This is a genomic window from Pseudomonas sp. RGM 3321, assembly GCF_022836805.1.
Classification (GTDB): Bacteria; Pseudomonadota; Gammaproteobacteria; order Pseudomonadales; family Pseudomonadaceae; genus Aquipseudomonas.
The window spans coordinates 57672-155155 of sequence record NZ_JALHBH010000109.1; the positions used below are offsets into that span (position 1 = coordinate 57672).

Sequence of the window (97484 nt, forward strand, 5' to 3'; positions counted from 1 at the left end):
CCCGACGCCCAGTGCGCGAACCTGGGGAGGAAACATCTCGGCTTTGACCAGCCCGCTGATCGAGGTATAGAAACTGACAATCGCCAGCGCCAGGGTAATCAGCGCGAAGGCAATGAACGGGTTGGTGGTGGTCTTGAGCGTCATCAGGATCGGCACTGTACACAGCGTACCCAGAGCGCCGAACAAGAGCATCGAATTGCGACGGCCGATACGGTCCGCAAGCATGCCGAAAAACGGCTGCATGCACATGTACAGAAACAGCGCGCCGGTCATGATGTAACTGGCGGTCTTGGCTTCCATGCCTCCGGTGTTGACCAGGTATTTCTGCATGTAGGTCGTGAAGGTGTAGAAAATCAGCGATCCACCGGCGGTGTAGCCCAGCACGGTGATGAAGGCCGCTGCGTGATGCTTGAACAGTGCGGCAATACTGCCTGCGTCCTTGTCCTGACGGCTCTCGGCGGTAGTGGTTTCATTGAGTGTGCGACGCAGCAGCAAGGCAATGACAGCAGCGGCCGCACCGATCACGAACGGGATACGCCAGCCGTAGTCACGCAGTTCTTCGGTGGTCAGAAACTGCTGGAGGATGACCACTGTCAATACGGCAAGCAACTGACCGCCGATCAGGGTGACGTACTGGAACGAGGCATAAAAGCCCCGCTGCCCGCGCAAGGCCACTTCACTCATGTAAGTGGCCGTGGTGCCATATTCACCGCCCACCGACAGGCCTTGAAGCAGGCGCGCCATGAGCAGCAAGGCCGGTGCCCAGGCACCGATCGAAGCGTAGGTTGGCAAGCAAGCGATAATCAGCGATCCCGCGCACATCATGGTGACCGATATCAGCATGGAGTTCTTGCGGCCATGCTTGTCCGCCACACGGCCAAACAACCAGCCACCAATCGGGCGCATCAGAAAACCAGCAGCAAACACGCCTGCGGTGTTGAGCAACTGTACCGTCGGATCATCGGAAGGAAAAAAAGCAGGTGCGAAATAGATCGCGCAGAAGGCGTAGATGTAAAAGTCGAACCATTCGACCAGGTTGCCCGATGACGCCCCGACAATCGCGAAGATTCTTTTGCTTCGCTCCTCGCCGGTGTAATGCGGTGCTTTTGAAGTTGTAGTCATTATTTTCCCCACGCGGATTTGTCCATAAGCAACAATCTGTAACATCCTACTCGCCCAAGCACAACAACCCGGACCAGCGGCTTGCCTTTTCGTGGAGGCAATCCGCTGATTCGGGTCATTGAACCGTGGGTTATTTCGGGGGTTATTGGCGTTCTATCGCCAGCGCAAGGCCCTGTCCTACGCCGACGCACATAGTTGCCAGACCTTTGCGTCCCCCGGTTTTTTCCAGGTGGTGCAACGCAGTCAGCACCAGCCGAGCGCCGCTCATGCCCAGCGGATGACCGAGCGCAATGGCCCCGCCGTTGGGGTTGACCTGTGGTGCATCATCCGCCAGGCCCAGTTCGCGCAGAACTGCCAGGCCCTGGCTGGCGAAGGCTTCGTTGAGCTCGATGACGTCGAAATCAGTCACCGCCAGGCCCAGCCGCTCGACCAGCTTGCGTACCGCAGGTACCGGACCGATGCCCATCACCCGGGGCGCAACCGCTGCGCTGGCCATGCCCAGCACTCGGGCGCGGGGCGTCAGGCCGTGCTTTCTGACAGCTTCGGCCGAAGCCAGAATCAATGCAGCAGCCCCGTCGTTGACCCCGGAGGCATTACCTGCGGTGACAGTTTTGTCCGCGCCGTTGACCGGCTTGAGTTTGCTCAGGGTTTCCAGGCTGGTATCACTGCGCGGATGCTCGTCCTTGTCGACGATGGTTTCGCCTTTTTTATGCGCAACCCGCACCGGCACAATCTCTTCCTCGAAAAAGCCCGCAGCCTGGGCAACGGCAGTGCGCTGCTGGCTGCGCAGGGCGAAAGCGTCCTGATCGGCTCGAGAAATCCTGAAGTCGGTTGCAACGTTGTCCCCTGTCTCGGGCATTGAGTCCACGCCGTACTGCGCTTTCATCGCCGGATTGATGAAGCGCCAGCCGATGGTGGTGTCTTCCAGCTTCATGTTGCGCGAGAACGCTGCATCAGCCTTGCCCATCACGAACGGTGCACGGGACATCGACTCTACGCCACCGGCAATCGCCAGCTCGATTTCGCCGGAAGCGATGGCACGGAACGCGGTGCCGATGGCGTCCATCCCGGAAGCACACAGGCGATTGAGGGTCACCCCCGGCACGCTTTCCGGCAGCCCCGCCAACAGCGCAGCCATGCGTGCAACGTTGCGGTTGTCCTCACCGGCCTGGTTGGCACAGCCGAAGAACACTTCGTCGATTTCTTCCCAGTTGACCGACGGGTTGCGCTCCATCAGGGCCTTGATCGGCACAGCGGCCAGGTCGTCGGCACGTACCGAAGACAGCCCCCCGCCAAAGCGACCGATGGGTGTGCGAATCGCATCGCAGATAAATACTTCACGCATCACGCTTCTCCTGCAACCTGACCATGAGCGGCGGCAGTCCGGGCTTCCAGGTCACGCAGCGCCGTCAGCTCGACCTCGGTAGGCTCTTCGGAAACGACCACTGTGTCGGCAAAACGGACCTCCCAACCCGTGGCAGCAATCACCTGCTCGCGGGTCACGCCAGGGTGCAGCGTGGTCACGACGAACTCGTTGGTGCCAGCTTCCGGCTCCATGATGCACAGATCGGTGATAATGCCCACCGGACCGGCACCGGGCAGACCCAGACGTTTGCGCGAGTCGCCGCCTTCGCCATGGCCGACCGAGGTGATAAAGTCCAGCTTGTCGACGAACGAACGCGCCGACTGCTTGAGAATGATCAGCACTGACTTGGCCGAACCGGCGATTTCCGGCGCGCCACCGGCACCTGGCAAGCGCACTTTGGGATGATGATAATCACCGACAACGGTTGTGTTGATGTTGCCGAAACGGTCCACCTGCGCTGCGCCGAGAAAGCCGACGTCGACGCGCCCGCCCTGCAGCCAGTAACGAAAGATTTCGCTGGTGGACACCACCGTGTCGGCGGTTTCCGCCAACTCGCCATCGCCAATCGAAAGCGGCAACACAGTAGGTTTGGCACCAATCGGGCCGGACTCGTAGATCAGCACCACGTCGGGCGCTGATGTCAGACGCGCCAGGTTCGCCGCCTTCGAAGGCAGGCCTATGCCGACGAAGCACACAGAACCATTACGCAAGCGACGAGCTGCGGCAACAGTCATCATTTCACTGGTGGAGTAAGTCATTATTTGGCCTCCGAAGCGCGAGCCAGCTTGCTCTGGAATTCACTGAAATCTGCGGTGCCGTGGATGTATTCGTCAATCCACGCTGTGAAGGTCTCACGGTCCCGGGCAATCGGGTCCCAGGCCTGGTAGAACGGGTTGTCACGCTCGTAATAGCCGTGCGCATAAGAAGGGTGAGCACCACCGGGCACCAGACACACGGCGCTCAATGCCCAGGTCGGCAGTACGCAGGAATTCATCGGCGCTTTCAGGTCATCGACAATTTCTTCCACCGTCACAATGCAACGCTTCGCAGCCAGCGCTGCCTCTTTCTGCGCGCCGAGAATCCCCCACAGCAGCACGTTGCCTTTGCGGTCGGCTTTCTGTGCATGGATAACGGTCACATCCGGGCGTACCGATGGCACAGCCGCCAGCACCTCACCGGTAAACGGGCAGGTTACCGTCTTGATCAGCGGGTTGACCTTGGGCAGGTCGGACCCGGCGTAGGCGCGCAGCACCGCGAACGGCAGGCCCGACGCGCCAGCCACGTAGGCGTTGGCGAGGTCGGCATGGCTGTGCTCCTCAATTTCCAGCGCGCGCGGCCATTGCTTTTCAACGGCATCACGCAAACGGTGCAGAGAACCGACACCGGGGTTGCCGCCCCACGAAAAAATCAGACGCTTCGCACAACCGGCACCGATCAACTGGTCGTAGATCAGGTCAGGCGTCATGCGCACAAGGGTCAGGTCTTTTTTACCCTGACGGATAATTTCATGACCGGCGGCCGTGGGGATCAGATGCGTGAAGCCTTCCAGAGCAACGATGTCCCCATCGTTGACCAGTTGCTTCACCGCATCGCGTAGAGAAAGAATGTCTGCCATGAGGTGCTCCGAACCCAACATCACGTTCAATAAACAGCGCGAAGACCTGCGCCGGAATGAAAATGAGGTTATGCCTGAGCAGGCGGGCAAACAATCCGATAATCGACTAACCGTTCGGTAACCGAACAAATTCAGCTAACTAACAATCGCTTCACGAGCTCGGATAACCAGGGTCGTTTAACCATACCCAGGCAAACAAGGTCAGGTAAACAGCTGCGTACTCAGGTCGCGGCTGGCATCGAGCATAATGGGCAAGAAGCGCTGTTCCAGCTCGCTGCGTGCCACACGGCCAGCGCTGGTACTGACATTCAGCGCAGCCAGCACCTGGCCCGACGCATCATAGACCGGCACGGCAATCGAACGCAGCCCCTGCTCCAGTTCCTGATCGACAATACACCAGCCTTGTTGACGAACCAGTTGCAGGCACTCGAGCAGCGCTTCCGGCGTGCGAATGGTACGGCTGGTCTTGGGCTGCAGATCGACATGATCAAGGTATTCATGCAACGACACATCATCCAGCGCGGCCAGCAGAATTCGGCCCATGGACGTGCAATATGCCGGAAGGCGACCGCCCACCGAGAGGTCGACCGAGATCAATCGCTGAGTGGTTGCTGAGCGCGCTATATAAAGGATGTCGTCACCTTCAAGCGTGGCCATGTTGCAAGCCTCGTGCAACTGATCGCTCATACGGTCCAGATAAGGCTGCGAAGAAGTCGCCAGAGGCGTAGATGACAGATAGGCGTGGCCCAGGGTCAGCACTTTGGGCAGCAGCGAGTACGTACGACCATCGGTGGTCGCGTAACCCAGCTTGATCAACGTATGCAGACAGCGACGCACTGCCGCCCGGGGAATTTCCGTACGGTGGCTGATCTGCGCAATGGTCAGGTGCCGCTTGCGCTCCTGAAAGGCATGAATCACGGCCAGCCCACGCGCCAGCGAGGTCATGAAATCCGGATCACCGGTCAGCGCCTGAATGCGCTTTGCGGGCGACGCCACGATGGGCGGTGCCAATGAGGCAAAAGATTTACGCAGTTCATCGTTCATTGACACACCCTCTGTAACTCCCTTTCAGGCCCTGTGGAGCGCAGGTTTCAGGTCTATTGGAAGCAGTGAAGACAGCCTCTGCTTGTGCGATTATCGAACAGGTGGCCGATAATCGCAATTGACCCGCCGTAAATATACTTATACCTTTACCTCTGCCACGAAGTGACTTCTTGGAAATTACTGGTCAGGTACCCACTGAGAAGTCCAAGGCAGCGGCCTTGCTCACCAAGCAAGGCCGTTTTCATTGCGACAGCGCATGCTGCGCGTGAAAACGCCCCGCCTGCTGAACCCCGCATCACACCTCCAGATACCGTTCATATAAAACTCTCTGAATTCCATCGTCAGGGTTTTGTCACCAGGTGTGTAAAACTTGTTTTATAAAAGTTCCGTCATATAAATGGCTCACTAAAACTTCGGAACAATCGTACAAAAAAACCAGACCTGTGAACTTATTCAACCTCTGTTGTTGACGTAACAGAACTTCTTGGAGATAGTATCCATCAGTGGGCCGGCAACACCCTCGCAAACGATTGATCCGTTCACCCGATTTTTGCCTCGATTATCCCGTCGAAGCGCTGTCACGGTGCACCATCGCCGCGCGATCAAAGGGAAGCCCGCCAGCGCAAGCCTTGCGCTTGAAATTACACATGTCGCTACGACAGCTGTTTCTCTGGTGTACGTAGCCGCAGGCAATAACAGGATGTTCCGTAACCTCTTCGGGCAATGACCCAAGCAGGTCTCTGGCTGTATCTGGTATACAGCCCGAATGGCGTGAACATACTTGGATTGTTTTGTGTCATCACCAGAGCCCATTCGACTCAAACAGGTATTAAAGTGACTAAAGATGAACTGCGCGCGGAACTTGAGCGCCAGGAGCAACGCTACAAGGATGTCTACGGCGGTGAAATCACCACCTACGCCGCGCAACCTGAACCGGAACGCAAGCCTTGGCGCAAAAGAGCCAGCCTGCTGGACCAGGCGTTCAAGCAAGAACTGCAAAAAATGGAAGAAGGTTTGAAAGAAGAGCCATGACAGCATGGGTCCGATGATCCCTGTCCGATCCATCTCTGACTTGCAGCACCCGGAATTACACGCCTTACAGCCTCATTGAATATTCAACGGGGCGGCGCTCATGCGTCTTTTTTTTGGTTTGAGGCGACACCTCGCAGTGACAACAAGTCGTTCGGTATTTTTTCTGTCATAATCGCGCCCCCTTCAGACCCGGTCAGAAAACCTACATGATCGATTTATTCAGCGGGCTTGATGCCTGGGTGCTTGTGAGCCTTTTGCTCGCCCTGGCTTTTGTCCTCACCTTCGAGTTCATCAACGGCTTTCATGACACCGCCAACGCGGTGGCGACAGTCATTTACACCAAAGCCATGCCGCCTCATCTGGCCGTGTTCTTCTCAGGTGTATTCAACTTCCTCGGCGTGCTGCTGGGCGGTGTGGGCGTTGCCTACGCCATCGTCCATCTGCTGCCAGTCGAACTGCTCATCAACGTCAACACCGGACATGGCCTGGCCATGGTGTTCTCGCTGCTGGCAGCGGCCATTACCTGGAACCTCGGTACCTGGTACTTCGGTATCCCGGCCTCCAGTTCGCACACCTTGATCGGCTCGATACTCGGTGTCGGTCTGGCCAATGCACTGATCAACGGCATCCCGTTGGCCGACGGCGTCAACTGGCAGAAAGCGATCGACATTGGTGCTTCGCTGGTGTTCTCGCCGCTGGCCGGCTTCATCGTTGCAGGCCTGGTACTGATTGCACTGAAATGGTGGCGCCCGCAGTCGAAGATGCATAAAACCCCGGACCAGCGTCGCAAGCTCGACGACAAGAAGCACCCTCCCTTCTGGAATCGCCTGGTACTGGTCATTTCCGCAATGGCGGTAAGCTTCGTACATGGTTCGAACGACGGTCAGAAAGGCATCGGCCTGATCATGCTGGTGCTCATCGGCATCGTGCCCAGCCAGTTTGTACTGGACCTTACCAGCACGACCTACCAGATCGAACGTACCCGCGACGCTACCCAGCATCTGAGCCAGTTCTATCAACGCAACAGCAGCACGCTGGGCGAATATCTGGCCATGGGCAAAGCTGAAAAAGGCGACCTGCCGTCCAGCTCTGCCTGTAATCCAAAGCAGACCGAACCCACCATCGACGCGTTGCTCGACCGCCTCAAAGGCGTGTCCGACTACCACTCGCTGGCCCCTGAAAGCCGCATCGAAGTGCGCCGCTATCTCTTGTGCCTGGACGACACGGCCCGCAAGGTCGGCAAACTTCCAGACCTGTCAGCGCGTGAAAAATCCGATCTGGAGAAACTTCGCAAGGACCTGACCACCACCACAGAATACGCGCCTTTCTGGGTAATTCTGGCGGTCGCACTGGCACTGGGCATCGGCACCATGGTTGGCTGGAAACGCGTGGTACTGACAATCGGCGAGAAGATCGGCAAACAGGGCATGACTTACGCACAGGGCATGTCGGCGCAAATCACCACCGCCTGCGCCATCGGCCTGGCCAACGTATTCAGTCTGCCGGTTTCCACCACCCACATCCTGTCATCAGGTGTTGCCGGGACCATGGTCGCCAACAAGAGCGGGCTGCAAGGCGGAACCGTTCGCACCATCCTGCTGGCCTGGGTGCTGACCCTGCCTGCAACGGTCGCCTTGTCCGCAGCGCTGTTCTGGCTGGCCTCCAAGGCACTGTCCTGATTCAGAGCCCTTCAGGCGGTGCAGCCTTGCACTGCCTGAAGGGCTTGATTCACCCCTCCCCCTTCGCTCCTTTCTCGACAAGCCTTTCATCGGGCATTTCCGCTTGCTGCAATTCACGCCATAGCGCTGCCGCACCGTCGAAATCGGCACCGTTTTCCGGAGTCAGGGCGGCGGGGTCATAGCGACTGAGACAGCCCTCGCCAAGTGTAGCGGGAGCGGTGGATGTGGCTTTGTCGAGAGGATCGGTCATTGGCTGTCACCCTGAGCGTTGCACCATTTCCGACGAGCCAGGTCGGGAGCGCGACAGGCGCACTCCCGAAAAGATAGATCAGTCGAAGACGACTGTCTTGTTGTCGTGTACCAGAACACGGTCTTCCAGATGAGCACGCAGGCCGCGGGCCAGTACCATCTTTTCCACGTCGCGACCGAAGCGCACCATGTTTTCGATGCTGTCGCGATGGCTGACGCGCACCACATCCTGCTCGATGATCGGACCGGCATCAAGCTCTTCGGTCACATAGTGACAGGTCGCGCCAATCAGCTTGACGCCACGCAACGACGCCTGATGATAAGGCTTGGCACCGACGAAGGATGGCAGGAAGCTGTGGTGAATGTTGATCACCTGATGGGCATATTCACGGCACAGTTGTGGCGGTAGAATTTGCATATAACGCGCAAGAACCACAACGTCCGCCTGATGATGCCCGACCAGACGCGAGACTTCGGCAAATGCAGGCTCCTTGTCTTTTGGGTCTACCGGTACATGGTAATAAGGGATGTCATGCCACTCGACCATGCTGCGCAGGTCCTGGTGATTTGAAATCACACAGGCTATATCGCAGTCGAGTTCGTCGCTGTGCCAGCGGTGCAGCAGGTCGGCCAGACAGTGTGATTCACGGCTTGCCATGAGCACGACGCGCTTCTTCTGCGCCGAGTCAGTAATGCGCCAGTCCATCGAAAAGGCTTCGGCAATTGGCGTGAAGGCCTCACGGAACCCGTCCAGATCAAAAGGCAGCGTGTCGGCACGTATCTCGTGACGCATGAAAAACCAGCCGCTGAGATTGTCCGAATGATGACTCGCTTCGGTGATCCAGCCGTTATGGGACGCCAGAAAGTTACTGACTTTGGCAACGATGCCTACACGGTCCGGGCAAGCAATCACCAGACGAAAAGTGCGCATTGGGGGAAACTCCAGAACTTCGCAAAGCCGCCATTCTAGCGGCTGCGCAGCAAAACTGCAGTATCTTTGCTGCCTGAATGCGCAGGCCGAAAAGGACACCGCGCAGGCAAAAGATTGCACCGTGCCAGTATCGACTTTTACCACCCGCGACGCGTAACAAGACCTATATAAAGGAGGGCTTTATAGCGAGGATCTTTTGAAGGCGGCTTGGCGCCTGCCTAGTTCAGACGTCTGTAGGACGCGTGTATATTGCTAAATAATTCAAATAAAACTTTTATTTAATGTTTACTTGCTCATTTACAGTGACTATTATTGCCCCACTGTATCCCTGCAACCTACACAACATAAGGTCTCCTCATGTCCCTGATCAACGAATACCGCGCCACAGAAGAAGCCATCAAAGAACTGCAAGCCCGTTTGAAGAACCTGTCGCAAGACGACAAACTGCAAACCGAGCTGGAATTCGAAGGCAAGCTGCGTACGCTGATGGGCGAATATCAAAAGTCGCTGCGTGACATCATTGCCCTGCTGGATCCGGATGCCAAGGTAAACAAAGCCCCCCGTGGCGGCGCTGTTAAACCTGCCGGTACCAAACGCGCCCGTAAGGTCAAGCAATACAAGAACCCGCACAACGGTGAAGTCATCGAAACCAAAGGTGGCAACCACAAGACATTGAAAGAGTGGAAAGCCAAGTGGGGCAGTGACGACGTCGAAAGCTGGGCCACTCTGCTGGGCTAAGCTTCAAACGGTCGCGATTCATTGCGATTGCAAAAACGCCAGCCTGCTGGCGTTTTTTATTGTCCAGTATTTATACACCCAGACGTTTACTCAGCGCCTGCGCATAATCCTGCCATTGGCGCAACACCTCCAACTGCTCTGGCGCGGCACTAAGAGAGCATTCAGTCAGCGCAGTCGCAAAGTCCTTCAGGGTATTGGGCGCACCCCGTTCCGGGTAGCTCAGCCGCTGCTGACAGAAGTCCTGCCAACGTTGTTGCTCTTCACTGCTCAAGGTGTCAGGAAAGTTACGAGCTCGGTACCTGAATAACAATTCAGGCAATCGGGCGTCATCAAATGGCCACGCGTCACGCGCCAGTTGTTCGGGCTCGGCTTGCCGAACTTGCTCGCACAGTCGACGATCACGGTCACCGATAAAACCGTCATATAACTGCTGTTCGGGATCCTCACTTGCAGCGAAATCTTCCTTGCCATAAAGGACCCGCAGTTTATCCAGCCAAACTTCCCGGCTTTCACTCAACTGCGTTGCGCGTGCCTGGTAGCTCGCCATGTCCAGTTGCAGCCGCTGCTGATCTTCGCTGCGCAGCACCCCCAGGGGGGCGATCACCGGGCAACGGTTTATATGCAGTAATTTGAGCGGCACCGGCAATTCGCCTCCCCCCAGCGCGTCATGCCGGGTATATAAACGCTGCTTGAGTATTTCAGCGTCGTCTTGCAACAACGGAGAATGATCCAGGTGCAGGTCACAGACGATCAGCGCGTTGCGGTTATGAGGGTGCCATGCCAGCGGCAGCACCACGCCAAGGTAATTGCGTGCCGCAGAAAAACGTCCCGATATATGCACCAGAGGCTGCATCAGACGAACCTGCTCCTGGACTTTCTGTTTACTGCGTAATGCGAACAGATAGTCATAAAGCTTCGGCTGTTTTTCACGAATCAGGCGCGCCAGGGCAATAGTTGCACGCACGTCGGATAACGCATCATGCGCCTGTCCATGATCAATACCGTTGGCAGCAGTCAGTCGTTCCAGCTTGAGAGTGACCCGACCGTCCTGTTCGGGCCAGACAATGCCATCGGGGCGCAATGCATAGGCTGCGCGCACGACATCGATCAGATCCCAGCGGCTGTTACCGCCCTGCCACTCGCGTGCATAAGGGTCGAAGAAGTTGCGATAAAAACTGTAACGCGTGACTTCGTCATCGAAACGCAGTGTGTTGTACCCCGCACCACAGGTACCTGGCGCAGAAAGTTCGGCATGTACGCGAGTCATGAAATCCGCCTCGCACAAGCCTTTTTCTGCCAGCGTGGCCGGCGTGATTCCGGTAATCACACAGGCAGCGGGATGAGGCAGAATGTCGTCACTTAGCTGGCAATGCAGATTGACCGGCGGCGCGATTTCATTGAGTTCGGTATCGGTGCGGATTCCGGCCATCTGCAGCGCACGATCATTGCGCGGGTTGATGCCGGTGGTTTCGTAGTCGTACCAGAAAATGCTGGAAGTCACGGGCTGATCCTGAACAAAAGACCCGCGAAGTGTAGGGCGTGACAGGTGTCATTGCCTAATCGGGTAATATCCGGCGTAACGGCAAATGTTTTCTTACAGCCGGCGTCTTGAATGGTCGGTTGCTTAGCTCCGCTGCGATAGCTAGCATCAGTTTTCGTTTTCAGGCGCGTCCTCCCGACAATGTCATCTCCTCCCGCTTCGCCAAGGAATGCAGCGCTGACCACGCCACTGGACACCCGCATTGAAATCGAGACGCCGGAAGGCATCGATATGGTTCTCCGCCCTGCCGGGCTGGTTTCCCGCGCATTGGCGTTCGGTATCGACTTCGCCATTCGCGCAGCCCTTATCGGCGTGTTCTTTTTGCTCCTGCAGTGGTTTGACAAGCTCGGCATGGGCCTGGCCGCCATCGTGTTTTTTCTGGTCAACTGGTGGTACATGGTACTTTTTGAAGTGCTGAGCCAGGGGCGTACTCCCGGAAAGCGCGTCCTCGGCCTGCGGGTGGTGCACGATGACGGCACGCCGATAGACTGGTCCGCGTCGTTGATACGCAACCTGCTGCGTTTCGTCGACATGCTCCCGCTGGGCTATGGGCTAGGTGCAATCAGCTGTCTGAGCCATCCATTATTCAAACGGCTGGGTGATCTCGCAGCCGGGACGCTGGTTATCTATAGCGACCAGCCGATAACGCGCCCCACCCTGCCAGAGGCAGAACCGGTAATTGTGCCGTTCGCCCTGCATCTGGATGAACAGCGGGCCGTGCTCGGTCTGGCGGAACGACAAGGTGAACTGTCCAGCGCTCGCACACGGGAGCTGGCGGCAATTCTTGCAGAACCCTTGCACATCCCCGCTGATAAGGCGGTCGCTCATGTAAACGGCATTGCCCGCAACCTGCTGGGGCCGAAATGAAGCAGAGCCTGTTTGAAACCCACCATAAAGATGAGTGGCAACGCTTTGGTCAGCGCCTTGATGCGCTGGAAAACGGCAAGGCCGATGCCAATGCCTGCGAAACATTCCCTGGTGATTATCGACGCGTCTGCCACCACCTGGCGCTGGCAGAGGAACGTGGCTACAGCAGCCACTTGGTCGACCCCTTACATCAATTGGCAATGCGCGGCCACCAACAACTTTACCGCCACCGCAGCGCGATGGGCGCGCGTCTGCTGGGCTTTGTTCTCGGAGGTTTTCCGCGACTGGTGCGCGCCGAGTGGCGTTTCGTCCTGGTTGCCAGCCTGCTGTTCTTCGGCAGCCTGATCGGCATGGGGCTGTTGGTCTACGGTTTTCCGCAACTGATCTACAGCATCGTCAGCCCTGAGCAACTGGCCGATATGCAGAGCATGTACGACCCATCGGCCAGCCGGATCGGACAACCCGTCGAAAGAGCCTCCGACGCGGACTGGATGATGTTCGGCTACTACATCATGAACAATATCGGCATTGCCTTTCAAACCTACGCCAGCGGTTTGCTCTTCGGGCTGGGCAGTCTGTTTTTCCTGCTGTTCAATGGGTTAATGACAGGCGCAATTGCCGGTCACCTGACCGACATCGGCTTCGGGCAGACATTCTGGACATTCGTCATCGGCCACGGTGCTTTCGAGCTGACCGCCATCGCCCTGGCCGGGGCGGCGGGTCTGAAGCTGGGATGGGCTTTGCTGGCCCCTGGAAGGCTGACGCGCAGTACCGCGCTGCGTGTTGCGGCCAGGAGCAGTGTGCAACTGATCGGCGGGGTCATCCTGTTTCTGCTGATTGCGGCATTCATCGAGGCTTACTGGTCATCAATGACCTGGCCCGGACCGCTGCTCAAGTACCTTGCAGGTGCCGCCCTATGGCTTCTGGTCGCTGCGTATCTGACCCTGGCAGGACGTACCCCTCATGCGCCTTACTGAGTCAAACGTCGCCATACGCCCTCGATCTCCTTGGGAAGCCATCGACCTGGGCGTGCTGCTCGCGGGTCGCCACCGCGGCCTGCTGATGAGCAGTTGGGCAATCGTCACCCTGCCCGTTTTCTGCCTGCTCAGCGTACTGCTGTGGGACTACCCCACGGCCGCCATTCTGTTGTTCTGGTGGCTCAAGCCTGCGTTCGAACGCTTGCCGCTGCTCATCCTGTCGCAATCACTGTTCGGCGCTACGCCTACGCTCGGGCAAGCCCTCAAGGCGTGGCCCGCGACCTTGAAAAGCCAGCTGTTGCCAAGCCTGTTGTGGCGAAGACTCTGCTTGAGTCGCAGCTTTCAGTTGCCGGTGCAGCAACTGGAGCATCTGGCAGGCACGGAACGCGACCTGCGCATCAGCCTGCTCAGCCAGAAAGACCTGCGCGCCGCACGGCTGCTCACCATCGTTGGCGCACACCTGGAATACTCATTGTGGATAGGCCTGCTGATCCTGCTTTACGCGTTTATTCCGCAGCAGATCCAGATCGACTGGCACTGGATGAGTCTGCTCGACATTGAAAACCAGTGGCTATGGATCGACCACCTGACCAACCTCTTCTATGCCCTGGCGCTGGTACTCTGGGAACCCATCTACGTTGCGTGCGGCTTCACCCTGTACCTCAATCGCCGAACGGTTCTTGAGGCGTGGGATATAGAGCTGGTTTTCAGACGCCTGCGTCAGCGCCTGATCGGCAGCGCCTATGTAGTGTTGATCGGTGTCGGACTGGTGCTTTCGACAGCACCAGCCCAGGTCTGGGCCGAACAACAGAGCTACAGCTGCCCGCTGCCCGATACCAGCGCGACAGAACCGCCTCTCTCACTCGCAGCACCGGACACTCCGCGCCTGACCCGCCAGACACTGACCAGCGAAGCGGCCCGCAGCGAAATACACAGCATCCTGCAACAGCCGCCCTTCAAGAACCCCAAAACCGAGACAGGCTGGCGCTTCCCTGAACAACAGAAAAGCCAGTCTGTGGTTCGGGACACGCACGACCAGGGCTGGCTGCTTACCTGGCTCAATCGGCTTCTTAGGGCCGCTAGCACCATGGCCAGCCTGATTGAGGTCCTGCTGTGGGGCGTAGTTATCGGTCTGACCGGGCTGGTGCTCTGGTATTACAGAGACTGGTTCAAGACCTTTGCAAGCCGGACGCCCGGCAGAACAAAAACCGCCCGCCCGGCTCCACAGCAGTTCTTGGGCCAGCAAGTGAATGCCGAAAGCCTGCCTGACGATGTCGCGGGCCGGGCCGAGCAGCTCTGGAACAGCCAGCCTCGTGAAGCCCTGAGCCTGTTGTACCGCGCACTGCTCAGTCGCTTGCTGAGCGACTATAGACTGCCTTTGAAAAGCGCCGATACCGAAGCTCAGGTACTGGCGCATATCGCTGCGCTGAACCAGCCGCTGCTCAGTGAATTCAGTCATGACCTGACCATGCACTGGCAAAACCTCGCCTACGGGCATCGACTGCCACCGGCCCATGCCCGGCAGCAGCTCTGCGATGGCTGGCGTCGCCTGTTCAATCCGGCGGTGCAGGCATGAGCCGCCGCACCGGAATACTGATCGGGCTACTGGCCCTTTTACTGCTGACAGGCGCAGGGCTTTACCTGAGCCGCCACCTGGAGCGCTACGAGAAAACCGTGGATCAGGGCCCCTCCCCACAGGCAAAGGCCAATCCCTGGCTTGCGGCCGAACACTTCCTGCGTGGCCTCTCCATCACGGTAAACACCACTGACACACTGGCCCGGCTTCCCGAGCCGAGTCAGAGCACCCAGACGCTGCTGTTGCTCAATGACCGGGAAGACATGACACCTGGGCAAACCGAACGGCTGCTGAAATGGGCCGAAGCGGGCGGGCACCTGCTGATAGTGGCCGAGCAACTCTGGAATGAGAAAAAAGGTCGCAGCGGCGATCTGTTGCTGGACAGGTTGCAGGTTCATCAGTACCTCACCACAGACATCAATGCGCAGGAACAACAACTGAACGACGCTCAGCCGCCACTGCCCATCCCGTTGATAACGCCCTCCCCCAAACGCAAAAAAGAGCCCTGGCCGGAATTGACCCGCTTGTATCTGGAAAACGAAAGTGCCCCGGCATATATGAGCTTCGATCCTGCTTTCCATCTGGAAGACCCGCAAGACCATGCACAGTCGTGGGCCAACAGCGCCGATGCCACGCACCTGCTGCAAATAAACCGTGGTAACGGATTGATCACGATTGTTACTGACGCCAACCTGTGGAAAACCCGCTCGATCGGCAACTATGACAATGCCTGGCTGCTCTGGTATCTGACCCAAGGCAGTGAAGTGACCCTGGTGCTGCAAACCGAACACGACAACCTGCTGACCCTGCTGCTGCGCAACTACCCTCAGGCACTGCTGATGCTGGCATTGCTGATTGGCCTGGGCCTCTGGCACATCGGCCTGCGCGAAGGCCCGATGCGTCGGCCCGCCCCCCTTGCACGTCGTCAACTGACCGAGCACCTGCGCGCCAGCGCCGAATTCCTGCGCAGGCGCAGCGGGCAACAGACGCTGATAAAGAGCCTGCAACAAGACATCCTGCGCCGCGCCCGCCAGCTTCATCCAGGTTTCGAGCGGCTGGCCGTTGCCGAACAATGGCAGGTGCTTTCGCGCCTGACCCGACAGCCCACCAGCGCCATCAGCGACGCACTGCGCCCTCGCCCGCCGCAACGCCTGTCACACAGCGAATTCACCCACCAGGTAGCCCACCTGCAAACGCTCAGGAATGCCTTGTAAACCGGCACCCGCAGAGGGCCTTTTTTCTGTACATCAATCACCCGATGTGTGAGTGCCAGGCCGAATAGGGATCATTCCAGTGAGCCCTGTCCGATAAACCACGTCCAGCAGCGTATAACGAATAAAGGGGGGCTCTTTCCAGGCAGAAAGAGACCTACCCCAGGCATCGGGTCACATGCTTCACCGCCTGATAGGCCGCCAGTCCCCAAGGCCCGAGCTCACGCCCGATACCGCTGCCCTTGTTGCCGCCCCACGACGTTTCGACAAATACCGCCTGGATCGAGTTGATCCACACATGCCCTACTTCCAGCGCATCGGCCACCCGTTCGGCGCGCTCGATATCAGCACTGGCAACCGTCGCCACCAGCCCAAAGCAGCTGTCATTGGCCAGCTCGACAGCTTCCTGTTCAGTGCTGAAACAGCAGAGGCACAGCACCGGACCAAAGATTTCTTCACTCCACAGGCGACTGCTGACAGGCACGTCGCGGTACAACGTCGGGCTGACGAACCAACCATCACGTGCCAGTGCTGTTCCACCGGTCAAACACTGCATACCCTCCTCCCGGGCAACAGTGAAATACTCACGGACCTTGTGCCACTGCGCCTCACTGCTCAGTGGTCCCATGTCGACGTCTTCAGTCAGCGGATTACCGACCCGCAGCGCTTCGAATGCCTTCTGCAAACGAGGAATCAATGCCTCGGCGATGCCCTCTTGAACCAACAGCCGCGAGGTGGCCGAGCACATTTGCCCGGCGTTCCAGCAAATGCCTGCGACGATCCATTCCACCGCCTGATCCGGGTCGCAGTCGTCGAATACGATAATCGCGGATTTACCGCCCAGCTCCAGCGTCACCGGCCGACAATACGCCGCTGCGCTGTGCATGACCTGGCGGCCCACACCGTTGCTGCCGGTGAACGACAGCTTGTCCAGACCTGGATGGTTGCTCAACGCTGCGCCGGTATCAGCCCTGCCGCTGACGATATTCAGCACTCCGGCGGGCAAGCCGAGCGCGTCGGCAATTTCGCCGTAAACCTGCTCGATCAGGGGCGTGACCTCCGAGGGCTTGAGCACCATAGTGCAACCGGCAGCCAACGCCGGAGCGAGTTTCCAGGCACTGGTGACCAGCGGAAAATTCCACGGCACGATCAGACCCACTACGCCCACCGGCTCCAGGCGGGTACGCGAAGTAAAGCCGGGGGCGGCCAGTTCAACCTCGTGATGGGTTGGCTGAGCCTCGATCAGGTGGGCGAAGTAACTGAACGTTGCCACGGCGTCATCCAGATCGACTTCGGCTTCATGACGAGGCTTGCCGTTATTGCGCATCAGCAGCGTAATCAAGGCTTCGCGGCGCTGCGCGAGGTGATCAGCAAAGCCGCGCAGCAATGAGGCTCGTTCGGCAGCAGGCGTATTTTTCCAGACGGGAAGCGCGGCGCGGGCAGCGGCGACAGCCTGATCGACCTGCGCGCTGCTGGCGCTGATCACTTCGGCGAAGGGCTGGCCCAGAGCGGGCTCGTGGACGATCAGAACGTCGGCGCCCTGGCCTTCCAGCCAACGACCGTTGATGTAATGCGGGGTGTTCATGGCAGAGCTCCATCAAGAATTCCATGCAGGGCGCAATTGCACCGGGCAGGCTTTATCCGCCAGGCAGACGCCACCGATTTGCGGCTGAAGCGGATTGGCTCGCGGCGGCGGCGGTGACGACGCGTGGCGGCTCAAGGCGCAAACGGCGGCGCCTCTTCGATTTCTATAATCAGCGGCCGGTCATCCGGCGCTTCACGCAGCAGCGCCTGCAGGTGCTGGTAATCCCGAGCACGTTCAGCCACACAGCCGAACCCTCGGGCGATGGTCAGAAAGTCCGGCGTATGGATGTCCACGCCCAGCGGCGTGATGTCGCGGCGCTCCATGTAGCGCTTGATCTCGCCGTAGCCCTGGTTATTCCACAACAACACAATAATGCCGACCCGCGCCTCCACGGCGCTGGCAAGTTCCGGCAGGGTGAACTGAATGCCGCCGTCGCCCATCAGGCTGATCACCGCGCGCGAGGGCTCGGCCAGTCTGGCCCCGATGGCCGCAGGCAAGCCGTAGCCCAGGGTGCCGTAACCGGTGGAGGCATTGAACCAGCGACGAGGGCTGTCCAGCTCGACCAGGTGATTGCCGCTGTACACCGTCTGCGTCGAATCACCGACAAAACGAGCCTCGGGCAGCACTTCAAGCACGCACTCGAACAGTTTTCGGTAATGCGCCCAGGCACTGAAGCCTTCGGCCAGTTGCTCCTGCGCCGCCGCGGTTCGTTGAGCACCCGGGCTGGCTTTATTGGCCGCACGCACTGGCAACTCGGCAAGCAAGGCACTTATTGCCGCAGTGGCATCGCTGAGGATCGCCAGACTCGGAGGATGGTTGCGGGTCAACTGCCCGGCATCGATATCGACGCGAATCAACTCGCCGCCAATCCTGAAATTGCCGTCGAACACCACATCGTAATCGGTCTCGCCCAGCTCGGTGCCAATCGCCAGCACCACATCGGCGTCCAGCGCCAATTGCCGAACCGGCATCAGCGACTGGTTGCTGCCCAGCAGCAACGGGTGCCCGGCCGGCAGCAGGCCTTTGGCGTTGATGGTCAGGGCCGTCGGTGCATCCAGCCGGGCCGCCAGCTCGCGCACTTGCTCCATCGCTGCGACACAGCCACCGCCGAGCAGCAACAGCGGACGCCGGGCCGAGCGCAACCGTGTCGCGGCCCGGGCAATGGCTGTAGGGTCCGGCGCGGGTCGAGCGATGATCTGGCGCGGCTGCAGTGTCATGTGCGCGGCGCTGGCGACGATAATGTCCAGCGGCAGCTCGATGTGTACAGGCCGTGGACGCTGGCTGTCGAAGACGGCAAAAGCCCGCCCCAGAACCGCAGGCAGTTCCTCGACGCTCATCAGCGTGTGGCTGAAGGCACTGACCCCGGCGACCATCGCGCGCTGGTTCGGCAACTCGTGCAGATAGCCATTGCCCAGACCCAGCCGATGACGTTCGTTGACGCTGGAAATCACCAGCATCGGGATCGAGTCCGCATACGCCTGGCCCATTGCCGTGAGGATATTGGTCATGCCCGGGCCAGTAATGATAAAGCACACCCCGGGCTTGCCGCTAACCCGTGCATAACCGTCGGCCATGAAGCCCGCGCCTTGTTCGTGGCGCGGCGTGATATGTCGAATGCCACTGCCCGGCAGGCCGCGATACAGCTCAACCGTATGCACGCCGGGGATGCCGAACACCGTGTCGACGCCCCAGGCGCTCAGTTGTCTGACCAGAAACTCTCCACAGGTGGTCATGCTGCGCGCTCCTGTTCCAGGCCGATAAAGCGTCGCACGCGCGGATCGCCGTCCTGGCGGATAGTCGCGGGCGAGGCATCAGTGACCACATGGCCGCTCTCCATGAACACGATGCGATCGGAAATCGACAGCGCGAAATCCATCTCATGAGTGACGATCAGCATGGTCATGCCCTCGGCAGCCAGATCCCGAATGACGTTGAGCACATCGCCGACCAACTCCGGGTCCAGCGCCGAAGTCGGTTCGTCGAAGAGCATGATGTCCGGTTCCATCGCCAGCGCACGGGCAATCGCCACACGCTGCTGCTGGCCGCCCGACAATTGATGCGGGTATTTGTCGGCATGCGCCAGCAACCCGACACGATCCAGCAGCGCATGGCCCTTGCGACGCAATTGAGCGGTGCTGGCCAGGCCGTGATAACGCGGCGCGAGAATGACGTTGTCGAGAATGGTACGGTGCGGGAACAGGTTGAAGTTCTGGAACACCATACCGATGCGCCGGATGCCCTGCCGGATCACCGGAGAGTCGGCGCGTTCTCCTGCCCGAATGAAGTCATTGCCGAACAGGACAATCTCGCCCTGATCGATGCTTGCCAGATTGTTGATCGTGCGGATCAACGAAGTCTTGCCGGAGCCGGACGGACCAATGATCGAAATGACTTCACCGGGCCTGACCAGCAGGTCGATGCCCTTGAGTACTTCGTGGTTGCCATAGCGCTTGTGGATACCGCGCAGCAGCAGGGCATCGGGTTGTCCCGGAACCGGCACGCAACGTGGCTTGCCAGAGCCTGCGGGTTGGCGCAGGGCATCGGTCTGCGCATCCTCCAGGGTCTGTGCGTTTTTGCGCGACAAGTCCAGATGACGCTCGGCCCATTGCAACAGCCAGCCAAACAGCGTGACGATCAGCACGTAGTACATCGCTACTGCCGCCAGGGTTTCCAGCACCAGAAAGTTTTGTGCGTAAAGGCGCTGGCCAACCAGCAGCAACTCGTTGAGCGAGATCACCGACACCAGCGACGTCAGTTTGACGATGGTCACGTATTCGTTGGTCAGCGTTGGCAGCGATATACGAATCGCCTGCGGAATGACCACCAAACGCTGCGCGCCCAGACCGCGAATGCCCAGCGCTCTGGCGGCTTCACGCTGGCCCTTGAGCACTGACAGCAGCCCGCCTCTGTGAATCTCGGCCATGTACGCCGTTTCGGTCAGTACCAGGGCGATCAGCCCGGAATAAAACGGCTGCGACAAGACACTGCTTGAGGCCGGAAACAGTTGCGGCATGTTGTAAACGAACACCAGCAGCACCAGCAACGGGATGCTACGAAACAGCCAGATGTACAGACTGGCCGGCACGCGCAACCACGCATGCGTCGACAGCCTGGCGCTGGCCAGCAGGAAACCCAGTGCCAGACCTGCCGTCCAGGACAGGACGCTGAGCTGAACCACCGTCAGGCAGGCTTTCCAGAAAGCCTGTACGGAGAACAGCGAGAAAAAATAGGCCCATTCGAATGCCATGATGACCTCGGTGCAGCAGATGGATGGCGAAGGCCGAGCGGCGAACCGCTGTCGCCGCAGGACCGTCTCTGGCCGTTAAGCAGGCACCGCATTCGCGCAAGCAGCTCTTTGCCGGCTGCGCGATGCGCGCGCGTGACAAAAAGCCGCTTGCTGTGAAGTGTGCGGGCAGCCGTGACTTACGCCGGTTCCAGGTTGTACTTGCTCAGCAGCTCACGGTACTCATCGCTCTGCTTGTAGCGCTCGACCACATCGCGCAGTTTTTCAATCAGTTCGCCGTTGCCCTTCTTCACATAGATGCCCAGCGTCTGCGGGTAGAGGGACTTTTCAGAACTGATCACGATGCGGCCACGGGCCTTGTCGACGATCATTTTCGCCGCCGCCGAGATCTCCAGATGTGCCTGAATATTGCCGGAGATCAGTGCCTGCGACGCCTCTGCCGTGGTCGGGAACTCACTGATCGCGATTTCGCCCTTGTTCTGCCGGACGCAGTAATCGGCTGACACGGCCTTGAGCTGATTGATCCAGTTGGTGCCTTGCTGCAAACCGACCTTCAGGCCGCACAAGTCTTCAGGCAGCTGGGGTTTCGCGGTGCTGTCGCTGCGTACCATGATGGCTGCGCCCACCTGCGCATATGGAATCGCCTCGGCCTGCCGGGTCCGCTCATCAGTGATGTACATGCCGGAAATGATGGTGTCGAAGCGGTTGGCGTTAAGGCCCAGGATCAGGTTCGGAAAGCGTGTGTCGACGAACTCGACCTTCATACCGCCCAGTTGCCTGGCCAGCTCGTTCGCCACCTCGGGGTCAAAACCCACCACCTTGTCACCCTCGTAGGACTCGAACGGTGGATAGGAGTAGGACTCGAACGGTGGATAGGAAATCTCCATGCCGACTTTCAGCGTACCGGGTGTGGCGGTGGGCGCAGCCTGAACGTTGCCGGCAAACAGGGCCAGGCCCAACAGACATGTGGCGAAGCGCGAAAACGTGGTGTTTGGCATAGTCGTCATTCCAGATTGAGGGAAAAGGCAGATCACTAAGTCACGCTCTGGTTTTTCAGGTGCCCGAAGCTTGAAGGCTTTCTGGCGTGCTGAGGCAGGGCAAGCTGCCCATCGGCAACACGCTGGCGAAGGTATTGGTAGGTCTGCAAAGCCTGAGCCCACATGTGCTCGCCAATGGCGACAGGCGCGTAGTTCTGCTCGCCGTCCGCGAACTGCGGCAGGGGTTTGATCAGGGTGTGGTAGTCGCAGGCATAGAAAAGCGGGAACGAATAACGCTCTCGCTGGATCATGCGCACGCGGTGCGCGGTGGCGACAAATGCACCCGCGGTCATTACCTCCAGCATGTCGCCGATATTGACCACAAAGGCCCCTTCCACCGGCCGCGCATCGATCCACTCACCCCGCTCGTTCATGACCTCCAGACCCGGCTGATCGGCCTGAAGAATGGTGAAACACTCATAGTCGGTGTGCGCGCCAATGCCTGGCGCGTCCTGGGCATCGCCATCGAACGGGTAGTGGATCAGGCGCAACTTGGAAGGTGGAAAGCGGGCCATGTCATCGAAGGCATGCTCGTCCAGGTCAAGCGCCAGAGCAAAACCGCGGAACAACTGATGCCCCAGGGCGAATACCGCCTGATAGTAGGCCTGCACCGCCGCCTGAAAGCCCGGCAAGGCCGGCCAGTCGTTTGGCCCCAGCAGCGGTGTGCCGGCGAGTACCAATGGGTTGTCGGCGGGCACTTCAAAGCCGATGTCGAACGCCTCTTTATGGTCCGGCTTGCCAGTCCCGTACACTTCCTCGCCCTCGGGAACGAAGCCTTTGTGGCTCTGCGAAGCGCCGATGTAATGTCGCATCTTGGCGTCCAGCGGCTGGGCGAAATACTGCTCGGCAGCGCGGTGCAGATTCTCGATCAGTTCAGGCGCGATACCGTGACCGGTGATATACACAAAGCCCACACGCCGGGCAGCTTCGCCGAGAGCCTTGGCCACTGCCTGGCGATCGTCCAGACGTTCGCTGAACAGGCCCTGGATATCGACCAGCGGAACGTGGGTGAAAGCAGAAGATTGACTCATGGCAGCAGGCTCCCCGGACGGTTGAAAAGCGCAGAAAAGTGTTCACGCTCGGTACGGCCCATCCAGGCGTTAAGGCCCCACAGATCGGCTATTGGCACATTGGTGAACGGTAAATGATGCAGGTAGCCATCAGGCCCGAACTCCGGCGTCAGCGTGGTGCCGGCAAAGCCACGGGCGCGCTGCGAGCGCCAGATCGCTTCCCAGTGCTGCTGATGGAATGCCAGCGCAGCGGCGTATTCCGGCGCACCCGGGTGCGGCACTTGCGGCCCTTGGTCATAACCGACCCGGGCCTGAATGTGGTGCACACGCTCGACGAAAGCGCTGATATCGTCGGCCGGGTCATCGAGCAAGCGCTCGCAGGTCACCACCCAATGGCTGATATCACTGGTGAAACGCAGATCCGGCACCTGCTCGATCAATTGCAGGGTCAGCCATGGGTTGAACAGTGAACGCGCGCGGTGCGTCTCGAAGCTGCAGGTCAGGCCGCTGCGCCGGGCGATTTCCAGCGCTTCGCCAAAGAAATCCACTTGCTGAGCCAGCGGCCAGCGGTCGTTGCCGGCCAGCACATTGACAAACCGCGGCGCCAGTTCGGCAGCCTGTTGCAGCTTGCCGGCGAAATCCACCAGATGCTCGGCAGGCGTCGCCGCCTGCACCGGCAGCACTTGGCTGGAGGTGAATAGAGTGGCGATGTACGGCACGCAGTTATCCCGCAGGAACGCCGCGAACGCTGCACGCTCGGCTGTCTGCTCGGGGATGCGCGCCTCGAAGCCCTCGAAGCCCGCTTCACGCGCCTCAAGCAGCGCCTGCTGCCAAGTGCCGCGATAGCCCCACAGTGTACGAAAGAGTTCCAGTTTCATGGGCAAACCTCGCCGCCTGTGCCCGCAGTGGCACAGCGCGGATCACGAATGGGCGGTGGCTGATGGGGTGGCGCTGCTGATGGCCTTGCGCCCCAGCATCGGGTGCGCGCCCTTGGGGCCATACACTGACGCGGGCTCCGGAAACGAGCGCAGCAAAGTCAGGTACAGCAGCGCCGCCAGGCCCAGAGTGATCGGCAGACTGATGTCGATGCCTGCGGCCAGCTCGCCCAGCGGTCCGACAAATTGGCCAGGCAGATTGACAAAGCACAGGCCCACCGCCGCACTCGGAATCCACGCGCCCAGCCCGCGCCAGTTCCAGCCGTGGTGAAACCAGTAACGCCCGCCACGCTGGCCACGGGTGAACACCTGCAAGTCATCGGCGTGGTAAAAACCGCGACGACTGATCAGGCCGAGGATCATCACCACCATCCATGGGCTGGTGCAGGTAATGATCAGCACTGCGAAGGTCGACACGCTCTGCACCAGATTAAAGGTGAAGCGACCTATGAAGATAAAGGCAATAGCCGCCACACCGATCAACAGCGTGGCTGCGGCTCGGTTGAGTAGACGCGGGAACATGCTCGACATGTCCAGTCCGGTGCCATACAACGCCGTGGTGCCGGTAGACAGCCCTCCGATCACCGCAATCAGGCACACCGGTAAAAAGAACCAGCCGGGTGAAATCGCCAGTAAGCCACCGACATAGTTGTTGGACTCGATGTACTGCGGCGCCTGAGTCGCGACCAGCGTCGCGGTGCACAGGCCAAACAGAAATGGGATCAGCGTGCAGGCTTGAGCCGCGAGCACTGCCAGCATGATGTGCGATCTGGAGGTGTCGCGCGGGATGTAGCGCGACCAGTCGCCGAGAAAGGCGCCGAACGAAACAGGGTTGCTCATCGCCAGCAAGGCCGACCCGGTGAAGGCCGCCCAGAAGCCCGGTTGCAGCAGATTGACGCTGCCGGCATAGCCCGGATCGAACGGCCCTGCAAAGGCCAGGATGCCCGACAGAAACAGCAGGCTGGATGCCCAGACCGCGACCTTGTTGATCCACAGCATGAAGCGAAAGCCGAAGATGCATACGATCAGCACCAGCACTGCGAACAGCCCGTAGGCCAGCCCCAGGCTGGTATTGTTTTCCGGCAGGCCGACCAGCCGCTGAGCGCCGCCGACCAGCGCATCGCCAGAGCTCCAGACCGAAAGGGAAAAGAAGGCCACTGCGGTCAGCAGTGACAGAAACGAACCGATGATGCGCCCGTGCACACCGAAATGCGCGCCGGAAGATACCGCGTTGTTGGTGCCATTGATCGCACCGAACAGGCCCATCGGCGCGAGGATCAACGCGCCCATTGTCACGCCCAGAACGATCGCCCAGACGCCGGCCTGGAACGACAGCCCGAATAACACCGGAAAACTGCCCAGCACCGCCGTGGCAAAGGTATTGGCACCGCCGAAGATCAGACGAAACAGATCGATAGGGGAAGCATCGCGTTGGGTGTCGGGTATCTGTTCCACACCAAAGGTTTCGATACGCGTCGAATGGCTCATGTGTTGCTCCAGCGCCTGTCACGGTTGTTGTAAGGCCAGCGCAGGCACGCTGACCCTTTATAGCCGCCCGTTAACCACGGACGGAGGGTTTTTCCATTCAATCGACTTACGGCACACTTCCAACGTCAGCACGCGACTACACCGGTGCGTGAGTCTTGCCCACCGGTTCGCGAACCACATTCGCTCCCGCGAATGAAACGTGTGTCGTGCTCATTGTTATTGTTGCGAACAAACCATCCTTAAACCGATGTCACCACCGACAAGTGTGCGTGCCAGGCCAGCCATTGCCCGCTGTCGTAGCCGAACACAATCGTCTCGCACTCCTGCAACGACGTTCCTCAGCCGTACGGATCAAACCGGCTTCGCGAATCACCGGCGTATCACACCAGGCAGCACACAGAGCATCTCGTAGAGCAGATTGGCACCCAGCAGCGAGGTGTTGCCGGTGGTGTCGTACGGCGGCGACACCTCGACCAGATCGCAACCAATCAAGTCCAGCCCCTGACAACCGCGAATGATTTCCAGCGCCTGAATCGTGGTCAGCCCGCCGACCTCCGGTGTCCCGGTGCCTGGCGCCCAGGCCGGGTCGATACCGTCAATGTCGAATGACAGATACACAGGACCGCCGCCGACCTTCTCGCGCACTTCTGCCATCAGCGGGGTCAATGACTTGTGCCAGCACTCTTCGGCCTGCACGACGCGGAAGCCCTGTTTACGGCTCCAGTTGAAATCCTCAGCGGTATAACCCTGCGCACGCAGACCGATCTGCACAACACGGTTGCTGTCCAGCAGGCCCTCTTCCTGCGCACGGCGGAATGTGGTGCCGTGGGCGATCTTTTCGCCGAACATGTGATCGTTGACGTCGGCATGCGCATCGATATGCACCAGCCCGACCTTGCCATGCTTCTTGTGGATGGCGCGCAGGATCGGCAGCGTCAGCGTGTGATCGCCGCCCAGCGTCAGCGGCACGATGTCGTGGCCCAGAATCCGGTCGTACTCCTGCTCGATAATGCGTACTGCGTCCAGCAGGTTGAAGGTATTGATCGGCACGTCACCGATGTCTGCCACGTTCAGCGAATCGAACGGCGCGGCCCCCGTGGCCATGTTGTAAGGACGAATCATCACCGACTCGGCGCGGATCTGCCGTGGCCCGAAACGAGTGCCGGAACGTAGCGAGGTGCCGATGTCCAGCGGAATGCCGACAAACGCGGCGTTCAGCCGGTCGAGCTCTTCAGCGCTCTGCACATGCGGCAAACGCAGCATGGTGGCGATACCGCCAAAACGAGGCATCTCGTTGCCGCTCAGGGGCTGGTGGAAAGTCGTGTCCACAGGAGTGCCTCACCGTGTTGTCATTAATGTGAGGCCATTCTGGTGACGCCTGGCAGCCGGAAGAATCGCTGCAGACAAAAAATCAGTTCAGAGATTTCTAAACTATCTATGGATACACTCTGCCCCTGATCCTCTCCACACTCCCGCCGGCTTTGCACCTGCGTGAAGGGGCTCAGCCCACGGCAAGAACGTTACATACCCACTGCCTGAACATAGCGGTACACGCCAGCCGGCCTGAACCGGAAATACCCGAGCCACGCTGCGCCTGCCATCGGAGACGCCAATGTCCTCTGTCCTGCCTGACATCAAATTGCTGCGCATCTTCGCCAGCGTTGTGCGCCATCAGGGCTTCGCCGCCGCGCAGCAGGAGCTCAACCTCTCCACGTCTGCAATCAGCACCTACATGAGCCAACTCGAAAGCCAGCTTGGTCTGGTTCTCTGCCATCGGGGCCGCGGTGGATTCAGTCTGACCAGCAAAGGCGAATTGTTCCACCAGGAAACCCTGCGGCTGCTCGCTGAACTGGAGGGCTTCGAACGCTACAGCGCTGCCCTCAAGGGTGAACTGCGCGGCACCCTCAACCTCGGCGTTCTCGACTCCACTGTCAGCGACCCGGCCCTGCCGCTCGCGGACGTTATCGGCGCCTACAGCAAGGAGCACCCTGCCGTGCACTTGCACCTGAGTGTTCTCAGCCCGGCGCAGTTGCAACTGGGCGTACAGGAAAATCGCCTGGACCTGGCCATCGGTGCCTTCTCGGTTCGTATGAGCGGCCTGATGTATCAGGCTCTCTATCGCGAACAACACTGGCTGTATTGCAGCGATCGCCATGAACTGTTCGACCAGCGCCGCATTCCGGCAGAAGTAATCACCCGGCAGCGTATGGTCGGACGCGGCTACTGGAGCCAGGCAGAACTGGCGCGGCATGGGTTCAAACATAGCGCCGCTACGGTGGAGTCGATGGAGGCCCAGCTGATTCTGGTGCTGTCGGGGGCGTATATCGGCTACCTGCCCGAGCATTACGCGCAATTCTGGGCGGATCAGAAACGCTTGAAGGTGTTGCTGCCGACGACGTTCGGCTATCAGGCACCGTTTTGTCTGGCGTTGCGCAGGGGCAGATCGAGGGAACCGTTGATACAGAGCTTTCGTGATCGGCTCAAAGGCTGGTTCGAGGCGGGGTGACAATGCGCAGCGGAGGCAATCGTCGCGCTCGGAGATAATCCGGGTACAAGCGCGATTTCACACGGAGTGGTAGACCGCTCCCCCCTCTTTTCAGCACACTGAGAAACTTGAAAAAAGCCAAATCAGCTTAGCGCCTGATTTACCGACGATAAACACAGGCAACCGTCAACAGGACGCCGGAACGCATGAGCGAGCAAACTCCCGACCCATCGGTAAGCACCGAGCCATTTATCGAGCCCTCCATCGAGCCTGTCAGCCCGACCGTTGCGGCAAGCACCCAGTTGCAACAGCGTCAACGCGCCAGCCAGCTGGCCCAGGCGTTGCGCAACGAGCTGCAAAAGGCCGTGATCGGACAAAATGCGGTTATCGACGACGTGTTGACCGCCCTGATCGGCGGCGGGCATGTGCTGCTGGAAGGCGTACCAGGGCTGGGCAAGACGTTACTGGTACGAGCGCTTGCCAGTTGCATAGGCTGTGAGTTCGCACGCATCCAGTTCACCCCGGACCTGATGCCCAGCGATGTCACCGGTCATGCGGTGTACGACATGCAGACCGAGCAGTTCAAGCTGCGCAAGGGGCCGCTGTTCACCAACCTGCTGCTGGCCGACGAAATAAACAGGGCACCGGCCAAGACGCAGGCTGCGTTGCTCGAAGCCATGCAGGAGCGGCAAGTGACCCTTGAAGGGCGGGCGCTTCCTATCCCGCAGCCGTTCATGGTGCTGGCAACCCAAAACCCTATCGAACAGGAAGGCACTTACCCACTGCCGGAAGCCGAACTGGATCGCTTCATGCTCAAGCTGCGTATGGACTATCCCGAAGCCCTGGAAGAGCTGAATATGGTGCGCCAGGTCACCCGCTCGACCCGTGCCGACATGCTGGATGTGCGGCCGCTGCGGGTCATCATGCAGGCCCGGGAGGTTCAGGCACTGCAACGCATTGCCAGCGAGCTGCCCATTGATGAGCAAGTGCTGGACTACGCCGTGCGCGTGGCGCGCAGTACGCGCACCTGGCCAGGTCTTAGCCAGGGCGCAGGGCCACGCGCTTCAATTGCACTGGTGCGTGGCGGGCGGGCCAGAGCATTGTTGCGCAGCGGTGAGTTCGTTACTCCGGACGATATCAAGGGCTGCGCACTGGCTGTGTTGCGACACAGGGTCAGGCTGTCACCGGAACTGGACATCGAGGGCCTTTCAGTGGATCAGGTGCTTCGGCAGATCCTTGATCAGGTCTCGGCACCGCGCCTGTGAAACAGGTTCTGAAACCGTCCGTTCCGATGCTGCGCTGGCTCGGTGGATTCATGTGCGTTGCGTTGCTGACAGGAACGCTCCATGCGCTGGGCATCGAGTATCCGGCAAAAATCGACGAGCTTTATCGGGCGGCGTTGCTGGCTTTCGCGGGTGTCAGCCTGCTCGATGCATTCTGGCTGCTCAGGCGTCCCTCGCCACGCGTGCAGCGCGAGCTTGCGGGCAGCCTGGCGCTGGACCGCTGGAACGAGGCGCGGCTCGACCTCCAACACAACGGCACCAAGCCAGTCACCATGCAGGTGTTCGATCATGTACCGCATGGCCTGGAACATGAAAACCTGCCGCAGTCCATCATCCTGCCTGCACGCGGCAAAGGCAGCATCGGTTACCGTCTGCGCCCCTCAAGCCGTGGCCATTTCACCTTCGAGCAGTGCAAAATCAGCCTGCCAGGGCCTTTGGGCCTGTGGACGGCACGCCGCTATCTTCCGGTACACAGCACGACCCGCGTCTACCCGGACTTCGCCCGGCTTTACGGTGGGCAACTGCTGGCGGTGGACAACTGGCTTAGCCAACTGGGGGTGCGCCAGTTGCAACGTCGCGGGGCGGGAATGGAATTCAATCAGCTGCGCGAGTTTCGTGAAGGCGACAGCTTGCGCCAGATAGACTGGAAAGCTACCGCCCGCCAGCGCTCCCCCATTGCTCGCGAGTATCAGGACGAGCGGGATCAACAGATCGTTTTCATGCTCGATTGCGGACGTCGAATGCGCAGCCAGGACGGCGATTTGTCTCACTTCGATCACGCGCTCAATGCCTGCCTGCTATTGAGCTATGTCGCACTGCGTCAGGGTGACTCGGTTGGCCTTGCGACGTTTGCGGGTGAGCAGGACCGCTATCTGGCCCCCGTAAGAGGGCCGGGGCAGCTCAACCTGTTGCTCAACTCGGTCTATGACCTGCAGACCACACGGCGACCTGCTGACTACAGCGCCGCCGTTCGCCAATTGATGGTGCGCCATAAAAGACGTTCACTGGTGGTACTGATAACCAACCTGCGCGATGAAGACGATGAGGAGTTGGTGGCTGCTGCAAGGCAGCTTGGCAAGCATAATCGGGTGCTGATCGCCAGCCTCAGGGAGGAGGTGCTCGACAGCCTGCGTCAGGCGCCCGTACAAACCTATGATCAAGCGCTGGATTATTGCGGGACCCTGAATTTTCTCAATGCTCGCGCTTCGCTGCACGACCGCTTGAATGCTCAAGGCATCTCGATAATGGATGCTCGACCAAGGGAACTGGGGCCGCAGCTGGTCAGCCGTTACCTGAGCTGGAAAAAGGCAGGGACGCTATGAACGAAGCCTTGCGAGTCAGCCAGCAGCCTCAGGCCGAGGCTTCATAAAAGGGGTAGAAACAGAAATACTCCCGCAAGAGCTGGACGAACGCCAGATATTCTGTCGAGACCTGAGACAACTCGAAACCGGAGTCGTAGCTGCCTGGCGTCTCGTCTTCGTGGCTCCAGAGGCACTTGGCGCTAAGATCTATTGATTGCCCGACAGTGCCATTCGGCATTTTCAGACACAGATCAAACCTGGCCCCTACCAGAACGGGCAGTTCGCTGATCAGCATCAGCCCTTCCCCGGACACATTCCCCAGACACCCCATCAGCTTGCCAGTATGACGATTGAAGACCTGCAGGTAATCCTGCAATTGGTGCCGTTCTATTTTCCGCTCTTTATACATGGCAGGCTGCCTTTTAAGACCACTGTTGCGATCACGTAACACCGTTCGCTGACTGCGGACTTCAAAAACGAGGCACTGCGCGATAACCGCCTCGGCCTGGAGCTTTACAGCTCGTCCACTATGTGACCACAGCCTAGCTCAGAATTTTTCAAAATCCACCCGAATACGGCGCCTGCCATTCAAATGAGGGTAACTATTTTGATACGGTAGCGTTTCGAACAGGTGCAGCGATCGGCCTGGCAGGCTGAGCCTTGGGGTAGAGGCCAGTTTGTGCAAGCGTATCGAGCCTGGCCCGTGCACGGAACGCATATTCGCTCTCTGGATACTGAGTCATCAGAAATTGATAGGTCTGAGCAGCATCAACATATAGTTTCTGACGCTCCAGGCACTGGCCACGCAGCATCGACACTTCCGGCTGAACATATCGGCGCGAACGGCTTTGACGCTCAACCTTGGAAAGATCCAGCATGACCCGGTCACAATCACCTTCCTGATAGGCACGGTAAGCGTGATCGAGGTTGGAATTCATCGCCCAGCGGGTGCAACCGCTGAGCGCAGTCAGTAATACAACAATCGTTACAATACGCATGGGACTCTCCTGTTCTCTGCCCTGTATCGGCGTCACAGCCTGTTTCTTCAAGTAAATCGCACACCGACCGTCAGCCGATTGCCCTCCCTGACAGCAACACGGTAGTGCAAAGGAACAATGACTAAAGACCCAGACAGGAGTAGCCTCTCGCTGCGCTTCAATTAAGGAGTTTGTGCATGACCGTTCGCCGCACCAAAATCGTCGCCACACTTGGCCCTGCCAGCAACTCGCCGGAAGTCATCGAACAACTGATCCTTTCGGGTCTGGACGTTGCTCGTCTGAACTTCTCTCACGGTACTCCGGATGAGCACAAGGCCCGCGCCAAACTGATCCGCGAAATCGCCGCCAGACACGGGCGCTTCGTCGCTCTGCTGGGCGACCTGCAGGGTCCTAAAATCCGTATCGCAAAGTTCACCGACAAGCGAATCGAGCTGAAGGTCGGTGACAAGTTCACCTTCTCCACCGCTCATCCGCTGACCGGTGGCAACCAGCAAATCGTGGGTATCGACTACCCGGATCTGGTCAAGGATTGCGGCGTAGGCGACGAGCTGCTGCTCGACGACGGTCGCGTAGTCATGCGCGTCGACACCCAGACGGCTGACGAACTGCATTGCACCGTGCTGATCGGCGGCCCGCTGTCCGATCACAAGGGCATCAACCGTCGTGGCGGTGGCCTGACGGCTCCGGCACTGACCGAGAAAGACAAGCAGGACATCAAGCTCGCTGCCGAAATGGACCTGGATTACCTGGCCGTTTCCTTCCCGCGCGATGCCGCCGACATGGAATACGCTCGCCAGTTGCGCGACGAATCCGGCGGTACCGCCTGGCTGGTGGCCAAGATCGAACGCGCCGAAGCCGTTGCCAACGACGAAGTGCTCGATGAGCTGATCCGCGCCAGTGACGCTGTCATGGTTGCCCGTGGCGACCTGGGCGTTGAAATCGGTGATGCCGAGCTGGTTGGCGTACAGAAACGCATCATTCTGCACGCACGTCGCCACAACAAGGCGGTGATCGTTGCTACGCAGATGATGGAGTCGATGATCTCAAGCCCCATGCCGACACGTGCCGAAGTATCCGACGTGGCCAACGCCGTGCTCGACTACACCGACGCCGTCATGCTGTCGGCGGAAAGTGCTGCAGGCTCCTACCCGATCGAAGCGGTTCAGGCGATGGCCCGTATCTGCATCGGCGCTGAAAAGCACCCGACCGGCAAGACTTCCAGCCACCGTATCGGTCACTCGTTCACCCGTTGTGATGAAAGCATCGCGCTGGCCGCCATGTATACCGCCAACCACTTCCCGGGTGTGAAGGCGATCATTGCACTGACCGAAAGCGGCTATACCCCGCTGATCATGTCGCGCATCCGCTCCTCGGTGCCGATCTACGCGTTCTCTCCGCACCGTGGTACTCAAGCGCGTGCAGCGATGTTCCGTGGCGTCTACACCGTGCCGTTCGACCCGGCGGCCCTGCCACCCGGTCAGGTCAGCCAGGCCGCAGTCGACGAACTGCTCAAGCGTGGTCTGGTCGAGCAAGGTGACTGGGTCATCCTCACCAAGGGTGACAGCTACCACACCATCGGTGGCACCAACGGCATGAAGATTCTGCACGTCGGCGACCCATTGGTCTGATAGCAAAACGCTGCAAGCCAAGGCCCCGTCTCGCGAGAGTCGGGGCCTTTTTGCATTGTGTATGCCTGACGAATCTTTGTGATTAATCGTGCCGAACGAGAGCTGTGACTAACATGCACCTTATTCCCGCGCCACAAACACATCCGCCAGCAATTGATTACGCGGCAGCCCTGCCAGATACAAGCGCTTGGCAAAAATCTCTACGCTGTCGGCACTGCCACACAACAACGCCATCGCATGCCGCGACAACAGGCGCAGCTCGGCCAGGGTCGTCTCCAGCGTCTGCACGGTAATCAGTTGAACAAGCAACTGTGGATAACGCTCAGCCAGGGCTTGCAGCTCATTGGCCAGATAGTGCTGCTGGCTGTCATGGGCCAGATGAATCAGGCGGATGGTGCCCTGATGCTCCTGACGCAACGCCTCACGCAATACGCCCCATAACGGGCCGAGCCCGGTACCGGCGGCCAGCAAGAGCAGAGGTTTTTCCTGCCAGTCAGGGTCATAGCGCAGCGCCCCGCCGCGCAGTTCGCCGAGCCTCAACGTGTCACCGACCCGCAGCTGTCGGGCGACGTCACGGAAGGCCCCAGGCTGGTGGCAGTCGATATGAAACTCCAGAAACGGATCCTCGCCCGGAAGGCTCGCCAGCGAATAAGGCCGGGCCACACCGCTGTCAGTCCACAATACCTGGTGTTGCCCGGCGCTATAGCGCAGAGGTCGCGCAGGCTCCAGACGCAAACGCAGCACGGTCGGGCAGAGCCAGTCGCAGCCCACTACTGTCGAGGGCAGGCCGTCGCGCTGCGGGTCAAACACCTCGACAGCCAGGTCATCGACCACTCGGCACTGGCAGGCGAGCCGCCAACCCTGCTGGCGCTTTTCAGCGGGCAAGGCGTCGGGCAACGCGTCATCAGGCTCGCCTTTGACACAGCGCACCAGGCACGCATGGCAACTGCCGGCACGACAGCTATAGGGAACCGGCACACCGGCATGGTTCAGGGCGTCGAGCAGATTGCTGGCCGATGGCACCGACCAGCTACGCTCACCAACATGCAATTGAGGCATTCAGGCGGCCTGTGCAGAAAATAACGGCGATTGTACAGACTGGCCTGTCGGGCGGGTTATACTGCCGCGCCTTTTTGCGCCCGCTACGGCTAACCTGACAGCTCTGGTTCAAGCCGCAGTTCCAGACTGCCGCCGATAGCGTAATTGAATGTTCCCGTCCTTACAGAGGAGCGCGCCGCATGACCGTGATCAAGCAAGACGACCTGATTCAGAGCGTTGCAGACGCACTGCAGTTCATTTCCTACTACCACCCCGTGGATTTCATCCAGGCCATGCACGAGGCGTATCTGCGTGAAGAGTCGCCTGCCGCTCGCGACTCCATCGCCCAGATCCTGATCAACTCGCGCATGTGCGCGACCGGTCATCGCCCGATCTGCCAGGACACCGGCATCGTCACCGTTTTCGTACGCGTGGGTATGGATGTTCGCTGGGATGGCGCCACCATGGGCCTGGACGACATGATCAACGAAGGCGTGCGTCGCGCTTACAACCTGCCCGAAAACGTGCTGCGTGCCTCGATCCTCGCCGACCCGGCAGGCGCTCGCAAGAACACCAAGGACAATACCCCGGCTGTTATCCACTACTCCATCGTTCCGGGTAATACCGTGGAGGTGGACGTCGCGGCGAAAGGCGGCGGTTCGGAAAACAAATCGAAGATGGCGATGCTCAACCCGTCCGATTCGATCGTCGACTGGGTCCTGAAAACCGTTCCGACCATGGGCGCTGGCTGGTGCCCACCGGGCATGCTCGGCATCGGTATCGGCGGCACTGCAGAAAAGGCCGCGGTCATGGCCAAGGAAGTGTTGATGGAGTCCATCGACATTCATGAACTGAAGGCCCGCGGCCCACAGAACCGCATCGAAGAAATGCGTCTGGAGCTGTTCGAAAAGGTCAACCAACTGGGCATCGGCGCCCAGGGCCTGGGCGGTCTGACCACCGTGCTCGACGTCAAGATCATGGACTACCCGACCCACGCCGCTTCGCTGCCGGTGTGCATGATCCCCAACTGCGCGGCCACCCGCCACGCGCACTTCGTGCTCGACGGCACCGGCCCTGCCTCGCTGGAAGCGCCGTCGCTGGACGCCTACCCGGAAATCGTCTGGGAAGCTGGCCCATCGGCCCGCCGCGTCAACCTCGACACCCTGACTCCGGAAGAAGTGCAAAGCTGGAAGCCGGGCGAAACCGTGCTGCTCAACGGCAAGATGCTCACCGGCCGCGACGCTGCACACAAGCGCATGGTCGAAATGCTCAACAAGGGCGAAAGCCTGCCTGTGGACCTCAAGGGTCGCTTCATCTACTACGTCGGCCCGGTTGATCCGGTACGCGAAGAAGTCGTTGGCCCGGCAGGCCCGACCACCGCCACGCGGATGGACAAGTTCACCCGGCAGATCCTCGACCAGACTGGCCTGCTGGGCATGATCGGCAAATCCGAACGCGGCCCGACCGCCATCGACGCAATCCGCGACCACAAAGCCGTGTACCTGATGGCCGTTGGTGGTGCTGCCTATCTGGTGGCTCAGGCGATCAAGAAATCCCGCGTCGTGGCCTTCGCCGAGCTGGGCATGGAAGCGATCTACGAGTTCGAGGTCCAGGACATGCCGGTGACCGTGGCCGTAGACAGCAACGGTGAGTCCGTACACATCACCGGCCCGCAGATCTGGCAGAAGAAGATCAGCGACAGTCTGGCGGTGGAAGTGCAGTAAGTAACGATGGCAGCAAGCCCGGCCAACAGGTCGGGCTTGCTGCATAAGCTTCGGAGTGCCTCGCCTTGCCCCACGTAATTACCCACCACTAAATCGAATACAGACGTACCGGAACGGCATGCTTTTTGAAAAAAGCCACGGCTGAAGGATCAGACCTTGCCGCGTACAGATCAGAGAGGGTCTCGAACTTCACAAACCTCATATCTCGCCATTTTACGGGGGCATGCGACTGCCATTCGATATAGTTGGAGGACTCAGAGACTGGCACGGTAGTTTCCTGCCCGCTCACGTTCTCGTTGAGCGCCTCCCATGTATCTGCACGCATATCACGTATCAGCGGAAATACATTACGGGCTGAGGCAAGGTTATTCATGCTCGCACCTGTAGACAGGCTGTCTGCTCCCGTGAACGTCATATAAGACCTTGCTTGATCCGACAGATGAAAAGCAGTACGGCCATAGGTAGGAGCGCCCCCCACCGCATTGTTGTCCTTGGCGATCTGAAGGGCCCCGTAAAGAGGACGGTGGTCTCCTTTAACCTTTTGCTTTCCTTCCAATGCTGATTGACGGGTCAGCGCAGAAGATGATTTTTCATATTCAAACATCTGATTTTCAAACATATCCCTCATCAACGTATAGGTATTCTCTTTTTTTAACATCTGCCACGTATTCACCATTCCCTCGCCCTGCAGCCGTCCGAGCTTTTCCGGTCGTATATTGAAGGTCATAGGGGCCGTCTCAAGAACCCCGCTCACCGCCTCCAGGAGTTCTCCAACACTTCCTGAAGACGTCGCCCCCGTGCGCTTTTTCAATGATTCGATGGCGCTTTCCTTATCCCTTTCCCTGCGCGCCATTATTCTGGGTTGAAGATACGTATCAAAGTGCAGCTTGCTCGCTTCGGCGGCCTGCTTCGCAGCGTCGCTTCGCTCACCAAACAAGCCGGCGCTGTCGACCATGAGTACCGGCGCATTGCCAACAAAACGGTACAGATTCAACCCATCCACATCCCCCGCCGGGTCCGGATTGATCCACCTTTGCAACCACGGCGCGTAATACCTGAACCCGTAATAATAAAGCCCGCTGGCATCGCGTTCTTTACCCGAGTAACGAACTGTTTTGTACCTGGCCTCCACTGCACTACGCGCCGCCCACCAGGCGGTGCCGCCAAACGGATAATAACTTTCCTGGCTGATCAGGCCGCCTTGCTGATCAAGCTCCAGCGTGCTCGAGCCCAGATGATCACCCAGACTGTAACGCACCTGATCGTTCGCAATAGCGTCTGGTTTTCCAGTTTCCCAGTGCAGCACCCGCACGCTATTGCGACCCGCCTGAGCGATAACGACGTGGAGAGTTTCTCCATCGGCCGTGGTGCGAATTTCCAGCCCCGGCAGGTAGCGCACTTCGTTGATCAACGTGCGACCTGATGCCTGAGCAGTGCTGATCTTGCGACAACGCTGACCCTGCCCATCGTAGATATAACGCTCTTCATCGTTCGGCTGGTCTTCACGTTGCACGGTGGTGATGTGCTGCAACTGATTACGCGCATCCCAGCCCATAACCTGCCCGCGAACCAGTTGCAGCAGGTTGCCGTTGGCATCAAAGCTCGTGGCGAAATCCACGTCCCCGTCATCGTCGGGCAGGCTGCGATTGCTGTCGGCATCAACGTGCATGTTGCGGGTGAAGTTGTGCGCGCCCTCGTGGCGCATTTGCAGCAGATTACCCGCAGCGTCGTAGCGGTAACGCTGTGTGTAGTTGCTGACCTGACAAGGATCATCCGTCGGCAGAGATTGCAGGCCCGGCAACGCCGGGCCATGGCTGGCACCGTTTCGGACTTCACGGCCGCTGGCTTCGATCAGCTGATACAGCGTGTCGTACTCGAAGCGACTGATCGGCTCGACGAGCTGGTTGTTGCAATAACGGTCTGGTTGGGACGCATCGTTGACCACCAGAACATTACCGACCGGGTCATAGCTGTAAATCAGCTTTTGCAATAGCGCGCCATCCGCCGCCATCGCGCTGAGTGCAGCGAGCCGGCTGTCCTGCGGATCATATCGGAAGTGACTGACAACACCATTGCCCGCCGTCTCCTGCTCGACCTGGTTGAATGCGTCATAGTCAATTGCACTGACCAGCGTTTGCGGCTGTTCCGTATTGGTCAGGGTCAGTTCAACAGCGTGCAGTTGCCCCGCCGCACCGTAACTGAAACGCTGGACGTTACCGTTGGCGTCAGTCTGCGCCAGCGCTTCGCCCTGCGCGTTGAAAGCCCGGCGTGTCTGCAGGCCGACGGGTTCCAGCAGTGCATCACGATCAGGTTCGGCAAGTGGCCAGTCCGGGCGGTCAGGCGACTGCAGGAAATACCGTTCCTCACTCAGAACCCCACCCGACAGTCCATAGTCCGGCAGCAAGCGCGAGCCTGCCGTATCGTCATGGCGAATCAGTTGATTGCACTGGTTACGCTCAGCAGTGGCAGGCCCGCCATAAGTGAAGCGCTCGGTCATTCGGCCTGATTCGTTGATCGCCAAAGGGCGCAACAGCGCGTCGTATTCGATCTGGCGCGGGTTGTCACGTCCGTCCCAGCTGTCGACTAACTGCCCCGCTTCGCCATTGAGGCTCACCCGCCAACCTGAGTCGACACTTTTCGATAGCAGCAAAGCCCCGGACAAACTGACGATTTGCATCAGGTTCACAGGCGCACAGACACCGTATTTCAAACGACTGGCAAAACGTGGATAGCGACTGGCGATCAGTCGCCCGGCCTTGTCGAAATATTGCTGCGTCACCCTGGCTTCAACAGTCTGATCATCAGCGCCACGATACAACTGCACACTGCGTACCGGCAGGGCCCGTGAATCGCTGACCGCCAATTGCGGCGTATTGGTGTGCATGATCGAGTTCATCCTTGAAACCTCTATCCGCCGTTAGTGACGCCCTTCAACCATAACAGCAGACAAACGGAAGCACGCGGCTTGGTCAAGAACCAATAGGTATAACCTTTGGGTGGTCAATCGCCAATGAATATACCTTCAGCGGCGGGCGCTAATGCTTTGTTTTTATAGGAAATGCTTGGTGTTGCTGATGGTTGACTGACACTTTTGTCAGCTAGACGCGAGCGCCATGGTAAACAAGGCTGTGTCATGACCACTGGAGCGCCGGACATGACCGAGCAACCCTTCTCCCTTCTACGCAACCTGGCCCGAACCGGGAACGACACGCACGAACATGGCGATGACACGTTATCGTTCATCAACGCGATGGAAAAACTGAACATCCATTCAGTGTTCGATATCGTACGGCGATCCAAAAGCGCTTTTGTTCACGAACTCTCACGTATCAGTGATGCTGATGCAGCGCTCGCCTATGAAAACGCTCGCTGTTACGCCACCCAGATCGTGCGCCTGTATCGCAATCAACTGCTGTCTTCAGGACGAACCCAACAGCTGACGCGGCGCACCGGCGTGCGCTCGCTGGTAAACATCGGGCCCAGCTTCCCCAATCTTTTCAAGGAAAACTGGGATCTGTTTTGCAAGGTGGGTGCGATAGAAGCCAAGGATTCGCCCGTGGCGTACCTGACGTCCTTGTACCGGTTTGCTCTGGAACAGCTGGAAGGCAGCGTCGCTGAGGACAGCCGAATCAAACTCCATGACCGACGGCCTGATCTCAAAGGTCTGTTGATCGACCAACAAAGCACCTTCACGCCAGTGCCTACGCTGCACATCGTCAATCAGGTGTTAAGTAAAGCCATCAATGCCTACGTGGACACAGTGCCTGAGGACAAGGGCAAGTCTATTTACCAATTGGTGGCCGAGAAACAACACCCGTTTCAGTTTCCTTACAACTTCCACTTTCAACAGATCAGCCTCGGGCTTGCTGGGAAGAAGCCAATGTTAGGCGAGCTGAATTACTGCGTCAGCCTTGAACTTCCAACCACTCCCAGGTACGGCAGTGACTATGGAAAAGTGCAGCACTCCAGTGCCATCGCACAGGTGCTGATGAGCGGAGCAGGCCCAGAGCAACAGGCAATCGTGATTGAACCTGCCTTGCCCATTCAGGCAAACGCCGACGCAATGGCAGACCTGACCCGTCAGTTCTTCAAAACGAAATACAACGTCGATTACGTCGACGACGCCAGCAATCCTTTGAATAATCTGAACGTCTTCCTGGAGAAGACGGGTCTGGACAGTGACGGAGTCGAAGCCCTGCTTGCCATAGGCAGCCACACGGCCTATGCCTCTCCCAACATCCGTGCAGCGGGAAACACCGCAGATGAAGACTCCCCACTCGATGCGAGCCTGACAGCAATCAAGGCCCGATTCGGAGCTGGCTACGTCAATGGCCCGACCACTCAGCCGGCAATGGCTCTGAACAAGGATGCGTACGGCATTGAGCGGCTGGTAAACACCAGCGTGGACCGCTTCGACCGTCTGCAACGCATGATCCGTCTGCAGCGCTGGACGGGCATTCCGTTTACAGCGCTGGACACGTTGGTCATGGCGGTCATTCGCTCCGAAGGCGCCGTGAACCTGCAGATGGTGCTGACGGTAAATACGCTACGCGCACTGGGAACCTATCGGTATCTGAACAAACGTTACAGCCTCGCGCCTGATGAGTTTGCAGCCTTTGTTCACCTGATGCCCGGCGGGGCAAACGACGGACGCTTGCCGATGTTCGACCGGGTATTCAACAACCCGGCATTGTTCGATACTCCGCTGGTGCTGGATGGGTCGATTCTCGACCTCGATCAGGACAGTAGCCAGCACGTCAAGACTCGCGCTCAGTTGAGCCGAGCCCTGCAGTTATCCAGCACTCATGAAGGCTTGAGGCAGCTGGCCGTCGATGTTCGCGAACTGATTGGCAACGCGCCCACTGATTTCAGACTCAATTTGAGCATGATTTCTTCGCTGTACCGCCAAGCCCGCATTGCTTCGATGTTCGGTCTGACCGCAGCAGAATGCCGGGCATTGATCGACCTGCTGGGCACTCTGTCTTTTCGGAAAAAGGTGGTCTCAGGTCAACTCGACGACACCGAACCGGACGTGCTCGATATCCTGATGCAACTGGACTGGGCAGTCACGTGGCTCAAAGCGTCTGACCGAGACATCGCTGCACTGCGACGTCAGCTAGGCTGGGGCATCACCGAAACAATAGTCACGCAGGAACTGACTGTTCAACTTGAGCAATTAACCAACGATGCGCGCCAGGCTGTATTGAAGAGCGACCAGCTGGCATCCCTTGACTTGCCAAGCAAGGATGACCAAAACAACGCCATCAATTGGTGGACTATCCTCGATTACGACCTGATCGACGGATTAGGGCTGGTCACGACTCAGCCGCTGCACGAGGAACCCGCGGTCAGCATCCGCCGCACCCTGCATGAACGCTTGTCCTCCATAGCCATCGCGGAACCCCTTGCAAGCGAAGTCGAAGCCAGACTTGAAACGTTCGTATTGAACGGCTACCGGAGTCAGCATCGGCTGGTGGAAGGGCTGTTGCTGACCCTCACCGGTTTGCCGCCGGACCGTTGCGAGCCGGTGATACGCTGGGCAGGCAGCGATGCAGGCAAGTTTCTCGGTGCGTTACTTTGGGATGATGGCGCCATTCAGAAGCTCTCGACGCTGATTCGCTATTCAGAAGTCAGCCAGCAACTGGGGCTGAGCGCCCGGGCGTTACGCACGTTTTTAATCAGTCCACGCTGGCTGCATGCAGACTTTGGCTTCCTGCTTCCCCTTTCAATGAACAGTCTGTATTTGCTCGACCGTTACCGCAACTGGCGCGACAACTGCGGTTACCCGGAAGAAACGCTGCTCGATTATTTCAAGCAAGCCAATGACACGCATCGAGACAATACCCAATGTGCTGCGCGGCTGGCATCACTGACAGGCTGGACGTCATCTGAGGTGCTGGCCGCAAACGCATTGCTGACGGGGTCAGATCGTATCGCTTCCAGCATGCACGAGGTGGACTGGTTGAGCCGGATGCACAGCGCCAGTGATGTCACCGGCCTTTCGGCAAGACAATTACTGTCGGCTACTGACCTGACAGCGACCAGCACTGCCTCGCACTGGAAGTCAGCAGGCGAAGCCGTGATAGCCGCCAACCGTTAAGTCGGGAGCATTAACCTGTTCAATGCCATGGAGGCCTGATCATGTCCGATACCCTTGAAAGCCGGCTCAACGAATCCTTTCGCGATGCGCTGGTGGCGTACTATCTGGGTGAGGTCGTACCCAACGACCCTATGCTGAAGCGCCTGGGCCTGGACCAGCGCTTGAAAACGGCCAACGACCTGTACGAGTTTTTTCTGCTCGACAATCAGGTCGGCAATGAAGTCCAGACCAGCTATGTCGCATCGGCAATAAGCAGCCTGCAACAGCTCATCAATGGCACGTTACTGGGCATGGAGCCCGGCTATGAAACACTGCTGCCGACCGAAGCGCGCTTTGTCGAGTGGCGTGAACGCAGCAGTCAATACCCGATCTGGGCGGCCAATATGCAATTGGCACTGTATCCGGAAATCTATATTTCTCCGGCATTGCGCTTGAAGAAGTCCGGCTACTTCACGCAACTGGAAAACGATATCAATCAGAACAGGATCAATGTCGACACGGCGCAGGAAGCGGTAAAAGCTTACCTGGCCAGTTTTGAAGAAGTCGCCAACCTGACCATTATCAATGGCTATATCGACAGTGATCGATTTGCGCAAGGCAAGTACTACTTTATCGGCACGTCGCGCGCCGAGAATATTTATTACTGGCGCACGGTGGACATGAATGAGCGTGCCTACCAGGAAGGCACTGAAGGGCCGAAGTTCGATAATCCGACACCCGGTGCCTGGTCCGACTGGAAGCGCGCTGAGATCGGCATCAATGCCAATACGCTGGAAAGAACCATTCGCCCGGTGTATTTCAACAATCGGTTGTTTGTGGCGTGGGTGGACCTGGTTCACGTGACAGAACAGGTAGCGGTCACGCTGCCCGAAGGTACAGTCAAGCCAGCTGCCGATGGCAGTATCCCCATCACCCCACCGGCTGACATCGCGCCCTTGACGGTGGTCACACCCAATGTGCGTCTGGTATTCAATATTTCCTATAAAAAATACGACGACTCCTGGAGTGCGCCACACATCTACATGGACGTGACAACACCCAATGTCGTCACCCGGGCAGGCAAGGCAGTCAACCTTGAAAACGACCTGAACAGTATTGCGATCTTCGATGTATCGGCATCCCCGGAATCGCTGTTTATCGCGATGTATGCGGGTGAAACGCTGGCGCCTGGTGACACCGATGGCTCAACATCGACCTATGCTTTTCTGCACACGGCCTTTATCGACAAGAATTTCAACAAAACGCCAGCTTTTCCAGTTGCGAACTACGTAGACGCCGTTTCCGACAAGGCAGACCTGGGTCCGGAGCAGCCCCGCGTGCGCAAGACCTGTTGGGCATTTGCTTTAAAGAACAAGGGGAATTTTCAGTTTACGTGGAGCTTGTATATCAGGCTAAAACCATCCCTGACAACATCTCCAAACACTGGCGATACCTGGTGGGACTACCAAGACCATCAGGAAGCAATAGCCCAAATGACCGGTACCTATGCACCCCGCCTGGACCTTGAAAACGCCAAAATAAAATTAAGCACTGCAATAACCAAGGACATCCTCATTAAGGGTACGACTAAAACCACACTCGTATTGACTGAGCCCGCCAGCCAGTGGACGTTTGAGTTCATAACGACACCCTACGATCTCGACCTCGACCAGAACAGCTTTATATTACAGAACGGATCAAACTTAAAAATCGAATCAACCGGAGGCTATTGGGGCGATCTGTCGCTGAACCTGTATAGCGCCGTAGACGCCCTTCCCTCAAGCACCGCGTTCCTTCGCAACCAACACAATAGTTATTACCGCATAGAACGATATACTACCAGTTGGGACCTTAGAGACGGCAAACTGAAGGTGGGCGCTTTCGAGCTAATGTCGTTGGCAGCAACCGACCCGGAGGTCGTATCCTCGGTACTCATAGCACTTATACAAGGCGAAACTTCATATAACCTGTATCCCTCTGTACACGTAGGGCCTCACTACACTGAGGCGCTTTCTTTCGCTCAATGGTTCAGTTACCCATTGGATATGAACGTCCCCCACAACAACTCGCAAAAGCACCTGACCGCACGACCTCCGACCAGCAGTATTACGGCACCGAGCCGTTACGAAACAACCATCACGTTCGACAAGTCCACCTTGCTGCCAGATCTTCCAGAAGCCCAATTCATCAGCGGCTCGAAAAAGTTTTATATCACTCATGGCATCGGCGTTAACTCGGTTAATCCTCCGGTCTGGGTCGGCAACGCCCTCAAATCCACAGAAATAGAACTGGAGTGGGCAACCGCTGACGGGAGCGACCCTATCGCGCCCAAAATCAGCAAACGCATAAGCGCCATTCTGGGCATCGCCGAATACATCGATTTCTCCGCCTCCAGCATTCGGTTCAGCGACAACTCGACCACCGACACCCGCGACCCCATTCGCATGAACACGCTGTTCGCCCGCGAGCTGATCAACAAGGCCAACATTGCGCTCGAAGCCTTGTTGTCCTGGGACACCCAGCAGCTACAGGAACCGCCCATCGGTGATGACGCCATCGCTGACCTGATGGACTTCAAAGGCGCCAACGGCCTTTACTTCTGGGAGCTGTTTCTGCATCTGCCTTTCATGATCTCCCATCGCCTCAACCTGGAACAACGCTTCACCGATGCCGAACGCTGGCTCGGCTTAATCTTCGACCCGGGCCGTAAAAAAACCAGCGACGCACCGGCTTACTGGAACGTTCGACCTCTGGTTGAAGTACCTGATCCGGATTACTTTCTGCGCGCCCCGATCGACCCGGACGGTATCGCGGCAAGTGACCCGGTGCGCTATCAGAAAGCGGTGTATTTCCATTACATCAAGAACCTGATCGACCGGGGCGACATGGCCTATCGGCAACTGACGCCCGACAGTCTGGGCGAAGCCAAGCTCTGGTATGTGCGTATTCTCGATCTGCTCGGGCCGCGCCCGGATGTGAAACTGATCAGCCAATGGACGCCTGTGGCGTTGGGCGATCTGGCAACGTCCAGCAGTCCGGGGCTGCGGGCTTTCGAGCAGCAGCTTGTCGAGCAGGAGCAACAGGTACGTACCAGCGCCGCCTTCAACGACGGCAAAGCCACTGTCAGTTTCAGCCAACCGTCCCTGCGCCTGAGCACCTTCGGCAACGACCCGACAATGAACGAGGAAGATAGTGATCACTTCATCCTCCCGATGAATTCGGAGCTGGTCAAATATTGGGACATGCTTGAGTCGCGCCTGTACAACCTGCGCCACAACATGACGCTGGACGGCAAGCCACTCTCCCTGCCGCTGTTCGCTGCACCGCTGGACCCAAGAGCATTGCTCGCGGCCTACGCCAATGGCGCGACCGATGGTGGTGCTGGCAGCCTGCTGGCTCAGGACACACCGCACTATCGCTACCCGGTCATGTTCGCCAGAGCCAGCGCGGCGGTGGAAACCCTGATCCAGTTCGGCTTCACCCTGCTGTCGATCATCGAGCGCAAGGAGCAAGGGCAGTTGATGGAGCTGCAACAGCAGCAGGTTTGGGAGTTCGCCCAGTACGCCATTGACCTGCAACTTGAGGCGCAAAAAGTCGAAGTTCAGGCACGCAAGGCATTGGAGGCCAGCAAGGCCGTGATTGATGCCCGAGCCGGTTTTTACGGCCAGCTGGCGGCTGAAAATGTCAGTGCAGTGGAAATCGCAGCGGGTGCCGCCAAACTTGTTTCACGGATTGCCGAAAGCGCGGCCAGTGCGGCCAGCATCGTGGCTTCAGCCATGAAAGTAGCCCCTAATCACGCCGGTGTTCACGCCGGAGCAACCGGCGGTATGGCCGTTGGTGCCGCAGCCGGAGGGGCAGTAGGCGGCTTCAGGCTGGAAGGCGTACCGGAAATGGTTGCAACTGGCGCTCATGCGTTCGCCGCGCGATCTGCGGCCGTCGGCGATGCACTGGAGCTCACAGAAATGTACCGTCGCCGCCTGCAGGAATGGGAACACGCGCGTGATCAGGCGATGCTCGAATCTGAACAGATCACCTTGCAACTGGCTGTCCACGACGCCCAGACCCGCGTTACCGCCTTGCAACTTCGTCAGGCTCAGGAAGCCAAAAAACAGGCCGAGATCGTCTACGCATTTCTCAACAAGCGCTTCACCAACAGCCAGCTCTATCAATGGCTCAATGGGCAGTTCTCGACCTTCTACTACCAGGCCTATGACGCAACATTCTCACTGTGCCTGGCGACGCAAGCCTGCTGGCAGTATGAAATTGCCGACTACTCGGCCTCCTTCATCCAGCCCGCAGCCTGGAAAGACGCGTGGCGCGGCCTGGCTGCTGGCGAGGCCCTGAAACTGAATTTGCTGCGCATGGATGCAGCCTACATGGCCCGCAACGAACGCAAAATGGAGATCGTCAAGACGGTTTCGGTGCGCCAGTTGCCAATAACCGAGGGAGATGCTGCCGGGATCAATCACGGCTGGGATGCAGTGGTCGAGCGCCTGGCGCAAGACGGGATTGCCGAGTTCGAAATCACCCGAGCCATGCTTGACGACGATTACCCGGGCCACTATCTGCGTCGTATCAGACGCATCAGTGTGTCGTTGCCCGTCACGGTCGGGCCTTATCAGGACATCCGCGCCACCCTGACCCAGTCGTACAGCGCAGTGCAGATGGACGCACAGCCTGACGCGCCGCTCAAGGAAAACATGCGCGCCAGCCAGCAGATCGCCTTGTCTACCGGCGTGGACGATGACGGGCTGTTCGTTTTCAACTTCGACGATGAGCGTTATCTGCCGTTTGAGGGCACCGGTGCGATCTCTCGCTGGACCCTGAGCTTTTCCAACCCGGCATCGCAGCGCGACATGATCGACTCGATCACCGACATCATCGTGCACATGCGCTACACGGCGAAAAGTCGTTAACCGACAGGGAGCAGGCGTCATGGAAGCTCAATCGCAATCGCAGAATCAATCGCCGCAATCTCTCCAGCCGGCTGTTGCCACCCCGTCATTACCCAAAGGCGGTGGCGCGATTCAAAGCATCGGCAAGGGCTGGGGATCGGTTGGCACCAGCGGCGCGGCATCACTGGAGATCGCCCTGCCGATCAGCCAGGGCCGCGGTTACGCGCCCGCCCTGTCGCTGAGTTATCAAAGCACCTCCGGCAACGGTGTGTTCGGGCTTGGCTGGAATCTGAACACCAGCAAAGTGGCGCGTCGTGCCAGCAAGGGCGTACCGAGCTACAACGACGATGATCTTGTTTTCGGCCCCGGAGGCGATGTCTGCCTGCCAGAACGCGACGACAGCGGCGCGCTGGTTTCGAGTCAGGTCAGCCGCTACAACGGTGATGATCTGGATGCGACTTATCAGGTAGTGCGTTACTTCAGCAGAGTCGAAGGGGCCTTTGCGCGCATCGAGCATTGGCGCGTAAACAACACAGATCCCGGCTTCTGGCTGATTCACGGCGCCGACGGCAGCCTGAACCTCTATGGCAGGAAGATCTCGTCGCGTATTGCCGACCCGGCAGACATGAACCGGGTTGCCGAATGGTTGCTGGATGAAAGCATGAATGCCGTCGGCGAACACATCCTCTACGAATACAAGCCCGAAGACCATCAGGGCCTTCCGGAGGATCACCCGAGAAACTTCCGCGCCCAACGTTACCTGAGCCGGGTTCGCTACGGCAATGCCAAGGCGCACCCTTTGCTTTACCTGTGGGAGGAAGATTCGCTGGACGATTTGCTGTGGCACTTCGACCTGTTATTCGACTATGGCCAGCGCGACACCCGCAGTGATCCGCCGCCCGCATATGACGAGCAATTTACCTGGCCGGTGCGCAGTGATCCGCATTCAAGTTTCGCCTACGGTTTTGAGCTGGGTAATCTGCGCCTGTGCCGGCAGGTTCTGATGTTCCATCACTTCCCGAATGAACTCGGAGCATCTCCGCTGCTGACCCGGCGACTGCTGCTGGAGCATTATCAGACAACCCTCGGCTACAACATGCTGAGCGCGGCGCATTCAGAAGCATGGGATGGCACTGACTTGCGGCGCGTCGATCAGCAACCTCCTGTGCAATTTCAATACACCGATTTCAGTCTTGAGTCGGGCACTTACACGCCGCTGGAGCCCATGGCCGGCCTGAATGACGGCCAGCAATACCAGTTGGTCGATCTGTATGGCGACGGCTTGCCCGGCATTCTGTATCGCGACGACAAGGCCTGGCTTTATCGCGAACCGATCCGTGATACCGCTGGCACAGCAGATGCCGTTGCCTACGGAACCTGTCAACCGTTACCCCGCATTCCCACGGCTGATTCAGCCGCACCGGTACGTCAGACCCTGACAGATCTGACCGGCGACGGGCGGCTGGACTGGGTTGTCGCCCAACCGGGAATGGCCGGATTCTTTACCCTCAACCCTGATCGAAGCTGGTCGAACTACGCCACGTTCTCGGCTTTTCCTGCAGAGTTTTTCCACCCGCAAGGCCAAATGGCGGATCTGGTCGGCGACGGGCTGTCGGATCTGGCCTTGATCGGCCCACGTAGCGTTCGTCTGTACGCCAACCGTCGAGCCGATGGATTCGCCGCAGCGGTGGACATTCCTCACGACGAGGATCGCCTGCCATTGCTCAGCGACAGTTCCACTGAACTGGTGGCGTTCAGCGACCTGCTGGGTACCGGGCAACAACACCTGGTCCGGATACGGCACAACGAAATCCGCGTCTGGCCGAACCTGGGCCGAGGCCGGTTCGGCAAGGGTCAGTTGTTTGCCACGCTGCCCTACACCTATGAAGCTTTCGATTCGAGCCGGGTGCGGCTGGCGGACCTGGATGGCTCAGGTGCCAGTGACGTGCTTTATCTGCAAGCCGATGGCTTCCAGGTCTTCATGAATCAGGGCGGCAACGGTCTGGCCGCGGCCTTCGATCAGCCCTGGCCAGAGGGCGTGCGTTATGACCGATTCTGCCAGTTCAGTGCGGTCGATCTGCTGGGCCTCGGCTTTTCCAGCCTGGTGCTGACCGTGCCACACATGGCGCCCCGGCACTGGAGCCTTTACTACGCAGCCGACCGGACAGGCTCGGTGCACAAACCGTATTTGCTGAAGGCCTCGGACAACAATCTCGGTGCTGCCGGAGAAGTCAGCTATCGCAGTTCGGCGCAGGAATGGCTGGACGAAAAGAACGAGCTGCGGGGCGCAGGCAGCGTTGCTGTCTCGGAATTGCCGTTCCCGGTTCATGTGGTCGTCAGGCAAACCCTGCAGGATAAGGTCACTGGCAATACGCTGACTCAGTTGTTCCGCTATCGCCAGGGTTTCTATGACCCTCGCGAACGGGAGTTTCGCGGCTTCGGCCTGCTCCTGCAGACCGACACCGAAACGTCGTCGCAGAATCAGGAAGACTTTACCGCTCCGGTATTGAACAAGACCTGGTTCCACACCGGACGCTACCCCGCCAGACCTTGCACTGACTATGACCGCAGCGACCTCCTGGCACGCTTGCCCGGCGAGCATGTGCTGTCCCGACTCGACGCCGCAACCCAGACAGATCTGCCGATAACGGACGCGGATGATGCGACCTTGCAGGAAATGGCACGAGCGCTGAGCGGCTCGGTACTGCGCGGCGAAGTCTTTGGACTCGACGCCAGTCAACGTCCCACAGTGCTGTATTCGACCCAGTCCTGCCGCTATCTGGTTCGCCAACTGCAAGCATTGAGCGCACATCGACCCTACGCATCGATGCTGCCGCTGAGCCTGGAAGTCATCACCTATCGTTACGAGGCCGAGGAACTGGAGGATCCGATGTGCGAACACAGCCTGAACCTGGCGTGGGACCGCTACGGCTCGGTGCTCCACTCAGCCAGCGTCAACTATGCGCGGCGCAAGAAACCGGGCGACGCGCCGCCCTTTGCGGACCCTTACCAGCAACAATGGTGGGAAGCGTCGCACGACGAAGCTCAACAACAGTTCTACACGAATGAAATGCGCGCCGAAGCCATTCATCTGGACAGCCCGCAGAGCTGGCGTCTGGGGCTGCCTTACCGCACACGCAGCGATGCCATGCTCATTCCGGCAAGCGCCTTGACGCCTGCGCAGATCAGCTACGAACAGTTTGCCGATCCGGACGGGCCATTCGCCACCTTGCCACGCACGCTCACCAGTCTGTCGGTGCAACGCTACATCGGTTGTGGCGATGGCGAGGCGACCTTTCAGGCGCTGGCTGACGCCGTTGAAACGGCTGAACTGGATGATCATGCACTGAGCGCCTATGAGCGGGTCATGGACAGCGTCACTCTGGCCGAAAAACTCGTCGAGATCGGCTATCAGCAGATGCCCGGCTTTCTGCCGGCAGACAGCCTGAACCTGTGGTCGGTAAAACGCGGCTTCGCCACTTATGCCGGTCCGGAGCATTTCTTTCACCCCATCACATTCAGGCCCACACGCAGTCATGGCTGGAGTCTCGTCGAGTACGACGCCTACGATCTGTTCACGACTCGCATTACCGACCCGGCAGGCTGCGTCACCACGGCTGAATACGATTATCGTGTGCTGCAGCCAAGACGAATCATCGACCCCAATCAGAACAGTCAGGAAGCGGATTACGACGCCTTCGGCAGGGTATGGGCAACCAGCTTTTACGGCACGGAACTGGGTGAGGCAGCCGGTTTTCCGCCACTCAATCGCGCCGGACATTACTGGGCTTCTGCCAGCGATGTCGTACTGCAACTCGACTATGCGCTGGGCAGGCAGGCCAGCGCGGCCTATTACGATGGCAATACGGCTTTGGGGCGGGTCCACATCCCGCTGGCAACCGCTGTCCTGGTTGCAGACCGCTATCCCGAAGATCCGGACAGGCAGATCCGCATCAGCATGGCGTCGATAGACGGCTTCGGCCGCACGCTGCAAACCCGTCAAAAGGTGGAGGACGGCGACGCCTATTCCGTCGATGAATGGGGCAATCTCGAACTGGTCGGCGGTCAACCGAAAATTGTCCACGCATCGCCACGCTGGCGGGTCAGTGAACGGGTGGAATACAACAATAAAGGCCTGGCGGCGCGCGTTTACCGGCCGTATTTCGCCAACAGTCATCTGTATGTGAACGACGCCTCGATACGCTCACAAAACATCGTCGACAAACAGTTCTACGACCCGCTGGGGCGTCCGACCATCACCATTACCGCCAAAGGCTGGATGCGCCGGCAGACCTATCGGGTCTGGTACACCATCAGTGAGGACGAAAACGACACGGCCGAGGAAGTGCTGGCAGCGAGGAAGGCAGCCGAGCATGGTCAGTAGCGCGGTACATGCCCATACGCCGGAGTTGATCGTTTGCGAGGGTCGTGGCCTGGTTGTGCGCCAGGTCTTTTTACATCGAACCGAAACCATGGAAGCGGCCGCAATGCGGGTTACCCGACAGCGTTTCGACCCGGCAGGCAGAATGATCGCCGCCACTGATCCACGTCTGGCCAGCGCCAACCGGAGCACTGTCTACAGCCTTGGCGGCAACGCGTTGGCCACTGAGAGTGTCGATGCCGGCTGGCAACGGGTGTTATTCGGCGAAGCGGGCCAGGTCTTGCGCGACTGGGATGGTCGCGGCACCGAGAAGCAGCTCGAGTACGACCTGCACCTGCGCCCGACAAGGATCATCGAACAGAATCGGTGTGCGGAGCGGTTCACCTATGGCCAGGCAGATGCAGCGGCACACAACCAATGCAATCAACTGGTTCGTCATGACGATACGGCGGGTTCGCGCTTGCTGGCGGATTACGGGCTGCTCGGCGTAGCGCTTTGTGAAGAACGACAGTTCCTGAAACCCCCTGAAAGCCCGGACTGGCCGCTGGCCGAAGCCGAGCGCGATGCCTTGCTTGAGCCTGTCGTGCTGCAAACTTGCTGGCGGTTCAATGCGCTGGGCGACGCGCTTGCGCAGACCGATGCCATGGGCAATACCCAGGCATTTGGCATGACTGTCGCCGGGCAGTTGAAAGCGGCTGGACTGACATTGGCCGGTGCCTCACAGCCGCGGACACTGGTCAATGAAATTCATTACAACGCCTTCAATCAGGTCGAGCAGGAAACAGCGGGCAATGGCGTAGTCAGCCTTTATTCCTATGATCAACAGGACGGCCGGCTGACCGGGCTGAGCGCGATCTCTGCTGACGGCACGCTGCTGCAGCAACTCAATTACAGCTATGACCCGGTGGGCAATATCCTGCTCGTCAACGATGCGTCTCAACCGGACAGGTATTGCGACAACCAGCTTATCGAACCGATCAGTCGCTTTGCTTACGACACGCTGTATCAACTGATCGAAGCCAGCGGCCGTGAAGTCCGAAACGGTGCCAGCCATGGTCCGGCGCTGCCCGGTTTGCAACCTCTGCCGACGCTCGATCCTTGCCAGGTCAGCAACTACAGACAGAATTACAGCTACGACGCAGCGGGCAATCTGCTGCAAATGCGCCACGAAGGCGCGCACAACTTCACCCGCAACATGCACGTTGCACCGGACAGCAATCGCAGCCTGCCCGACGATGACGGGGATGTGGATTTCGCCACGAGTTTTGATGCCAACGGCAATCTGCTGCAACTGGTTCGCGGGCAGGTTATGGGTTGGGATGCGCGTAATCAGTTGCAGCACATCACCACTGTGCAACGTGAAGACGGACCGAATGATGACGAGCGCTATGTCTACGACGGCCAGGGCCAGCGTTGCCGCAAGATAAGTACCGCACAGGCCTCAGGCCGCACACTGACTAATGAGGTGCGCTACCTGCCGGGGTTGGAAATTCGTACTACGGCCGACGGAGAAACCCTTCACGTCGTTACCGCTCAGGCGGGTCGCAACAGCGTGCGGGTGTTGCACTGGGAGGCTGGAAAGCCAGGCGCTATTGCGAACGATCAGGTGCGTTACAGTCTGGGTGATCATCTGGGCTCGAGCACGCTGGAGCTTGATCAGCAAGGCGGTTTGATCAGCCAGGAAAGTTATTATCCGTTCGGCGGCACGGCCTGGTGGGCCGCGCGCAGTGCAGTGGAGGCGAAGTACAAAACCGTGCGTTATTCAGGCAAGGAGCGCGATGCCAGCGGGCTTTATTATTACGGGTTCAGGTATTACGCGCCGTGGTTGCAGCGGTGGATAAGTCCGGATCCGGCGGGGGATGTGGATGGGTTGAACGCCTATAATTTCGTATCGAACAACCCCGTCATGTTAATAGACAAGGATGGGAGAGTAGGCGAGCGAATCGCCGCAGCATACGCACCAAACGAACCCGCCCTTCCTTCATACTTTAAAGACACCTACTTATCCGAAGCCTCTAACGATCAGATGACTGCGGACGCCAGAGCCGGAGCGCTGTGGAATGACCCTCCCAGGTTCCTGGGAGCAGGGTACGCATACGCACCTGCCTGGTACTACAATGCCAACCTGCAGCAGCGTATAGACTTGTTGAATGAGCACTCATGGATGAGCCACGGCATCGTTACAACACTATTCAACCATGATCATGACCCTGTCAAAAAACCCTACGAAATAACATCCAGACACTGGAATAACGTTGATGAATTCACGAACACTTACACACCCGAGAAATGGATGATTCAATCCAATTTTAAGGTCAGCAAATCGAATGACTACTATGCGAGCGATGTTATTCGATATCAATATGAGACCGTGTCAAAATCATTGGGTTTCTTTGGAGTGTTACCTTCCCTTGTAGAGAACCAATACGTTATGAACACAAAAACCCTCAGCATCACCTCTGGGCTGGAATCCAGCACTCCTCACCTGTTAGACCTCTACCTCAATGAAACGCCGATCGGTAAAGGGACAAGTATTTCACTGACCGAGTTTCAAATGGAGGCAATGTGGGTGCAGCGCCAAATAGACCCCGTACTGGATCCGATCAGCCATTTTACGCTCGGAGTGAAACCCATCAATCATTTTAAATTGTAGACTCGCGCCACCCCCCCGATATTAATAAAACTCGGTATTTGCAACCGCAACTCAAAGCAATGCCTTCCTCACTTACAAGCCCCCCTGATAATGCACAGAGGCCGAAAGAGTCTGTACGACCATTCTGACAAAAAGTAGAGATATTTCAGTCAACACCAAAGGTTGCTGACCACCACGTTCGATAAAAATAAAGATTACGCTGCTGAAACATATGGATACCTGTATGCAACGTAAGACCGATCGAACGTGGAGATTTGAAACATGGCATTTGATGCGTACATCAAAATCGAAGGCATTCCAGGCGAAGCGCTGGATGACCGCTACAAGGACTGTATCGAGATCACCGGGTATGGTTTCGGCATGCACCAAAGCACCTCGGCCACGGCGAGTTCTTCCGGTGGAGCATCGTCTGGAAGGACTTCCTTGAGTGATTTCACGTTCACCAAATCACTGGACAAATCTAGCTGCAAGCTCATTGAAACCTTGTGCGCGGGCAGACACCTGAAAGAAGTCGTCTTGTCACTGCATCGTGCAGGCGGAGACAAGGTCAAGTACTTTGAAGTGTTGCTGGAAGAAGTCATCATTTCCAACTACACCCAGCATGCCAATGATGGCATTCCCAGTGAAACGGTCAGTTTGAATTACGGAAAAATAAAAACCACCTACACACAGCAAAAAAGATCGGATGGTGCCGGTGGAGGGAATGTCTCGGGGGGCTGGAACCGTATCAACAACAAGGTCTATTCCTGATTTTTTGAACACTCATGCATTGACCCTTACAGAACGATCAAGGAAAAACTATGGCACGGCCATTTTTTACTGCCGCTTGGGCGGCTTCGCAACATATTTATGATCCGGTGGCACCGGAAAAACGAGTGGCAGAGGTGATTGGGGGGTTTGTGGCGCAGAATATAAATAATCCTGATGCGTTGGCAACATGGAAAAATACCTGCGCCGTAAGAATGAGCTATATTCTAAATTACACAGGAGTAAAAATCCCAAAAACACTAGACCAGACAGTATCCGGAGAAGATCAAAATCAATATTTTTTCCGCATTACTGATCTTAAAAATTTCCTGATGAGAAACTGGGGAAAACCAGAAATTGTCAAATACCCGCCTTCTGATAGCGGACCATTGGCCAGCAAAAAAGGCATCATAGTATTTGAAATATCAGGCTGGTCGGACGCTCGACGACATGCGACTTTGTTTGACGGCAGTATCTGCTACGACCATTGCTATTTCAACGAGCCTGGCGTCAACTATCGGACAGACCAAGCAAATTTCTGGAGCCTCACGTAATGCAGTCGTTTCGTGCAGCCATCCTAATTTCTTTTACGCTCGCGACACCTAATATCTTTGCATCTGCCATGTCACTATCACCAGAGGGAATGTATCGAACCCATGCACAAAACTACAAAGACCTTGTTCTTGCGACCTGCATTGCAAGCGCTTATAGATATAATGAAAACGTCGGAATCGACGCTGGCAGCAGCATAACCGCGCTTCGCGACTGGGCTAATTACGACTGGGAAAAAAGCCCTGAAAAGCTTAGAGAACTCGTGGACAAATATCTCGTCAGAGACTATACAAACCCACTGGTCGAGTCCGAGATAATAGGCGTGAGATTCGACTTTCTTAAGTGCCTTGACCTTTACCATAGCAAAGAGCTAGATGTACTGACAAAAAACGTTGTAATCAATCCTACGCACTCCGACATACAAGACTATAAATAACGCCAAGCAATACAAGGAGCAAAGTGCCATGAGGCTATGTCTTGCAGCCATGAAAATATTCGCCGTGCTAGCAACATCCAATTGTTTTGCCTACACCCCCACCTCATCGCCCGAAGGAATGTACAGAACCTTTGAAAAAAACTACAAGGACATGGCCCTCGCCACCTGCATAACCACCGCTTATAAATATGATGTAAACGTCGGCATTGACGCGGGCAGTAGTGTCAGCGCGATGCGTGACTGGACCTACTATGACATGGAAAAAAGCCCCCTTGCGGTCAAGGCATTGGTTGAAAAATACCTCGCCAGAGACTACACAAACCCTTTGGCCGAATCCCAGATAAAGGGTATAAAATTCGACCTATTGAAATGCCTGGACATGTATCACAGCAAGGAACTGGACGCGTTGACGAAGAAAGTCGTTACAGAACCAAATCATACCTACATGCAGAATATCAAAAAGCCTTAACTACTCCCTTCATGCAAAAAGCCTGTCCAGCAAACGCTGCACAGGCTTTTTTTCCATTGCAAGCACTCTACCCGCACATTATCTTTGGGGCGGAGAAACATCATGCTGACTCAATGTAATCCGATAGCTTTTTAACGTCTCCCCCTCGGTAATATACTGCTTACTGAAATATTGATAAACAGCGCCAGTCACTTCTACACCAACACCATTTGGCGTGTCGAAAATCTTCACATCACTCAGAGCGCTGTCAGTCAGCAGAAAAAGATTAGAGTCGTTCAACTGCTTCAGCACTTGCGAGTCGCTGCCATCCAGACGTTTACTGATGTAAAAACGTAAGGTGTCCAGATCTGTTGCGGGTGCGCCGTAGCGGGCGATGTAAAGCCAGTCCCCCTGTGGCAGCTCGCGCTTCATCACTACTTCGTCCGCGCCCGAAGGGCTGTCCAGATAGTCGAACAGTGTGAGTTTCAAAACCACTATCGAGAACAGCAGCCAAAAGAAGAATTTATAGTTGAATTTCAGATTTAGGCTTTCAGGCTGCTGCCCATCACTCCCTGTGTTATCCATTTCCTGCCCTTAGCGCTGAACACGTCTTTATGCTGTAGAGAAGAGTGTACCCACGTTTTCGAGAGGGCAACGAGAACATCCTCAGCAAGCCCATTTCGATAATTCTTGTAGGAATTATCAGCAGGAGACCTCCCTTCCAATTGAAGGAAATTTCCGAGAAAATCCCAGCCTCTTGCGCTTGGCTATTCAGGTCTCTAGCCTTCATCGGTCGCTGCCCAATCAGCGATCAGGTTTGGTAGACCTGAGTGACCTGTGCGCAATGCGCCACCTTCTACAAGGCGCATTTTTACGGCCTGCGTTTATGGTGGCCGTGCGCTTGGCGTTTTCGGACGCACCGGCTTGCCTGGTCACCGGTCTACCAACCTGCGTACGGCCGCCACCCTGATCGTTTGGTAGCGAAAAGGGTGGCTCCTTCCAATGATCAGGAGTTGCAAACATGCCCAATAAAATCGTCCCAGACCCGCCCACCGCCCTGTTCACCGTCAACACATCCGTCAGCCAGGAAGAAGCGCTCAATTACGCTTCAGACTTGCTGCGCTGCATCATTACGACAGCCTATGAATCCGGTGACAGCACTCAGGGCACCAGCCGTGATCTGGCGTTTTCGGTGCTGCACATGGCCGAGATGGCCAAAGCCATGGTGGACCGCTCGCTGGAATGCATCGTGTAGCGTGATGACAACGCGGGGCCATCGCTGGCCCCACTTAACACTCAGTTACGCTGATCCAGCAGGTTCACCACCAGCCGGTCGATCCAGCCCCACAAGCGCTGTTTGACGCGTCGCCACAGAGGTCTGGCCTTCCAGTCTGCCAGTGTGGTTTCGGCGCTCAGGGCGAAGTCTTTTTCGAAGCTGGCGACCACATCGCAGGTCAGCCCGGGGTCGAGGGCTTCGAGGTTGGCTTCCAGGTTGAAGCGCAGGTTCCAGTGATCGAAGTTGCACGAGCCGATGCTCACCCAGTCGTCGATCAGGACCATTTTCAAGTGCAGAAAACACGGCTGGTATTCGAAGACCTTGACCCCGGCCCGCAGCAGACGCGGGTAGTAACGGTGACCGGCGTAGCGTACGGATGGGTGATCGGTGCGCGGCCCGGTCAGCAGCAAACGTACATCGACGCCGCGCGACGCTGCCCTGCGCAAGGCGCGGCGGACTTTCCAGGTGGGCAGAAAGTAGGGGGTTGCCAGCCAGATGCGCTTTTGCCCGGTGTTCAGTGTGCGCACCAGCGATTGCAGAATGTCGCGGTGCTGGCGAGAGTCGGCGTACGCCACACGGCCAAGGCCCTCACCGGCTACCGGCGCGGTGGGCAGATGGTCCAGACCGAAGTTTTCTTTCGGGCGCCAGGCGAACCGTCGGGCATTGGCGTGAAACTGCCGGTTGAACAACGCTTGCCAGTCAAGAACCAGCGGCCCGGTGATTTCTACCATCACTTCGTGCCATTGGCTGACATCCTTGTCTGGCTCCCAGAATTCATCGGTTACACCCGTACCGCCGACCACCGCCAGCGTCTTGTCGACCACCAGCAGTTTGCGATGGTCGCGGTAGAAGTTGCGCACGCCACGCCGCCAGTGAATAGGGTTGTAGAAACGCAGAATCACACCGGCGTCGGTCAGTTGCTTGCGCAGCCCGGCGTCGAAGGCTTTTGAACCGAAGTCGTCGAACAGGCAGCGCACGATCACACCACGCCTGCCCGCCTCGACCAGCGCGCGCACGATGGCGTCGGCACAGGCCCCGGCTTCGACCAGGTACAGCTCCAGATCAACCTGCTGCTCGGCCCGGTCAATGGCTGCAATCATGCGCGGAAAGAACGCAGGACCGTCGATCAGCAATTGAAAGCGGTTGTTTTCACGCCACGGAAAAATCGCACCGTTCATATCAGCGCGCCGTGAAGATCAGGACAGCCCCGACCGGGACTGACAGACTGACCGCCGACAAGCCTGCCGCGCTGCGCAAGGCGTTGAAGTCCGAAACCATATCGAAGTCCTGAGCATGAATCACCAGCGGTTCGAGCGTCACAACCTGAAAGCGGCGCTCGTCGAGGCGCGTCGCCAGCAGTTCGGCGTTGTAGCTGTGACTCTTGCCGCGCAGGCTGACGGTCAGCGGTAAACGCAATTCCAGTTGCGCGCCGGGAGCAAGGTTATTGATCGGGCGCATGTCGAGCTGGGCATTGATCTGCGCAGCGGGAAACTTGCGTACCTGAAACACCTGCTCCCGCAGGCGCTCGTCGCGCAGGGGAATGCCGGTGCTGACGGACTCTGTTTCGACTTCCACCTCAGCCAGCCCTTTGGGGTCGACCTTGCCGTGCAGCACGAGGAAGCGATGCACCTCGGCAATATCGGCATTTTTGGTCGACGTGAACGAGAGCCGCGACGACTCGTTATCCAGATACCAGTTCGCATGGGCAGGTAACGCCACTGCGGCCAGCATGACCAGCAGCAGGCGATTCATAGTGAGCATGCAGACTCCAGACGTGCAATTGAGGGCCACCTTATCCGCCTGTCTGACCTCTGGCAAACCACGACGTTCGGCAGCAATCCATCAAGGCTCGGACGGCAACAGTCGGCAGCCTTGTCGCTCACCCTGCCACGACGCACTGCTGGTTCGTCCAAGGCCGTTGGCAATGACCTTTTTCTGGCCGCTGTCGTCGATCAGCGTGCTGGGCACGTACTGTTTGACATAGCCCAGGCAATACGCCTCGGGGTTGTTCATGACGTACCTGCACGAGCAGTATTCCTTGGCGGTGTAGGCACTGATGATGGTGGGGAATGCCTGCAGGTTCACGCGGTACTGCCAGGCAAGTACCGCGAGCGCAGCAAGGATCAGCAACAGCAAGCTGCTGAAAGGTCGACGCAGGATGAACATTCGGCGACTGCTCATTGACCGCCCTCCTTGCCAAAGGCTGCCTGTATGCGCTTGAGCATCTGATTGTGGTCGTAACTACCATCGCGGTCATCGCCATAGCGCACGATCACCAGCTTCCGCTCAGGGATCACGTACAGCGCCTGCCCCCAATGGCCCATTGCGGCAAAAGTATCAGGGGGCGCATCCGGCCACGGTCCTCTGCCGCCATCGGCAGTGCGGTTGAGCCACCACTGGCCGCCAGGGACTTCGACGTTGGCATCTATCTGCTCGCCTGCAAACGGCGTCAGCACGAAGTCCATCCACTCCTTGTTGAGCAACTGCCGAGCCTGCCATTGCCCGCCGCGCTGCATCAGCAAGCCGATGCGCGCCAGGTCGCGGGCAGTCATATAGGCATATGACGACCCTACAAATGTACCCACGCCATCGGTTTCCCAGACGGCACTGCGAATGCCGAGCGGGTCGAATAGTGCGGTCCACGGATAATCCGCATACGCCTGTGGACCGACGATATTTTTCAACGCAGCAGCCAGAACCGTGCTGTCGCCGCTGGAATACAGGTAAGCCTTGCCGGGGGATTTGGCTGCGCGGTGCTCGGCGGTAAAGCGCGCCATGTCGTCACGCCCGCGGGTGTAGAGCATGGCGACTACGGAAGAGTTGAGCGGTGCGTATTCGTAGTCTTCCTGCCAATCCAGACCCGACGCCCAGTGCATCAGGTCTTTGATGGCGATATCGGGGTGCGCCTTGAACGGCGTGTAGAACTTCGCTACCGGGTCATTCAGTTGAAAGCGCCCTTCTGCGAACGCCACCCCCAACACCGTCGCCATGATGCTTTTGCTGATCGACCAGGTCAGGTGCGGCGTTTGCGCGGTGGTGACACCGGCATAGCGCTCGTACACAACGTCGCCATCACGAATCACCAGCAGCGCATCGGTGCGTACGCCCTTGCGCGAGGCGTCGTCGCGAGGTGGGAAGGCGTAGGCCTCGAGTTCTTCGATGGCCGCAGATCGCGGCGCAGGCTGAGAAGGCCATTGTTCTGTTGGCCATGTTTGAGCAACGACGCCCTGGGCACTGAAGCCCAGGATCAGAACCAGACACAGGCGGACGAATCTACGCGGCATGACAGGGCCTCTACAGAGTAATCCGCATACCGTATCAGGGCTTCATGACAGTCAGCCATTACCCCGGAACAGGACGCAGAGCGTCCAGAACGGCATACCCACGCAGAGCATGGGCACGATAGTGATCCTTCGTACGCCGCTCGTTCCTCACGCTCCACCCGCGTGGAAATGCCCACAGCGTTGCCCGTCACACAACCATCACCAAAGCTTCACAGGCATGACACGCCATCTCCCTAGCCTGCAAGTACGGCAAAGCGCCTGGACAAATCAGTCAACCAGCCAAACTCTGCATGGCTGGCTCATGGAGATTCGTATGACCCAGATCGCCCGCATTCGTGACAACACTTCTGAACGTCGTCTTCAGGCCGAGCGCCTGATTGGAGCGAGCGCCTTGCAGGAAGCACAGGCGTTGCGTTTCAGTGTGTTCAGCGAAGAGTTCAACGCCCGTCTCAACGGTGCTGAACAAGGCCTGGATATCGACGATTACGATGTTCACTGCTCGCACATTGGTGTGCGTGACCTGAACATCGGGCGTCTGGTTGCCACTACCCGCCTGCTCGACCACAAGGCCGCCAGCACGTTGGGGCGCTTCTACAGTGAAGAGGAATTCAGCCTGCACGGCCTGGTTCATCTGCAAGGTCCGATTCTTGAACTGGGCCGTACCTGCGTAGACCCGGCCTACCGCAACGGTGGCACCATCGCGGTATTGTGGAGCGAGCTGGCCGAGGTGCTGAACGAAGGCGGCTACAGCTACCTGATGGGCTGCGCGAGCATCCCGATGCACGACGGCGGCATTCAGGCGCACGCGATCATGCAACGCCTGCGCGAGCGCTACCTGTGCAACGAGCACTTGCGTGCCGAGCCGAAAAACCCGCTGCCGACACTCGATATCCCGAGCAATGTGATCTGCGAGATGCCGCCACTGCTCAAGGCTTACATGCGCCTGGGTGCCAAGATCTGCGGCGAACCTTGCTGGGACGAAGATTTCCAGGTGGCCGACGTCTTCATCCTGCTCAAGCGCGACGATCTGTGCCCGCGTTACGCCCGTCACTTCAAGGCGGCCGTGTAATGAGCCGGGCACGCGGCTATGCCCGCGTAGTCCGGGTGCTGCTGGTCGTGGCGCTCGGCTTGACGATTGCCGGAACATTCGCGGTTCTGGAACGCACCAGAATCGGTGGGTCGATGGAACGCAGGCAGCGCTGGAGCCGTTGGTTCATGGCGCGCCTGACCAATGCCCTGCCGTTTCGCGTCACCGTGACAGGCCAATTGCCAACCCAGCCCATGCTGTGGGTCAGCAACCATGTGTCGTGGACTGACATCGCCCTGCTGGGCATGCTGGCACCTCTGTCATTTCTGTCAAAGGCCGAAGTCCGGACCTGGCCGGTAGCAGGCTGGCTGGCGCTGAAGGCCGGCACGCTGTTCATTCGTCGTGGGTCGGGCGACAGCCGTCTGATTCAAAAGCAGATGTGCAATCACCTGCAACAAGGCAACGCACTGCTGATCTTCCCGGAAGGCACAACCACCGACGGCAGAAGCCTGCGTACATTCCACGGCCGCCTGCTGTCCAGTGCCATTGAAGCCGGTGTGCCTATTCAACCAGTAGCCATCGGTTACTCGCGTAATGGCAAACCGGACCCGATTGCCCCGTTCATTGGCGACGATGACTTGCTGTCCCATCTGCGCCGACTGTTCGCCAATGAGCAGAGCGATGTGCACATTCACCTGCTGACCCCGATCCCGACGGCGGACCAGGAACGCGCTGCGCTGGCGTTCAAGGCCCAGCAAGCTGTTCAGGTGGCACTGTTCGGTGAACCTGTCACGGGTGAGTCAGTGATCGGTAAACAAGTACCCGGCGAGCCTGCTCAGCCGAGCGAAGTGGCTTCGCGTTCGGCCAGAGCAGCCTGAGCAAAATCCTCCAATAGTGGATAGAACTCGGCGAAATCCGCACTCAAGGGCTGGTACAGCGCCTGCAGCTCCTGCATGCCGCCTGCCAGCCCTTCGGGTCGTGACAAGCGTCGGGATATGCCGCTCAGCACCTGCCCCAGCACGTCGAAATCCCGATACGAACCCAGCCAGTCCTGCGCGGCCATGCGCGGGGCGATCAATGCGAGCCGCTCGGGCAATTGCGGCTCGGCGGCCAGCGTGCCATAGACCTTGCCAGTAAACACTTCCAGCGGCACATCGGCGTAGCGATGCCAGTCGCGAGCCAGACAATGATCGAAAAAGACGTCGAGCATGATGCCTGCATAGCGTCGCCGCTGAGAGGGAAAGCGGGCAATGGAGGCCTTGATCAGCGGGTGGCTGTCAGTGAAGGCGTCAATGCTGCGATGCAGCCGAATGGCCGCTTCAAGCTCCGCAGGAAAACGTCCTGACAGCGGACCTTTGACGAAGTCGCCATACAGGCTGCCAAGCAATTGAGCAGGCCGGTGCCCGCCGAGATGGAGATGTGCCAGATAGTTCATGTCTGCAAGACTACGCCGCTTTAAAGGCCGAGGTCTATATATCGATATAACCCGATATAGCGATTTGGCCGGTCCTAAGCACAAAATCATATTTGTATATCGCGAAATACAGATATAAGGTTCGCCCTATCGCGATATATCGCTACACCGCCTGTGAGAACGACATGCCTATCGACCTCGACGACATAATAAAAGCCCTGGCCCATCCGGTCCGCCGAGAAATCCTGACCTGGCTGAAGGACCCCCGCGCGAGCTTCCCCGCTCAGCAATACTCGATCGAACATGGCGTGTGCGCCGGACAGATCGATCAGCGTGCAGGATTGTCCCAGTCCACTGTCTCGGCCCATCTGGCGACCTTGCAACGCGCTGGCCTGATCAGCAGCAAGAAAGTCGGCCAATGGCATTTCTTCAGACGCAACGAAGAAGTCATACAAGCATTCGTTCAGGCGCTGGTTGAAGAACTGAACAACCCGACCTGATTTTCCAACGTTTACCAGGAGCTGCCCCGTGCCTCTTTCGCTACTCATTCTGGCCCTGAGCGCCTTTGCCATCGGCACCACCGAATTCGTCATCATGGGCCTGCTGCCCGATGTGGCGGCTGACCTCGGGGTATCGATCCCCGGCGCAGGCTGGCTGGTAACCGGCTATGCGCTGGGCGTGGCCGTCGGCGCGCCGTTCATGGCCATGGCCACGGCAAAACTGCCGCGCAAGGCCGCGCTGGTCACGCTGATGGGGATTTTCATCATCGGCAATCTGCTCTGCGCGCTGGCCAGTGACTACAACGTATTGATGTTCGCCCGCGTGGTTACAGCGCTTTGTCACGGTGCGTTCTTCGGCATCGGTTCGGTGGTTGCCGCAGGGCTGGTGCCTGCCAATCGCCGCGCTTCGGCGGTAGCGTTGATGTTCACCGGTCTGACCCTGGCCAACGTGCTGGGCGTGCCCCTGGGCACCGCATTGGGTCAATACGCAGGTTGGCGCTCGACCTTCTGGGCGGTAACGGTCATCGGGGTGATTGCACTGATCGGCCTGATCCGTTTTCTGCCGACCAACCGCAATGAAGAAAAACTCGACATGCGCGCCGAACTGGCCGCGCTGAAAGGTGCCGGTATCTGGCTGTCGCTGACCATGACCGCGCTGTTTTCAGCGTCAATGTTCACCCTGTTCACCTACATTGCCCCACTGCTCGGCGAAGTCACCGGCGTATCGCCCAAGGGCGTGACCTGGACGCTGCTGTTGATCGGCCTGGGCCTGACCGCAGGTAACGTGATTGGCGGCAAGATGGCCGACCGCCGCGTGTCATCCACGCTGATTGCCGTGTTCGTTTCGATGGCGGTGATCTCAACCGCTCTCAGTTGGACCAGCGCCGCGCTGATCCCGACTGAAATCACCCTGTTCCTCTGGGCGGTCGCTGCCTTTGCCGCCGTCCCCGCCTTGCAGATCAACGTGGTGACCTTCGGCAAAGCCGCGCCCAATCTGGTTTCAACCCTGAACATCGGCGCTTTCAATGTTGGCAACGCGCTCGGTGCCTGGGTCGGTGGCAGCGTCATCGCCCACGGCCTGGGCCTGACCAGCGTACCGCTGGCCGCAGCCATGCTGGCTGTGCTCGCGCTGCTGATCACGCTGATTACTTTTCGTCAGACTGGCAACCCCGATCTGGCACCTGCTACACACTGATCAATCACGAGGATTCGACACATGACGACTATCTTTGACCCGATCACCATTGGCGATCTGCAACTGCCAAACCGCATCATCATGGCGCCACTGACGCGCTGCCGCGCCGACGAAGGTCGCGTGCCCAATTCATTGATGTCCGAGTATTACGTGCAGCGTGCTTCTGCAGGCCTGATCCTGACTGAAGCCACATCGGTCACGCCGATGGGTGTTGGTTACCCGGACACACCCGGCATCTGGTCCAACGATCAAGTACGTGGCTGGAGCAACATCACCAAGGCCGTACATACCGCTGGTGGCCGTATCGTGCTGCAACTGTGGCACGTTGGCCGCATCTCCCACCCGGCGTACCTGAACGGCGAAACTCCGGTGGCCCCTAGCGCTATCGCAGCTGAAGGCCACGTCAGCCTGATGCGCCCGATCACCCCGCTGCCGACCCCGCGTGCGCTGGAACTGGCAGAAATCGGTGACATCGTCGAGGCCTATCGCGTCGGTGCGGAAAACGCCAAGGCTGCGGGCTTCGACGGCGTGGAAGTACACGGTGCCAACGGCTACCTGCTGGAACAGTTCCTGCTGACCGGCACTAACCAGCGCACTGACGAGTACGGCGGTTCGCTAGAAAACCGTGCCCGTCTGCTGCTGGAAGTGACTGATGCGGTCATTGAGGTGTGGGGCGCTGGTCGCGTGGGCGTACACCTTTCGCCTCGCTTCGACATGCACGACATGAGCGATGCTAACCGTACTGAAACCTTCAGCTACGTGGCCAAAGAGCTCGGCAAGCGCGGTATCGCGTTCATCTGTGCCCGTGAGCGTGATGCTGACGACAGCCTCGGCCCGCAGTTGAAGAAGGATTTCGGCGGCGTCTACATCGCCAATGAAAAATTCACCAAGGACACCGCAAATACCTGGCTGGCAGAAGGCAAGGCCGACGCTATCGCATTTGGTGTGCCCTATATCGCCAACCCGGACCTGCCTGAGCGCCTGGCCAGCGATGCACCTCTGAATGAAGCGCATCCCGAAACGTTCTACGGCAAAGGGCCGGTCGGCTACATCGACTACCCACGCCTGTAACACGGCGCTGCAACAGCAAAAAACCCTGACTCGCAAGAGCCAGGGTTTTTTATCGCCCGTACTTACTGCTGTTACAGCGTAGCATCAGGTCCGACTGTACCTAGCACATTGCCTTCGGCATCAGTGATAGTGCCGTCCGTTAACTTCCAGCGACCGTCGGGGTAGTTGATAGAGCCATCTGCCATGACCCAGGTCCCGTCCTTGTGTTGAACATCGCCGCCTGGGTGCTCGACCGAACCGTCGGCATGCACGGTGGTGCCATCCAGGTGTTGAATAGTGCCATCCGTGTGCTTCACGGACTGGCCATCTGCCGCCGCAACACTTCCATTCGGATAGCTGACCGTACCATCCGGGTTGAAGACACTGTTGAGCGGGTGGATCAGCTGTAAAAAACCGGTGCCCGTGTTGATGATTGCCAGCAGCTTGTCCAGGCGCGAAGGTGCCTCAGGGGCCGGCGGTATCTTTTGCACAACGGGTGGTTTGATAGCAGTTTTGACCGGCGGCTTTACAGGCGGCCTCACTGGGACTTTCACCTTGACCGGAGGCTTCACGGGCGGCTTCACCGGATCCACCACCTTGACCGGAGTCTTTACAGGCGGCTTGACCTTCACCGGTGGCTTGGCCTGCTGGAGTAGCACATCCTCCGGATAACCCGGTACGTCGGCGTAAGTGGGCAACGGCGCCATAGCAACTTCGTCTTCCCCCCAGCCTGATTCTTCAGAGGGGATGTGATGTTGCTCGGTTGTTCCTTGCGGGGCATAGGTGTACATATCATTGATTCCATTCATTATTGAAACTCCATTTATTTAACAGCCAGGCAAGCGTAAGCCCTCCCTCTATTGGCAAGCACATATCTATTTAACGAGTACAAAAAATGTCAGGAAACTTGCCAGCGGCTATCTGCTATGGACAGCCGTCGGCAAGTCTTGCCTTCAACGACGCGCGTTGAGCTGTTGCGACAGATTCTGGATCTGGCTGGTAAGGGTATTGATATTGCGGGTGACCTGAGCACGAAATGCGTCGAACTCGGCAGTATTGGCCTCTCCTGACGGGGCCGGGCGGTTTTCCTGTTCGCTTTTCATGACCATCAGGTCCTGCTCCAGGCGCTCGACAGCAGCCGACGGGTTGCCCTGTTTCTTCAGTGTTGCAACATCGGCTGCCACGCTTTTGATCTGCGCATCCAGCTTGCCCTGATCGGCCTGCGCAGTTTTCAGATCGGGCAGCGCGGCCTTCAGCGTGGTCAGTTCAGCAACGACGCTTTTGAGCTGCTCCTGCAACTGCGCGCTTTCACTGTGCTGCTGCGCGGTTTGCGCGGCCATCTGCTCCAGACGCTTGTCGAGACTGCCCTGCTGGCCTTCAACGCCCTCACGCTGTTTGTCCTGATCTTCCAGTTGCGCTTCCAGCAGCTTGATGCGCTGCTTGAGCGCCTCGCCATCGCTGGACAGCGCCTCGGTCGCAACGACTTTGCCGGAAATGTCCTGCAGACGTCCCGCCGCTTCTTCGCTGATGCGCGCAAAGCTCTCCTGAGTGGCGACCAATTGCTGCTCCATGAGAGAAACCTGCTGAAAGCTCCACCAGCCCAGACCACAAAAGGCAATGAACAGCGCGCCGACCAACGCCCACAACGGTCCGGTGCTCGGCCCCTTTACCTTGACCACCGGTGTGGTACGCGAATAGACCGTGGTGCGTTCGCGTGCACCATTGCCCGGCGCGAAGTCGTCATCGTCGTCCTTGGCGCTCAGGCTGGGAACGTCATCGACGTCATCGTATGGATCATTGCGCATGAGTAACCCTTCAGGAAGCTGTTAAACCAAAGTCTGGCAGTATAACAACAGCGCGTAACCAATCTCACTGTGCCACTACCGCATTCAGATTGCGTGCTGTGCCTGCCACCAGCCACAGAATTCATCCAGCGCCGTCCACAGACTGACCTGAGGCTGATAATCGAGATAATGCCTGGCGCGGCTGATATCAAGCGTAAAATCCCTGTTCATGACCTGCATGCCCATTCTTGACAGCGTAGGTTCAGGTCGGCCCGGCCACAGCATGCAGGCACCTTCATTGATCGCCGCGGCACTATAGGCCAGCCCGTATGAACGATAACGGGTGACTTGAGGCAGGTGCATCTGGCGCATCACATAATTGATCGCGTCCCACAGCGGGACCGGCATGCCGTTGCTGATGTTGTAGGCCTTGCCCAGCGCCGAGCCGGTTGCCAGCAAGCTGCTCAGCATGGCTTCGTTGAGATTGTGCATACTGGTGAAATCCACCACGTTCAAACCGTTGCCGACAATCGACAGACGCTTCTTGCGCTGCATGTGCAGCAAACGCGGGAAAATACTGTTGTCGCCTGCGCCGGTGACAAAGCGCGGCCGCAGGGCGATCACTTCCAGGCCGAACTCTTCAGCACCGAAGACCTTTTGCTCGGCCAGGTATTTGGTCGCCGCATAGTGGTTATGGAAGCGCTTGGGCACCTGCTCTTCCTTGATGCCACGGTGCGACTTGCCATCAAAGTAGATAGACGGCGAGGAAAGGTGAACCAGCCTTCGCACCCTTTGTTTCAGGCAGCCCTCGACTATATTCTCAGTGAGCTGCACGTTTCCCTGCATGAAATCCTGGCGACGTCCCCACAGGCCGACCGAGCCTGCGCAGTGCACCACAGCTTCCACATCATCGCACAGCGCCCGCACCAGATAAGGGTCAGCGAGGTCGCCCTGGATGAACTCTGCGCCACGCCTGACCAGGTGCTCGACACCTTCGGCACGACGGCCATTGATCCGCACGCTCATGCCCTGCTCAAGGGCAAAACGCGCAAAGCGTCCGCCGATGAAGCCGCTCGCGCCGGTGACCAGAATCTTCATTTACCGCTCCGTTAACGCATCTACAGGAAAGGGAAAACCCTGCCTGCATGGATTACACATGATCATGTTGACGATCATTCCTCGCTCAGCGGCACCAGCCAATCGGCCGAATGTTGCGCAAGATGTTCGGTAAGCCGGGTCAAGAGCTGCCCGCCATTGCGCCAATGGTGCCAGTACAGCGGCACATCGATGCAGCGCTCCGGCAGCAATTCAAGCAGAGTGCCGCTGCGCAATTGGTCGCGCACCTGCAACTCGGGCGCCAGGCCCCAGCCCATTCCTGCCTCGATCATACGTATGAAACCTTCGGAGGACGGGCACAAATGATGCTCGAAGCCGTCCTGAACGCCAAGAAGTGCCAGATAACGATGCTGCAAAAGGTCGTCCGGCCCATATACCAGTGCTGCCGATCTGGCCAGTTTTTCAGGGCTCACACCGTGCGGAAAATGGCGGGCGATGAATGCCGGACTGGCCAGCGCACGATAGCGCATGGCCCCCAGCAACTGACTACGCGCCCCGGCCACCGGACGCTCGCTGCCACACAGGCAGGCCGCGACCTCACCCGCACGCATACGCTTGAGGCCTACGTCCTGATCTTCAACGACCAGATCCAGCAACAGCCGGTGTTGCGTGCAAAACGCCCCGATTGCCGGTGCCCACCAGGTCGCCAGACTGTCGGCATTCAAGGCGATTCGCAGACGCTCGGGCATGCCCTCTTCATCCAGCGCCGGCACCTGACTCTGCAAGTCGCGCTCCAGCAGCCGCACCTGCTGCACGTGATTGAGCAGGCGCCGTCCGATGTCAGTCGGGGTCGGTGGCGTCGCCCGCACCAGCACCGGCAGACCAATACGTGCCTCCAGCAATTTGATGCGCTGCGAAACCGCAGATTGAGACAGCCCCAGCACCTGAGCGGCACGCTCGAAACCGGCTTGTTCTATCACAGCCGCCAATGCAGATAACAATTTGTAGTCGAACATCAGTTTTCCTAATGAGCGATGAATATTATTTGTTTTCCTTATATCGCTTAACGCATAAGAATCGCCATCTGAATCTGCTCAATGGAACGTCTTTATGTGGCAAAGCTACCTTAATGGCCTGCTGATCGCGGCAGGCCTGATCATGGCTATCGGTACTCAGAACGCTTTTGTACTCGCTCAGGGCCTGCGCCGTGAACATCACGTACCCGTCGCGTTACTGTGCATTCTCTGCGACGCCATTCTGGTAGCAGCAGGCGTCTTCGGACTGGCCAATGTGCTCGCACAAAACCCGACATTGCTGGCGGTAGCGCGCTGGGGCGGGGTGATATTCCTGAGCTGGTATGGCCTGCAGGCATTGCGCCGCGCCTGCTCGCAGCAAAGCCTTGAACACAGCGCAGCCGTTGGCAGAAGATCATTGCGCACCGTGTTGCTCAGTGCGCTGGCCGTTACCTTGCTGAACCCGCACGTGTATCTGGACACCGTGCTGCTGATTGGCTCGCTCGGGGCACAACAGGATGTGCCGGGGGCTTACGTGGCCGGTGCTGCCAGCGCCTCGTTGCTGTGGTTCTCAAGCCTGGCACTCGGCGCGGCATGGCTCGCGCCCTGGCTGGCCCGTCCCGCCACATGGCGCATACTGGACGTGATGATCGCCGTGATGATGTTCAGCGTGGCCTTTCAGTTGATCCGCTCAGCCTGACGGGTTTCATGAGCGCCAGGTCAAACGCGTTGGAACCTCTATCCCACACAGTTGTTGCGTGGTTAAGCCGCAGACCCGGTGCTATGATCCGGGGTCTGCGCCGCAAAAGAGTAAAACTCCCGGTGCATGCTGTATCTGGCCGCCCGTGATCGGCCGTGCGATTACCGCAATTGACCTGAAAGGAGATAAACCATGGCTTTTGAATTGCCGCCACTGCCCTACGCCAAAGACGCTCTGGTGCCGCACATTTCTGCGGAGACTCTGGAATATCACCACGACAAGCACCACAACACCTACGTCGTGAACCTGAACAACCTGGTGCCAGGCACCGAGTTCGAAGGCAAGACCCTGGAAGAAATCATCAAGACCTCTTCGGGCGGTATTTTCAACAACGCCGCTCAGGTCTGGAACCACACGTTCTACTGGAACTGCCTGGCCCCTAACGCTGGTGGCGAACCTACCGGCGCGCTGGCCGAGGCGATCAACACTGCATTCGGTTCCTTCGACAAGTTCAAGGAAGAGTTCAGCAAAACCTCCATCGGCACATTCGGCTCCGGCTGGGGCTGGCTGGTAAAGAAGGCTGACGGCTCTCTGGCCCTGGCCAGCACCATCGGTGCCGGCAACCCGCTGACCAGCGGCGACACGCCATTGCTGACCTGCGACGTCTGGGAACACGCCTACTACATCGACTATCGCAATCTGCGTCCGAAGTACGTAGAGGCGTTCTGGAACCTGGTGAACTGGGACTTCGTGGCCAAGCAATACGCAGCCTGAGTCCAGCGCCGTCAAAAAACCCGGCCTCGAGCCGGGTTTTTTATGTTCCAGACTTACACCTATAGTCTTTCCAGATGCGTGTTTAATAAACGGCGTCAGACTTCGACCTGCCAGTCAGGTGAATGACAAATGTTTTTTCGCCTGCCGCTGTTACTTTGTGTATTGTCAGAAAACGCTAGCTGACTCGCATCACGACGTAATTCTTTACAGTGTTCTGCTCAAGTTACCCACCCGGCCACCCGACACACTAAGGTGGCTTGGGCCAGCAGGTGCAAGGAACGCGAAGATCAGCCAGACGCATCGCTTCTGACCACGTCACGACGGGCGGATCTGGCTTTTCGAGGGTCATGGGGCGATATGTCCTCCGACACGAACTAAGGAACGGCCATTGAAGCTGGAACTCAAGAATAGCCTGTCGGTAAAGTTGCTGCGCGTCGTACTGCTTTCGGCGCTACTGGTAGGCGTCGTACTCAGCTGTGCGCAAATCGTTTTCGACGCCTACAAGACGCGTCAGGCCGTGGCCAGCGATGCCGAACGAATTCTCGGAATGTTCCGCGACCCCTCCACGCAGGCCGTTTACAGCCTGGACCGTGAAATGGGCATGCAGGTCATTGAGGGTCTGTTCCAGGACGACTCGGTACGCATGGCGTCGATAGGACATCCCAACGAAAGCCTGCTGGCAGAAAAAGACCGCCCGCTGAAAAACTCTCCAACCCGCTGGCTGACAGACCTTATCCTCGGCCAGGAACGCAGCTTCACCACGCAACTGGTCGGTCGCAGCCCCTATAGCGAGTATTACGGCGACCTGCGCATCACGCTGGACACCGCCAATTACGGCGAAAGTTTTCTGGTCAATGCCGGAATCATTTTCGTGGCCGGAGTGTTGCGTGCATTGGCAATGGGGCTGGTGTTGTACCTGGTCTATCACTGGTTGCTGACCAAGCCACTGTCGAAAATCATCGAACATCTGATCGCGATCAACCCTGACCGCCCCAGCGAACACCAATTGCCATTGCTCAAGGGCCACGAGAAAAACGAACTGGGGATTTGGGTCAATACCGCCAACCAACTGCTGGCCTCCATCGAGCGCCACACTTATCTGCGCCACGAGGCGGAGAACAATCTGCAGCGCATGGCGCAATACGATTTCCTGACCGGCCTGCCCAACCGACTTCAGTTGCAGACAGGGCTGGACAGAATTCTTGAAGATGCGGGACGTCAACAGCACCGGGTCGCGATTCTCTGCGTGGGCCTGGATGACTTCAAGGGTATCAACGAGCAGTTCAGCTATCAGGCAGGCGATCAACTGTTACTCGCGCTGGCTGACCGGCTGCGCGCCCACAGCGGACGACTCGGCGCTCTGGCGCGGTTGGGCGGCGATCAGTTTGCACTGGTGCAGGCCAAAATCGAGCAACCCTACGAGGCAGCAGAGCTGGCGCAGAATATCCTGGACGAGCTGGAGGCCCCGTTTATAGTCGGTGAACAGCAGATCCGGTTACGAGCGACCATTGGCATCACGCTGTTTCCCGAGGACGGCGACAACACCGAGAAACTCCTGCAAAAAGCTGAACAGACCATGACGCTGGCCAAAGCCCGCTCGCGTAACCGGTATCAGTTCTACATCGCCAGCGTCGACAGCGAAATGCGCCGCCGTCGTGAACTCGAAAAAGATCTGCGCGAAGCCTTGCCGGGCAATCAGTTGTACCTGGTCTATCAACCACAGATCAGCTATCGCGATCACCGCATCGTCGGCGTAGAAGCCTTGATCCGCTGGCAACACCCCGAGCATGGTCTGGTGCCGCCGGATGTATTCATCCCGCTGGCCGAGCAGAACGGCACCATCATCGCCATCGGCGAATGGGTGCTTGATCAGGCCTGCCGCCAGCTACGGGAATGGCTTGATCAGGGCTTCACCGACTTGCGCATGGCGGTCAACCTGTCGACCGTGCAACTGCACCACGCGGAACTTCCGCGCGTGGTCAACAACCTGTTGCAGATCTACCGCCTGCCTCCGCGCAGCCTGGAACTGGAAGTGACCGAAACCGGCCTTATGGAAGATATCAACACCGCTGCCCAGCACCTTCTGAGCCTGCGACGCTCCGGCGCCTTGATCGCCATTGATGATTTCGGTACCGGTTACTCGTCGCTGAGTTACCTGAAAAGCCTGCCGCTCGACAAGATCAAGATCGACCGGAGTTTCGTTCAGGACCTGATTGACGACGACGATGACGCCACCATCGTGCGGGCCATTATCCAGCTGGGCAAAAGCCTTGGCATGCAGGTCATCGCCGAGGGTGTGGAGACGCTGGAGCAGGAGGCCTATGTCGTCACTCAGGGCTGTCACGAAGGCCAGGGCTACCTGTACAGCGAGCCGCTGCCCGGTCGGGAATTGCTGGCCTACCTGAAACAATCGAGAGAGCGTAACGCCGCCAGCCTCTAAACGGTAATGCTGTTTCGAGCCATCTTGAAACCGACTGTTACAACCTGCTGAATGCCTGAACACGACCGCAAAGGCGTTTTGCCTTTACATCGAATGCAAATCTTTCGCATCATGTCGCAGATTTTCTGGGCGCACCCCGCCATCACCTTTATCGACGCAGGATTCCGTCATGATTCGTATGCCTCTGGCAACCGCTAGTCTGTTGGCCATCGCTATCTCTCTCGCCGGTTGTGGCGAAGGCAAGGACAAGGCTGCCGCCCCGGCACCCGCGCCGGCCGCTGCTCCGGCGACTCCCGCTGCGGCGCCTGCTGCCCCTGCTCCAGCCGCAGCCGCCCAGACTGACGACGCGGCGGCCAAGGCTGTGGTCGCGAATTACGCCAACATGGTGTCTGCGGTGTTCGACGACGCCGAGGCTGGTGCGAAAAAACTGAGCACCGCCGTCGACGCATTCCTGGCCAAACCCAGCGATGAAACCCTGAAAGCCGCACGGGATGCGTGGTTAGCTGCGCGTGTGCCTTACATGCAGAGCGAAGTCTTCCGCTTCGGCAACACCATCATCGACGACTGGGAAGGACAGGTTAACGCCTGGCCCCTGGACGAAGGCCTGATCGACTATGTCGCCAAGGATTACCAGCACGCGCTGGGCAACCCAGGCGCGACTGCCAATATCATCGCCAACACCGAAATTCAGGTGGGTGAAGACAAGGTCGACGTGAAGGAAATCACCTCCGAAAAACTCGCCAGCCTGAACGAGCTGGGCGGTTCCGAAGCGAACGTTGCTACCGGCTACCACGCCATTGAATTTCTGCTGTGGGGCCAGGACCTGAACGGCACCGGCCCTGGTGCCGGGGCTCGTCCAGCCAGTGACTACCTTGAAGGTGCCGGCGCGACCGGCGGCCACAACGACCGCCGCCGCGCTTACCTCAAGGCCGTTACCGATCTGCTGGTCAGCGATCTGGAAGAAATGTCCGGCAACTGGAAGGCCGGCGTTGCCGACAACTACCGTGCCACGCTGGAAGCCGAATCCGGCGAAAGCGGTCTGCGCAAAATGCTCTTCGGCATGGGCAGCCTGTCGCTGGGTGAACTGGCAGGCGAGCGTATGAAAGTCGCACTGGAAGCCAACTCAAGCGAAGACGAACACGACTGCTTCAGCGACAACACGCACAACTCGCACTTCTACAACGGCAAGGGTATTCGTAACGTTTACCTGGGCGAATACACGCGTACCGATGGCAGCAAAGTCAGCGGCCCCAGCCTTTCGTCTCTGGTTGCCAAGGTAGACCCGGCCACCGACGCCACCTTGCGCGCCGATCTGGACGACACCCAGGCCAAGCTGCAGGTCATCGTTGATCACGCCAACAAGGGTGAGCACTTCGACCAGTTGATCGCTGCCGGCAACACGGCAGGCAATCAAGTGGTACGTGACGCCATCGCTGCGCTGGTCAAACAGACGGGTGCGATCGAACAGGCCGCTGCCAAGCTCGGCATCACCGACCTGAACCCGGACAACGCTGATCACGAGTTCTGACCGGTACTGTTTGCGCTAACAACCAATGCCGGTCAGTTCGCTGACCGGCATTTTTTATGCCTGACCGATATGCGCATCAGGTCTGGCCAGCGATATTTCAGCGATCTTTGTAGGGCTTTTCCCAAAGTCATTTCTGCGTATTGAAAACGTTTCCCACACCACCGAGTATCCGCGCCCCTTGCCCCATCAAAGCGCGCACATGTTTGAATTTGAATCAGGCCCTGACGGTCTGTCATGGTCGAAAAACGCTTATCTACTGCTCAACGCCATCAATCTCCCACAGTTGAGAAGAAAGCTTTTCGAGTGGAATCCAGCGCCGATCTGCGCGCTGCTTTTTCTGCAAACCCGCTTCAGCGACTTACTGGATCACTCGCCAGCGCTGGTTCAGATCGACGGCCCACACGACCCGACCTTTTCAAATTTTTTGACTTACGCGCACGAAGAATGGGGTCTGCTGTTGTTCAGTGACCCCGACCACAAGACAGTGGCTGATCACCTGCGCTGGCTGGTGTTCGTTGATAAACCAACAGGCAAGGCCTGCCACTTGAACCTTTCCGACCCGCCTGTCGCCAACGCGCTGTTCGGGCTTCATCCGGCGCACACCGACAATAGGCTGTTTGGCCCTATCGACAGCGTTTATGCAGTAGATGTCATTACTGAACACTGGGTCCAGCACGAGCGCCTTGGTGAGCCAGCCGTTCATGACAAAACTGTTCTGTATCGGATGAACGACCGGCAGATGGAGGCCATGAATGACGTCGCGTTTCGCCTGATCGTGATCAGTCTTGACCAGCACTTGCGCACATTTTTTCCGGCCTACCTCACCTCCACGGGTTTGAAGTCGCGATACGGCCATGTGCATGCTCTGGCCGTCACAGCCTATGAAGCAGGCTTCAACAGCGAAGCGGATATTTTCCATTACGCCAACGTCACCTGCTTTCTGGCTACCCAGCCGGCCGAGTTGCATCTCGATATCAGAGCGCTGATGAATGAAAAGTCCTCATTGACGCCATCCCGGCGTATTCAACAGGCCAACTGGCTGGCAGTGAAACGCAGTCGCGAACCGCACGGAGCAACCCGGCCATGAGCCGCAAAACACTTTCCCCGGTGGACAAAGCCTATTGGGAGTCCAGAGCAAAAAGCCATATTGATGCCCGCAACAGTACGAGCAACTGCCCGTTAATGGGCACCAAAGTCCAGTTATTGCCACTGCGTTACGGCCGCGTGGAACGGCTTCATAACCTGCCGGATACCGCGGGTTACAGAGACGTGAAACGACCGCTCGGCTTGCGTCTGGTGCGTGACGGCTATTTGTATGTGATTGATGAAAGCAGTGGTTACCTGCATGAGTATCGCCTCGACAACGGCGTGCCGACCAAGCTGCTCTGGCAGGACCGGGAAGTCGCTCAGGATGTCAGGCAGACCACAATTGGCGAGCACACCCTGATCTTTGCCCGCGATACAACATTGCATGTCGCCTATGCCGAACTGCAATGGACCGCTGCCAAATGCACCCATGTGCTGGCCAGCGCTGCAGACCGTTTCTATTTCATGCAGAAAGTGAATCTTGCTGCAGCCGATTGCCAGCAAGGCGGCGTTCATCTTCGCGTCGAACAGCAGGTCAGAGAGCAACTTGCCGAGCTCGCCGAGTTGCCGGCACAACAATGCACTACACCCGAGATGCCCGAAGGCGAACGCCAGGACTATGTCTGGGAGCATCTGCCACTGTTTCGCGAGGCGCACATCGGCGAGTTGAAAAATACACTCAACCCGTTCTACGAACTGAATCACCTGTATCTGGTGCTCGACGACAGCATCGGCATTCTGCGTGACCTTGCGCAGGAGCAGGACGAGGTAGTGGGCTGGCTCAACCAATGGCGTGAGCGCAACGACAATGAAATGCGTTACATCACCGCCAGCTACATTGACACACTGATGAGCGTTGGCGACAACACTGCCCGGCAGACAAATCCTGACTCGAAACTACTGAACACTGCTACGCCCGAACAACGCAGCCGCATTTACGATTACCTCAATGCGCGCAATGACTGGCACCGGGAACACCATCAGGGACCTGTCCCAGTCACTACTTCAGCGGGGCAGTATTCCGCGATGCGCGGGGGTGCGTACGCCGAGCGGCCGCAAACCAGGTTTGCCAGACTCGACATGGAAAACAAGCACTCACAGATGGTGCTCGTACTTGGCAAACCACTCCATGAAGAACTGAAAGACGACATTGAAGCGCTGGAAGAGAACAGCCAGGGCACGCTAAACGGTGTGGGCCTCGGCTCACGAGGCATTTACGATCTTGTTCGTCACCAGGAAATGCAAGCCTATCTGACTCAGGAGCGCTCGCACCTTCAACGCTGGACGCAGCGCCTGGACGATATCACCCATGATCGCGTGAGCCTGTTCACTCAAGGTGAGCTCTTTCGAAGTGCCTGGTACTTCGACCCAGACCATCCCGACCAGTTGAAAAGAGCCTTGGCGATGGAGCTCAACTGCACCCGCGACCTGTGCCGCACCGACGAAAGCCTGCGGAAGGTCAGCGACTACTTTCACGACAACCCCCACTACATTCTGCCGGTGTTCTATGGGCGTCTGGACATGGACTTTCTGCGCGCCAAATCAGGCAACCTGCTCAAGTGGCTGGATGATATTCACAACTTCAGCGACGGACTGGCCGATGCGCAAAGGCGCATCGCTGATATCAGCCACATCATGGGCAATCACTGGACCAACAGTCTGAACCTGGACCCGGCCGCCCGACCCTTTCATCAAGCCGTCAATGCCAGTTATATCCCGGCCATCGCCCTGCACCTGGAGCGCTGGCTGATTAAAATGCAAAAGCAGTTGAACAGCCCACAGCTACGCCAACATCTGGATAACTTCAGCAGGGCAAGCAATCGAGCACAGCGACTGGGCATGCTGGTGGCGCTGCAACAGGAAGCCGTCACTCTAAGAGTTGCAAACGAAGCCGACGTGACAAAATTTCGCGACAACTTCGTGCGCTTGAATCAGCTGCTTGCTACCGAAGACGACCTCATCAGAGAGCGCAACCGCCTCACCAAACTTATCAACCGCCGCACACTGACAGCGGATCAACATCAAGGTCTGCTTTACGAAAGGCAATACACCAACCAACGGCTACTGCAGACCCGCAACACGCGCGACGCGCTGCGCCGAGACCTGGAAAAAGCCATTACCCCGACCGGCACTCCGCGCAATGGCGCGATTGGCGTTCGACTGGATATTACTGACCCGCAACTGCACGCGCTCAATGCCGAAATTGACAGGCTGCGGACGGGGGCGTTTGGAGGGTATGCAACTCAGGGGGCGGCTGCGGCGGCGCTGAAGGGCAGTTTCTTCCCGTTACTGGCGGTGTGTTTGCAGGTTGGGAATCTGGGGGAGGCGTGGGCTGTTTGGACGGGTGCAAAGGATAATAGATCTGCGAAAGACTTAGTAATAGCGACCGCAACCCTTTACTCCTTTGCAGCCGCTGCTCTGGCCGTTTACCAGTCGGTACATATTGCTATCGTAGACAGAGCACTGCGCATCCTGATGATTAACAGTGCCGAAACTACGGGCGGGTTACTGGCGGTACGACTGGGCTCATTAAGTCTGGGCCTGGGCAGTGTCATCGCTCCTCTGAGCTTGCTAGGTACAGTCGGCACACTATGGAATGACTGGGAAAAATGGAAAAGCGCGTTTATTAACGGAACCTCGGGAGAAAGAGCCGGAGCCCTGATGGGCTTGACAGGTGATGCGGGAGCCATCGGAATAAATTCTGCCATAACGCTATATGCAGGAAAGGAGATGGCCGGGCTTTGGGCGGACATAAAAGCTGCAACGCCATCGACAAAAAAACTGATTGCCAGTCGAGCGTGGGCCACTCGGGGTCCTCGTTTCCTTCATGTCTCCATGTATCTGACACCTTGGAGTCTGGTTTTCGCTGCGCTGCAGTTAAGCGGGGAAACACTCTACAATTACTCAAGCCTGGATGACCAACAACGCTGGTTATTAGGTTGTATTTGGGGAAAAAATCCAGAAGGCTGGGACGGGTCCGAACATGGTCAAAAACTGGCCGAAATCAATTTATTACCCACCGTCTTTGACAACGGCATTATCCGTCGTCGCATTGAAGGCGAACCCGTACGCAGCTTACATCTGGTATTACCAGGCCTGACAGAGGCGACCTTCGATGACACATCGCTACGCTGGACTGCGGTGTTACATAATTTATCTTCCAGAGAAGACATCAGTGAGGCGCTTTGCCAAAGAGCCTCCATAGTCTCTGCGTCCCCCTTGACCCTAAAGCTGGAGATACCGACTGACTGGCAGGGACATAACACAGTTATGCTTTTGCAACTGGCAGCAAAGCCCGCACTGGCAACAGTATTCTTGAAAGAAAATCAAGGATACTTGCACTACCGAATTCCGTTGAGCATGGATATCAGGAGCAATCCTATCAGCGCATCGTTGCCATCATCCGAAGAGGCGCTCCAATTACCGACCACGCAGATAAAAAGAGATAAGCTTTGTGACTTCCAATCATCATAATCTGCCGCCCAATGAAAGCGGTAGCAAGCAAGAGTCTGCCCACCAGGCATTTTATCTTTCGCCACTCCCTGTCCCCACAGGGGCTGTCGCTGTCAGCGCATGGAGCTCCTGCAAATCAATCAATGAGGTTTATCTTGACTATGGTCCGGGGCTCGAACCCTTGGAGAAATCCGTGCGTGCCATTATCGGCCTTATGACGGTTATAGCAGTCACTCTCCTGATGACCAGCTTAGCCATGACGTTACGTGATTATATAAAACATGAGAGATTCTTATTGGAAAATCTTATGGAGTTCTCGCCCACTCACTATTTTGTCAGTGGACTGTTCTTACTCATGACTGTCATTCATTATTTTATTATCTCTGGCCCCTTGGTCCCCATGCCATGCCCTCGGCCCATCCGCTTCAATAGACAACGCCGTGAAGTGGCATACATTACCAAATACTGGAGACGTCCCAGATTTGTTTCATGGGAGGACATCGTGGCCTGTGTCAGCACCGGCGAAGCAGCAACGGTATATGGAACCATCAAATTCGCTTATCTGACGATTGGGCTAGAGGGCAAATCAGGTGGTCACGCTTCATGGATCACCGTACCTACTCACACAAGGGAGTTGGCGTTGAGCGAATGGGAAATTATTCGCGCTTACATGGAAAAGGGTGTTGACGCACTGCCGTTGCCAATGAGACCAGGAAACGTGGAGGAAGGCACTGTAGAGCATTTCCATATGCGCCGCCGTTATTATCGATCAGAAGGTGATTACCAGCGTTACCTATTCAACTTCCTTCCGGTCCAATTCCTCTCGGGCTGGACCCTTCCCTGCTACATTGCCGCCGGGGTAACCCGCCTGCCTTTCATACGCTTGCCCAAATCGATTTTCGACTGGTCCGCCCCCCTGCCCCGCGAACAATGGCAAGCCCCCAGCGCCGAACTGATCGCGCAAAGCGAAGAAGTCCGCAAAATCCTGCGCAAGGGCATGAGTATCTTTGACTACTTTCTTGAGAAGGAAAAAAATCAGAGCAAAACCGGTGTCTGATCAAGACATGACCACAAGAGGCGCAATACGGTATCAGCCATGATCAATACAACGTATCTGCAATGCGTCCCGGCAAAGCCTTGTCATAGGCGTCACCATCGATCTGCTCGGCCGAAACCGCTTTCAGTATTTGCCCGGCAGTCGGCAGCGCGCTGCGTTCGATGTGCCGGGTTGCATCCCATAAACCAGACCTGATCGTTGCCCTGCTGCATTGGAAGTACACGCTGGTCACGGAGATGCGCAGCACTGACCTGGGCAGTTGGCCGTTCACCTCGAAACGAGACAACAGTTCGGGCTGAACCGATATTTGCGCTGTTCCGTTGACCCGCAAGGTCTCGCCCACGCCAGGGATGAGGAACAGCAACGCGACACGTGGGTCGCTGATGATATTGCGCAAGGTGTCGATGCGGTTGTTGCCGCGCCGGTCAGGCAGATAAAGCGTCTTGCTGTCCTCGATATGCACGAAGCCCGCCTGATCACCACGCGGGGACGCATCAAGGCCGTCAGGCCCGGCAGAGGCCAGCACAACAAAGGGTGCCGACTCGATGAAGGGCCGGTAAACCGCGTGAATATGGTCGACTTCCTTGGTCATGGAAGGAGGAGCAATCGGGCCATAGAGCGCCTCCAGTGCCTCCGTGGTGGTCACGAACGCGCTGTTTTCCGGGTTATCCATTGATGTGGTCTCTGCTGGGTGTTTTATCTGCGTGTGTGCTGTCAACTTCGACATGTGCAGCATAGGCAAAAATGCCGGGACGAGACCAGCCTCCGAGATTCGTAACAACGCATTACATCAGAGCAGGCAAACGATAATCCCTCTTATTCAAACCGCACGAGGCTGCTAAGCTTGCACGCCCCGATTTTCGCCTCGTTGCAGGATGTGTATGAGTACGCGGCTCCGTCTATCCCTTGCCTTGCTTACGACTCTGGCCGTGAGTGCATGCGATGACGCCCCGCGTTTCACTCATGCCGAGCCGGAAGAAGCCTTGTCCGGAGGCAGTGCAACGGTCAGGAAGAGCGATCAGAATGCCTTTTCCATGCCCTCGGCCAACTTGTCGCCCGTGCGGCGCCTGGACTTCAGTGTCGGCAACAGTTTTTTCCGCAGTCCGTGGGTAATTGCGCCATCGACCACCACAGCTCGCGACGGGCTTGGGCCGTTGTTCAACACCAACGCTTGCCAGAACTGCCACATCAAGGACGGTCGCGGTCATCCACCGGAAGCTGGCGACAGCAATGCCGTGTCGATGCTGGTCAGGCTGTCGATTCCTGACGACCCGGCCTACGCCGATCTTGTGCAGCGCAATGGCGTGCTGCCTGAACCGACTTACGGCGGGCAATTGCAGGACATGTCGAACCCCGGCGTGGCCCCCGAGGGCAAGGTGCGGGTCGAGTACGATGCGCTGACGGTCGAGTTTCGCGATGGCACCGCCGTCGAGCTGCGCCAGCCGACCCTCAGAATCACCCAGCTGGGCTACGGACCGATGCACCCCGATACCCACATCTCGGCGCGCATAGCCCCGCCGATGATCGGCCTGGGATTGCTTGAGGCCATTGCCGATGAAGCAATCCTTGCCAATGCCGACCCCGATGACAAGAACACCGATGGCATCTCGGGACGCCCCAACTGGGTATGGGACGATGCACAACAAAAAGTCGTCATGGGCCGATTCGGCTGGAAAGCCGGGCAGCCCAACCTCAACCAGCAGAACGTGCACGCCTTTTCCGGCGACATGGGGCTGACCACAAGCCTGCGCCGCGTTGATGACTGCACGCCAGCCCAGACCGATTGCCTGGCAGCGCCCAACGGCAATGGCCCGAACGGCGAGCCGGAGGTCAGCGACAACATCCTGCGTCTGGTGGAGTTCTACACACGCAACCTGGCGGTTCCGGCACGCCGCAAGGTTGATGACCCGCAGGTGCTGGCGGGCAAGAATCTGTTTTTTCAGGCGGGCTGTCAGCAATGCCACACGCCCTCATTCAAGACCCGTAGCGACGCTGCCGAGCCTGAGCTGGCCAATCAGGAGATTCGCCCATACAGCGATTTGCTGCTGCACGACATGGGCGAAGGGCTGGCCGATAACCGTACCGAGTTCCAGGCCACCGGCCGCGAGTGGCGCACGCCACCGCTGTGGGGGCTGGGCCTGACCGGCACGGTGAGCGGGCACACTCAACTGCTGCACGATGGTCGCGCCCGCAATGTACTTGAGGCGATACTGTGGCATGGCGGCGAAGCCCAGGCGGCGCAGCGGCAGGTTCTGGCATTTGACGCGCAACAGCGTGAAGCGCTGTTGGTGTTTCTGAATTCGTTATGATTGCTCCCTTTCCAGAATCGTCTCGTTCAACATGATTTTTTCAAAATCACCTTTCGAAAATAAATAAAGGAGCCGGACATGTTCCGACCCAAGTTGTTGCTGACCAGCCTTGCGGCGCTTGCATTGGGTGCCTGCTCGCCATCCGACCCTCAGGCGGTCACGTCCGCAGCCATTGCCAAACAGGTAATCCTGCCGACCTACAGCCGCTGGGTCGATGCTGATCGTCAGCTGGCAACCAGCGCACTGGCGTTCTGTCAGGGCAAGACTGATCTGGCCACAGCCCGCGCCGACTTTCTCAAAGCGCAGAAGACCTGGGCCGAGCTGCAACCGCTGTTGATCGGCCCTCTGGCCGAGGGCAACCGCGCCTGGCAAATACAGTTCTGGCCAGACAAGAAGAACCTGGTTGGCCGGCAGGTCGAGCAACTGGTAACGGCACAGCCGCAGATCACTGCTCAGGAGCTGTCCAAGGCCAGCGTCGTGGTGCAAGGTTTGTCCGCTTACGAATACATTCTGTTCGACGCGGAAATCGACATGGCCAATACCGAACAGAAAGCGCGCTACTGCCCGCTGCTGGTGGCAATCGGCGAGCGTCAAAAGCAGCTTGCCGAGGAAATCCTCACCAGCTGGAACAGCACCGATGGCATGCTTGCGCAACTGAGCAAATTCCCTAACCAGCGCTACGCGGATTCTCATGAAGCCATCGCCGAACTGCTGCGGGTTCAGGTCACGGCCCTCGACAGCCTGAAGAAGAAACTGGGCACGCCACTGGGTCGCCAGAGCAAAGGCCAGCCACAACCCTTCCAGGCAGATGCATGGCGCAGCAAATCGTCGCTCAGCAGCCTGGAAGCCAGCCTGATCAGCGCCGAAACAGTCTGGACCGGTGTCGACAACAAGGGCCTGCGCAGCTTGCTGCCCGCCGAGCAGAAACCGCTGGCTGACAAAATCGATGCAGCCTACGCTACCAGCCGAAAATTACTGTCAGAACTCAAGCCGCCGCTCGCCGACCTACTGGCCACCGAAGCAGGACGTCAGCAGCTCAATGCGTTCTACGACAGCCTCAATGCGGTGCACCGCCTGCATGAAGGCGAGCTGGCCAAGGCACTGGGCATTCAGTTGGGCTTCAACGCCAACGACGGCGATTGATCAAGAGGTACACGTGATGTTACGACGTCAGGCCATGGCCCTCGGCAGTCTTTTGCTCAGCACTTTCACGCTGGGCGGCTGGACGCTGTTCAGGCAAAAAGACGCACACCCTCTGCTGCTCTCCGCTCGTGACGATGGCGACGGCAAACACTACGCGGTGGGTTTCCGGCTTGACGGAACGCAGGTATTTGCCACCCAGGTGGGCCAGCGCTGCCACGACATCATCAATCATCCCGACCTGCCACTTGCGGTGTTCATCGCACGTCGTCCGGGTACTGAAAGCTATCTGATCGATTTGCGCGATGGCCGCTTGCTGCAAACCATCGCTTCGCAGCCGAACCGGCACTTCTATGGTCATGCGGTGATTCATCGCGACGGCGAATGGCTGTATGCGACGGAAAACGATACCCGCGACCCTGGCCGCGGCTTACTGGGTGTCTATCGTTTCGTTGAGCAGCGACTGGTGCACTCGGCTGAAATTCCTACGCATGGTATTGGTCCGCATCAGGTTTCGTGGATGCCCGATGGCGAAACGCTGGTGGTCGCGAACGGCGGTATTCGCACCGAAGCGGAAAGCAGGGTAGAGATGAACCTGAATGCCATGCAGCCCAGTCTGGTGATCATGCAGCGTGACGGTACATTGCTGAGCAAGGAGACACTTTCCCAGCAGATGAACAGCGTGCGTCACATGGGCATCGCCAGCGACGGCACCATCGTGGCAGGCCAGCAGTTCATGGGCGACAGCCACGAAGTAGCCGAGTTGCTGGCGATCAAGCGGCCGGGGCAGCCATTTCAGGCCTTTCCGGTGGCTGAAGAACAACTTCGGGCGATGGCTCATTACACCGCAAGCGTTGCAGTGCACAGTGATCTGCGCCTGGTGGCCCTTACGGCACCGCGTGGCAACCGGTTCTTCATCTGGGATCTGGACAGCGGCGCATTGAAGCTGGATGCGCCGCTACCGGACTGCGCAGGCGTGGGTGCGATAGCTGATGGGTTTGTCGTGACTTCGGGCCAAGGGCGTTGCCGCTTCTATGATTGTCGCAAAGCGCAACTGCTGGCCAAACCGTTGGACCTGCCAGCAGGGCTATGGGACAACCATCTTCATCTGGCCCAGGTGGGATAGTCAGCAGTCAGGCAGCAAAGCGACTCAGTTCCTGACCCCGGCCCCTTGCGCCAGGCTGTACATGAACAGCAACAGGTCATGATCGGGCTGCACGCTCACCAGACTCTTGGCCACACGCGGCAACGGGCAATATCCCTCGCCGTGCTGTGTCGTGAGTATCTGGGTAGACGGTTGTTCAAGCGCTGCCACTGCAACGGTGGCAACTGCCAATGCACCGAAGATAAACAGACCTCTTGCCATTTCTAGCTTCATGACTCTAAACCTTTGATAGAGCTGCCAAACGCTGCCTGATAAAAGTAGATCAACTTTTGCCAGTCTGCAGCGCTGAATGACGAATGGCGTCGTAGCTGTTTCATATCATGCTGGGCCGCCCCTTGGGCTGTCAGGCGACGACGGCCTTTTTCGAGGTCCAGCAAGGCAACCTCGACTTTGGCATCCGGCCCCTCGCCGGTCACACGTACAAATATGTGTTTGATATACAGGCAGCTGTGCTGCCAGCGGCCAAGGTGCATACGGGCCAGGGTAGCCGCCACTTCCTTGAGCGCGAGCTCATAAAACAGTTCGCCATGCCGCTCGCGCCCTCCGCCAGCCTCCCACTTTTCTATTTCTTCGAAACCTTCCAGCGCCACCGTGACCAGCAATGCCCGCCAGGCATTGTCCTCGCCACGCTCGGCACCGCAAAACACCACTTCCGGCACAACTACGCCAAGCTTGCGCAGCCCCTCAAGCGCTTCGCGCTCACGCAATACAGTCGGTCGCCCCAAAGGGTGCAGCAAACTGCGATATATATGCCCTGTCTGACGCTTGGCATAAAGCGTTTGCCCGTTGTCCATCGTGAGCCGCTGTACACCACTTTCTCCACCTCGACGGACATTGGGTTCTTCAACCCACTCGCCGTGCTGACTCCAGAAATGGTTGAACTCATCCTGCACCGAGTTCACAACTGGCTCTTTCAAGGACTGCAAACCCATCTGTTTACCTTTTACGTAAGACGTAGACACGCCACATGGCGTACATCGGCAGAAAATCCATTCGATTCTGAATACGAAATCCTGCCTGTTCAAATTCGGATTCTGCGGTAGCAACCGGTAACACAAAACGATTCTGGTAACTTTCCTGCCCGTTTTTCTGCACGCGCTGTTTCTCAAGGCGTGCACGCTTCCATGCTTTGAAATTGCCATCGACCCACAATGAGACAATCACACTGTCCCGGGTTACGCGCTGGAACTCACGCAATAGAGCCATGCGGTCGCTTGACTGGCCGACATGGTGCAGCAGGCGCATGCAGAAGATGCTGTCTACTGCGTTATCAGGCAGGTCGATGTCGAAGGCAGATGTCTGCAAAGGTTGTACCCTTTTTACAACTTCTGCCGGCTGTGATGCACAAGCGGTACTGAGCATGTCTGCGGAGTTGTCAGCACCGATGATCGAGCGGTTCGGTTTCTCGGCCAACAATGGCCAGAAACGCCCCGCACCGCAAGGCAGGTCCAGCACCAGGCCCGGGTCACCGGCCAGGTGAAGCGCCTTTCTCGCCAGTTGTTCATCGCGCTGATGCGACAACTTGCGCCACAGGCCGTCCTGGTGCTTTTCAAGGTACTGACGAGCATGCGACTTGTCGTACTTGCGGGAAAACTCGAGTTCTATACGGTCGCTCATGGGAGCCGCTCCTGACGTTGATGCGGGCCAAACTAAAGGCACCGCTGTCACTGTCAGGTCATCTGAATGTGAAAATATTGTTACCTTTATACTTCAGATGTTTCGAGATTTTACAGAGAGTTAAACGCCATGTGTGACTTATCGACGAAGTGCGGTCGATTTGCCGCCACACACTGAGGTGGATTTGCTCAAAATGAACGTCAGGTTTTGTTCAGGTTCAGTGTCACTTCGAACCGGCAACCGTGCGGCTCCATAGGCGTGAGATCAACGCTCCATCCCTGGTTGGCGCAGATGCGCTGCACCAGTGACAAACCAAGACCCAGGCCTTCCCCGCGCTGCTCATTGCCACGCACAAATGGCTCGAACATGGCCTCGCGTTTTTCCTCGGGAATACCGACGCCACTGTCTTCAACGGTGAAACTTTCGGCGTGCAGGGTCAGCGCAATGAATCCGTAATCGGTGTAGTGCAGCGCGTTACGCAGCAAGTTGCCCATCACGGCATGGAGGAAGGTCGCGTTGTAACGAATTTCGGACAGCTGGTCATCGGCAGGTGGCGTGTAGGTCAGTTGCAGCCCCTTGCCTTCTATTGGATCACGCCATTGAGAGATCAACTGTTCGGCCACCCCGACCAGCGTGGCCTTGGGCGTCATGGCCGGATCCTCACGCTGGGTGCGGGCGAGCATGAGGAACGTTTGCACCAGATCACGCATCTCTTCGCAGGCACGGCCAATACGCTCGACCTGACGACGCCCTCGCAGGTCGAGCGCAGGGTTCTCCAGCAGCAGCTCGCAGGAGCTGGCCAGCACCATCAACGGGGTGCGTAACTCATGACTCACGTCACTGGTGAACATGCGCTCACGAATCAACGCTTGCCTCAGACGCCCCAGCGTTGCATCGAACGCCACCGCCAGCTCGCCCACCTCATCAGCGGCGTAGTCAGGCGCCAGTGGCGGTGCCAGCCCCAGCAACTGGTCACGGTGACGAACCTGCCTGGCCAGACGCACTACCGGCGCCATCACTCGGCGGGCCAATACCCAGCCGAGAAATACCGCCAGCGCCAACGCCAGAACAAAACCGACCAGCACGACCGCGAACAGAACCCGCTCACGCTCTTCAAAATCGCTCTGATCCTGAAGCAGGGCGTAATGCCGACCGTCTACCACCTCGATCATGGCGTGGTACGACAGTGGCCCACGGAAGACCTCATGAAAACCGGGTTCAAGGTGCCGAAGGTCTTTGGGCAAATCGAAATCGCCCGGACCGTTGCTGAAGTAGAACAACTGATCGGGCTTGGGCCGGTGGCTCCAGTCACTGACACTGTCCATCAGCATCAGGCGATTAAGATCGCCGCCGAGGCCAGCAGAAATCAGTTTTTCTTCGACCAGATGGACCGTGGAGATGATACCGATGGCGAAAGACCCGGCGACCAGTGCGCTCATCAATGCAAAGGCAATAATGATCCGTTGGGCAAGACTCTGTTTAAACTCCATCCCGGCCCTCGGCCAAGCGATAGCCCACACCGTGCACGGTCTGCAACAGCGGTTTGCCGAACGGTTTGTCGATCACCTGACGCAACTGGTGCACATGGCTGCGCAGGCTGTCGCTGTCCGGGCAGTCGTCGCCCCACAGTGCCTCTTCCAGAATCTCGCGGCGCAGTACATGCGGGCTTTTCTGCATCAGGACGGCGAGCAGCTTGAGCCCTACCGGGTTGAGCTTGAGCATCCGGCCGTCACGCGTCACCTCAAGGGTATCGAGGTCATACACCAGATCGGCCACCTGCAACGTCCGTCGCCCGCCGCCCTGGGCACGGCGCAACACCGCTTCGATGCGCGCGGCCAGTTCGGACAGGGCGAACGGCTTGAGCAGGTAGTCATCAGCGCCAGAGCGGAAGCCTTGCAGACGGTCGTCCAGTTGATCGCGTGCGGTCAGCATGATGACCGGGGTATCACGACGGGCATCTTCGCGCAGACGCTTGCACAGCGTGTAGCCGTCGATGCCCGGCAGCATGATGTCGAGGACAATCAGGTCGTAATGCTCGGTGGCTGCCAGGTGCAGTCCTGAGAGGCCATCCTGAGCGCAGTCGACGGTATAGCCTTTCATGCCCAGGTAATCGGCCATGTTCGCCAGGATGTCGCGGTTGTCTTCAACCAGAAGAATTCGCATAACGCACTCTCATATGCAGTTTGGGCTGGCGCAGCTTAAGACGAAGTGAGCGTCAGGGCCAGCGCCGATATGGTATGACGATTTTTTCACCTATGATTTACAAAGCACATGACACACTTTGAGACAAACCGTCGCACACAATGATCGCGGCATGCCTTTCACCGATCTGGATTCGATATGTCGAAAACCGTCGCCCCACCCTACTCTCGCCCAATCAATCTGTGGATTTATCTGGGTATCCCCGCTGTTGTCGCGCTGACCCTCGTACTCCTTGAGCTGACTTCGCTGGACATGGACATCGCCAGGCTTGCCTTTGATCCCGTCAGTGGACAATTCATCGGCAGGCACAGCTATTTTCTGGAAGACGTCCTTCACGACCGCGCCAAACAACTGGTGATGGTTTTCGGCGTACTGGCCATGATCGGCTTTGCCGCGTCGTTCAAGGTAGAACGTCTGATCCCCTGGCGCAGAGAACTGGGTTGTCTGGTGTTGTCCATGGCGCTTTCAACCGCCTTCGTGACGCCAGTAAAAGTGATGACTTCGGTGCAATGCCCCTGGAGCCTCACCGAGTTCGGCGGCCAGGAAACCTACAGCGAATTGTTGAGCCCGCGCCCTGCCACCGACAAGCCAGGGCGTTGCTGGCCAGGTGGTCATGCAGCCACCGGTTTTACCCTGTTTGCCCTGTTCTTCGCCTTGCGCGACCGCCGCCCGAGAATGGCGAAAATGGGTTTGGCCCTGGCCTTCGGTTTGGGAACAGTGTTCTCCATCGGCCGAATGCTGCAAGGCGCGCACTTCTTTTCCCATAACATCTGGACTGCAGTGTTTTGCTGGCTGATCTGTCTGGGGGTTTACTACTTTGTGCTTTACCGCCCCGAACCCAAGGGCCTCGAGAACAGTAAAGTACAACCGACGCACTGATTGATCCGGAACAGCAAGACCATAAAAAACCCCGCACAAGGCGGGGTTCTTTATGGGTGTAGCTTTTCGGGGTAAAGCCGGCTTACATCATGCCGCCCATACCACCCATGCCGCCCATGTCCGGCATGCCGCCGCCTGCTGGCTTGTCTTCAGGCACATCAGCGATCATCGCTTCGGTGGTGATCATCAAGCTGGCGATGGAGGACGCCGCCTGCAGAGCAGAGCGAGTCACTTTGGCCGGGTCAAGGATACCCATTTCAATCATGTCGCCGTATTCGCCGGAAGCAGCGTTGTAACCGAAGTTACCCGAACCCTGCTTGACCTTGTCGACAACAACGCTTGGCTCGTCACCGGAGTTGGCAACGATCTGGCGCAGCGGCGCTTCAACTGCACGACGCAGCAGAGCGATCCCGACGTCCTGATCAGCGTTGTCGCCTTTCAGACCTTCGATAGCTTGCAGGGAGCGAACCAGTGCTACGCCACCGCCAGGTACCACGCCTTCTTCGACGGCTGCACGGGTTGCGTGCAGGGCGTCTTCAACGCGGGCTTTCTTCTCTTTCATTTCAACTTCGGAACCGGCACCGACCTTGATCACTGCAACGCCGCCAGACAGCTTGGCCAGACGCTCTTGCAGTTTTTCCTTGTCGTAGTCTGAGCTGGTGTCGCCGATTTGCTGACGGATCTGAGAGATGCGCGAGTCGATATCGGTTTTGACGCCAGCACCATCGATGATGGTGGTGTTTTCTTTGTTCAGGATGACGCGCTTGGCATTACCCAGGTGTTCCAGGGTAGTGGTTTCCAGGCTCAGGCCGATCTCTTCGGAGATAACGGTACCGCCGGTCAGAACAGCGATGTCCTGCAGCATAGCCTTGCGACGATCGCCGAAACCTGGAGCCTTGACGGCTGCAACTTTCACGATACCGCGCATGTTGTTGACAACCAGAGTTGCCAGCGCTTCGCCTTCAACGTCTTCGGCAACGATCAACAGAGGACGGCCAGCCTTGGCGACTGCTTCCAGAACCGGCAGCATTTCGCGAATGTTGGAGATCTTCTTGTCGACCAGCAACAGCAGCGGGCTGTCCAGCTCGGCAACCATGGTGTCTGGCTTGTTGATGAAGTACGGAGACAGGTAACCGCGGTCAAACTGCATGCCTTCTACAACAGACAGCTCGTTTTCCAGACCCGAACCTTCTTCAACGGTGATAACGCCGTCTTTGGTCACTTTTTCCATGGCTTCGGCAATGATGTCGCCGATGGAGTGATCAGAGTTGGCCGAGATGGTACCGACCTGGGCGATTGCCTTGGTGTCGGTGCAAGGCTTGGACAGCTTTTTCAGCTCTGCAACGATGGCAATGGTCGCCTTGTCGATGCCGCGCTTGAGGTCCATCGGGTTCATGCCGGCAGCGACAGCCTTCAGGCCTTCGTTGACGATGGCCTGAGCCAGAACGGTAGCGGTAGTAGTACCGTCACCGGCGTCATCGTTGGCACGGGAGGCAACGTCTTTGACCAGCTGCGCGCCCATGTTTTCAAAACGGTCTTTAAGCTCGATTTCCTTGGCAACCGATACACCGTCTTTGGTGATCAGCGGAGCGCCAAAGCTTTTCTCGATGATAACGTTGCGGCCTTTAGGGCCCAGGGTCGCTTTAACTGCGTCAGCCAGGACATTTACACCGGCGAGCATTTTTTTGCGGCCAGAATCGCCGAATTTAACTTCTTTAGCAGCCATGATCATTATTCCTTGAATACTTTGTAGTAACGGAAATCAGCGGGAGCACTCAGCCTTCGACAACAGCAAGAATCTCGTTCTCGCTCATCACCAGCAGGTCTTCGCCGTCTACTTTCACTGTGTTGCTGCCGGAATAAGGGCCGAACACAACCTTGTCACCCACTTTCACAGCCAGCGCACGCACTTCACCGTTGTCCAGCACGCGGCCGGTACCCACAGCAACGATCTCGCCACGGTTAGGCTTTTCAGCAGCCGAACCTGGCAGAACGATACCGCCGGCAGTTTTCGTTTCTTCTTCACTGCGACGGATTACGACGCGGTCATGCAGAGGACGAAGCTTCATTGTCGATCTCCTGATTATGTTTGTTTGATCGTCCGGTGACTGCACCGGCCGGTTTAAATCCGGACTTGCCGGTTACGGTTCGACGCGCGAACCGCAGAATACGGTCTGGCCTTTATGCCAGAAACCTTGCGGTGACCCATACATAAGGGCGAGCAAAGTGATTACAAGTCTTGGGCAAAAAAATTTTACAGCCCAATTGCCACGCCAAAACGAGCGCGACACCCGAAGGTGCCGCGCTGCCGGGGTTATAACGGCTACTTGTCGCGATGTTCGAACTCGCCTTCGATGACATCCGGCTCGCGGGTCGGCTGGTGTATGGCATTCGGGCGATGGCTGGCAGGTCCCTGATTGGCCCGAGTCTGCAGATCATCGGCGAAGGCGCGCTGACGCATAGCCTGATCCTCTGCACGGCGACGAACCTTGTTGATCAGCAGACGACGAGTAAACGGCAGCAGACAGATCACACCCAGAATGTCACTGATGAAGCCGGGCAACAGCAGTAGACCGCCACCGACGGCGACCATTAGGCCTTCGAGCATTTCCTGTGCAGGCAGCTCGCCACGCGCCAGGCTTTCGCGCGCACGCAGCGCCGTCGCAAAACCGGCTACCCGCATGACGAACAAGCCGAGCATCGACGTCGCGACGACCAGCAGGAAGGTCCAGAGAAAGCCGATAGACATCCCGACACGAACCAGCAGAAACAGCTCAAGTACCGGGAATAATAAAAACAGCAGCAAAAAAACACGCATCAAATGAGTTCCTCAAGGGAAGAATGCCTTCCGAGTAGACCGTATGTGATGTCAGAAGGTCGTTAATTCAAGCTCCCTGCGCTTGGGTAACAGCTCAATTATGCGCATAAGTCAGCTGAACCAGGGCTTCACAAACGTGTATCGGTGTATTTCAGGGCTAGCTGGCAGACCCGAGACGAGCGCGCAAAAACAGCCTATAACGTGCTCTGGCTATGGCATAAGCACTCGCATCAAGCCAGTGATGCCATGGAAACGATCAACTGTGATTGGGCACGCACATGGAATTGAAAGACAAGCTGATAATTATCACCGGCGGATGCCAGGGGCTAGGCAGAGCCATGGCCGAGTATCTGGCTGGCAAGGGCGCGAACCTGGCGCTGCTGGACCTGAATCAGGACAAGCTTGATCAGGCCGTCGCAGCCTGTGAGGCGCTCGGGGTCAAGGCTCGCGCCTACCTGTGCAATGTCGCAAATGAAGAACAGGTCGTCGACACGGTCAACAAGGTCGCCGAGGACTTCGGGGCCATTCATGGCCTGATCAACAACGCCGGTATTTTGCGTGACGGCCTGCTGGTCAAGGTCAAGGATGGCGAAATTACCAAACTGAGCCTGGCGCAATGGCAGTCGGTAATTGACGTCAACCTGACCGGCGTATTCCTCTGCACGCGCGAGGTAGCGGCGAAAATGATCGAGCAGAAGACTCAGGGCGCGATCATCAATATCTCGTCGATTTCACGGGCGGGGAATATCGGACAAACCAACTATTCGGCGGCCAAGGCCGGTGTTGCCGCCGCTACGGTTACCTGGGCACGGGAACTGGCACGCTACGGAATCCGCGTGGCAGGCGTGGCACCGGGGTTCATTGAAACCGAAATGACCGCAAGCATGCGCCCCGAAGCACTGGAGAAGATGACCTCGGCCATCCCGCTCAAGCGCATGGGCAAACCGGACGAAATCGCCCACTCGGTGGCGTACATTCTTGAAAACGATTATTTCAGCGGCCGCATACTGGAGCTGGACGGCGCGATGAGAATCTAGTCAGCGCATAGCGGCAGAGCGATGCACACAGTGCGCATCGCTCGCCACGTTGCTTACCAGCTCACACCAAAACCGGCGGTGTAGCGGGTTTTGTCCACGTCGCCGTTATCCGAGCCACTGATGATGTTTTTCTCGGCCTTCAGGTTAAGCGACGCCCAGTCGGTAACCTTGTAGCGCAGCCCGGCTTCGACATCCATCGAGTAATCGGCAACGCCACTCAACGGCTTGCCCAGCTCGCCGTTGCTGAAAAACTCGAATTTCTTGCCGATCAGGTAGCGGTTGTAATCCCAGGTGCCTGCAACGGAATAGAAGTTTTCCTTCTGGCCGTTGGAGAATTCGAAATCTGTGCGGTTGAGCAGCGCACCGACCTTGAAGGCTCCCAGTTCGTCATCCCACAGCTGGTAACCAGGACCTGTACCGACAACACGCTGGCGCGACAGGTCTTCGATCTTGTCGCGCTTGTAAGTCACGCGAGCGTCCCAGAAGAATTTCTCGGTCAGGAAGCGGTCCAGCGAGTATTCGGCGCTCCAGTTGTCAGTGCCGACCACATCATCGGTCGTTTCGCGGTTGTAATCGCCTTTGGCGTTATGGCGCCACTGGCCGTGACGCGCCGAAGTCTTGAAGGCAATGTTGTAGTCATTGGTGTCGTTTTCTGCCTGCTGGAAATCCAGCGCCGCATCGATATTGCCTTTCCAGACAAGATCAGTAATAACCGGCTTGGGCTTGATGATCTGATGGATACTTGCCAGCTCGACGGTCCTGGGGGCATCGCCATTAGCCAATACGACCTTGCCATCATCGGCAGCCTGCAACGACTTGGAGACTTCGCCTGTGTGCTCATCCTGTTTGACCAGCAGCGGCTGATCGCTTTGCAGGGTTTTGACCTGCTTCCAGTCCAACGGAATAGCGCCGCCGTATTCGGTCTGCAGCAGTAGCTTGCCACCATCGAACACTTTGATTGTGCCGGTCAGCCGGTCACCGTTCTTCAACCAGACAGTGTCGGCAAGCAATGGAGTGGAAACAGTAGTAATTGCGAGGCACAGCAGGGTTCTGGACAACATAAGCGGTAATCAGGCTCTGTTTGGCGGGAAGGCGGGCATTATCCTGCAGAAAAACATCAAGGCGATCTCAATCCATTGACCGCCGGACACGGTGGTAACAGACAGCAGCGATCGACCAAAGTTCCGCGAACGACAATCAATATCGTTTTATACAGGATAAATGTGTGACCAACCCAGACTTGACACTTCTTTACCCTGGCGAGCCGTCAGCTACTGAAATACGACGTACGGCTCTCTACCTGACGATGGTACAAATACCGGAGGGTAAGGTGGTCGCCTACGGTCAACTGGCTGAAATGGCAGGGCTAGGCAGAGCTGCGCGCTGGGTGGGCCGTACATTGAGTCAGTTGCCGGACGGCTCTTCCCTGCCCTGGCATCGGGTGTTGGGGGCCGGCGGTCGGCTCAGTCTGCCCGCTGGCAGTGTGTCCGGTGACGAACAGCGAGCCCGTTTGCGCGCCGAGGGCGTTACCATTCTGAATAATCGGGTGGATATGCAGCGCCATGGCTGGCGTCCCCTATAGCACAGCGGTTAGAGTGCGCCCTTTGTTTTCGTAACCTGAGGCAGATTCCAGCCCATGCCCCGTAAAACCTGGCGCGCCGCGCTCGCCGCATATGCCAGCCCGTCGACATTAGTGTTACTGCTGCTCGGATTCGCTGCGGGCATGCCTTATATGCTGGTCTTTTCGACCTTATCCGTGTGGTTGCGCGAAGCCGGTGTTGCTCGCGAGACTATCGGCTATGCGAGCCTGATCGGTCTTGCCTACGCCTTTAAATGGGTCTGGTCGCCCTTACTCGACCAATGGCGCCTGCCGTTTCTGGGCAAGCTGGGGCGGCGGCGCTCCTGGTTGGTGCTTGCACAGAGCCTGGTGATTCTCGGCCTGATCGGCATGGGTTTCTGCGATCCGCAAAAGCATTTGTCATGGCTGATCGCAATTGCCGTGGTAGTGGCCTTCGCCTCCGCAACGCAAGACATCGCCATCGACGCCTATCGCCTTGAAATCGCTCAGGACACCCAGCAGGCCGCCCTCGCCGCCAGTTACATGTCCGGCTATCGGGTGGCCGCACTGTTGGCGACCGCGGGCGCGCTGTACTTCGCTGAAGGTTTCGGCTCCACAGGCTTTGCTTACAAGCATTCAGCGTGGACCGGCACCTATGTGCTGTTTGGCCTGCTGATGCTGCCAGCGCTGGTCACTACGCTGATCATGCGCGAGCCACCAGTACCGTTGCGCACCCAGCTGTCGGCAGCGCGCTATGGTTTTACCCACCAGTTGGCCTCGGTGTTCGTGCTCATCGTGCTGCTGGTTTCAGTACCGGCAATGTTTACCCAGCTTTACAACACCGACTTCGCCAGCGTGCTGTTCAACGGCACCAGCTGGCTGGACCTGCTGCTGGAAGACCGGGCTTTCCTGCGCGCCATTCTCTACACGCTCCTGACCTTCGCCTGCCTGTCCTCTATGGGGCGCCGCGGGCTGGCACCGGTGCTTACGCCGATCAACGACTTCATCATGCGTTATCGCTGGCAGGCCCTACTGTTACTGGGCCTGATTGCGACCTATCGAATGTCGGACACGGTGATGGGCGTCATGGCCAACGTGTTCTATATCGACCAGGGTTTCACCAAGGACCAGATCGCCAGCGTCAGCAAGATCTTCGGCCTGATCATGACGCTGCTGGGCGCAGGTGCCGGTGGTCTGCTGATCGTACGCTTCGGCATCATGCCGATCCTGTTCATCGGCGGTTTCACCTCGGCAGCGACCAACATCCTGTTCCTGTTGCTGGCGGACATGGGGCCGAACGTGAAGATGCTGATCCTGACCATCTCATTGGACAACCTCAGCTCCGGGCTGGCGACATCGGCGTTTGTCGCCTACCTGTCGAGCCTCACCAACCTTAAGTTTTCCGCCACTCAATACGCCCTGCTCAGCTCCATCATGCTGCTGTTGCCGCGCCTGCTGGGCGGTTATTCCGGCGTGGTGGTGGAGAAATTCGGTTATCACAATTTCTTCCTGATCACCGCTCTGCTGGGCATTCCGACGCTAGTGATGATCATCCTGCAATGGAACCGCGAGATACGCACAGCGAAGACCGAGGCACCGACAGCAGTTTCAGAGATCGAGAAGCCCTGATCGCTGGATCACTCATCAAGGAAAAAAAGTGGACACCGAAAACCAAACACGCTCTTTCAACCCCGTCCCACTGATCCTTATCAGCCTGGGGATCTGGCTACCCATCATCGGCACCCTGCTGACATATTATCTGTCGCGAGATTCTGATGCCCTGTCCGGATCAATGGCTTTTGGCAGTGCGGTAGTGCTGCTCGCGCAGGTGGAAATCTTCGCGATCATCTTCCTGCTGATCTATGCGTTCGCCGTAAAGCCATGGAGACTGTCCAGAAAGATACGCACAGTGTTCTCCATCAATACAGTAGCCGCCACTGTCGCCGGCATTGGTATTATCGTCACGCTGGCCAATATAAGCCTGCAGTAATCGCCAACTAAAAAGCCCTGATGCTCGTGAGCCAGGGCTTTTCATATCACACTCCTCCAGCCCTCTCTAAAAGCAAAGCCTTGCAGCCTGCATGGCCGTGCTCATTGCGCCGTAAGAAACGCACTACAGCTTCTTATGAAATGGCCGACGTCCTCGTTCGCCATCTCGCCTCATTTCGCCGCGTTATTAGTAGTAATGTCGCCTGGTGACATACCGCTGCAATCTCATGGTGTGAGCC

The 97484-nt window shown here is 58.0% G+C and carries 81 protein-coding genes (1 of these 81 only partly in view); 41 read left to right on the forward strand and 40 right to left on the reverse strand.

Annotated elements, in window-relative coordinates:
- From RGM3321_RS13600 to pcaR, 5 genes are all read right to left on the reverse strand, one after another.
- Nucleotides 1-1122: the 5' portion of an MFS family transporter gene (locus RGM3321_RS13600; RefSeq protein WP_244393463.1), read on the reverse strand. Its footprint begins 180 nt before the window's first position; only the first 1122 of its 1302 coding nucleotides appear in the window; the start codon lies at nt 1120-1122; its stop codon lies beyond the left edge, outside the window.
- A 142-nt stretch (nt 1123-1264) separates the two neighbouring features.
- Complete coding sequence (pcaF, locus tag RGM3321_RS13605) at nt 1265-2470, reverse strand: 3-oxoadipyl-CoA thiolase (protein ID WP_306824536.1); 1206 nt, start codon at nt 2468-2470, stop codon at nt 1265-1267.
- Entirely contained in the window at nt 2467-3249 is a 783-nt protein-coding gene (locus RGM3321_RS13610) for a CoA-transferase subunit beta (RefSeq protein WP_244393554.1), read from the reverse strand. Before RGM3321_RS13610 ends, pcaF begins: the two co-directional genes overlap by 4 nt.
- Entirely contained in the window at nt 3246-4103 is an 858-nt protein-coding gene (locus RGM3321_RS13615) for a CoA transferase subunit A (RefSeq protein ID WP_244393464.1), read from the reverse strand. The genes RGM3321_RS13610 and RGM3321_RS13615 overlap by 4 nt, the downstream gene beginning before the upstream one ends.
- Nucleotides 4104-4304: 201 nt before the next feature.
- Nucleotides 4305-5147 carry a pca regulon transcriptional regulator PcaR gene (pcaR, locus tag RGM3321_RS13620; protein WP_003363842.1) on the reverse strand — a complete coding sequence of 281 codons (843 nt, stop codon included), beginning with the start codon at nt 5145-5147 and terminating at the stop codon, nt 4305-4307.
- 834 nt (nt 5148-5981) lie between these two features.
- Here pcaR and RGM3321_RS13625 point away from each other — a divergent pair.
- Together RGM3321_RS13625 and RGM3321_RS13630 are read left to right on the forward strand one after the other, a co-directional pair.
- Nucleotides 5982-6179 (forward strand): hypothetical protein, encoded by a 198-nt coding sequence (locus tag RGM3321_RS13625; protein ID WP_002554967.1) that lies wholly within the window; start codon nt 5982-5984, stop codon nt 6177-6179.
- 206 nt (nt 6180-6385) lie between these two features.
- On the forward strand, nt 6386-7858 hold the full coding sequence (locus tag RGM3321_RS13630) for an inorganic phosphate transporter (RefSeq protein WP_004664012.1): 1473 nt from the start codon (nt 6386-6388) through the stop codon (nt 7856-7858).
- Between the two features lie 49 nt (nt 7859-7907).
- Here RGM3321_RS13630 and RGM3321_RS13635 read toward each other — a convergent pair whose 3' ends face one another.
- Together RGM3321_RS13635 and purU are read right to left on the reverse strand one after the other, a co-directional pair.
- Complete coding sequence (locus tag RGM3321_RS13635; RefSeq protein ID WP_244393466.1) at nt 7908-8108, reverse strand: hypothetical protein; 201 nt, start codon at nt 8106-8108, stop codon at nt 7908-7910.
- A gap of 78 nt (nt 8109-8186) precedes the next feature.
- A complete protein-coding gene (gene purU, locus RGM3321_RS13640; protein WP_010435617.1) occupies nt 8187-9038 on the reverse strand; it encodes a formyltetrahydrofolate deformylase in 852 nt (283 codons plus the stop codon).
- Nucleotides 9039-9395: 357 nt separating this feature from the next.
- Between purU and mvaT the strand changes: the two genes are divergently transcribed.
- Entirely contained in the window at nt 9396-9776 is a 381-nt protein-coding gene (gene mvaT / locus RGM3321_RS13645) for a histone-like nucleoid-structuring protein MvaT (protein ID WP_002554971.1), read from the forward strand.
- 70 nt (nt 9777-9846) lie between these two features.
- On the opposite strand, the gene sbcB is transcribed toward mvaT, so the two are convergent.
- Entirely contained in the window at nt 9847-11277 is a 1431-nt protein-coding gene (sbcB, locus tag RGM3321_RS13650) for an exodeoxyribonuclease I (protein WP_244393468.1), read from the reverse strand.
- 180 nt (nt 11278-11457) lie between these two features.
- Between sbcB and RGM3321_RS13655 the strand changes: the two genes are divergently transcribed.
- The 4 genes from RGM3321_RS13655 to RGM3321_RS13670 are packed head-to-tail and all read left to right on the forward strand — an operon-like array spanning nt 11458 to nt 15950.
- Nucleotides 11458-12183: an RDD family protein gene (locus RGM3321_RS13655; RefSeq protein ID WP_244393470.1), complete on the forward strand. Its 726-nt coding sequence runs from the start codon at nt 11458-11460 to the stop codon at nt 12181-12183.
- A complete protein-coding gene (locus RGM3321_RS13660; protein WP_244393472.1) occupies nt 12180-13160 on the forward strand; it encodes a stage II sporulation protein M in 981 nt (326 codons plus the stop codon). The genes RGM3321_RS13655 and RGM3321_RS13660 overlap by 4 nt, the downstream gene beginning before the upstream one ends.
- Nucleotides 13147-14736 (forward strand): DUF4129 domain-containing protein, encoded by a 1590-nt coding sequence (locus tag RGM3321_RS13665; RefSeq protein WP_244393473.1) that lies wholly within the window; start codon nt 13147-13149, stop codon nt 14734-14736. Before RGM3321_RS13660 ends, RGM3321_RS13665 begins: the two co-directional genes overlap by 14 nt.
- Nucleotides 14733-15950: a DUF4350 domain-containing protein gene (locus tag RGM3321_RS13670; RefSeq protein ID WP_244393474.1), complete on the forward strand. Its 1218-nt coding sequence runs from the start codon at nt 14733-14735 to the stop codon at nt 15948-15950. The genes RGM3321_RS13665 and RGM3321_RS13670 overlap by 4 nt, the downstream gene beginning before the upstream one ends.
- 154 nt (nt 15951-16104) lie before the next feature.
- Here the strand turns inward: RGM3321_RS13670 and RGM3321_RS13675 are convergent, their stop codons facing one another.
- From RGM3321_RS13675 to speB, 8 genes are all read right to left on the reverse strand, one after another.
- Complete coding sequence (locus RGM3321_RS13675) at nt 16105-17532, reverse strand: aldehyde dehydrogenase family protein (protein ID WP_244393475.1); 1428 nt, start codon at nt 17530-17532, stop codon at nt 16105-16107.
- A 131-nt stretch (nt 17533-17663) separates the two neighbouring features.
- Nucleotides 17664-19265 (reverse strand): 5-guanidino-2-oxopentanoate decarboxylase, encoded by a 1602-nt coding sequence (locus RGM3321_RS13680; RefSeq protein ID WP_244393476.1) that lies wholly within the window; start codon nt 19263-19265, stop codon nt 17664-17666.
- Nucleotides 19262-20779: an amino acid ABC transporter permease/ATP-binding protein gene (locus RGM3321_RS13685; RefSeq protein ID WP_244393477.1), complete on the reverse strand. Its 1518-nt coding sequence runs from the start codon at nt 20777-20779 to the stop codon at nt 19262-19264. Before RGM3321_RS13685 ends, RGM3321_RS13680 begins: the two co-directional genes overlap by 4 nt.
- 176 nt (nt 20780-20955) lie before the next feature.
- Nucleotides 20956-21774 carry a transporter substrate-binding domain-containing protein gene (locus RGM3321_RS13690; protein WP_244393478.1) on the reverse strand — a complete coding sequence of 273 codons (819 nt, stop codon included), beginning with the start codon at nt 21772-21774 and terminating at the stop codon, nt 20956-20958.
- 35 nt (nt 21775-21809) lie between these two features.
- The gene (locus RGM3321_RS13695; protein WP_244393479.1) at nt 21810-22844 is read right to left on the reverse strand and encodes a 2-oxoglutarate and iron-dependent oxygenase domain-containing protein; all 1035 of its coding nucleotides are present in this window, start codon (nt 22842-22844) and stop codon (nt 21810-21812) included.
- The gene (locus RGM3321_RS13700) at nt 22841-23701 is read right to left on the reverse strand and encodes a TIM barrel protein (protein WP_244393480.1); all 861 of its coding nucleotides are present in this window, start codon (nt 23699-23701) and stop codon (nt 22841-22843) included. Before RGM3321_RS13700 ends, RGM3321_RS13695 begins: the two co-directional genes overlap by 4 nt.
- Before the next feature lie 42 nt (nt 23702-23743).
- Nucleotides 23744-25246, reverse strand: coding sequence for a cytosine permease (locus RGM3321_RS13705; protein ID WP_244393482.1), 1503 nt, complete (start codon nt 25244-25246; stop codon nt 23744-23746).
- Nucleotides 25247-25615: 369 nt separating this feature from the next.
- Nucleotides 25616-26575 carry an agmatinase gene (gene speB, locus RGM3321_RS13710; RefSeq protein WP_240880284.1) on the reverse strand — a complete coding sequence of 320 codons (960 nt, stop codon included), beginning with the start codon at nt 26573-26575 and terminating at the stop codon, nt 25616-25618.
- A 283-nt stretch (nt 26576-26858) separates the two neighbouring features.
- Between speB and RGM3321_RS13715 the strand changes: the two genes are divergently transcribed.
- The 3 genes from RGM3321_RS13715 to RGM3321_RS13725 all read left to right on the forward strand — a co-directional run bounded on the left by RGM3321_RS13715 (nt 26859) and on the right by RGM3321_RS13725 (nt 30336).
- Nucleotides 26859-27752 (forward strand): LysR family transcriptional regulator, encoded by an 894-nt coding sequence (locus RGM3321_RS13715; protein ID WP_244393484.1) that lies wholly within the window; start codon nt 26859-26861, stop codon nt 27750-27752.
- A gap of 185 nt (nt 27753-27937) precedes the next feature.
- The gene (locus RGM3321_RS13720) at nt 27938-28996 is read left to right on the forward strand and encodes a MoxR family ATPase (protein WP_244393485.1); all 1059 of its coding nucleotides are present in this window, start codon (nt 27938-27940) and stop codon (nt 28994-28996) included.
- A complete protein-coding gene (locus RGM3321_RS13725) occupies nt 28993-30336 on the forward strand; it encodes a DUF58 domain-containing protein (RefSeq protein ID WP_244393486.1) in 1344 nt (447 codons plus the stop codon). Before RGM3321_RS13720 ends, RGM3321_RS13725 begins: the two co-directional genes overlap by 4 nt.
- Nucleotides 30337-30364: 28 nt before the next feature.
- On the opposite strand, the gene RGM3321_RS13730 is transcribed toward RGM3321_RS13725, so the two are convergent.
- Both RGM3321_RS13730 and RGM3321_RS13735 read right to left on the reverse strand, forming a co-directional pair.
- Nucleotides 30365-30724, reverse strand: coding sequence for a PilZ domain-containing protein (locus RGM3321_RS13730; protein ID WP_244393487.1), 360 nt, complete (start codon nt 30722-30724; stop codon nt 30365-30367).
- Between the two features lie 193 nt (nt 30725-30917).
- Nucleotides 30918-31313 (reverse strand): tetratricopeptide repeat protein, encoded by a 396-nt coding sequence (locus RGM3321_RS13735; RefSeq protein ID WP_244393488.1) that lies wholly within the window; start codon nt 31311-31313, stop codon nt 30918-30920.
- Between the two features lie 176 nt (nt 31314-31489).
- Between RGM3321_RS13735 and pyk the strand changes: the two genes are divergently transcribed.
- The gene (pyk, locus tag RGM3321_RS13740) at nt 31490-32941 is read left to right on the forward strand and encodes a pyruvate kinase (protein WP_244393489.1); all 1452 of its coding nucleotides are present in this window, start codon (nt 31490-31492) and stop codon (nt 32939-32941) included.
- A 120-nt stretch (nt 32942-33061) separates the two neighbouring features.
- Here pyk and RGM3321_RS13745 read toward each other — a convergent pair whose 3' ends face one another.
- Entirely contained in the window at nt 33062-34000 is a 939-nt protein-coding gene (locus RGM3321_RS13745) for an iron-sulfur-binding ferredoxin reductase (RefSeq protein ID WP_244393492.1), read from the reverse strand.
- 179 nt (nt 34001-34179) lie between these two features.
- Between RGM3321_RS13745 and RGM3321_RS13750 the strand changes: the two genes are divergently transcribed.
- Nucleotides 34180-35703 carry a fumarate hydratase gene (locus tag RGM3321_RS13750; protein ID WP_244393493.1) on the forward strand — a complete coding sequence of 508 codons (1524 nt, stop codon included), beginning with the start codon at nt 34180-34182 and terminating at the stop codon, nt 35701-35703.
- Between the two features lie 88 nt (nt 35704-35791).
- On the opposite strand, the gene RGM3321_RS13755 is transcribed toward RGM3321_RS13750, so the two are convergent.
- The gene (locus tag RGM3321_RS13755) at nt 35792-38599 is read right to left on the reverse strand and encodes an RHS repeat-associated core domain-containing protein (RefSeq protein WP_244393495.1); all 2808 of its coding nucleotides are present in this window, start codon (nt 38597-38599) and stop codon (nt 35792-35794) included.
- A 237-nt stretch (nt 38600-38836) separates the two neighbouring features.
- Here RGM3321_RS13755 and RGM3321_RS13760 point away from each other — a divergent pair, with 237 nt between their 5' ends.
- The 8 genes from RGM3321_RS13760 to RGM3321_RS13795 all read left to right on the forward strand — a co-directional run bounded on the left by RGM3321_RS13760 (nt 38837) and on the right by RGM3321_RS13795 (nt 55915).
- Nucleotides 38837-41803, forward strand: a complete 2967-nt coding sequence (locus RGM3321_RS13760; RefSeq protein WP_244393497.1) for a Tc toxin subunit A — start codon at nt 38837-38839, stop codon at nt 41801-41803.
- Between the two features lie 41 nt (nt 41804-41844).
- Nucleotides 41845-46698: a neuraminidase-like domain-containing protein gene (locus RGM3321_RS13765; RefSeq protein ID WP_244393498.1), complete on the forward strand. Its 4854-nt coding sequence runs from the start codon at nt 41845-41847 to the stop codon at nt 46696-46698.
- Nucleotides 46699-46717: 19 nt separating this feature from the next.
- Nucleotides 46718-51061 (forward strand): SpvB/TcaC N-terminal domain-containing protein, encoded by a 4344-nt coding sequence (locus RGM3321_RS13770; protein WP_244393500.1) that lies wholly within the window; start codon nt 46718-46720, stop codon nt 51059-51061.
- Complete coding sequence (locus tag RGM3321_RS13775) at nt 51051-53711, forward strand: RHS repeat-associated core domain-containing protein (RefSeq protein ID WP_244393501.1); 2661 nt, start codon at nt 51051-51053, stop codon at nt 53709-53711. The genes RGM3321_RS13770 and RGM3321_RS13775 overlap by 11 nt, the downstream gene beginning before the upstream one ends.
- A 261-nt stretch (nt 53712-53972) precedes the next feature.
- Complete coding sequence (locus RGM3321_RS13780) at nt 53973-54461, forward strand: type VI secretion system tube protein Hcp (protein WP_244393503.1); 489 nt, start codon at nt 53973-53975, stop codon at nt 54459-54461.
- 50 nt (nt 54462-54511) lie between these two features.
- On the forward strand, nt 54512-55012 hold the full coding sequence (locus RGM3321_RS13785) for a type VI secretion system amidase effector protein Tae4 (protein ID WP_244393504.1): 501 nt from the start codon (nt 54512-54514) through the stop codon (nt 55010-55012).
- The gene (locus RGM3321_RS13790; protein WP_244393506.1) at nt 55012-55446 is read left to right on the forward strand and encodes a type VI secretion system amidase immunity protein Tai4; all 435 of its coding nucleotides are present in this window, start codon (nt 55012-55014) and stop codon (nt 55444-55446) included. The genes RGM3321_RS13785 and RGM3321_RS13790 overlap by 1 nt, the downstream gene beginning before the upstream one ends.
- Nucleotides 55447-55474: 28 nt before the next feature.
- Nucleotides 55475-55915 (forward strand): type VI secretion system amidase immunity protein Tai4, encoded by a 441-nt coding sequence (locus tag RGM3321_RS13795; protein WP_244393507.1) that lies wholly within the window; start codon nt 55475-55477, stop codon nt 55913-55915.
- Nucleotides 55916-55993: 78 nt separating this feature from the next.
- Here the strand turns inward: RGM3321_RS13795 and RGM3321_RS13800 are convergent, their stop codons facing one another.
- A complete protein-coding gene (locus tag RGM3321_RS13800) occupies nt 55994-56479 on the reverse strand; it encodes a hypothetical protein (RefSeq protein WP_244393509.1) in 486 nt (161 codons plus the stop codon).
- 436 nt (nt 56480-56915) lie between these two features.
- Here RGM3321_RS13800 and RGM3321_RS13805 point away from each other — a divergent pair, with 436 nt between their 5' ends.
- The gene (locus RGM3321_RS13805) at nt 56916-57149 is read left to right on the forward strand and encodes a DUF3077 domain-containing protein (protein ID WP_244393510.1); all 234 of its coding nucleotides are present in this window, start codon (nt 56916-56918) and stop codon (nt 57147-57149) included.
- A gap of 41 nt (nt 57150-57190) precedes the next feature.
- Here RGM3321_RS13805 and RGM3321_RS13810 read toward each other — a convergent pair whose 3' ends face one another.
- The 4 genes from RGM3321_RS13810 to RGM3321_RS13825 all read right to left on the reverse strand — a co-directional run bounded on the left by RGM3321_RS13810 (nt 57191) and on the right by RGM3321_RS13825 (nt 60454).
- The gene (locus tag RGM3321_RS13810; RefSeq protein WP_244393512.1) at nt 57191-58348 is read right to left on the reverse strand and encodes a phosphatidylserine/phosphatidylglycerophosphate/cardiolipin synthase family protein; all 1158 of its coding nucleotides are present in this window, start codon (nt 58346-58348) and stop codon (nt 57191-57193) included.
- Between the two features lies 1 nt (nt 58349).
- Nucleotides 58350-58931: a YceI family protein gene (locus RGM3321_RS13815; protein WP_244393514.1), complete on the reverse strand. Its 582-nt coding sequence runs from the start codon at nt 58929-58931 to the stop codon at nt 58350-58352.
- A gap of 81 nt (nt 58932-59012) precedes the next feature.
- The gene (locus RGM3321_RS13820; RefSeq protein ID WP_244393516.1) at nt 59013-59351 is read right to left on the reverse strand and encodes an amidase; all 339 of its coding nucleotides are present in this window, start codon (nt 59349-59351) and stop codon (nt 59013-59015) included.
- Nucleotides 59348-60454, reverse strand: a complete 1107-nt coding sequence (locus RGM3321_RS13825; protein ID WP_244393517.1) for a serine hydrolase — start codon at nt 60452-60454, stop codon at nt 59348-59350. Before RGM3321_RS13825 ends, RGM3321_RS13820 begins: the two co-directional genes overlap by 4 nt.
- A gap of 313 nt (nt 60455-60767) precedes the next feature.
- On the opposite strand from RGM3321_RS13825, the gene olsB reads away from it, so the two are divergent.
- Together olsB and RGM3321_RS13835 are read left to right on the forward strand one after the other, a co-directional pair.
- Nucleotides 60768-61523 carry an L-ornithine N(alpha)-acyltransferase gene (olsB, locus tag RGM3321_RS13830; protein WP_244393519.1) on the forward strand — a complete coding sequence of 252 codons (756 nt, stop codon included), beginning with the start codon at nt 60768-60770 and terminating at the stop codon, nt 61521-61523.
- A complete protein-coding gene (locus RGM3321_RS13835) occupies nt 61523-62359 on the forward strand; it encodes a lysophospholipid acyltransferase family protein (RefSeq protein ID WP_244393521.1) in 837 nt (278 codons plus the stop codon). The genes olsB and RGM3321_RS13835 overlap by 1 nt, the downstream gene beginning before the upstream one ends.
- Here RGM3321_RS13835 and RGM3321_RS13840 read toward each other — a convergent pair.
- The gene (locus RGM3321_RS13840; protein ID WP_244393523.1) at nt 62317-62916 is read right to left on the reverse strand and encodes an ACP phosphodiesterase; all 600 of its coding nucleotides are present in this window, start codon (nt 62914-62916) and stop codon (nt 62317-62319) included. The genes RGM3321_RS13835 and RGM3321_RS13840 overlap by 43 nt on opposite strands.
- 164 nt (nt 62917-63080) lie before the next feature.
- On the opposite strand from RGM3321_RS13840, the gene RGM3321_RS13845 reads away from it, so the two are divergent.
- The 3 genes from RGM3321_RS13845 to RGM3321_RS13855 are packed head-to-tail and all read left to right on the forward strand — an operon-like array spanning nt 63081 to nt 65661.
- Entirely contained in the window at nt 63081-63395 is a 315-nt protein-coding gene (locus RGM3321_RS13845) for a helix-turn-helix transcriptional regulator (RefSeq protein WP_002554999.1), read from the forward strand.
- A 28-nt stretch (nt 63396-63423) separates the two neighbouring features.
- Nucleotides 63424-64590, forward strand: coding sequence for an MFS transporter (locus RGM3321_RS13850; RefSeq protein ID WP_005734688.1), 1167 nt, complete (start codon nt 63424-63426; stop codon nt 64588-64590).
- A 21-nt stretch (nt 64591-64611) separates the two neighbouring features.
- Complete coding sequence (locus tag RGM3321_RS13855) at nt 64612-65661, forward strand: alkene reductase (RefSeq protein ID WP_244393525.1); 1050 nt, start codon at nt 64612-64614, stop codon at nt 65659-65661.
- Between the two features lie 71 nt (nt 65662-65732).
- Here the strand turns inward: RGM3321_RS13855 and RGM3321_RS13860 are convergent, their stop codons facing one another.
- The 4 genes from RGM3321_RS13860 to RGM3321_RS13875 form a co-directional block, all read right to left on the reverse strand.
- A complete protein-coding gene (locus RGM3321_RS13860) occupies nt 65733-66431 on the reverse strand; it encodes a hypothetical protein (protein ID WP_244393555.1) in 699 nt (232 codons plus the stop codon).
- A 162-nt stretch (nt 66432-66593) separates the two neighbouring features.
- A complete protein-coding gene (locus RGM3321_RS13865; protein ID WP_244393527.1) occupies nt 66594-67445 on the reverse strand; it encodes an ATPase in 852 nt (283 codons plus the stop codon).
- An 84-nt stretch (nt 67446-67529) separates the two neighbouring features.
- Nucleotides 67530-68522 (reverse strand): NAD-dependent epimerase/dehydratase family protein, encoded by a 993-nt coding sequence (locus RGM3321_RS13870; RefSeq protein ID WP_244393529.1) that lies wholly within the window; start codon nt 68520-68522, stop codon nt 67530-67532.
- Nucleotides 68523-68596: 74 nt separating this feature from the next.
- Nucleotides 68597-69496, reverse strand: a complete 900-nt coding sequence (locus RGM3321_RS13875; protein ID WP_244393531.1) for a LysR family transcriptional regulator ArgP — start codon at nt 69494-69496, stop codon at nt 68597-68599.
- A 94-nt stretch (nt 69497-69590) separates the two neighbouring features.
- Between RGM3321_RS13875 and RGM3321_RS13880 the strand changes: the two genes are divergently transcribed.
- The 7 genes from RGM3321_RS13880 to RGM3321_RS13910 all read left to right on the forward strand — a co-directional run bounded on the left by RGM3321_RS13880 (nt 69591) and on the right by RGM3321_RS13910 (nt 80531).
- On the forward strand, nt 69591-70193 hold the full coding sequence (locus RGM3321_RS13880) for a LysE/ArgO family amino acid transporter (protein ID WP_244393533.1): 603 nt from the start codon (nt 69591-69593) through the stop codon (nt 70191-70193).
- Nucleotides 70194-70385: 192 nt separating this feature from the next.
- On the forward strand, nt 70386-70967 hold the full coding sequence (gene sodB / locus RGM3321_RS13885) for a superoxide dismutase [Fe] (RefSeq protein WP_003380941.1): 582 nt from the start codon (nt 70386-70388) through the stop codon (nt 70965-70967).
- 388 nt (nt 70968-71355) lie between these two features.
- Nucleotides 71356-73407, forward strand: coding sequence for a GGDEF domain-containing phosphodiesterase (locus RGM3321_RS13890; RefSeq protein WP_244393535.1), 2052 nt, complete (start codon nt 71356-71358; stop codon nt 73405-73407).
- Between the two features lie 169 nt (nt 73408-73576).
- Complete coding sequence (locus RGM3321_RS13895) at nt 73577-74935, forward strand: imelysin family protein (RefSeq protein ID WP_244393536.1); 1359 nt, start codon at nt 73577-73579, stop codon at nt 74933-74935.
- A gap of 199 nt (nt 74936-75134) precedes the next feature.
- On the forward strand, nt 75135-76022 hold the full coding sequence (locus tag RGM3321_RS13900; protein ID WP_244393537.1) for a DUF4123 domain-containing protein: 888 nt from the start codon (nt 75135-75137) through the stop codon (nt 76020-76022).
- The gene (locus RGM3321_RS13905; protein WP_244393538.1) at nt 76019-79495 is read left to right on the forward strand and encodes a toxin VasX; all 3477 of its coding nucleotides are present in this window, start codon (nt 76019-76021) and stop codon (nt 79493-79495) included. Before RGM3321_RS13900 ends, RGM3321_RS13905 begins: the two co-directional genes overlap by 4 nt.
- Before the next feature lie 172 nt (nt 79496-79667).
- Nucleotides 79668-80531 (forward strand): DUF6708 domain-containing protein, encoded by an 864-nt coding sequence (locus RGM3321_RS13910; RefSeq protein WP_244393539.1) that lies wholly within the window; start codon nt 79668-79670, stop codon nt 80529-80531.
- Nucleotides 80532-80574: 43 nt separating this feature from the next.
- Here the strand turns inward: RGM3321_RS13910 and RGM3321_RS13915 are convergent, their stop codons facing one another.
- Complete coding sequence (locus tag RGM3321_RS13915; RefSeq protein WP_058400737.1) at nt 80575-81204, reverse strand: pyridoxamine 5'-phosphate oxidase family protein; 630 nt, start codon at nt 81202-81204, stop codon at nt 80575-80577.
- 208 nt (nt 81205-81412) lie between these two features.
- Between RGM3321_RS13915 and RGM3321_RS13920 the strand changes: the two genes are divergently transcribed.
- The 3 genes from RGM3321_RS13920 (at nt 81413) to RGM3321_RS13930 (ending at nt 85106) form a co-directional block, all read left to right on the forward strand.
- Nucleotides 81413-82840, forward strand: coding sequence for a di-heme oxidoredictase family protein (locus RGM3321_RS13920; protein ID WP_244393540.1), 1428 nt, complete (start codon nt 81413-81415; stop codon nt 82838-82840).
- A 78-nt stretch (nt 82841-82918) separates the two neighbouring features.
- A complete protein-coding gene (locus RGM3321_RS13925; protein ID WP_244393541.1) occupies nt 82919-83983 on the forward strand; it encodes an imelysin family protein in 1065 nt (354 codons plus the stop codon).
- Between the two features lie 16 nt (nt 83984-83999).
- Nucleotides 84000-85106: a DUF1513 domain-containing protein gene (locus RGM3321_RS13930; protein WP_244393556.1), complete on the forward strand. Its 1107-nt coding sequence runs from the start codon at nt 84000-84002 to the stop codon at nt 85104-85106.
- Nucleotides 85107-85130: 24 nt separating this feature from the next.
- Here RGM3321_RS13930 and RGM3321_RS13935 read toward each other — a convergent pair whose 3' ends face one another.
- The 5 genes from RGM3321_RS13935 to colR all read right to left on the reverse strand — a co-directional run bounded on the left by RGM3321_RS13935 (nt 85131) and on the right by colR (nt 88925).
- Complete coding sequence (locus tag RGM3321_RS13935) at nt 85131-85358, reverse strand: hypothetical protein (RefSeq protein ID WP_244393542.1); 228 nt, start codon at nt 85356-85358, stop codon at nt 85131-85133.
- Complete coding sequence (locus RGM3321_RS13940; protein WP_244393543.1) at nt 85355-86077, reverse strand: lipopolysaccharide kinase InaA family protein; 723 nt, start codon at nt 86075-86077, stop codon at nt 85355-85357. Before RGM3321_RS13940 ends, RGM3321_RS13935 begins: the two co-directional genes overlap by 4 nt.
- A 4-nt stretch (nt 86078-86081) precedes the next feature.
- Complete coding sequence (locus tag RGM3321_RS13945; RefSeq protein ID WP_244393544.1) at nt 86082-86762, reverse strand: class I SAM-dependent methyltransferase; 681 nt, start codon at nt 86760-86762, stop codon at nt 86082-86084.
- Between the two features lie 200 nt (nt 86763-86962).
- Nucleotides 86963-88252: a HAMP domain-containing sensor histidine kinase gene (locus tag RGM3321_RS13950; RefSeq protein ID WP_002555019.1), complete on the reverse strand. Its 1290-nt coding sequence runs from the start codon at nt 88250-88252 to the stop codon at nt 86963-86965.
- Nucleotides 88242-88925 (reverse strand): two-component system response regulator ColR, encoded by a 684-nt coding sequence (gene colR / locus RGM3321_RS13955; RefSeq protein ID WP_244393545.1) that lies wholly within the window; start codon nt 88923-88925, stop codon nt 88242-88244. Before colR ends, RGM3321_RS13950 begins: the two co-directional genes overlap by 11 nt.
- A 177-nt stretch (nt 88926-89102) precedes the next feature.
- Between colR and RGM3321_RS13960 the strand changes: the two genes are divergently transcribed.
- A complete protein-coding gene (locus RGM3321_RS13960; protein WP_244393546.1) occupies nt 89103-89843 on the forward strand; it encodes a phosphatase PAP2 family protein in 741 nt (246 codons plus the stop codon).
- 82 nt (nt 89844-89925) lie between these two features.
- On the opposite strand, the gene groL is transcribed toward RGM3321_RS13960, so the two are convergent.
- The 3 genes from groL to RGM3321_RS13975 form a co-directional block, all read right to left on the reverse strand.
- The gene (gene groL, locus RGM3321_RS13965) at nt 89926-91569 is read right to left on the reverse strand and encodes a chaperonin GroEL (RefSeq protein ID WP_002555022.1); all 1644 of its coding nucleotides are present in this window, start codon (nt 91567-91569) and stop codon (nt 89926-89928) included.
- Between the two features lie 49 nt (nt 91570-91618).
- Nucleotides 91619-91912: a co-chaperone GroES gene (locus RGM3321_RS13970; RefSeq protein ID WP_003304675.1), complete on the reverse strand. Its 294-nt coding sequence runs from the start codon at nt 91910-91912 to the stop codon at nt 91619-91621.
- Nucleotides 91913-92166: 254 nt separating this feature from the next.
- Nucleotides 92167-92661, reverse strand: coding sequence for an FxsA family protein (locus tag RGM3321_RS13975; RefSeq protein WP_244393547.1), 495 nt, complete (start codon nt 92659-92661; stop codon nt 92167-92169).
- Between the two features lie 278 nt (nt 92662-92939).
- Here RGM3321_RS13975 and RGM3321_RS13980 point away from each other — a divergent pair, with 278 nt between their 5' ends.
- Nucleotides 92940-93698, forward strand: a complete 759-nt coding sequence (locus RGM3321_RS13980) for an SDR family oxidoreductase (RefSeq protein ID WP_244393548.1) — start codon at nt 92940-92942, stop codon at nt 93696-93698.
- A 53-nt stretch (nt 93699-93751) separates the two neighbouring features.
- Here RGM3321_RS13980 and RGM3321_RS13985 read toward each other — a convergent pair whose 3' ends face one another.
- On the reverse strand, nt 93752-94759 hold the full coding sequence (locus tag RGM3321_RS13985; protein ID WP_244393549.1) for a DUF481 domain-containing protein: 1008 nt from the start codon (nt 94757-94759) through the stop codon (nt 93752-93754).
- 164 nt (nt 94760-94923) lie between these two features.
- On the opposite strand from RGM3321_RS13985, the gene RGM3321_RS13990 reads away from it, so the two are divergent.
- Genes RGM3321_RS13990 through RGM3321_RS14000 form a run of 3 tightly spaced genes read left to right on the forward strand, consistent with a single transcriptional unit; the run spans nt 94924 to nt 97246 of the window.
- Nucleotides 94924-95280 (forward strand): MGMT family protein, encoded by a 357-nt coding sequence (locus RGM3321_RS13990; RefSeq protein WP_244393550.1) that lies wholly within the window; start codon nt 94924-94926, stop codon nt 95278-95280.
- A 54-nt stretch (nt 95281-95334) separates the two neighbouring features.
- A complete protein-coding gene (locus RGM3321_RS13995) occupies nt 95335-96885 on the forward strand; it encodes an AmpG family muropeptide MFS transporter (RefSeq protein WP_244393551.1) in 1551 nt (516 codons plus the stop codon).
- A gap of 28 nt (nt 96886-96913) precedes the next feature.
- Nucleotides 96914-97246 carry a hypothetical protein gene (locus tag RGM3321_RS14000; protein ID WP_244393552.1) on the forward strand — a complete coding sequence of 111 codons (333 nt, stop codon included), beginning with the start codon at nt 96914-96916 and terminating at the stop codon, nt 97244-97246.
- The last annotated feature ends 238 nt before the right edge of the window (nt 97247-97484 follow it).

What these genes read in the sequence shown, in the direction of transcription:
- RGM3321_RS13615 (WP_244393464.1), bottom strand. Translation starts at nt 4,103, where the DNA reads ATGGCAGACATTCTTTCTCTACGCGATGCGGTGAAGCAACTGGTCAAC.
- pcaR (WP_003363842.1), bottom strand. Translation starts at nt 5,147, where the DNA reads ATGAACGATGAACTGCGTAAATCTTTTGCCTCATTGGCACCGCCCATC.
- RGM3321_RS13630 (WP_004664012.1), top strand. Translation starts at nt 6,386, where the DNA reads ATGATCGATTTATTCAGCGGGCTTGATGCCTGGGTGCTTGTGAGCCTT.
- RGM3321_RS13635 (WP_244393466.1), bottom strand. Translation starts at nt 8,108, where the DNA reads ATGACCGATCCTCTCGACAAAGCCACATCCACCGCTCCCGCTACACTT.
- purU (WP_010435617.1), bottom strand. Translation starts at nt 9,038, where the DNA reads ATGCGCACTTTTCGTCTGGTGATTGCTTGCCCGGACCGTGTAGGCATC.
- mvaT (WP_002554971.1), top strand. Translation starts at nt 9,396, where the DNA reads ATGTCCCTGATCAACGAATACCGCGCCACAGAAGAAGCCATCAAAGAA.
- RGM3321_RS13655 (WP_244393470.1), top strand. Translation starts at nt 11,458, where the DNA reads ATGTCATCTCCTCCCGCTTCGCCAAGGAATGCAGCGCTGACCACGCCA.
- RGM3321_RS13660 (WP_244393472.1), top strand. Translation starts at nt 12,180, where the DNA reads ATGAAGCAGAGCCTGTTTGAAACCCACCATAAAGATGAGTGGCAACGC.
- RGM3321_RS13665 (WP_244393473.1), top strand. Translation starts at nt 13,147, where the DNA reads ATGCGCCTTACTGAGTCAAACGTCGCCATACGCCCTCGATCTCCTTGG.
- RGM3321_RS13670 (WP_244393474.1), top strand. Translation starts at nt 14,733, where the DNA reads ATGAGCCGCCGCACCGGAATACTGATCGGGCTACTGGCCCTTTTACTG.
- RGM3321_RS13675 (WP_244393475.1), bottom strand. Translation starts at nt 17,532, where the DNA reads ATGAACACCCCGCATTACATCAACGGTCGTTGGCTGGAAGGCCAGGGC.
- RGM3321_RS13680 (WP_244393476.1), bottom strand. Translation starts at nt 19,265, where the DNA reads ATGACCACCTGTGGAGAGTTTCTGGTCAGACAACTGAGCGCCTGGGGC.
- RGM3321_RS13685 (WP_244393477.1), bottom strand. Translation starts at nt 20,779, where the DNA reads ATGGCATTCGAATGGGCCTATTTTTTCTCGCTGTTCTCCGTACAGGCT.
- RGM3321_RS13690 (WP_244393478.1), bottom strand. Translation starts at nt 21,774, where the DNA reads ATGCCAAACACCACGTTTTCGCGCTTCGCCACATGTCTGTTGGGCCTG.
- RGM3321_RS13695 (WP_244393479.1), bottom strand. Translation starts at nt 22,844, where the DNA reads ATGAGTCAATCTTCTGCTTTCACCCACGTTCCGCTGGTCGATATCCAG.
- RGM3321_RS13700 (WP_244393480.1), bottom strand. Translation starts at nt 23,701, where the DNA reads ATGAAACTGGAACTCTTTCGTACACTGTGGGGCTATCGCGGCACTTGG.
- RGM3321_RS13705 (WP_244393482.1), bottom strand. Translation starts at nt 25,246, where the DNA reads ATGAGCCATTCGACGCGTATCGAAACCTTTGGTGTGGAACAGATACCC.
- RGM3321_RS13715 (WP_244393484.1), top strand. Translation starts at nt 26,859, where the DNA reads ATGTCCTCTGTCCTGCCTGACATCAAATTGCTGCGCATCTTCGCCAGC.
- RGM3321_RS13720 (WP_244393485.1), top strand. Translation starts at nt 27,938, where the DNA reads ATGAGCGAGCAAACTCCCGACCCATCGGTAAGCACCGAGCCATTTATC.
- RGM3321_RS13730 (WP_244393487.1), bottom strand. Translation starts at nt 30,724, where the DNA reads ATGTATAAAGAGCGGAAAATAGAACGGCACCAATTGCAGGATTACCTG.
- RGM3321_RS13735 (WP_244393488.1), bottom strand. Translation starts at nt 31,313, where the DNA reads ATGCGTATTGTAACGATTGTTGTATTACTGACTGCGCTCAGCGGTTGC.
- pyk (WP_244393489.1), top strand. Translation starts at nt 31,490, where the DNA reads ATGACCGTTCGCCGCACCAAAATCGTCGCCACACTTGGCCCTGCCAGC.
- RGM3321_RS13745 (WP_244393492.1), bottom strand. Translation starts at nt 34,000, where the DNA reads ATGCCTCAATTGCATGTTGGTGAGCGTAGCTGGTCGGTGCCATCGGCC.
- RGM3321_RS13750 (WP_244393493.1), top strand. Translation starts at nt 34,180, where the DNA reads ATGACCGTGATCAAGCAAGACGACCTGATTCAGAGCGTTGCAGACGCA.
- RGM3321_RS13755 (WP_244393495.1), bottom strand. Translation starts at nt 38,599, where the DNA reads ATGAACTCGATCATGCACACCAATACGCCGCAATTGGCGGTCAGCGAT.
- RGM3321_RS13760 (WP_244393497.1), top strand. Translation starts at nt 38,837, where the DNA reads ATGACCACTGGAGCGCCGGACATGACCGAGCAACCCTTCTCCCTTCTA.
- RGM3321_RS13765 (WP_244393498.1), top strand. Translation starts at nt 41,845, where the DNA reads ATGTCCGATACCCTTGAAAGCCGGCTCAACGAATCCTTTCGCGATGCG.
- RGM3321_RS13770 (WP_244393500.1), top strand. Translation starts at nt 46,718, where the DNA reads ATGGAAGCTCAATCGCAATCGCAGAATCAATCGCCGCAATCTCTCCAG.
- RGM3321_RS13775 (WP_244393501.1), top strand. Translation starts at nt 51,051, where the DNA reads ATGGTCAGTAGCGCGGTACATGCCCATACGCCGGAGTTGATCGTTTGC.
- RGM3321_RS13780 (WP_244393503.1), top strand. Translation starts at nt 53,973, where the DNA reads ATGGCATTTGATGCGTACATCAAAATCGAAGGCATTCCAGGCGAAGCG.
- RGM3321_RS13785 (WP_244393504.1), top strand. Translation starts at nt 54,512, where the DNA reads ATGGCACGGCCATTTTTTACTGCCGCTTGGGCGGCTTCGCAACATATT.
- RGM3321_RS13790 (WP_244393506.1), top strand. Translation starts at nt 55,012, where the DNA reads ATGCAGTCGTTTCGTGCAGCCATCCTAATTTCTTTTACGCTCGCGACA.
- RGM3321_RS13795 (WP_244393507.1), top strand. Translation starts at nt 55,475, where the DNA reads ATGAGGCTATGTCTTGCAGCCATGAAAATATTCGCCGTGCTAGCAACA.
- RGM3321_RS13800 (WP_244393509.1), bottom strand. Translation starts at nt 56,479, where the DNA reads ATGGATAACACAGGGAGTGATGGGCAGCAGCCTGAAAGCCTAAATCTG.
- RGM3321_RS13805 (WP_244393510.1), top strand. Translation starts at nt 56,916, where the DNA reads ATGCCCAATAAAATCGTCCCAGACCCGCCCACCGCCCTGTTCACCGTC.
- RGM3321_RS13810 (WP_244393512.1), bottom strand. Translation starts at nt 58,348, where the DNA reads ATGAACGGTGCGATTTTTCCGTGGCGTGAAAACAACCGCTTTCAATTG.
- RGM3321_RS13815 (WP_244393514.1), bottom strand. Translation starts at nt 58,931, where the DNA reads ATGCTCACTATGAATCGCCTGCTGCTGGTCATGCTGGCCGCAGTGGCG.
- RGM3321_RS13820 (WP_244393516.1), bottom strand. Translation starts at nt 59,351, where the DNA reads ATGAGCAGTCGCCGAATGTTCATCCTGCGTCGACCTTTCAGCAGCTTG.
- RGM3321_RS13825 (WP_244393517.1), bottom strand. Translation starts at nt 60,454, where the DNA reads ATGCCGCGTAGATTCGTCCGCCTGTGTCTGGTTCTGATCCTGGGCTTC.
- olsB (WP_244393519.1), top strand. Translation starts at nt 60,768, where the DNA reads ATGACCCAGATCGCCCGCATTCGTGACAACACTTCTGAACGTCGTCTT.
- RGM3321_RS13835 (WP_244393521.1), top strand. Translation starts at nt 61,523, where the DNA reads ATGAGCCGGGCACGCGGCTATGCCCGCGTAGTCCGGGTGCTGCTGGTC.
- RGM3321_RS13840 (WP_244393523.1), bottom strand. Translation starts at nt 62,916, where the DNA reads ATGAACTATCTGGCACATCTCCATCTCGGCGGGCACCGGCCTGCTCAA.
- RGM3321_RS13845 (WP_002554999.1), top strand. Translation starts at nt 63,081, where the DNA reads ATGCCTATCGACCTCGACGACATAATAAAAGCCCTGGCCCATCCGGTC.
- RGM3321_RS13855 (WP_244393525.1), top strand. Translation starts at nt 64,612, where the DNA reads ATGACGACTATCTTTGACCCGATCACCATTGGCGATCTGCAACTGCCA.
- RGM3321_RS13860 (WP_244393555.1), bottom strand. Translation starts at nt 66,431, where the DNA reads ATGTACACCTATGCCCCGCAAGGAACAACCGAGCAACATCACATCCCC.
- RGM3321_RS13865 (WP_244393527.1), bottom strand. Translation starts at nt 67,445, where the DNA reads ATGCGCAATGATCCATACGATGACGTCGATGACGTTCCCAGCCTGAGC.
- RGM3321_RS13870 (WP_244393529.1), bottom strand. Translation starts at nt 68,522, where the DNA reads ATGAAGATTCTGGTCACCGGCGCGAGCGGCTTCATCGGCGGACGCTTT.
- RGM3321_RS13875 (WP_244393531.1), bottom strand. Translation starts at nt 69,496, where the DNA reads ATGTTCGACTACAAATTGTTATCTGCATTGGCGGCTGTGATAGAACAA.
- RGM3321_RS13880 (WP_244393533.1), top strand. Translation starts at nt 69,591, where the DNA reads ATGTGGCAAAGCTACCTTAATGGCCTGCTGATCGCGGCAGGCCTGATC.
- sodB (WP_003380941.1), top strand. Translation starts at nt 70,386, where the DNA reads ATGGCTTTTGAATTGCCGCCACTGCCCTACGCCAAAGACGCTCTGGTG.
- RGM3321_RS13895 (WP_244393536.1), top strand. Translation starts at nt 73,577, where the DNA reads ATGATTCGTATGCCTCTGGCAACCGCTAGTCTGTTGGCCATCGCTATC.
- RGM3321_RS13900 (WP_244393537.1), top strand. Translation starts at nt 75,135, where the DNA reads ATGTTTGAATTTGAATCAGGCCCTGACGGTCTGTCATGGTCGAAAAAC.
- RGM3321_RS13905 (WP_244393538.1), top strand. Translation starts at nt 76,019, where the DNA reads ATGAGCCGCAAAACACTTTCCCCGGTGGACAAAGCCTATTGGGAGTCC.
- RGM3321_RS13915 (WP_058400737.1), bottom strand. Translation starts at nt 81,204, where the DNA reads ATGGATAACCCGGAAAACAGCGCGTTCGTGACCACCACGGAGGCACTG.
- RGM3321_RS13920 (WP_244393540.1), top strand. Translation starts at nt 81,413, where the DNA reads ATGAGTACGCGGCTCCGTCTATCCCTTGCCTTGCTTACGACTCTGGCC.
- RGM3321_RS13925 (WP_244393541.1), top strand. Translation starts at nt 82,919, where the DNA reads ATGTTCCGACCCAAGTTGTTGCTGACCAGCCTTGCGGCGCTTGCATTG.
- RGM3321_RS13930 (WP_244393556.1), top strand. Translation starts at nt 84,000, where the DNA reads ATGTTACGACGTCAGGCCATGGCCCTCGGCAGTCTTTTGCTCAGCACT.
- RGM3321_RS13935 (WP_244393542.1), bottom strand. Translation starts at nt 85,358, where the DNA reads ATGAAGCTAGAAATGGCAAGAGGTCTGTTTATCTTCGGTGCATTGGCA.
- RGM3321_RS13940 (WP_244393543.1), bottom strand. Translation starts at nt 86,077, where the DNA reads ATGGGTTTGCAGTCCTTGAAAGAGCCAGTTGTGAACTCGGTGCAGGAT.
- RGM3321_RS13945 (WP_244393544.1), bottom strand. Translation starts at nt 86,762, where the DNA reads ATGAGCGACCGTATAGAACTCGAGTTTTCCCGCAAGTACGACAAGTCG.
- RGM3321_RS13950 (WP_002555019.1), bottom strand. Translation starts at nt 88,252, where the DNA reads ATGGAGTTTAAACAGAGTCTTGCCCAACGGATCATTATTGCCTTTGCA.
- colR (WP_244393545.1), bottom strand. Translation starts at nt 88,925, where the DNA reads ATGCGAATTCTTCTGGTTGAAGACAACCGCGACATCCTGGCGAACATG.
- RGM3321_RS13960 (WP_244393546.1), top strand. Translation starts at nt 89,103, where the DNA reads ATGTCGAAAACCGTCGCCCCACCCTACTCTCGCCCAATCAATCTGTGG.
- groL (WP_002555022.1), bottom strand. Translation starts at nt 91,569, where the DNA reads ATGGCTGCTAAAGAAGTTAAATTCGGCGATTCTGGCCGCAAAAAAATG.
- RGM3321_RS13970 (WP_003304675.1), bottom strand. Translation starts at nt 91,912, where the DNA reads ATGAAGCTTCGTCCTCTGCATGACCGCGTCGTAATCCGTCGCAGTGAA.
- RGM3321_RS13975 (WP_244393547.1), bottom strand. Translation starts at nt 92,661, where the DNA reads ATGCGTGTTTTTTTGCTGCTGTTTTTATTATTCCCGGTACTTGAGCTG.
- RGM3321_RS13980 (WP_244393548.1), top strand. Translation starts at nt 92,940, where the DNA reads ATGGAATTGAAAGACAAGCTGATAATTATCACCGGCGGATGCCAGGGG.
- RGM3321_RS13985 (WP_244393549.1), bottom strand. Translation starts at nt 94,759, where the DNA reads ATGTTGTCCAGAACCCTGCTGTGCCTCGCAATTACTACTGTTTCCACT.
- RGM3321_RS13995 (WP_244393551.1), top strand. Translation starts at nt 95,335, where the DNA reads ATGCCCCGTAAAACCTGGCGCGCCGCGCTCGCCGCATATGCCAGCCCG.